Annotated in this window: 100 protein-coding genes and 4 tRNA genes (2 of these 104 cut by a window edge); 51 read left to right on the forward strand and 53 right to left on the reverse strand. The window is 34.0% G+C overall.

Translation table 11 applies throughout. The features are described 5' to 3' along the window. The 6 genes from OZP15_RS04935 to OZP15_RS04960 all read left to right on the forward strand — a co-directional run. On the forward strand, positions 1-1,167 hold the 3' portion of the coding sequence (locus tag OZP15_RS04935; protein WP_281337183.1) for a SusD/RagB family nutrient-binding outer membrane lipoprotein. 435 nt of this gene lie to the left of the window's left edge; the window shows 1,167 of its 1,602 coding nt (coding positions 436-1,602); the start codon falls outside the window, past its left edge; it ends in the stop codon at positions 1,165-1,167. Between the two features lie 127 nt (positions 1,168-1,294). Beyond that, positions 1,295-2,017 (forward strand): copper homeostasis protein CutC, encoded by a 723-nt coding sequence (locus tag OZP15_RS04940; protein WP_269227392.1) that lies wholly within the window; start codon positions 1,295-1,297, stop codon positions 2,015-2,017. An 86-nt stretch (positions 2,018-2,103) separates the two neighbouring features. Next, on the forward strand, positions 2,104-3,432 hold the full coding sequence (locus OZP15_RS04945) for a sugar MFS transporter (RefSeq protein WP_281337184.1): 1,329 nt from the start codon (positions 2,104-2,106) through the stop codon (positions 3,430-3,432). A gap of 20 nt (positions 3,433-3,452) precedes the next feature. Then, positions 3,453-4,505, forward strand: coding sequence for a sialidase family protein (locus OZP15_RS04950; RefSeq protein WP_281337185.1), 1,053 nt, complete (start codon positions 3,453-3,455; stop codon positions 4,503-4,505). A gap of 31 nt (positions 4,506-4,536) precedes the next feature. Continuing rightward, on the forward strand, positions 4,537-4,869 hold the full coding sequence (locus OZP15_RS04955; protein WP_269227873.1) for an L-rhamnose mutarotase: 333 nt from the start codon (positions 4,537-4,539) through the stop codon (positions 4,867-4,869). Between the two features lie 66 nt (positions 4,870-4,935). Continuing rightward, positions 4,936-5,877 carry a M20/M25/M40 family metallo-hydrolase gene (locus OZP15_RS04960; RefSeq protein WP_269227395.1) on the forward strand — a complete coding sequence of 314 codons (942 nt, stop codon included), beginning with the start codon at positions 4,936-4,938 and terminating at the stop codon, positions 5,875-5,877. 99 nt (positions 5,878-5,976) lie between these two features. Here OZP15_RS04960 and OZP15_RS04965 read toward each other — a convergent pair. Then, positions 5,977-6,050 (reverse strand) — tRNA-Met (locus OZP15_RS04965). Between the two features lie 156 nt (positions 6,051-6,206). Between OZP15_RS04965 and OZP15_RS04970 the strand changes: the two genes are divergently transcribed. Together OZP15_RS04970 and OZP15_RS04975 are read left to right on the forward strand one after the other, a co-directional pair. After that, positions 6,207-6,599, forward strand: coding sequence for an START-like domain-containing protein (locus OZP15_RS04970; RefSeq protein ID WP_269227396.1), 393 nt, complete (start codon positions 6,207-6,209; stop codon positions 6,597-6,599). 53 nt (positions 6,600-6,652) lie between these two features. Continuing rightward, entirely contained in the window at positions 6,653-7,492 is an 840-nt protein-coding gene (locus OZP15_RS04975) for an aminotransferase class IV (protein ID WP_281337186.1), read from the forward strand. Here OZP15_RS04975 and OZP15_RS04980 read toward each other — a convergent pair. The 5 genes from OZP15_RS04980 to OZP15_RS05000 all read right to left on the reverse strand — a co-directional run bounded on the left by OZP15_RS04980 (position 7,489) and on the right by OZP15_RS05000 (position 12,135). After that, positions 7,489-8,049 (reverse strand): YqgE/AlgH family protein, encoded by a 561-nt coding sequence (locus OZP15_RS04980; RefSeq protein WP_281337187.1) that lies wholly within the window; start codon positions 8,047-8,049, stop codon positions 7,489-7,491. The genes OZP15_RS04975 and OZP15_RS04980 overlap by 4 nt on opposite strands. Before the next feature lie 235 nt (positions 8,050-8,284). Continuing rightward, complete coding sequence (locus OZP15_RS04985) at positions 8,285-8,557, reverse strand: HU family DNA-binding protein (RefSeq protein WP_143390282.1); 273 nt, start codon at positions 8,555-8,557, stop codon at positions 8,285-8,287. Between the two features lie 182 nt (positions 8,558-8,739). Beyond that, positions 8,740-9,687: a methionyl-tRNA formyltransferase gene (fmt, locus tag OZP15_RS04990; RefSeq protein ID WP_281337188.1), complete on the reverse strand. Its 948-nt coding sequence runs from the start codon at positions 9,685-9,687 to the stop codon at positions 8,740-8,742. Beyond that, positions 9,687-11,582, reverse strand: coding sequence for a RecQ family ATP-dependent DNA helicase (locus tag OZP15_RS04995; RefSeq protein WP_281337189.1), 1,896 nt, complete (start codon positions 11,580-11,582; stop codon positions 9,687-9,689). The genes fmt and OZP15_RS04995 overlap by 1 nt, the downstream gene beginning before the upstream one ends. 19 nt (positions 11,583-11,601) lie before the next feature. Beyond that, positions 11,602-12,135, reverse strand: a complete 534-nt coding sequence (locus OZP15_RS05000; protein ID WP_269227398.1) for an AAA family ATPase — start codon at positions 12,133-12,135, stop codon at positions 11,602-11,604. Between the two features lie 150 nt (positions 12,136-12,285). Here OZP15_RS05000 and OZP15_RS05005 point away from each other — a divergent pair, with 150 nt between their 5' ends. The 4 genes from OZP15_RS05005 to OZP15_RS05020 all read left to right on the forward strand — a co-directional run bounded on the left by OZP15_RS05005 (position 12,286) and on the right by OZP15_RS05020 (position 15,748). Further along, positions 12,286-12,570, forward strand: a complete 285-nt coding sequence (locus OZP15_RS05005; protein WP_269227399.1) for a DUF493 family protein — start codon at positions 12,286-12,288, stop codon at positions 12,568-12,570. A 97-nt stretch (positions 12,571-12,667) separates the two neighbouring features. Beyond that, positions 12,668-13,396: a DUF4290 domain-containing protein gene (locus OZP15_RS05010; protein WP_269227400.1), complete on the forward strand. Its 729-nt coding sequence runs from the start codon at positions 12,668-12,670 to the stop codon at positions 13,394-13,396. A gap of 81 nt (positions 13,397-13,477) precedes the next feature. Continuing rightward, a complete protein-coding gene (gene murA, locus OZP15_RS05015) occupies positions 13,478-14,788 on the forward strand; it encodes a UDP-N-acetylglucosamine 1-carboxyvinyltransferase (RefSeq protein ID WP_269227401.1) in 1,311 nt (436 codons plus the stop codon). Between the two features lie 87 nt (positions 14,789-14,875). Further along, positions 14,876-15,748, forward strand: coding sequence for a cation diffusion facilitator family transporter (locus OZP15_RS05020; RefSeq protein ID WP_269227402.1), 873 nt, complete (start codon positions 14,876-14,878; stop codon positions 15,746-15,748). Positions 15,749-15,825: 77 nt separating this feature from the next. On the opposite strand, the gene aroQ is transcribed toward OZP15_RS05020, so the two are convergent. Further along, on the reverse strand, positions 15,826-16,239 hold the full coding sequence (gene aroQ / locus OZP15_RS05025; RefSeq protein ID WP_269227403.1) for a type II 3-dehydroquinate dehydratase: 414 nt from the start codon (positions 16,237-16,239) through the stop codon (positions 15,826-15,828). Between the two features lie 75 nt (positions 16,240-16,314). After that, the gene (locus OZP15_RS05030; protein WP_281337190.1) at positions 16,315-16,857 is read right to left on the reverse strand and encodes a porin family protein; all 543 of its coding nucleotides are present in this window, start codon (positions 16,855-16,857) and stop codon (positions 16,315-16,317) included. Between the two features lie 254 nt (positions 16,858-17,111). On the opposite strand from OZP15_RS05030, the gene OZP15_RS05035 reads away from it, so the two are divergent. Both OZP15_RS05035 and xerD read left to right on the forward strand, forming a co-directional pair. Continuing rightward, positions 17,112-17,708, forward strand: coding sequence for an outer membrane beta-barrel protein (locus OZP15_RS05035; RefSeq protein ID WP_269227405.1), 597 nt, complete (start codon positions 17,112-17,114; stop codon positions 17,706-17,708). Positions 17,709-17,782: 74 nt separating this feature from the next. Next, positions 17,783-18,679 carry a site-specific tyrosine recombinase XerD gene (gene xerD, locus OZP15_RS05040; RefSeq protein ID WP_269227406.1) on the forward strand — a complete coding sequence of 299 codons (897 nt, stop codon included), beginning with the start codon at positions 17,783-17,785 and terminating at the stop codon, positions 18,677-18,679. A 14-nt stretch (positions 18,680-18,693) separates the two neighbouring features. Here the strand turns inward: xerD and OZP15_RS05045 are convergent, their stop codons facing one another. The 4 genes from OZP15_RS05045 to OZP15_RS05065 all read right to left on the reverse strand — a co-directional run bounded on the left by OZP15_RS05045 (position 18,694) and on the right by OZP15_RS05065 (position 21,812). After that, positions 18,694-19,266 (reverse strand): Uma2 family endonuclease, encoded by a 573-nt coding sequence (locus tag OZP15_RS05045; protein ID WP_269227407.1) that lies wholly within the window; start codon positions 19,264-19,266, stop codon positions 18,694-18,696. A 179-nt stretch (positions 19,267-19,445) separates the two neighbouring features. Continuing rightward, positions 19,446-21,008: a ribonuclease Y gene (rny, locus tag OZP15_RS05050; RefSeq protein ID WP_281337191.1), complete on the reverse strand. Its 1,563-nt coding sequence runs from the start codon at positions 21,006-21,008 to the stop codon at positions 19,446-19,448. A 211-nt stretch (positions 21,009-21,219) separates the two neighbouring features. Further along, entirely contained in the window at positions 21,220-21,513 is a 294-nt protein-coding gene (locus OZP15_RS05060) for a cell division protein ZapA (protein ID WP_269227408.1), read from the reverse strand. A gap of 8 nt (positions 21,514-21,521) precedes the next feature. Then, positions 21,522-21,812 carry a hypothetical protein gene (locus tag OZP15_RS05065; protein WP_269227409.1) on the reverse strand — a complete coding sequence of 97 codons (291 nt, stop codon included), beginning with the start codon at positions 21,810-21,812 and terminating at the stop codon, positions 21,522-21,524. Positions 21,813-21,984: 172 nt separating this feature from the next. Here OZP15_RS05065 and OZP15_RS05070 point away from each other — a divergent pair, with 172 nt between their 5' ends. The 3 genes from OZP15_RS05070 to OZP15_RS05080 all read left to right on the forward strand — a co-directional run bounded on the left by OZP15_RS05070 (position 21,985) and on the right by OZP15_RS05080 (position 26,819). Then, on the forward strand, positions 21,985-23,682 hold the full coding sequence (locus OZP15_RS05070) for a M23 family metallopeptidase (protein ID WP_281337192.1): 1,698 nt from the start codon (positions 21,985-21,987) through the stop codon (positions 23,680-23,682). Positions 23,683-23,694: 12 nt separating this feature from the next. Then, the gene (locus OZP15_RS05075; protein ID WP_281337193.1) at positions 23,695-26,160 is read left to right on the forward strand and encodes a TonB-dependent receptor; all 2,466 of its coding nucleotides are present in this window, start codon (positions 23,695-23,697) and stop codon (positions 26,158-26,160) included. Positions 26,161-26,291: 131 nt separating this feature from the next. Further along, positions 26,292-26,819: a hypothetical protein gene (locus OZP15_RS05080; RefSeq protein WP_269227410.1), complete on the forward strand. Its 528-nt coding sequence runs from the start codon at positions 26,292-26,294 to the stop codon at positions 26,817-26,819. A 371-nt stretch (positions 26,820-27,190) separates the two neighbouring features. Here OZP15_RS05080 and OZP15_RS05085 read toward each other — a convergent pair whose 3' ends face one another. The 9 genes from OZP15_RS05085 to OZP15_RS05125 form a co-directional block, all read right to left on the reverse strand. Further along, positions 27,191-29,770, reverse strand: a complete 2,580-nt coding sequence (locus tag OZP15_RS05085; RefSeq protein WP_281337194.1) for a carbohydrate-binding protein — start codon at positions 29,768-29,770, stop codon at positions 27,191-27,193. Between the two features lie 6 nt (positions 29,771-29,776). Then, positions 29,777-32,983 (reverse strand): pectinesterase family protein, encoded by a 3,207-nt coding sequence (locus OZP15_RS05090; RefSeq protein ID WP_281337195.1) that lies wholly within the window; start codon positions 32,981-32,983, stop codon positions 29,777-29,779. Positions 32,984-33,063: 80 nt separating this feature from the next. Beyond that, positions 33,064-34,734 (reverse strand): glycoside hydrolase family 28 protein, encoded by a 1,671-nt coding sequence (locus OZP15_RS05095; RefSeq protein WP_269227415.1) that lies wholly within the window; start codon positions 34,732-34,734, stop codon positions 33,064-33,066. A 6-nt stretch (positions 34,735-34,740) separates the two neighbouring features. Next, positions 34,741-35,976 carry a glycoside hydrolase family 88/105 protein gene (locus tag OZP15_RS05100; protein WP_281337196.1) on the reverse strand — a complete coding sequence of 412 codons (1,236 nt, stop codon included), beginning with the start codon at positions 35,974-35,976 and terminating at the stop codon, positions 34,741-34,743. A 90-nt stretch (positions 35,977-36,066) separates the two neighbouring features. Next, positions 36,067-37,716, reverse strand: coding sequence for a DUF5123 domain-containing protein (locus tag OZP15_RS05105; RefSeq protein WP_281337197.1), 1,650 nt, complete (start codon positions 37,714-37,716; stop codon positions 36,067-36,069). Between the two features lie 12 nt (positions 37,717-37,728). Next, the gene (locus tag OZP15_RS05110) at positions 37,729-39,624 is read right to left on the reverse strand and encodes a RagB/SusD family nutrient uptake outer membrane protein (protein WP_269227418.1); all 1,896 of its coding nucleotides are present in this window, start codon (positions 39,622-39,624) and stop codon (positions 37,729-37,731) included. An 18-nt stretch (positions 39,625-39,642) separates the two neighbouring features. Further along, the gene (locus OZP15_RS05115) at positions 39,643-42,864 is read right to left on the reverse strand and encodes a SusC/RagA family TonB-linked outer membrane protein (RefSeq protein WP_281337198.1); all 3,222 of its coding nucleotides are present in this window, start codon (positions 42,862-42,864) and stop codon (positions 39,643-39,645) included. A 53-nt stretch (positions 42,865-42,917) separates the two neighbouring features. Continuing rightward, positions 42,918-43,733, reverse strand: coding sequence for a hypothetical protein (locus OZP15_RS05120; protein ID WP_269227422.1), 816 nt, complete (start codon positions 43,731-43,733; stop codon positions 42,918-42,920). A gap of 442 nt (positions 43,734-44,175) precedes the next feature. Continuing rightward, a complete protein-coding gene (locus OZP15_RS05125; protein WP_281337199.1) occupies positions 44,176-48,519 on the reverse strand; it encodes a hybrid sensor histidine kinase/response regulator transcription factor in 4,344 nt (1,447 codons plus the stop codon). 296 nt (positions 48,520-48,815) lie between these two features. Here OZP15_RS05125 and OZP15_RS05130 point away from each other — a divergent pair, with 296 nt between their 5' ends. Further along, positions 48,816-51,431, forward strand: a complete 2,616-nt coding sequence (locus OZP15_RS05130; protein WP_281337200.1) for a beta-glucosidase — start codon at positions 48,816-48,818, stop codon at positions 51,429-51,431. A 201-nt stretch (positions 51,432-51,632) separates the two neighbouring features. Here the strand turns inward: OZP15_RS05130 and OZP15_RS05135 are convergent, their stop codons facing one another. The 5 genes from OZP15_RS05135 to OZP15_RS05155 all read right to left on the reverse strand — a co-directional run bounded on the left by OZP15_RS05135 (position 51,633) and on the right by OZP15_RS05155 (position 57,608). Beyond that, positions 51,633-52,334, reverse strand: a complete 702-nt coding sequence (locus tag OZP15_RS05135) for a DUF2971 domain-containing protein (RefSeq protein ID WP_269227427.1) — start codon at positions 52,332-52,334, stop codon at positions 51,633-51,635. A 75-nt stretch (positions 52,335-52,409) separates the two neighbouring features. Next, positions 52,410-54,236, reverse strand: a complete 1,827-nt coding sequence (locus OZP15_RS05140) for an ABC transporter ATP-binding protein (protein WP_281337201.1) — start codon at positions 54,234-54,236, stop codon at positions 52,410-52,412. A gap of 84 nt (positions 54,237-54,320) precedes the next feature. Next, positions 54,321-56,048 (reverse strand): phospho-sugar mutase, encoded by a 1,728-nt coding sequence (locus tag OZP15_RS05145; RefSeq protein WP_281337202.1) that lies wholly within the window; start codon positions 56,046-56,048, stop codon positions 54,321-54,323. Between the two features lie 70 nt (positions 56,049-56,118). After that, positions 56,119-57,072 carry a glycosyltransferase family 2 protein gene (locus tag OZP15_RS05150; RefSeq protein WP_269227428.1) on the reverse strand — a complete coding sequence of 318 codons (954 nt, stop codon included), beginning with the start codon at positions 57,070-57,072 and terminating at the stop codon, positions 56,119-56,121. Positions 57,073-57,080: 8 nt separating this feature from the next. Beyond that, on the reverse strand, positions 57,081-57,608 hold the full coding sequence (locus tag OZP15_RS05155; RefSeq protein ID WP_349293293.1) for a DUF4199 domain-containing protein: 528 nt from the start codon (positions 57,606-57,608) through the stop codon (positions 57,081-57,083). Positions 57,609-57,854: 246 nt separating this feature from the next. On the opposite strand from OZP15_RS05155, the gene OZP15_RS05160 reads away from it, so the two are divergent. From OZP15_RS05160 to mtaB, 3 genes are all read left to right on the forward strand, one after another. Beyond that, on the forward strand, positions 57,855-58,106 hold the full coding sequence (locus OZP15_RS05160) for a type B 50S ribosomal protein L31 (protein ID WP_269227430.1): 252 nt from the start codon (positions 57,855-57,857) through the stop codon (positions 58,104-58,106). A gap of 166 nt (positions 58,107-58,272) precedes the next feature. After that, positions 58,273-59,448, forward strand: a complete 1,176-nt coding sequence (locus OZP15_RS05165) for a GlmU family protein (RefSeq protein ID WP_281337203.1) — start codon at positions 58,273-58,275, stop codon at positions 59,446-59,448. 145 nt (positions 59,449-59,593) lie between these two features. Next, a complete protein-coding gene (mtaB, locus tag OZP15_RS05170) occupies positions 59,594-60,922 on the forward strand; it encodes a tRNA (N(6)-L-threonylcarbamoyladenosine(37)-C(2))-methylthiotransferase MtaB (protein ID WP_281337204.1) in 1,329 nt (442 codons plus the stop codon). Positions 60,923-60,999: 77 nt separating this feature from the next. Here mtaB and OZP15_RS05175 read toward each other — a convergent pair whose 3' ends face one another. Continuing rightward, complete coding sequence (locus tag OZP15_RS05175; protein ID WP_269227432.1) at positions 61,000-61,827, reverse strand: DUF6929 family protein; 828 nt, start codon at positions 61,825-61,827, stop codon at positions 61,000-61,002. Positions 61,828-61,983: 156 nt separating this feature from the next. On the opposite strand from OZP15_RS05175, the gene OZP15_RS05180 reads away from it, so the two are divergent. Beyond that, entirely contained in the window at positions 61,984-62,862 is an 879-nt protein-coding gene (locus OZP15_RS05180) for a PPK2 family polyphosphate kinase (RefSeq protein ID WP_269227433.1), read from the forward strand. Between the two features lie 71 nt (positions 62,863-62,933). Here OZP15_RS05180 and OZP15_RS05185 read toward each other — a convergent pair whose 3' ends face one another. Continuing rightward, the gene (locus OZP15_RS05185) at positions 62,934-63,491 is read right to left on the reverse strand and encodes a hypothetical protein (RefSeq protein WP_281337205.1); all 558 of its coding nucleotides are present in this window, start codon (positions 63,489-63,491) and stop codon (positions 62,934-62,936) included. A gap of 403 nt (positions 63,492-63,894) precedes the next feature. Here OZP15_RS05185 and OZP15_RS05190 point away from each other — a divergent pair, with 403 nt between their 5' ends. From OZP15_RS05190 to OZP15_RS05200, 3 genes are all read left to right on the forward strand, one after another. Continuing rightward, positions 63,895-65,277, forward strand: coding sequence for an MATE family efflux transporter (locus tag OZP15_RS05190; RefSeq protein ID WP_281337206.1), 1,383 nt, complete (start codon positions 63,895-63,897; stop codon positions 65,275-65,277). An 8-nt stretch (positions 65,278-65,285) separates the two neighbouring features. Continuing rightward, positions 65,286-65,516: a DUF8828 family protein gene (locus tag OZP15_RS05195; RefSeq protein ID WP_269227434.1), complete on the forward strand. Its 231-nt coding sequence runs from the start codon at positions 65,286-65,288 to the stop codon at positions 65,514-65,516. A 445-nt stretch (positions 65,517-65,961) separates the two neighbouring features. Then, entirely contained in the window at positions 65,962-66,717 is a 756-nt protein-coding gene (locus OZP15_RS05200; protein ID WP_269227435.1) for a hypothetical protein, read from the forward strand. Positions 66,718-66,780: 63 nt separating this feature from the next. On the opposite strand, the gene OZP15_RS05205 is transcribed toward OZP15_RS05200, so the two are convergent. Both OZP15_RS05205 and OZP15_RS05210 read right to left on the reverse strand, forming a co-directional pair. After that, positions 66,781-67,422: an NAD(P)-dependent oxidoreductase gene (locus OZP15_RS05205; protein WP_269227436.1), complete on the reverse strand. Its 642-nt coding sequence runs from the start codon at positions 67,420-67,422 to the stop codon at positions 66,781-66,783. A 56-nt stretch (positions 67,423-67,478) separates the two neighbouring features. Beyond that, positions 67,479-67,886 (reverse strand): Rrf2 family transcriptional regulator, encoded by a 408-nt coding sequence (locus tag OZP15_RS05210; protein ID WP_281337207.1) that lies wholly within the window; start codon positions 67,884-67,886, stop codon positions 67,479-67,481. Positions 67,887-68,014: 128 nt separating this feature from the next. Between OZP15_RS05210 and OZP15_RS05215 the strand changes: the two genes are divergently transcribed. From OZP15_RS05215 to OZP15_RS05225, 3 genes are all read left to right on the forward strand, one after another. Continuing rightward, entirely contained in the window at positions 68,015-68,926 is a 912-nt protein-coding gene (locus tag OZP15_RS05215) for an AEC family transporter (RefSeq protein ID WP_269227438.1), read from the forward strand. Positions 68,927-68,939: 13 nt separating this feature from the next. Beyond that, entirely contained in the window at positions 68,940-70,160 is a 1,221-nt protein-coding gene (locus OZP15_RS05220) for an MFS transporter (protein WP_281337208.1), read from the forward strand. 89 nt (positions 70,161-70,249) lie between these two features. After that, positions 70,250-70,888, forward strand: coding sequence for a peroxiredoxin (locus tag OZP15_RS05225; RefSeq protein ID WP_269227440.1), 639 nt, complete (start codon positions 70,250-70,252; stop codon positions 70,886-70,888). 81 nt (positions 70,889-70,969) lie between these two features. Here the strand turns inward: OZP15_RS05225 and OZP15_RS05230 are convergent, their stop codons facing one another. From OZP15_RS05230 to bamM, 8 genes are all read right to left on the reverse strand, one after another. Then, a complete protein-coding gene (locus OZP15_RS05230) occupies positions 70,970-71,326 on the reverse strand; it encodes a helix-turn-helix domain-containing protein (RefSeq protein WP_269227441.1) in 357 nt (118 codons plus the stop codon). 3 nt (positions 71,327-71,329) lie between these two features. After that, entirely contained in the window at positions 71,330-71,623 is a 294-nt protein-coding gene (locus OZP15_RS05235) for a type II toxin-antitoxin system HigB family toxin (RefSeq protein ID WP_269227442.1), read from the reverse strand. Positions 71,624-71,697: 74 nt separating this feature from the next. Next, positions 71,698-72,279, reverse strand: a complete 582-nt coding sequence (gene nudK / locus OZP15_RS05240) for a GDP-mannose pyrophosphatase NudK (protein WP_269227443.1) — start codon at positions 72,277-72,279, stop codon at positions 71,698-71,700. Positions 72,280-72,323: 44 nt separating this feature from the next. Next, the gene (locus tag OZP15_RS05245) at positions 72,324-73,850 is read right to left on the reverse strand and encodes a T9SS type B sorting domain-containing protein (RefSeq protein WP_269227444.1); all 1,527 of its coding nucleotides are present in this window, start codon (positions 73,848-73,850) and stop codon (positions 72,324-72,326) included. Positions 73,851-74,047: 197 nt separating this feature from the next. Beyond that, complete coding sequence (gene secDF / locus OZP15_RS05250; protein ID WP_281337209.1) at positions 74,048-77,011, reverse strand: protein translocase subunit SecDF; 2,964 nt, start codon at positions 77,009-77,011, stop codon at positions 74,048-74,050. Positions 77,012-77,233: 222 nt separating this feature from the next. Then, the gene (mdh, locus tag OZP15_RS05255) at positions 77,234-78,169 is read right to left on the reverse strand and encodes a malate dehydrogenase (RefSeq protein WP_269227445.1); all 936 of its coding nucleotides are present in this window, start codon (positions 78,167-78,169) and stop codon (positions 77,234-77,236) included. Between the two features lie 78 nt (positions 78,170-78,247). Then, the gene (gene gyrB / locus OZP15_RS05260; RefSeq protein ID WP_269227446.1) at positions 78,248-80,191 is read right to left on the reverse strand and encodes a DNA topoisomerase (ATP-hydrolyzing) subunit B; all 1,944 of its coding nucleotides are present in this window, start codon (positions 80,189-80,191) and stop codon (positions 78,248-78,250) included. Between the two features lie 173 nt (positions 80,192-80,364). Beyond that, positions 80,365-81,477 carry a BamM family beta-barrel-assembly machinery protein gene (gene bamM / locus OZP15_RS05265; RefSeq protein WP_269227447.1) on the reverse strand — a complete coding sequence of 371 codons (1,113 nt, stop codon included), beginning with the start codon at positions 81,475-81,477 and terminating at the stop codon, positions 80,365-80,367. 79 nt (positions 81,478-81,556) lie between these two features. Between bamM and OZP15_RS05270 the strand changes: the two genes are divergently transcribed. Continuing rightward, positions 81,557-81,946, forward strand: a complete 390-nt coding sequence (locus OZP15_RS05270) for an RNA-binding S4 domain-containing protein (RefSeq protein WP_281337210.1) — start codon at positions 81,557-81,559, stop codon at positions 81,944-81,946. A 47-nt stretch (positions 81,947-81,993) separates the two neighbouring features. Continuing rightward, entirely contained in the window at positions 81,994-82,494 is a 501-nt protein-coding gene (locus OZP15_RS05275; RefSeq protein WP_269227448.1) for a phosphoribosyltransferase domain-containing protein, read from the forward strand. On the opposite strand, the gene OZP15_RS05280 is transcribed toward OZP15_RS05275, so the two are convergent. Next, the gene (locus tag OZP15_RS05280) at positions 82,486-83,004 is read right to left on the reverse strand and encodes a shikimate kinase (RefSeq protein WP_269227449.1); all 519 of its coding nucleotides are present in this window, start codon (positions 83,002-83,004) and stop codon (positions 82,486-82,488) included. The genes OZP15_RS05275 and OZP15_RS05280 overlap by 9 nt on opposite strands. 127 nt (positions 83,005-83,131) lie before the next feature. Here OZP15_RS05280 and OZP15_RS05285 point away from each other — a divergent pair. The 3 genes from OZP15_RS05285 (at position 83,132) to OZP15_RS05295 (ending at position 83,441) form a co-directional block, all read left to right on the forward strand. Continuing rightward, positions 83,132-83,204: transfer RNA gene (locus OZP15_RS05285), tRNA-Lys, on the forward strand. Between the two features lie 38 nt (positions 83,205-83,242). Then, positions 83,243-83,315 (forward strand) — tRNA-Lys (locus OZP15_RS05290). 43 nt (positions 83,316-83,358) lie between these two features. Beyond that, positions 83,359-83,441: transfer RNA gene (locus OZP15_RS05295), tRNA-Leu, on the forward strand. A 162-nt stretch (positions 83,442-83,603) separates the two neighbouring features. On the opposite strand, the gene OZP15_RS05300 is transcribed toward OZP15_RS05295, so the two are convergent. After that, positions 83,604-84,233: a response regulator gene (locus OZP15_RS05300; protein ID WP_269227450.1), complete on the reverse strand. Its 630-nt coding sequence runs from the start codon at positions 84,231-84,233 to the stop codon at positions 83,604-83,606. Next, a complete protein-coding gene (locus OZP15_RS05305; RefSeq protein ID WP_281337211.1) occupies positions 84,230-85,978 on the reverse strand; it encodes a sensor histidine kinase in 1,749 nt (582 codons plus the stop codon). Before OZP15_RS05305 ends, OZP15_RS05300 begins: the two co-directional genes overlap by 4 nt. A gap of 824 nt (positions 85,979-86,802) precedes the next feature. Between OZP15_RS05305 and OZP15_RS05310 the strand changes: the two genes are divergently transcribed. The 4 genes from OZP15_RS05310 to OZP15_RS05325 are packed head-to-tail and all read left to right on the forward strand — an operon-like array spanning position 86,803 to position 90,656. After that, on the forward strand, positions 86,803-88,671 hold the full coding sequence (locus tag OZP15_RS05310; protein ID WP_281337212.1) for a T9SS type A sorting domain-containing protein: 1,869 nt from the start codon (positions 86,803-86,805) through the stop codon (positions 88,669-88,671). Between the two features lie 10 nt (positions 88,672-88,681). Further along, positions 88,682-88,936, forward strand: coding sequence for a hypothetical protein (locus tag OZP15_RS05315; RefSeq protein WP_281337213.1), 255 nt, complete (start codon positions 88,682-88,684; stop codon positions 88,934-88,936). A gap of 22 nt (positions 88,937-88,958) precedes the next feature. After that, positions 88,959-89,741, forward strand: a complete 783-nt coding sequence (locus OZP15_RS05320) for a phage tail-like protein (protein WP_269227455.1) — start codon at positions 88,959-88,961, stop codon at positions 89,739-89,741. A 60-nt stretch (positions 89,742-89,801) separates the two neighbouring features. Then, positions 89,802-90,656: a phage tail-like protein gene (locus OZP15_RS05325; RefSeq protein WP_269227456.1), complete on the forward strand. Its 855-nt coding sequence runs from the start codon at positions 89,802-89,804 to the stop codon at positions 90,654-90,656. A 107-nt stretch (positions 90,657-90,763) separates the two neighbouring features. On the opposite strand, the gene OZP15_RS05330 is transcribed toward OZP15_RS05325, so the two are convergent. From OZP15_RS05330 to htpG, 9 genes are all read right to left on the reverse strand, one after another. Next, positions 90,764-91,474 (reverse strand): DUF4369 domain-containing protein, encoded by a 711-nt coding sequence (locus OZP15_RS05330; protein ID WP_269227457.1) that lies wholly within the window; start codon positions 91,472-91,474, stop codon positions 90,764-90,766. A gap of 110 nt (positions 91,475-91,584) precedes the next feature. After that, positions 91,585-93,450, reverse strand: coding sequence for a M61 family metallopeptidase (locus tag OZP15_RS05335; protein ID WP_281337214.1), 1,866 nt, complete (start codon positions 93,448-93,450; stop codon positions 91,585-91,587). Between the two features lie 109 nt (positions 93,451-93,559). Then, positions 93,560-93,838, reverse strand: a complete 279-nt coding sequence (locus OZP15_RS05340; protein ID WP_269227458.1) for a DUF2805 domain-containing protein — start codon at positions 93,836-93,838, stop codon at positions 93,560-93,562. A 258-nt stretch (positions 93,839-94,096) separates the two neighbouring features. After that, positions 94,097-94,996 (reverse strand): EamA family transporter, encoded by a 900-nt coding sequence (locus OZP15_RS05345; RefSeq protein WP_281337215.1) that lies wholly within the window; start codon positions 94,994-94,996, stop codon positions 94,097-94,099. A gap of 43 nt (positions 94,997-95,039) precedes the next feature. Then, positions 95,040-96,215 (reverse strand): DUF1501 domain-containing protein, encoded by a 1,176-nt coding sequence (locus OZP15_RS05350; RefSeq protein WP_269227459.1) that lies wholly within the window; start codon positions 96,213-96,215, stop codon positions 95,040-95,042. A 10-nt stretch (positions 96,216-96,225) separates the two neighbouring features. Next, a complete protein-coding gene (locus OZP15_RS05355; protein WP_281337216.1) occupies positions 96,226-97,608 on the reverse strand; it encodes a DUF1800 domain-containing protein in 1,383 nt (460 codons plus the stop codon). Between the two features lie 353 nt (positions 97,609-97,961). Next, positions 97,962-99,770: a DUF262 domain-containing protein gene (locus OZP15_RS05360; protein WP_281337217.1), complete on the reverse strand. Its 1,809-nt coding sequence runs from the start codon at positions 99,768-99,770 to the stop codon at positions 97,962-97,964. Between the two features lies 1 nt (position 99,771). Continuing rightward, positions 99,772-100,569, reverse strand: coding sequence for a hypothetical protein (locus tag OZP15_RS05365; RefSeq protein ID WP_281337218.1), 798 nt, complete (start codon positions 100,567-100,569; stop codon positions 99,772-99,774). Between the two features lie 331 nt (positions 100,570-100,900). Further along, complete coding sequence (htpG, locus tag OZP15_RS05370) at positions 100,901-102,784, reverse strand: molecular chaperone HtpG (protein WP_281337219.1); 1,884 nt, start codon at positions 102,782-102,784, stop codon at positions 100,901-100,903. 180 nt (positions 102,785-102,964) lie between these two features. On the opposite strand from htpG, the gene OZP15_RS05375 reads away from it, so the two are divergent. From OZP15_RS05375 to ftsY, 12 genes are all read left to right on the forward strand, one after another. Then, positions 102,965-103,441 carry a lipocalin family protein gene (locus tag OZP15_RS05375; protein WP_281337220.1) on the forward strand — a complete coding sequence of 159 codons (477 nt, stop codon included), beginning with the start codon at positions 102,965-102,967 and terminating at the stop codon, positions 103,439-103,441. Positions 103,442-103,458: 17 nt separating this feature from the next. Next, the gene (locus tag OZP15_RS05380; protein ID WP_269227463.1) at positions 103,459-104,148 is read left to right on the forward strand and encodes a YiaD family glycine zipper/OmpA-like lipoprotein; all 690 of its coding nucleotides are present in this window, start codon (positions 103,459-103,461) and stop codon (positions 104,146-104,148) included. A gap of 112 nt (positions 104,149-104,260) precedes the next feature. Then, on the forward strand, positions 104,261-105,394 hold the full coding sequence (locus tag OZP15_RS05385; protein WP_281337221.1) for a glycosyltransferase family 2 protein: 1,134 nt from the start codon (positions 104,261-104,263) through the stop codon (positions 105,392-105,394). Between the two features lie 193 nt (positions 105,395-105,587). After that, positions 105,588-106,898, forward strand: a complete 1,311-nt coding sequence (locus OZP15_RS05390) for a dihydrolipoamide acetyltransferase family protein (RefSeq protein WP_269227464.1) — start codon at positions 105,588-105,590, stop codon at positions 106,896-106,898. Positions 106,899-107,042: 144 nt separating this feature from the next. Next, the gene (locus tag OZP15_RS05395) at positions 107,043-107,813 is read left to right on the forward strand and encodes a 3'-5' exonuclease (protein ID WP_269227465.1); all 771 of its coding nucleotides are present in this window, start codon (positions 107,043-107,045) and stop codon (positions 107,811-107,813) included. Between the two features lie 65 nt (positions 107,814-107,878). After that, the gene (locus OZP15_RS05400; RefSeq protein ID WP_269227466.1) at positions 107,879-108,490 is read left to right on the forward strand and encodes a fumarylacetoacetate hydrolase family protein; all 612 of its coding nucleotides are present in this window, start codon (positions 107,879-107,881) and stop codon (positions 108,488-108,490) included. Then, complete coding sequence (locus OZP15_RS05405; protein ID WP_269227467.1) at positions 108,491-108,835, forward strand: Hpt domain-containing protein; 345 nt, start codon at positions 108,491-108,493, stop codon at positions 108,833-108,835. Positions 108,836-108,891: 56 nt separating this feature from the next. Next, positions 108,892-110,145 (forward strand): competence/damage-inducible protein A, encoded by a 1,254-nt coding sequence (locus tag OZP15_RS05410; RefSeq protein WP_281337222.1) that lies wholly within the window; start codon positions 108,892-108,894, stop codon positions 110,143-110,145. Between the two features lie 72 nt (positions 110,146-110,217). After that, positions 110,218-110,454 carry a 50S ribosomal protein L28 gene (rpmB, locus tag OZP15_RS05415; RefSeq protein WP_066078045.1) on the forward strand — a complete coding sequence of 79 codons (237 nt, stop codon included), beginning with the start codon at positions 110,218-110,220 and terminating at the stop codon, positions 110,452-110,454. Positions 110,455-110,482: 28 nt separating this feature from the next. Further along, on the forward strand, positions 110,483-110,665 hold the full coding sequence (gene rpmG / locus OZP15_RS05420) for a 50S ribosomal protein L33 (RefSeq protein ID WP_026714106.1): 183 nt from the start codon (positions 110,483-110,485) through the stop codon (positions 110,663-110,665). A gap of 71 nt (positions 110,666-110,736) precedes the next feature. Further along, entirely contained in the window at positions 110,737-110,889 is a 153-nt protein-coding gene (locus tag OZP15_RS05425) for a DUF4295 domain-containing protein (protein ID WP_070261881.1), read from the forward strand. 252 nt (positions 110,890-111,141) lie between these two features. Beyond that, a complete protein-coding gene (ftsY, locus tag OZP15_RS05430; RefSeq protein ID WP_281337223.1) occupies positions 111,142-112,095 on the forward strand; it encodes a signal recognition particle-docking protein FtsY in 954 nt (317 codons plus the stop codon). A 231-nt stretch (positions 112,096-112,326) separates the two neighbouring features. Here the strand turns inward: ftsY and OZP15_RS05435 are convergent, their stop codons facing one another. Further along, positions 112,327-113,397, reverse strand: coding sequence for a serine hydrolase domain-containing protein (locus OZP15_RS05435; protein WP_269227469.1), 1,071 nt, complete (start codon positions 113,395-113,397; stop codon positions 112,327-112,329). Between the two features lie 168 nt (positions 113,398-113,565). Between OZP15_RS05435 and OZP15_RS05440 the strand changes: the two genes are divergently transcribed. Both OZP15_RS05440 and OZP15_RS05445 read left to right on the forward strand, forming a co-directional pair. Continuing rightward, entirely contained in the window at positions 113,566-114,009 is a 444-nt protein-coding gene (locus OZP15_RS05440) for a lipocalin family protein (protein ID WP_281337224.1), read from the forward strand. Then, positions 113,990-114,286: a DciA family protein gene (locus OZP15_RS05445; protein WP_269227877.1), complete on the forward strand. Its 297-nt coding sequence runs from the start codon at positions 113,990-113,992 to the stop codon at positions 114,284-114,286. Before OZP15_RS05440 ends, OZP15_RS05445 begins: the two co-directional genes overlap by 20 nt. 120 nt (positions 114,287-114,406) lie before the next feature. On the opposite strand, the gene OZP15_RS05450 is transcribed toward OZP15_RS05445, so the two are convergent. Then, positions 114,407-114,826, reverse strand: coding sequence for a nucleoside-diphosphate kinase (locus OZP15_RS05450; protein ID WP_269227470.1), 420 nt, complete (start codon positions 114,824-114,826; stop codon positions 114,407-114,409). 91 nt (positions 114,827-114,917) lie between these two features. Next, a protein-coding gene (bshC, locus tag OZP15_RS05455) for a bacillithiol biosynthesis cysteine-adding enzyme BshC (protein ID WP_281337225.1) crosses the window boundary here: on the reverse strand, positions 114,918-115,343 show its 3' end. It continues 1,164 nt past the right edge of the window; the window shows 426 of its 1,590 coding nt (coding positions 1,165-1,590); its start codon lies off the right edge, out of view; the stop codon is at positions 114,918-114,920.

Genomic DNA, 115,343 nt, shown 5'->3' on the forward strand with positions numbered 1-115,343 from the left:
AATCAAATGACAGATGCTTATGGACCTATTCCTTACACAGAAGCTGGTAATAACAAAGAAAAAGTACCTTATGATAGTGTAGAATCTATTTACACAGACTTTTTTAAATTATTAGATGAAGCGAACACTGTTTTAAGTGCTACTACATCAACTACAGTAGGAACGCTTCAGCCTAATGATAGAATCTATTCTGGAAATGTACAAAACTGGAGAAGATTTGGAAACAGTTTAAAACTGCGTTTGGCATTAAGAATTTCAGACATTGATGCAGCAAAAGCAAAAACTCAAGCAGAAGCAGCAATTGCAGCAGGTGTTATAGAAACGAATGAGCAAAGTGCTACTTTTAAAGTGAGTAATATTACTCCAAACAATTTAAACATGATTGTAAATTCTTGGGGATACTTAATGACAGCTTCTATGGAAAGTTTGCTTGTTGGATATAATGATCCTAGATTGGCTAAATGGTTCGCACCAATTAATCCTACAGCGGCACCTGCAGCTCAAATTTACAGAGGCAGACCAGTTGGAGGTTTACAAGGTCAGTTTGGAACAACCACATTCTCCATGTTTAATAACGATGTATTAGGAAGTGGTTCAAACGGAAGTCTTAGTGAAACTAAAAATATTGAGGTATTAATGGCTTCTGAAAATTATTTGAGTAGAGCCGAAGGTGCCTTAAATGGATGGAGTATGGGTGGTACAGCAAGAAGTTTGTACGAAGAAGGGATTCGATTGTCAATGACACAATGGGGAATTACAGATACCAATGCCATTGCTAATTACATTGCAGGAAATACTTTACCATCTATTCCAAATGCAGCAACACTGTATCCAAATATAGGATTACAAACTGTTCCAGTTACTGTTCCAGTGGCTTGGCAACCTTCTGTAGCAACTCAACGTACGCAAATTGCAGTTCAAAAATATTTAGCTGTTTTTCCTGAATCTTGGGAAGCATGGGCTGATTTGCGAAGAAGTGATGCTAAAGTAATTTATCCAGTAATTAACACGGATAACAATGAAGCTGGAGTTGGCAAAACCTTGATGAAACGTGTAATCTTTGTTACCAATGAATATTCTGCAAACAGAGATGCTGTTACCGATGCCATCGCTAAACTTAAAGGACCTGATTCAGGAGGTACAAGACTTTGGTGGGATACTAAATAAATTGAATTAAATAAAACGAGATTCGTTACTTAAGAGATTAAAAGGAGAGTCAACTCTCCTTTTGTCTTTTATACCATTAAAATTTAGAATTGTAATCACTTGATTATCATTCTATAAAAGGTTAAATATGTTATTAGAAATTTGTGCCTCGTCTTATCAATCGGCAATTAATGCGCAAACTGCAGGAGCTCACAGAATAGAATTGTGTTCTGAATTAGCGGTTGGAGGAGTAACTCCTTCTTATGGATTACTTAAAAATGTGTTAGCAACTGTAACTATTCCTGTCAATGTGTTGATACGACCACGAAGCGGCAATTTTACTTATTCTGAAGAAGAATTTGCTATTATGAAAAAGGATATTCAACTGTGTAAAGAATTAGGTTGTAACGGAATTGTGTCTGGTGTGTTAAATCCTGATAACACTATTGATATTGCAAGAACACAGGAGTTAATTGAATGGTCAAAACCATTGGAATTTACTTTTCACCGAGCTTTTGATTGGGTTGAAAATTCATTTGAAGCCATAGAACAATTAATGGCAATTGGAGCAACGAGAGTGTTGACTTCAGGAAAAAAACAGACCGCTCTTGAAGGGATGAAACTTTTGAAAGTGTTGAAAGAAAGAGCAAAAAATAAGATTATCATTCTTCCGGGAGGAGGAATCAATAAAAAGAATGCCTTCTTATTTAAAAATAAGAAATTTAAAGAAATTCATTGTTCAGCATCTGTAATAAGCTATCAAAACACGGATGAAAAGCTGTCCATGAACAATCAAAAATTATTTAACGATCGTATTATTGTTCATTCGGATACTGATACAATTAAAGCTATTTTGGATAGTATAAGTTAAATAATTAGCTGCTTTTAATTAGAAAATAAAGATTTGAAAAATATATAAGAAAACAATTGAAATTATTAAAAAATAAATGAATACTTATGGAAATTAGTATAGCATCTTCTAAAACAAAAAACACTACGTTAATTCCAATTATAATTATAGCTGGGCTATTTTTTATATTTGGATTTGTAACCTGGATTAATGGAGCTTTAATTCCGTTTATGAAAACCATAAACGAATTGACATCAGCGCAATCTCTTTTGGTTGCTTCGGCTTCTTATATTTCTTTTGTGGTGATGGCATTGCCCGCTTCTTATATTTTATCAAAAATTGGATATAAAAAAGGAATGTCATTGGGTTTATTTATAATGGGCTTAGGCGCTTTGGTTTTTATACCCGCTGCCGAGGCAAGAACCTATTGGATGTTTTTGACTGGAATATTTATTCAGGGTGCAGGGATGACTTTATTGCAAACAGCATCCAACCCTTATATTACTATTCTTGGGCCTATTGATAGTGCTGCAAAACGCATTTCCATTATGGGAATTGCCAATAAAGTGGCAGGAGCTTTAGGTTCGCTTATTTTTGGAGCATTACTTTTATCAGGTATTGATGAAATTAAAGAAAAACTAAATGTCGTGAGTGCTGCGGAAAAAGCAGAATTGTTAAACACCATGGCTGATAGTGTTGTAACACCTTATGTGATAATGGCTTTGGTTTTATTTATTTTGGGAATACTAATTCGAAAAGCACCATTGCCAGATGTAGAAGCGGAACCAATTGAAGAACCAAAAGACGGCAGCACCACTAAAACGAGTATTTTTCAATTCCCGCATTTGTGGCTTGGAGTATTAACTCTTTTTATGTACGTAGGTGTTGAGGTTATTGCTGGTGATACTATTATTGCTTACGGAATTTCATTAGGTATTCCAGTTGCTGATGCCAAATTTTTTACCACATTCACTTTGATGGCTATGGTTGCTACTTATGCTCTGGGTGCTTTCTTAATTCCTAAATACATTACGCAAACTTTGGCTTTAAAATTAAGTGCTATTTTAGGAATCGTATTGTCGTTTTGTATTGTTTTTAGCGATGGATTTACTTCCGTATTATTTGTAGCAGCATTGGGTATGGCTAATGCTTTGGTTTGGCCTGCGGTATGGCCTTTAACTTTAAAAGGTTTGGGAAAATTTACTAAAACCGCTTCGGCCTTATTGATTATGGCTATTTCTGGTGGTGCCATCATTCCACCTTTATACGGAAATTTAGTCGATGCCAATAAAGCCGATTACATCGCTCAGGGAATGAATGAAGCCCTAGCTACTGCAACCGCTTCAACTAAAGGATATTGGATTTTATTGCCTTGTTATCTTGTGATTTTATATTATGCAATAGCAGGACATAAGTTGGGCTTAAGTAAAAAATAAATTAACAGTTAAAAGTTACAATGATTTTTAAATTCAAATATTCCATCTTTTTAATGCTTTTGGTTTGTGTTGCCTGTACTTCGGTAAAGCAGTTGCCAAAAGTGTATTCGATCAACAATACTTTTATAACAACGCAGCCTATTACAACTAACAGTCATGCTGTTACGTTGGTTGAAGTAAAACCAAATGAAATTATGGCTGCCTGGTTTGGAGGGAAATACGAAGGTGCCAAAGATGTTGGGATTTATTTTTCTAAATACAAAAATAAGAAATGGTCTGCTCCACAAAATTTGGTTCCGCCCTATATCCAAAAAGGAGATACTTTGCCTTGTTGGAATCCCGTTTTATTTAAAAGCAAAAGCGAAAAATTATACTTGTTTTATAAAATTGGAAAAAATCCAAGGGAATGGTTTGGAGCAATGATAGTATCGGTTGATGATGGAGCAACATGGAGTGTTCCAAAATTGCTCCCAAAAGGTATTCTTGGCCCTATAAAAAACAAGCCAATAGAGCTAACTACCGGAGTAATTTTATGCGGAAGTAGTACCGAAAGCGTTGCAAATAATGAATGGAGAGCTCATGTAGAAACCTATGGTGAGGCTACTGAAAAGTGGACAAAAATTGCCATCGAAAACAAGCAGCATTTTGATATTATCCAACCCACATTTTTAGTGCATTCGGATAAAAAAGTACAAATGCTATTTAGGAGCAAACACAATAAATTGATAACGAGTTGGTCAGAAGATTATGGAAATAGCTGGAAAAATACCGATAGCATTGATGTTGTAAATTCTAATTCAGGTGTTGATGCGGTTACTTTATCTAAAAAATCGTTTTTATTGGTTAACAATCCATTAAAACAAGGAAAAGATTGGTTTAATGGACGCAACGTTTTGGATGTAGAGCATTCGAAAGATGGAATTCATTGGCAGAAATTATTCGATTTGGAATACCAGCCTGAAGGCGAGTTCAGCTATCCGGCAATTATCCAAACTTTAGATGGAGAAATTCATGTTTTATATACTTATAATCGAAAGTATATCAAGCATGTTCGCTTTAAAACAGCAAAATAAAAAAGCAATTGTAGTTATAAAAAAATAAATGATGAAAAAATATTGTCTGGCATTAGATTTAAAAGACGAACCTAATTTAATTGAAGAATACAAAGCTTTTCACCAAAACGTATGGTCTGAAATTATTGAAAGTATAAAAGAATCAGGAATTAGAAATCTGGAGATTTATACTATTCAAGATAGATTGTTTATGATTATCGAAGCAGAGGCTCATTTTTCTTTCGAAGAAAAAGCAAAATTAGATGCAACAAATCCAAAAGTTCAAGAGTGGGAAGAATTAATGTGGCGATTTCAAAAAGCACTTCCGGGAGCTCAGCCTGGCGAGAAATGGCTTTTGATGGATAAAATTTTTGAACTCAAGTAATTTGAGTTTTTATTAAAAAGAGAAATAATGGTGTTTTTAAAAAAATCAAAATTCAAGTTTTTTTTCATGATTTCGCTATGCTTTACCGTTAGTGTTGCAGCTCAAAATAGCCGTTTGGGAAAAACATTTTACAAACACGATAAATATCTTTCATCAGATAAAATGCAAGGGCGATTTCCCGGGACGAAAGGTAATAATGAGGCAGCAGCTTACATTAGAAAGTATTTTCAGAAATATGGTCTGGAAAAATTTAATGGTAATTATTATCAGCCTTTTCAATTGTTTGTAAAAGAAGGAATCAATAAAATGAAATCGGATACTGTTACAACTCAAAATGTTGTGGGCTATATTGAAGGTTCAGATGAAAAACTAAAAAAGGAATTTATAGTAATAGGAGCGCATTATGATCATTGGGGATGGGGAGGAATTGCTTCTGGCAGCAAAAAAAAGGATACAATGGCAATCCACAATGGAGCCGATGATAATGCTTCTGGTGTAGCTGCTTTACTATGTATTTTAGAGAAAGTTTCCAAGTCTAAAGTAAAATCTAAAAGGAGTATTATTTTTGTTTCCTTTAGTGGGGAAGAAGAAGGTTTGTTGGGATCCAAATATTTTGTAAATCACTTACCAATACCAAAAGAATCAGTCAAAGTAATGCTCAATATGGACATGGTAGGCAGATTGAATGCCGAAAAACAAATTTATATGGGTGGTGCTGGAACTTTTCCTGATGGTGTTGAATTGATGAAACAACTAGGTGAAAAAAGTGGACTGAATCCTGTTATTCATGCAGGCGAAGTAGGTGGTTCGGATCATGTATCGTTTTACAAATCTTCCATTTCTGCTATAGGATTTCATACAGGCGGACATCTACAATACCATACTCCGGAAGATGATATTGAATTGATTAATTTTAGAGGCGGAGCTTTGGTTTCTCAATATATTTATAATGCTCTAATTTCAATTGCAAATTATGCGCAACCATTGGTTTTTATCAATCGGGATTAAAAGTTCATGAAAAGCGAAGTTTCCTTTTTTGTCAAGATTTTCGAAACAAAAAACCAATAAAAAACCCTTAAACAATTGATGTTTAAGGGTTTGTTTTTGTAGCGAAGACGGGAGTTGAACCCGTGACCTCAGGGTTATGAATCCTGCGCTCTAACCGACTGAGCTACCTCGCCAAGACTGCATTTAGGATGTGTTCCTCATTGCGAGTGCAAATATAAAAATTATATTAGAGCTTACAAGCATATTAGTAAGAAAAAAAAATATTTTTCAAAAGGCTTTTTTATTGGCTTTATATTCTATACTTTTCCAAAAAAAATAATTTTTTAGACATGGAAGTTAAAACACGTTACGAAATAGAGTTTCCAATTAACTCATCACCACAATTGTTGTATCAATATATTTCAACTCCTTCGGGATTGTCAGAATGGTTTGCTGATAATGTAAACTCTAGAGGAGAATTTTTTACTTTCATTTGGAATGATTCCGAAGAAAAAGCCAGATTGGCTTCTAAAAAATCAGGTGAAAAAGTTAAATTCAAATGGGTTGATGCCAATAATAAAGATAGCGAGTACTTTTTTGAATTACATATTTTAGTGGACGAAATTACAAAAGATGTTTCCTTGATGGTAATAGACTTTGCGGTCGATGACGAGTTAAGCGAAGCCAAATTGCTGTGGGAAAATCAGATTTCTGATTTGAAACATGTTATTGGATCAGTTTAGTAAAATTCTATTTTATAGTTTATATTTGCCCTGAATTTAATTCAGGGTTTTTTATGATTAATTTTAATGGTTCTCTACTTCCTCAAGACGCAAATATATTGACACAAAATCGTGCTTTTCTATATGGTGATGCCGTTTTTGAAACTGTCAAAATAGTAAATTCTAAAATTCTTTTTTTAGAAGATCATTATTTCAGACTCATGTCGTCTATGCGTGTGATTCGAATGGAAATCCCTATGAATTTTACCATGGAATATCTGGAAGAGCAAATTCTTATATTAGCGAAGGCTAAAAACACAGATATTTCGGCACGTGCTCGAATTACTGTTTATCGAAATGATGGAGGATATTATTTGCCACAAACTAACGATGTGTCTTTTTTGATACATGTAGAAACTTTGGATAACACCTTGTATTCCATTCCTTCATCAGAGTATGTGGTAGATTTATATACTGATTTTTATGTAACCAGACAGTTGCTTTCTTCTATTAAAACAACCAATAAATTAATCAATATCACAGGAAGTATTTTTGCTAAAGAAAATGGTTTAGATAATTGTTTGTTGCTTAACGATACTAAAAATGTGATCGAAGCTTTACAGGGTAATCTATTTATGTTGAAAGGAAATACACTTATAACACCTCCAGTTGCCGAAGGTTGTTTGAACGGAGTAATGAGAAAGCAAATTTTAACTTTGGCTCGAAAAATAGAAAATTTAGAAGTTCTGGAAGAAGCAATTTCACCTTTTGATCTTCAAAAATCGGATGAATTGTTTATTACCAACGTGATTAAAGGAATTCAGCCTATTACAAAATACCGTAAAAAAGAGTTTTCAACGAATATATCTAATGTTTTAGTGCAAAAACTAAATGAGTTTATCAGCAGCAATTAATTAGAGGAAGGATTTTCGGGTGTGTTAGACCATATTAGATAATCGCCTCCCAATTCCATAATTTGTTCTTTCCAAAAATGAGAATGCGATTTTCCGATTATTTTATTTTCATAAGTATTCTTGGTTATAATCCACGAATTATCCTCGGTTTCCATTTGCAATTGGTTTTCGTCCCAACCAGTATAACCTAAAAAGAAACGAATATTATTTTTGGTTATTTTTCCGTTGTTGATGAGTGTCTTGGTAATTTCATATTCGCCTCCCCAATAAATACCGTCCGAAATTTCTACACTATTGGGAATTAAATCTGGAATATTGTGAATGAAGTAAAGATTATCCTGTTCTACTGGCCCACCGTTATATATTTTGAAACTAGCTTTTATTTCGGGAACCAAATCTTGGATGGTATATTTTAAAGGCTTGTTGATGATGAAGCCCACAGAGCCACTTTCGTTGTGATCTGCTAGTAAAATCACCGATCTGTTAAATGATAAATCTCCAATTAGTAAAGGCTCTGCAATGAGTAGATTTCCTTTCTTTATTTTTTCTGAAATCATTCGATTTTATTTTGAATTAAATTTAACAAAAAAAAAGTTTCGATGCCAAAAAAAATCGACAAAATGTAAAAAAAAACTCCTTAAGGAAAAAAATACTTGCTGATGATGGAATTAATATTGTTTTGTTCCGTTGTAGAAGCAATTTTTTGAGAATTAAATCTATCGTGAAAAAAAAATAATTCAAAAAAAAACCTCCCGAAAGGAAGGTTTGATATTTATTTAAAAGAGGCTTAAATTAGTTTACAGCTCCTTCTAATTCAGCTCCTGCTTTGAATTTTACTACGTTTTTAGCAGCGATTTGAATAGTTTTTCCTGTTTGAGGATTTCTACCGTCTCTTGCAGCTCTAGCAGATACAGACCAAGATCCGAAACCTACTAAAGATACTCTTCCACCTTTTTTCAAAGTGCTACCTACGTTTCCTAAAAATGATTCTAAAGCTAATTTTGCAGCAGCTTTTGTAATTCCTGCGTCTGCAGCGATAGCGTCGATTAATTCTGATTTGTTCATAATGTTATGTTATTAAATGTTGGTTAAAAAATCGTTGTTAATAATAACAAATTTAGTAGGATTTACATCCCTTACAAGTCTTTTGTTTAATTTTAGCACAATTTGTTAATAACTTATCTTTTTTGTTTATAAACCTAGGTAAAATCTTTAAAAATAATCAAAAAATACCCGCTTTATAGGGGTTAATAAGCTTTTGCATCGGCTGAAAATGCGACTCCATTAAGCAATTCCGAGGTCTTCATCTTCTTTTTTCCAGGGAATTGTATGCTCAATACCTCAATAAATCCATCTTGTACAGCAATTTTCATTTCTTTTTTGGTACAAATCAATTGTCCAATATCATAATTATGCCCTTCTAAAGTCAATTTTGTTTCGTGTATTTTTACATTCCACTCTTCGTCTTTATCACTAATAAAACACCAAGCGCATGGATATGGACTCAACCCACGAATCAAATTATAGATTTCAACGGCTGGTTTTGTCCAGTCAATTTTGCAGTTTTCTTTGTTTAATTTGTAGGCTGTTTTTATTTCAGGGTTTTCTGTTTGGATAATTGTAGTAAAATTTCCTTTTTCAATCAATGCCAAAGTTTCTATAACAGTTTCGCTTCCTAAACTCATTAATCGATCATGTAATTGTCCTGCATTTTCCTCTGGAGTAATTTCAGTTTCCGAACTTAAAATCATCGCACCTGTATCTATTTTATCATCGATAAAAAAAGTAGTAACTCCTGTTTTTGTATCGCCATTAATAATAGCCCAGTTTATGGGAGCCGCTCCACGATAATTAGGTAATAAAGATGCGTGTAGGTTGAATGTTCCTAATTTGGGCATTCGCCAAACTACTTCTGGTAACATTCTGAAAGCAACAACAATTTGAAGATTGGCATTTAACGCTTTCAATTCTTCTAAAAAACTTTCGTCTTTTAAGTTTGTTGGCTGTAATAAATTAAGATTATTAGCCAGTGCATATTCTTTTACTGCTGAATATTTTATTTTTTGACCACGACCTGCGGGTTTATCTGCTGCCGTGATAACGCCTACTACATTATAATTGCTTTTGATTATGGTGTCTAGAATGCCAACGGCAAATTCAGGAGTCCCCATAAATACGATTCGTAATTGCTCCATTATATTTTTAAAGTAAATTTATTATTGGGTTGAATGGCAATTTTATTGTGTTCCAATAAATTTTGCAACGCAAAGATAACATCGTCTTCGCTGTTTTTAGTCAGGAATTGAATTTCTCTCGAATTCAATTCCTGTGTTTTTAATAATTCTAGGATTTTTTTTGGAATCAAAGTAGTGTCGTTAGATTTCTTTTTATTGGAAACGCAATACGAACAGATACCACAATCAGTTTCAGTTTTCTCGCCAAAATAATCCAGAATCAATTTGCTTTTGCAAACTTTCTTCTCGTTTATATAATGCAAAACCGATTCGAATTGAGTTACTTTTTGTTTGTTTTGCTTTTCTAAATATTTCGAAACTCTGTTGATGGTTAGTTCGTCTTCTCGAATTTCATTGAAAATAATCGTAGCATCATTGCCTTTTTTATGATAGTCAATAATATTTCGCTCTTGTAATTTGTCGAGAATAGTATGAATTTGTGCTTCATCAGCATTTGATTTCTTGGCAATCAAGGATAAATTAATAGCTGTTTGCGATTCGTAAATTCCAGGATAGGTACGAAGCAAAGCCAAAATAACAGGTTCTTCATTGGTATTCAAACTTATATATCGAATAACTTCTTTGGATTCGATGATAAATTGTATGGTGATTTTTTCGGAATATTCTTGTGACAAACTCAAAACACCTTGACGATCTAAAAACTGAATGGCATTGAATGTTTTTACCGTTGGAAATTGATATTTCTGGCAAAAATGATTCAGATTGAATGAAAATTGCTCATCAATTCCTTCGCCATAAGCAATCCTAAAATAAGTGCATAATTTGATATACACTTGGGTAAGGAATTTTTTATCGGGTAATACGTTGATGAATTGACTTTCAGCCTGTACTTTATCCGATGGACTAGTCAGAATAATTCCAAATGCTTTGGCCTCATTTCTACCTGCACGACCTGCTTCCTGATAATAGCTTTCCATACTTTCAGGCAGATGAACGTGAATAACCGTTTTTACATTGGCTTTGTCAATCCCCATCCCAAAAGCATTGGTGGCAACCATAATTTGTGCTTCTTCATTCATCCAAAGGCTCATGTTTTTTTCTTTCTCTTTAGCAGATAATCCGCCGTGATAAAAAGTAGCTTTGAAACCCAAAGATTGTAATTGCGAAGCAGTATCCGAACAGGATTTTCTATTTCGAACATATATTATAGACGGTTGCGGATTTTTTTTCAGAATTTGCTCCATTCGATAGAGTTTGTCTTCGACTTCAAAAACCATATAAGCAATGTTTTTTCTAGCAAAAGATTTCTGAAAAAGTACTGGTTCATCCAATTTCAATTGAAGAATAATATCGTCCAGAACGGTTTTGGTAGCCGAAGCCGTCAATGCCAAAAAAGGGATTTTAGGAAAATGGATTTTTAACTGGGCAATTTTCAAATAAGCGGGACGAAAATCGTGACCCCATTGCGATACACAATGTGCTTCGTCTATGGCAATTAAATTGATGGGTAAATTTTTGATTCGTTCTAAAATCCAATCCGATTGCAAACGTTCAGGTGATAAATACAAGAATTTATAATTACCAAATTCACAATTATCCAAAAGATTAATCATTTCGTCCGATTGAATGCCGCCTGTCAATGCAATCGCTTTGATACCGAGTTCATGCAAACGTTGTACTTGGTCTTTCATCAAAGCAACCAAAGGCGAAATAACCAAACAAATTCCGTTTTTCATCAAAGCGGGAACCTGAAAACAAATTGATTTTCCACCGCCAGTTGGCATCAAACCAAAAGTATCTTTTCCATCCAAAACCGAATGGATAATCTCGTCTTGTGGCGATCTAAATGCGTCGTGCTTCCAGTATTTTTTAAGTATAGCTAATGCTTCTTGCATTTTAGATTGAAGTTTAGTGCTAAATTTGCTCTAATATAAATAAAATTCTATTATCTACAGTTCCTTTTGGAACTTCAATCAGCTCGTAGCCATAATTTTTGTAGGTTGCAGTAAGATGGTTTTGAATGAGTTTGGCTTGCTCAAAATTTTCATAACGTTCAGCATCGCTTACATATATTTCCTCCCAAGGCGGAAGAATAAAGATTTTGGAGTATTGGTATTCTCGACAAGCCAAATCGAAATGAGCGGGATAACTGTCGCCAATGTAATCCATATAAGCAACAACATCAGGAATTCCACGGTCGATAAAAACTATTTCGTGAGGTTCGTTTTGTGCATTTTCGAATTGCTTTTTTCTGCCTTCTAATAATAATTCGCTGAATAATAAAGGGTTTTCAAGAAATAATTGATCGATGCCTTGTTGTTTGGCTTCTAAAGTTACTTGTCGGGAAATTTCAGGATAACAACAAAAACCTTTGTCAATTAATCCATCGATGAGAGTACTTTTTCCAGTTCCAGGTCCGCCTATAATTACTATGATTTCTTTGCTCACTTTTTTCGAATAAAGCGCAAATTTACCTAAAGTTATTCGTATTCCGAAAAATTATATTTGCAGAAAGTTTCTGCAATCTAAAATCTACATTCTAAAATCTAAAATGTTATTTCAAAACTGTATATTTGCTTTTATTTTTTATTTTCAAGGATGGATAAGAACACTCAAGAATTTTATGATCGGTTAAAGGTGGAGTTGGATGCAAGCAATACTTGGCCAGCTAATTATTTGTACAAATTTATTGTTCCTTCTGTAAATGACAACGTTTTGCGTGTAGAAGAAGCTTTTAATTGTATGGGAGCAGTAATAAAAACGACCAAATCCAAAACCGGAAAATTTACAAGTATTTCTGTTGATGTTACTGCCAAAGATTCTCAAGAAATAATAGATAAGTACATTGAAGTTTCTACAATCGAAGGAATTATTTCTCTATAAATTTTAAAAAAAAAAAAAAAAAACTCAATCAAGCAATTTTAGAAGAAAGATTGCTTTTCAAACAGGCACGTTATTGGTGCCTAAATAATTCAAAAATATGACTCCAAAATATATAAAAGAAAACTCAAATGACGTTGTCTTCAATTTAGAATACAATGCCGAAAGACCGCATTTGATTATTCCAGAATACGGTCGTCATTTGCAAAAATTGATTGACCAAGCTACTGCCATAGAAGATAGAGAAGAGCGTAACAAAGCCGCAAAATACATCATTCAGGTAATGGGAAGTTTGAATCCGCATTTGCGTGATGTACTTGATTTTCAGCACAAACTATGGGATCAGCTTTTTATAATGTCTGATTTTAAATTGGATGTAGAATCGCCTTATCCGGTGCCAACTCGTGAGGTTTTACAATTGAAACCCGATGTTTTGAAATACCCACAAAATTTTCCGAAGTACCGATTTTATGGTAACAATATCAAATATATGATTGATGTTGCCAATAAATGGGAGGAAGGCGAAATGAAAAATGCGTTGGTCAAAGTAATCGCTAATCACATGAAAAAATCGTATTTGAGTTGGAACAAAGACACGGTTAAAGACGATGTAATTTTTGAACATTTATACGAATTATCAGGTGGGAAACTAAATTTGTTGCAAAGTACAGAAGAGCTTTTAACAACGACAGATTTATTGCGTACGAATAAGAGAGTTTCTAATAAAATTACACCTCCTGGTCAGCCAAAAATACAAAGTAATAAAAATGCCAAGTCAGGTAAGCCAAATCCTGCACATAAAAATCAAAATAGAAAACCAACTAATTAAAAATTTAGAATTAAAAATTAAAAATCCTCAATAGGGTTATAATTTTTAATTCTAAATTTTTAATTTTTAATTTAAAAAAATATGGGAATTTTTAAAATCGAAGGAGGCGTTAGCCTAAAAGGCGAAATCACGCCACAAGGAGCAAAAAATGAGGCATTGCAAATACTGTGTGCTGTATTATTAACTCCAGAAAAAGTAACTATCAACAATCTTCCAGATATTATTGACATCAATAAACTGATTACTCTTTTAGGAAATTTAGGGGTTAAAATTCAAAAAAATGGACCTGGCTCTTATACATTTCAATCCGATGATGTAAATGTTGGTTATTTAGAAACTGAAGCCTTCAAGAAAGAAGGTGGAGCATTAAGAGGGTCCATTATGATTGTTGGACCACTTTTAGCTCGTTTTGGAAAAGGATATATCCCAAAACCAGGAGGAGATAAAATTGGACGCAGAAGATTAGATACTCACTTTGAAGGTTTTATCAATTTGGGTGCAAAATTCCGTTATAATAAAGAAGATCATTTTTATGGAGTAGAAGCAACCGAAGGATTGACAGGAACAGATATGTTATTGGACGAAGCTTCGGTTACAGGAACAGCAAATATTGTTATGGCTGCTGTTTTGGCAAAAGGAACAACAACTATTTATAATGCTGCTTGCGAACCTTATTTGCAACAATTGTGCAAAATGATGAATGCCATGGGAGCAAAAGTTTCGGGCATTGGATCCAATTTATTGACTATCGAAGGTGTAGAAAGTCTTGGAGGTTGTACTCATACTATTCTTCCAGATATGATCGAAATAGGAAGCTGGATCGGACTAGCGGCCATGACTAGAAGCGAAATAACCATTAAAGATGTTAGTTGGTCTAATTTAGGAGTTATTCCAAGTGTTTTCAGAAAACTAGGAATCACTTTAGAAAAAAGAGGCGATGATATTTATATTCCAGCTCACAAAGATGGTTATCAGGTAAAAACCGACATAGACGGTTCGATTCTTACCATTGCTGATGCGCCTTGGCCAGGATTTACTCCCGATTTATTGAGTATCATTTTGGTTGTGGCAACACAATGCAAAGGAGATGTATTGATTCATCAAAAAATGTTTGAAAGCCGTTTGTTTTTTGTTGATAAATTGATTGATATGGGCGCCAAAATTATCTTGTGTGATCCACATAGAGCCGTAGTTATTGGTCATGATTTCAAATCACAACTAAAAGCAACAACCATGTCTTCGCCAGATATTAGAGCAGGAATTTCTTTGTTGATTGCAGCACTTTCAGCAAAAGGAACCAGCACCATTCAAAATATCGAGCAAATTGACAGAGGTTATGAAAGAATTGACGAACGATTGAGAGCTATTGGAGCGAAGATTGTGAGAGCTTAGTAATTTCAATAAATAGCAAATTCCACAGATTGGCACAGATTTTTAATTTGTGAAAATTTGTGGAATTTGTGTTTAAAAATAATTAAAATGACAAACGAGCAAACAGCCATAAAAGCTACTTATTTTAGCATATTTGGGAATATTTGCATGGCATTAATCAAAGGATTGGCTGGTTTTTTTGGTAATTCTTATGCTTTGATTGCAGATGCCATCGAATCTACAACTGATATTTTTGCTTCGTTTTTAGTCTTATTTGGAATCAAATATTCTAACAAACCTGCCGATGAAAATCATCCTTACGGACACGGTAGGGCAGAACCTTTGATTACTTTTTTGGTGGTGGTTTTCCTGATTACATCGGCAACTATTATCGCTTACGAAAGTATTATCAATATCCAAACTCCTCACGATTTACCAAAACCGTGGACGCTCATCATTCTTGGAGCAATAATTATCTGGAAAGAATATTCTTTTCGGATAGTGATGAAAAGAAGTCTTGAAACCAATAGTTCGTCATTAAAAGCCGATGCTTGGCATCATAGAAGTGATGCGATAACATCGGTTGCGGCATTTATTGGGATTTCTGCGGCTTTGTTTTTAGGAAAGGGCTATGAATCTGCTGATGATTGGGCGGCACTTTTTGCAGCAGGATTTATTTGCTACAACAGTTATTTGATTTTTAGACCAGCTCTTGGAGAAATCATGGACGAACATCTGAACGATGATTTAATTATCGAAATCAGGAAAGTAGCGCAAGAAGTAAACGGAGTAGTCAATACCGAAAAATGCTTTATTCGAAAAGCAGGAATGAAATACCATGTGGATTTGCATGCCATTGTCAACGCGAATCTTACGGTGAGAGAAGGTCACGAAATAGCGCATCATCTTAAAGATACTTTGCGAGCAGCAATCCCTGAACTGGGTCATGTTTTAATTCATATTGAACCAACGGCTTATTAATATATTATTTTAGATATAAAAAGTCGGGACAAAATTTAAAAATTTGTCCCGATTTTATTTATAATTATTGAGGTCTATTACAAAAACGATTGTATCGCCAATTCGTAACTTCTCATTCCAAAACCAAGAATAACACCTTTGGCATTTCCTGAAATATAAGATTGGTGACGGAAACTTTCTCTTGAAAAAGTATTCGAAATATGTACTTCTACAACAGGAGTTGAGATTCCTTTTACCGCATCGCCAATACCGATTGAAGTATGCGTATAAGCACCAGCATTCAAGATAATACCATCATAAGTAAAACCAAATTCCTGAATTTTATTGATCAATTCGCCTTCAACGTTGCTTTGATAATAAGTGAATTCTATTTGCGGAAATTTTTCTTTCAAAGAATTGAAATATTCTTCAAAAGTGAGTGAGCCATAAATTTCGGGTTCACGTTTTCCTAATAAGTTGAGGTTTGGTCCGTTGATAATACTAATCTTCATAAATATAATTTTCGTAAAAATAAAAAAACCGTTCCAATTTAGAACGGTTTTCATATACATATTGCTTTTATTTTTTTAAAACAGAAGTCCTGCTGAAACTTGTACGACTGAATTTTTGTATTCTGCATCTGGAGATACATCAGTTAGTCCTAAAACATATCTGCCTTGAATAAATAGGTTTTTGGTAATTTTAAGACCTAGTCCAGCAGCAGCTCCAAATTCAAAAGTTTTAGAATCTGCTGGATTAAATTTGTCTTTTTCGCTTAACAAAAAGGAGGCTTGAGGCCCTAATTCTAAACTAAAAGAATCGCTTAAATATATTTTTGCCAAAACAGGAATCGCAATATAGCCCAATTCATTTTTAAACTCTTCTCCAACATTTTCGTAACTCGCCCCTTGAGTTGTGTATAACAGCTCGGGTTGTATTGCAAATTTGTCTAGAAGTTTGATTTCGGCAACCAATCCAGCGTGATAGCTTGTAATGGCATCAGTTTGAATTTGTGTACCATTCAAATTGGCGTAATTTAATCCTGCTTTTACTCCAATTTGTAAGGTTTGTGCTTTTGTACTAAATGAGATAGCAATCAATAGGGTAGTAATTAAAAGTGTCTTTTTCATAATTGTATAATTTAGGGTTGTTTTTATAACGTTAGAATTGTTACATTATTGTATTTACTAGTATTGCGGGTTGTTTATGATTATTAATATGTTATTTTTTATTATTATTTGAGATTATAATGATAATTTAAAGTCATTATTTTATTAATTATTTAAAACTGTTAATAAAATTGTTAACAACTATACTTTGTATTAAAATTCGCATTCCATTTAATTTCTAATTTAGTTTTACAATTAATTTTAACTAAACAAACATGAAAAAAATTATTTTAACAGCTATTGCAGTATTTGCTATTACAAATGGGTATTCTCAAGAAGAGGGTAAATTTAGAGTAGGTTTAGATTTGGGTTATACCGTGCCATCTAATGGAGGTGGAGGTATTTTATTTTCTTTAGAACCTAAATATAATCTAAAAGATAATATGAATGTAGGTTTGCGTATAGGAGCAGCAGCAATGGTTCGTGATATTAATACCGATGGGGAAACTACAAGTGCTAAAGTTTCGGCTAATGGTTCTTACGTAGGTACTTATGATTATTATTTCAATAATTCTGGAAGCTCTTTTGTCCCTTATATAGGAGGAGGAGCTGGATATTATTCTATTGCAAATGTTGAGTTTGATGATGTTGATGAATCTTCCTCAAGTACTTCATTGGATGCTAGCGGTAAAATGGGTGGTTTAATAAGAGGTGGATTTGAATGGGGTAAATTCAGAATGGGAATTGAATATAATTTAGTTCCAAAATCAGAATTGCAAGATATGTCAGGATCAAAAATAGGAAATGTTTCTAATTCATATTTAGGAATCCATTTAGGTTTCTATGTAGGAGGAGGAAAATGGGGTAGATAATTTTTTTCCAAAAAAAGGTAAACCACGCAATTTGCGTGGTTTTTTTATGCCTAAAAATACCGTTACTTTGCATTATGAATTGGAAATCGGATATTAAAAATTATCAATCGTATCTAAAAATAGAAAGAGGTTTGTCGAAAAATACTATTGACAATTATTCTTTTGATATCGAACGCTTATGTCTTTTCTTGGACGAAAATCAAATAGTGGTTTCACCAATAAAAATAGGCGAAGAAACCCTTCAACAATTCATTTACAGTGTTTCTAAAGAAGTAAATCCTCGTTCGCAAGCCAGAATTATTTCAGGACTAAAAAGTTTTTTTAGCTATTTAATTTTCGAAGATTATAGAGTTGACAATCCAATGGAATTGATAGAAACGCCCAAAACAGGCAGAAAACTTCCAGATACTTTATCTGTAAAAGAAATTGACGCTTTGATTGCTGCAATAGATTTGAGTTCTAATGAAGGCGAAAGAAACCGAGCGATGTTAGAAACACTTTATGGTTGCGGACTTCGGGTTTCAGAATTAGTTTCCTTGAAAATTTCTGATTTGTTTTTTGAAGAAGGCTTTATTAAAATTACTGGAAAAGGGAATAAACAACGCTTTGTTCCTGTTGGGGATTTGACCCAAAAATACATTCAAATTTACAAAGATACTGTTCGAACGCATCTGAATATAAAAAAAGGGCACGAAGATACTTTGTTTTTGAATAGGAGAGGAAGTCAGTTGACACGAGCAATGGTTTTTACTATAATCAAAAATTTAGCTACTGAAATTAATTTGAAGAAAAGTATTAGTCCACATACTTTGCGTCATTCTTTTGCAACGCATCTTCTCGAAAATGGTGCCGATTTACGTTCCATTCAATTAATGTTAGGACACGAATCCATAACTACTACAGAAATTTATGTGCATTTGGATAGAAGGTATTTAACCGAAGTAATTAATAATTTTCATCCGAGGAGATAGTAATCAGTGGTTAATCAAACTATTTTAATACCATCATAAATATCAATTAATTGCATTTCAATATCAACAGTTGCAATGCTAAAACTTTGTTCGATAGTTTTGTATTCTGTCAATTGCCAGCTGTTATCTGCATTCCGAATGAATTTTTCAACCATAATACGTTCCGAATCAATCAAGATGTATTCTTGCAAAGAATCTATTTCTCGGTACAAAGTAAATTTTTCTCCCTTATCATAATTTCTAGTCGATGGCGAAAGAATTTCGATAATTACTGATGGATTGGTTATGGTATCAAATTTGTCATCGGTAGTTTCTATTTCGCCACAAATAATGCTGATGTCGGGATAAGTAAATAAGGTATTTTTGGGAATATGAACTCTTAAATCACTCCCAAAAGGTTGGCATTTTTTACCTTTCAATTTGCTACCAATGTCTGAAAATGAATTAGAAAAAATCTTGTTATGTGTAATCGAAGCACCACTCATGGCAAAAATTTCTCCTTTGAAATATTCGTGTTTTTCTACAGCCAAGCGTTCGGCTTCTAAATAGTCTTTTTGGCTAATGTAAAGTATTTCAGGAAGTCCCATATTTAGATAGTTTAAAACAAAGTTAGTCTAAATTTATAAATTACAATAAAAAAATCCAACTGGCGAATGTTTAGAATTTTATATCTATCACAAAAAAAAGCATTTCAGAAAGATTCTGAAATGCTTTTGTATTTTGATTGATCTTCGAATAAACGAATAACCAAATAAACGATTAAACTTTACTTAGCAATATTCACCGCTCTAGTTTCTCTAATCACTGTTACTTTAACCTGACCTGGATAAGTCATTTCGGTTTGTATTTTTTGTGAAATTTCGAAAGATAAAGTAGCTGCATTATCATCAGAAACTTTTTCACTTTCCACAATTACACGAAGTTCTCTACCAGCTTGAATGGCGTAAGCATTTTTTACTCCGCTAAATCCGTAAGCTACTTCTTCAAGATCTTTCAAACGTTGGATGTAAGAATCTAAAACCTGTCTTCTTGCTCCTGGTCTTGCTCCTGAAATCGCATCACAAACTTGGATAATTGGCGATAATAACGATTTCATTTCGATTTCGTCGTGGTGTGCTCCAATGGCATTGCAAACTTCTTCTTTTTCGCCATATTTCTCCGCCCATTGCATTCCTAATAAAGCGTGAGGTAAATCACTTTCGGTATCTGGAACTTTACCAATATCGTGTAACAAACCAGCTCTTTTGGCTAGTTTTACATTCAATCCCAATTCAGCAGCCATGATTCCACAAAGTTTAGAAACTTCGCGAGAGTGCTGTAGTAAATTTTGTCCGTAAGATGAACGGTATTTCATTCTACCCACCACTTTTATTAATTCCGGATGTAAACCGTGAATTCCTAAATCGATTACGGTACGTTTACCCACTTCTATGATTTCATCGTCAATTTGTTTGGTAGTTTTAGCTACTACTTCTTCAATACGAGCTGGGTGAATTCTTCCGTCGGTTACTAATTTGTGCAAAGACAAACGAGCAATTTCTCTACGAACAGGGTCAAAACACGAAAGGATAATAGCCTCTGGAGTGTCGTCAACAATGATTTCAACTCCAGTTGCAGCTTCAATAGCTCTGATGTTTCTACCTTCACGACCAATGATTCTACCTTTTACATCATCGGATTCGATGTTGAAAACAGATACACAATTTTCTACAGCTTCTTCTGTTCCAACTCTTTGGATGGTGTTTATAATGATTTTCTTCGCTTCTTGTTGAGCGGTTAATTTTGCTTCTTCAATAGTATCTTGAATGTGCGACATGGCCTCGGTTTTGGCTTCTGCTTTCAAACCTTCAATCAATTGATTTTTGGCATCTTCAGTAGATAAACCAGCAATCACTTCTAGTTGTTGTAAGTGGCTTTTGTGTAATTTATCAACTTCTACTTGTTTCTTTTCTAATGATTCTATTTTTGAGTTGTATTCAATTGTCTTGTTTTCGAATTCGTCGTTTATTTTTTTAGCTTTGGATAGTTCGTTTGAAACTTGTGATTCTTTGTCACGAATTCTTTTTTCTACTTCAGCCATTTTTTGATCACGAGAAAGTATCACTTGTTCGTGTTCGGCTTTCAATTCGATAAATTTTTCTTTTGCTTGAAGAATTTTATCTTTTTTGATGTTTTCGGCTTCTTGATTGGCTTCTTTTAGTATGGAAGCAGCTTCTTTTTTTGCGCTCTTAATCAGATTAGAAATATTGCTTTTTTCTATTATTTTAGCGATACCAAAACCTGCTGCAATGCCTACGATTCCTGAAATAATTATTGTTAAAATGTCCATGGTTAATTAAAATTTATATATAAAAAAAGCCTACATTAGATTGCTTGTATAAACTCGGAAATACAAGTTTTGAGCTAACTCGCTGTTCAAGCTTCCAAACTGAATTGGCTTGCTATAGTAACGATGATTTGCTCATTCTAAATTGTTAGTGTTGAGTTTACCAAATATGAACTAATGTAGGCAGTATCCTAGTTATTGTAAAGAACGTATTTTATTTATCGAGATATTGATCTAAAACCGCATTGATTTTCTTGATTCTTTCAATGGTTTCGTCACCGTTTATGGTGTTATCAATTTGTTTTTGTTCTACTTGAGAGGCAAATTGTAAAGCACACATGGCTAACACATCTTGCTTGTCACGAACGGCATAATTTTCTTCAAATTGCTTAATCATGATATCAATTTTTTTCGAAGCACTTCGCAGTCCTTCTTCTTGAGACATGTCAACCGTCAAAGGGTAAACCCTGTCCGCAATCGATATTTTAATTTTAAGCTTTTCGTCCATATTTTTTACTAATCTGATAGCTGTGCTATGCAGTAATCAATTTCACGAATTAATGAATTTATTTTAAGCTTTGTATCTCTTTTATTATCGTCACTGCCTAATAATGCGTTGGCAATTTTAAGTGTTTCATACTTTGATTTCAATTCTTCGATTTCACGAGATTGATTTTGTATGATAGTTGCTGCTTTTGATAATTCTGTTTTTAAATCTTGATTGTTTTGCTCTAAACTATTTATTTTCGTAAAAAGTTTTCCAATCTTATTTTCAAGAGTATCAATTATTTCTGCAATTACACTCATAATATATCCTACGTATTACATAATCTTACAAAGTTAGTATTCCTTTTTAGTAATGCAATATTTTCTTCATTTTTTTGCATTAAATTATTTAATTAACTGAATATTAGTTGTTTGAAATTTAATGTTTTTTTTATTAATAGCTTTCTTTTATCTTAGCGAAAAACCTAATTCTATGAGATTTTATTTACTTACTTTATTGTTTTGCAGTGCTCTTTTTGCGCAAGTCGATTATCCAAAAGATTATTTTCGATCACCACTAGATATTCCAATGCAGTTGTCGGGCAATTTTGGCGAGTTACGTCCGAATCATTTTCATGCCGGATTTGATTTGAAAACCTTGCAAAGAGAAGGGTTAAATGTTTATGCCGTTGCAGACGGATATATTTCAAGAATCAAAATTTCGACTTTTGGAAACGGAAAAACATTGTATATCACTCATCCTAATGGCTATACTTCCGTGTATGGACATTTGCAAAGAGCAACAGATTCTATCGAAGATTTTATTAAAAAAACGCATTATAAAGAACAGTCTTTTGAAATAGAAGTTTTTTTAAAACCAGGTCAAATGATGGTAAAAAAAGGACAACGCATTGCGCTTTCTGGAAATTCTGGTGCTTCTGAAGGGCCACATTTGCATTTTGAATTCCGAGATAATGTCACCGAATTTATTATCAATCCTATGCTTTTTGGTTTTGATAAAAATTTGAAAGACAGCAAGAAACCTATTTTATCTAGTATTTATGTTTATCCGTTGGATGATGTAACGGTGGTCAATCAATCCAAACGACCTTTGATGCTGAATTTGAAATTGCAAAAAGACGGAACTTATCTAGCTGATCCTGTTTTGGCCAATGGAAAAATAGGTTTTGGAATTAACGCTTTCGATTATGATGATGTTTCGTTTAACAAAAATGGAGTCTATAAAGTGCAGTCTTTTTATAATGGAACGCCTAGTTTTGGTTACCAATTCGATACCTATTCTTTTGACGAAATGCGTTACATCAATGCGCTGATTGATTACCCAAGATACAAAACAACTCAACAAAGAGTGCAAAAACTGTTTATGAAAACGCCGTATTTGTTAAGCATCATTAAGTCTGATTTTAATTATGGAGTTCTAACAATGAGTCCTAATTTGACTTCAACTTATCGTATTGAAGTTTCTGATTTTTATGGAAATAAAACGCTGGTTTCTGTGCCAATTCAATATCAATTATCTTCAGCAATAGTTCCGCAAGAGCCAGTGGTTTCAAAATATTGGGTGAAGGCAAAAAAAGATTCTAATTTCGAGAAAGATAATATGTCGGTTTTTTTTCCAGCCGGAACTTTTTATAATGATTTCAATTTGAACTTCGATGTGCAAAATGATACTTTGTTTTTAGACAAAGACACCACTCCAGCACATTCTAATTTCACTATTACAATTGAAGACAAAAAATACACCGAAGTCCAAAGAGAAAAATTATACATCGCTACGATTAATGGTGCAAAAAGAGGGTACAATTATACTTCTAGAAAAGATAATGTTTTTACAACCAAAGTAAAAACATTAGGAAAATATGCTTTGGTTCTTGACGAAACTCCACCAAAAATCACAATAGCAAAACCAATTGAAGGAAAATGGTTGACGAATCAAAAATCGATTCAATTCAGTATAAGCGATGATTTATCAGGTATAAAATCGTATAATGGTTATCTAAACGGAAAGTGGGCATTATTCGAATACGATAATAAAACCCGAAAAATAACTCACAATTTTAGCGACGGAATCGTGGCTGAAGGCTCAAATGATTTAAAAATAATTGTCCTAGATAATTTAGGGAATTCTACTATCTTTGAAACTCGTTTTTTTAGAAGTCAAAAACCATAAAAATCAAATTCCTTGGGTTTACATAAAATAATACTTGTTTTCTTTTTTTTCTGTTTCGGGTTGGTAGCAACTGCTCAATCGGCTAAAGTTAAAGGAGTTGTTTTAGATAAAAATAATCAGTCTGTTGCCAATGTAAATGTAAGTTGCAAAGGAAATGCTACTCAAACGAATATCAACGGATATTACAATATCACAGTTCCTGCAAACCAAAAAGTAGTGCTAACTTTTTCGCATATTTCCTTGAAAAAAGTTACGGTTACATTGACTTTAAAACCAAATGAAGATTACGAATTCAATTTGGTGATGAACGATCGAGACGAGCAAATGGGGGAAGTGGTTATTACTTCAACTAATAAAAAAAGGGTTCAAGGAATTACGACTATCGAGCCAGAAACGATTCGGAAAATTCCTGGAGCCAATGCTGGTGTGGAGAATATTTTGAAATCGCTGCCTGGGGTTAATTCCAATAACGAATTGAGTACGCAATATGCCGTTCGTGGTGGAAATTATGATGAAAATTTGGTTTATGTAAACGAAATTGAAGTCTATCGTCCGTTTTTGATTCGTTCGGGTCAGCAAGAAGGATTGAGTTTTACCAATACGGATTTGGTTCAAAACATTGATTTTTCGGCGGGAGGTTTTCAGTCCAAATATGGCGATAAGTTATCCTCGGTGTTGGATATAACGTATCGAAACCCAACACAATTTGGAGCTGTTGCCGAGGCTAGTTTTCTGGGAGCAAGCGTGGCTGTTGATGCGGTTTCTAAAGATAAAAAATGGTCGCAAGTTTCAGGAATTCGTTACCGAAATAATTCGCTTTTGGTGAATAGTCAAGACACAGAAACCAATTATACACCTATGTTTATTGATTTCCAAACCAATGTCAATTTCAAACCTTCGGACAAATGGGAGTTTAGTTTCTTGGGAAATATTTCTCAAAATGATTACCAATACCAACCCTTAACACGTCAAACTAATTTTGGAACTATCGATAATCCAATGGCGTTATTGGTTTTTTATGAAGGACAGGAAAAAGACAAATACACGACTTATTTTGGAGCCGTAAAATCTACTTATACGGCTTCTGAAAGAGCTACTTATAAATTGATTGCTTCGGCGTATCACACCCAAGAGCAAGAACATTTTGATATTCTTGCTCAATATCGTTTGGGCGAAGTAGATGCGGACAGTAGTTCAGACACCTTTGGCGATGTAGCTTTTACGAGAGGAATCGGTTCGCAATTGAATCACGCTCGAAATGATTTGGATGCTTTAATCATCAACACCGAATTAAAAGGAATTTATAATTTCAAGAAGAACCAATTGGAATGGGGAGTCAAATTTACTCGCGAATCCATTCGAGATCGAGTAATTGAGTGGGAAGTAATCGATTCTGCTGGGTTTTCTATCAATCCGCCTAGAGATTTTTTACCAGTTAAGAATGAACCTTATGAAGTTTATACAGGGCCATTAGTTCCGTATCAAAATGTAAGAGCGACTAATTTTGTTGACATCAATCGATTTTCTGGTTATGTGCAATGGAGCAGTAAAGGTTATATTGGTAGTAACGAAATTTGGTTAAATGCTGGAGTTCGTTCCCAAAGTTGGACTGTTTCTGGTGATGGAATTGAGAGTGCAACGCAATTTACTTTTAGTCCAAGAGCGCAAATTTCTTTGAAACCCAATTGGAGTAAGGATATGTTTTTTCGACTTTCGGGTGGATTGTACCATCAGCCACCGTCGTATCGTGAGTTGAGAGATACGGATGGAGTTGTCCAAGCGGATGTAAAAGCACAGCAATCGGTTCATATTGTTTTGAGTAATGATTATAGTTTCAAGATGTGGAATCGTCCTTTCAAAATGGTTTCTGAAATTTATTATAAATCATTGACTGACGTGAATACTTATACTTTAGACAATGTTCGAATTCGTTACGCAGCAACTAATTTGGCAAAAGCGTATGCGCAAGGATTTGATTTTAGACTGAACGGAGAATTTGTTCCCGGAACCGAATCTTGGTTTAGTTTTGGGTATTTAAAAACAGAAGAAAATAGTCAAGGCAAAGGCTATATCTCAAGACCAACCGACCAAAGATTGAAATTTGCGCTTTTGTTTCAGGATTATATGCCTAGAATTCCGAGTATAAAATTATACCTGAATTTGGTTTACAATACAGGATTACCCGGAGGTTCGCCATCATACTCTGATCCTTATTTATACCAAAATCGTTTGAATGATTACCGTCGTGCCGATGTTGGTTTTTTCAAAGTTTTGATTGATGAACAAAATCCTTCTGCAAAAAGATGGTTACAACCTTTCAAAGAATTGGCTATTGGTGTAGAAATTTTTAATCTTTTCGACAACCAAAATGCGATTACCAATACTTGGGTTCGTGATGTGTATTCCAAAAATCAATACGCCATCCCGAATTATATGACCACACGAGTTTTTAATGTGAAGGTGAATATGAGGTTTTAATGGGAATCATAAAGAAACATAAACGAATTTATTATAGACCCGGAATGATCTCCTTGGTCTTTATTCCTTTGTTGTGTTTGTGGTTTTTTTGTAAAAATGATTCTTTTAAGGTTTATTCACTATTTAATTTAATGTATGTTGAAGAATCTGTATTTATTGAAAACAATGTTCCTAATATAAGAAAATACAGAAACTTTAATTTTAATAATTCTGAAATAATTGAACATAATAAATTGAATCAATTACAAGTTTCTTTAAGAAAATTAAAGTTAGAAAATGATACAATTAATGGTATTAAGATTCATTTTGGGAACAAAGCAAATTATGCTGTTTTTGTAAAAGTCCTAGATATTATAACAATAGAAAGTATGCCAGTTTATTGTCCTTATAAAAATGATATTTGGGTTTTTGTTCCTGCTCCTAAAAAACCTGTAGCTGTACAAAACAATACACAACCAGTACAAATGTATGAATGTGTTTCAGGCAGAATGAGCAAAGAAGATGAATTAAGATTTGAAGCGGAAAAAGAAAAAAGAGAATTTGAATTAAAGATTGATGTTATTAAAAAGCATTGGATGTTGTATCTTGGTTATTTTGGAATTGTACTTCTTAATATTTTTACTTTGATAAAGTTTAATAGAAGTAAAACAATTCACTAAACTCTATATCAAAGTATCACTCTCCAAATCTGATTTTTCAATAGTGAAATCAAAACCCAATTGTTCTACTAATTGAATCACAAAGTTTTTTTACAACAGTTTTAAAAGCTTATCGGTATATTTTTTAATAATTTTTTTGGATCAACTAAATTAATTTTCATCAATTGCAGAATTACAAAATCAGCACTAGTTTAGTATTGAAAAAACTTGAGTTGAATGAAGTTTCATGTTTCTAATAAAAAAAGAAAGGGATCAAATTCCAAAGAATTCTCTCCCTTCCCAACCAAATTACTATTGTTCAGATAAAAAAATATTTTTTTCGGAAATTAATCAGTTCAATAAGGAACTGCATAAAATCCAGTACTAAAAATTTATTTAACTATTATTTTTGTTGTCAATCCTGTTTTTAAACTTTTGAGAATATAAATCCCATCAGATAAATCGTTGATAGCAATTGTTGTTTCCAGATTAGTTGTTTCAATTTGTTTTACAACAATTCCTGTGATACTAATGAATGCTACGGTATCATTTTCAACAACTGATTTTAGTGTTATTTTATTTTTACCAACTGTTGGATACACATAAAACAAATTGGTTTTTTGCGCATATTCATTTACAGCCAGAGTTCCGTTTTGTCTATCGGTTATTTGCTTTACAATGTTATTGATGTAAACTTCAATATTGGTATATCCTGTGTCAAGTGTTTTCAAGTTACCATCGGTAGCACTGGCAGGATTCAATCCTTTCTCTGTTTCCCAAACATCTGGCATACCATCATTATCCGTATCGACAGGTGCAACTTCTGTTGGCAATTCTGGCCATCCACCAGCTGCTGATTGCGTATCGATGTATCCATTTGTGCTTCCGTTACCGCCATTCATAATAGATGCTGTTCCAGATCGGGTATCATCAACCGCTCTTTTATCAACTGCATCTCTGTATAAACTTGCTCCTACATTATCTAAAACTAGTTCATAAGCATTGGTTGCGGTATGGGTTGTAATTTCGCCTGGATTGTGTGGTGCATTGATTTTCATTGCTATTTTATCGTCATTGCTAACGGGAAGCTGACTGCCGTGAAACTGGTTATACACTCCATAAGTCCAATTGTCTTGGGTAGCACGAGTGGAACCATTTACAAAATTTCCATCGACATATAATTTCCCCCAAATTCCGTAAAGAGGTGATGTCGGGTCCAAATTTCTACCAGTGGACAGAATCCTTTCCTTGGTAGAATTAGAAGTTCCTGGGCCTGGTTTCCAATAGTTGTTTACCAAATTTACATTCATTGCATCTCCACCATAACAACTATTACCTCCCCAATTGTAGATAACATTATTTCGAATGTCTAACAATCCCTCTAAAGGCACAGTTCGAGTTGCATATTCTCCAAGTCTTGGGTTTCTGCTATCGTGATGAGCCAACAAATTGTGATGAAAAGAAGCTTTCATACCTCCCCAAATCCCTCCATAACCATGCGCACCTTTATCGTGAACTGAATTGCGAAGACTTTCTGAAAGAATACTCCATTGTAAGGTGAAATTTTTATTTTCGTAAAACGAGGCGCATTCATCCGTTGACCAGCTCACTGAACAATGATCAATAATAATATCCTGCTGAAAACGTGCTCCAAGTGCATCATTTTCTACATTCTGCTCATCGCCCATTCTAAAGCGCAAATAACGTAGAATAACATTATTTCCTCTTATCGTAACATTATAATCTCGCAAGCAGATACCGCCTCCAGGTGCTGTTTGCCCCGCAATGGTAATGTTGTCGGTAATGCCCAATTCACTTTGTAGTTTAATCGTTCCTGATACTTTGAAAACAACAATTCTAGGTCCAGTCTGATTTATTGCAGCACGAAGCGAACCTGTGCCTGAATCATTCAAATTAGTTACATATATAACCCTTCCTCCACGGCCACCAGTAACGTATTTGCCATAACCTTCCGCTCCCGGGAAAGCTGGGGTTTCTTTATTATTTGTCCCAGCTGTTCCCCAAAAAGCATACAATACCTGATTGCCAGTTGTAGTTGTTTCAATTTTTTTTATCGTATTTGGGATTGTCGGCGAGGTTGACCATCCGTAGAAGGTGTAACCCATCAAAGTTGGAACAGGCAAAGTTGATGAAATTCCTTCGGTGTATGCTGTTGGAGTCAAACCTGTTAATATTGAACCATCAATTGAGTTTAGATATGAAATACTATAGGTGTTAACCGCTTTAAATTCTGCTACATAAGTAACATTTGAAGCTATAGCAAAAGTAACCGGATTAGCTGTCGAAACAGGATTTCCGTTAGCATCTACCCATCGAACGAAATTGTAACCAAAATTAGCTGTTGCCGTTAGACTTATTTGCGTTCCATCAACAAATTGACTGCCTAATTGATTCGAAGTTATTGTACCCGATGCAGCAGGACTTACATTGGTCGTTAAACTATAGGAGACTGCGGAGGCATTGGTAATTTTTTCAAAATAATCAAAATTGCCTACATAGTTATTCCCTGTGACAGGTTTAAATACGAAATACAAATCATGTGTACCTGTTGTTTGGGCTATGCTAACAGGGATAATTTGATATGTTGTCCAGTTTCCAGTGGAAGTAGTATTGATGTTGGCTGTACCAATTAAAGTACCATTAACGGCATCTATTCTTATTTCAACAGTTCCAGCCAAAGTCCCAATAGTTGGCGACCCAGTTTGTGTTCTACTGGCAGCTGCAATATCAAAACGGGTATCATATTGATTAAAGACGTGTCCTGTGAATTTAATCCAATATCCATTTCTACAATTTCCTATATTCTTACCGCCAGAAAGAGCAGTATTAGTTTCTATAGATACTCCATTAAAATCATTATAATTTTCGGCCTCGATTCGCTGAATGGTTTGCGAAAACCCTATTACTGAAAAGAATATCAGTAACAGGGTAATAGAAAATTGTTTTTTCATTTCAGTCTAGTTTTTGATCACTTTCACGTTATAAATAACTCCTTCTACGCTTTTCAAGCTAACAATATAAATGCCTGAATTCAAATTGCTTAAATCTACAGAACGAGTCGTTGGCAAAACGCCTGCTTTTAGCTTTTGTCCTTGCATTGAATACACATCATAATTTAGACTTCCAATTCCTTCAGGCAATGTTAGATTCACAACACCATTTGTAGGGATTGGATACGCACTCACGCCATTAGATACTTTGATTGATTCTAATCCTAAAGTACTGATGGTTCTTTTAGCACTCAAACCACCATATTCACTAACTGCTTGTACCGCATATTCGTGTTGTCCGCTTGCTGAAGTATCTACATAAGTGGCATCAGTTGTAATTGCTAACACCTTATTATCTCTAGTCACGACATAACAAATAGCATATTTATTGTCATCCCATTTAAGAGTATTGTTTCCAAGATTAGAAAGATTCGCTGGTGCTTCAACTTGTTCTACCACTAAACGCGGATTCCATTGGTCTGTTCCGGAAAGAACATTTTCTATGGTATATTCGTCTGCCTGTGCTTTGGTCAAAACTGGATTGTAATTTCCTGTTTGAGGCACACTATTTACATTAAAAACATTGGTTCTATTAGCAGTATTAATAGCTACTCCATTACCATTCACACTATTGTATTCTGCAAAAAGTGCTGGTACCGTTCCCATGCTTGCCCAACCTTGAGTGTTAGGTTCGTTGATCATCGTGGTATTCAAATAAACTGCTCTTGGAGCATTTTGCCAAGGACGTCCCAAATAATATCCAGAAACTGCAGTAATGGTATTGTTGTTGAAAATATACCCGTAAGGATCGGTGGCATTATGAAGTGGAGCGACAATATACCCCTCTGCAACAGAAACCAATTTACATTCTTCAAACCAATGTGTTCCACCTCCACAAATAAAATCTACATCACCTTCGATGGTTGATTTGTAATAAAAACTTCTGTTACCACCTGTAACTTGAGTGTCTTGTTTGCTTCTGAGTCTAATTCCGTTATACACATTTCTGTCTCCCGCAGGATTAAGTGCTGGTCTTTGTCCAGAAGTTGTAATTCCGTCTTTATGCTCAATGGTTATATTTTCCATATACAAATCATTGGCTTCGATGGAGAGAACGGCGTTTTTTAAACCCCATCCTGGATTTCCTTGAAGAATTACATCCTTTGATTGGGCAATCAGGGAAACATTATTTTTGCCTGCAGGAAGTTGAAGCACTATCCCTTGAGGATTGGTTCCATCACCACCTAAATTATAAGTTCCGTTGGTAATCAACACCAAAAATCTCGTTGATGAATTAGAGGGTGCTTTAGTAAATGCTTCGGCAATAGTTTTTACATATTTTCCTGAAGCTATTTGGTCAACAGTAGCATTGGCATCCACAATTAAATCAAAATTACGTTTAACGGCAATTGGTTTTTCCATTGTTTTAAATGACAAACTAACCATAGCTGCATCATTATTGGAAAGATCGCGAACAAAGCCTGCTGGTAAACTAAAGGTATATTGTTTGTTGTATTCTAAACCGTAATAACTGAATTTTACCGTTTTATTTACAAATTCTGCATTCAAATTTTTACCATCAAGAGTTGCTTGCCCAGTTCCAAATTTTACTTTTTCATCATAAGTCAGGATAATGTTTCCACTAGCACCAACGGTTGTTGCAGCTGCAACAGGAAGGGTTGATTGAAGTACCGGAGCAATAGCATCCGTAACCAAAACTTCTTCCGCCGTGACCATAACGTTAGATACTACCGTTGCTGTTACGTCTATAGCGTTTCCGTGTTTTGGTCCAGTTACATTAGGAAACCATCTGAGATACACTTTTGTTTTTCCTTCTGCTTCCACTGGCAATATTCCTCCAATTGAAGTGATTGAGCTTGAATTTATGGTAGTTAAGCTGGAAACATTTACAAAGTTTGTACCGTCAAGCGAATATTGCAAAGTCCATTCGTCGCAACCATAATAATAACCGATGAGTCCCGAGGACACATTAATGTTTTTGTATCCAACCGTTGAGAAAGACGTCATAAAATAAAAGAAATCTCCTCTAATGGTATTCCATACACAAAACCCGTTTCTTCCGCCTCTATTCAAAACCCTCACGTTGGGAGTTACGATATTGTCATTGATGTTATACGCAAACAACTGTGGCCTGTTGTCAACATTGGAGTATAATTCAGCAATCCTAGGATGAGCATATTGGTCAGTCTTGAATGTCCATCCCGCTATAAAAGACTGGTTGTCATAAGTTCCTGTGATGCTCTTGTTGGCATCCATTGTTAATGTGGTACTCAAAGCGGTGGAGCCATCCGACCAATTACTGAATTTAACAATGTCATTTTCAATGGCCGTGATGGTCACATTTGTTCCAGCTTCATAAACAGAGAAAGCCCCATCCTTGCCGGCAGGAGAAACCGAATATTCTCCTAATCCAAATGCACCTGCAGTATTCACGGTCAAATTATAAGTGCTGACTGCTGCATATTCCGCCACCAAAGTTGTATTGGAAGTAATCGTAAATGTATAAGGATTGGCCGTTGAAACCTGTACTCCATTGCCATCTACCCAACGAGTAAAATTATACCCAAAGTTCTTGTTTGCTGTTAATGTTACCGCGGTTCCTTGATTTAATGTGCTGCCCCCAGGATTCGAACTAATTGTTCCTGATGCAGCAGGGCTGACATTGGTGGTCAAAGTGTAAGTAATTGCTGTGGGATCATTAGTCACTTTTTCGAAATAATCTAAATTGAATAAATAACCTGTGTTTGTTGGATGTTTAAAAACTAGGTACAAATCGTGTGTACCCGTCGTTGAGGTAATTGAAGTTGAAAACTTTTTGTAATCGCTCCATCCTGTACTCCCAGATACTGTTGCAGTTCCTATCAAAGTTCCGTCAGCAGCGTCCAGTCTAAATTCTATCGTTCCTCCAGTAGTTCCAGAAGCCGTAGCAGTGAAAGTGGCATCGTATTGGTTAAACACGTGTCCTGTGAATTTAATCCAAGTATTATTTCTAATATAACCCACGTTTCCGCCTCCTGAAAGAGATGCATTCGTTTCGGCTCTTGCCCCAGAAGCCGTATTAAAAGTTTCGGCCTCAATCTTTTGAGTGGTTTGTGAAAAACCCATTGCTGAAAAAAGCATCAGCAACAAAAACATAAGGTATTGTTTTTTCATTTTCATTTTGTTTGGTTTGTTAATAGTTAATTATTTCCTTTTTTTGTATAGTTGTTATAAGAACACTAATCAGTCCTCTTTTATTCTAATATTTTGACTTGATCTTTAATTGATTCCAATACTTTTATATCCTTGTCAAAAACAATTTTCTTACCGTTTGTTTTGAATGAAATGGCTTGAGTAGAAGTACCACCAATCCAAAAAAGTTGGTTTTCGCCACTAGATTTAAAATTTTCAAAAGTTACATTTTGGCTATTTGAAAAACTGGCTGCTATACCTAGTTTATCCAATCTTAAATCGATATTTTCAAAATTAATTTTACGAGCATAATTCATTTGGATACCAACATCTGATCGAATAATCATGTTTTTGAATTGGATGTTTTCAACAGGCATTTCTGGAATTCCTGTAATTTTCATCGCTTGTTTGGCTCCGTTGACATAAATATTTTTGAAAAACATATTTCTGAAGGCTGGAGTTTCTTCTGATACCGTTTCTTTTTCCACAATCATTTCGCCAGTGATTGGGTCTTCGACTGCCCCCTTGGTAAAATAATAGAGGTTAAAATTGATGGCATCGGTTGGGATATTGTTCATTCGGATGTCTTCCATCCAAATATTTTCGACCAAGCCACCACGCCCTCGAACAGACTTGAAACGCAAGCCGCAATCGGTGCCTATAAAAGTGAGATTCTTGGCAAAAATATTTCGAACGCCTCCCGACATTTCGCTCCCGATGACAAAGCCCCCATGAGCGTGATAGACAACACAATCTGTAATGACAAACAATTCTGTTGGTTTTCCTCGATCTCGACCTTCTTTGTCTTTGCCCGATTTGATACAAATAGCATCATCACCCACATCAAAACGACAATTGGTCACAGTACCAATTCGGCAAGATTCAATATCAAGGCCATCACCATTTTGCGAATACCAAGGGTTGCGAATGGTTAGATTATTCAATGTTATATGCTCGCACATCAATGGATTAATATTCCAAGCAGGAGAGTTTTGAAAAGTAACGCCATCCAGCAGTAGTTTTTTGCAATTGACAAAACTTACCATCACGGGGCGTAATGCCTGCTTATAAGGTTCCATATTTTCAACAGTTGCTTTTTTAGGCAGTTTGTCTTTGTGTTCATTTCCGATTAATGCTTCTTCCGATGGATACCAAATTTTACCATCTTTAGAAAGTACACCTCCTGATTTAACAAGCTCATCCCATTGTACTGCTGTCATTTTTCCAATTTTAATTGGACGCCATTTAGAACCATTTCCATCAAAAATGCCTTCACCTGTAATGGCTACATTTTCTAAATCAACTCCCATAATTGGTGACTCGCATCGCAGCACTTTTTTCCCTTCAAAATAAGATTCTATTAGTTTGTATTGCTTTAGATCACCTGTGAATGAAATGAAAGCACCGTTTTTGGTATGCAGATTTACGTTAGATTTCATTTTGATAGGACCTGTTGTCCACGATCCAGAAGGAATCACAACAACGCCTCCACCAGATTCTGAACATTTTTGAATAGCCTCATTAATCGCTTTGGTACAAAGTACTTCAGTGTTTGGAACAGCTCCAAAAGCTGTAATATTCAAAGTATCTTCTTTAAATATTGGAATTTGCACCTCTGGCATTTTGAAAGGAAGTTCTCCATGTCTATTATTAATTCCAGCAAGCGTTTTGTTGCTGTAAAAAATAATAGCCAACATTAAACAAACCCAAAAAGTTGTTTTACTCTTCATCATAATAATTTATCTTTTTAAGACTTTATTTTTATCCAAAATCATTTGCAATTCAATCCCTGCCATAACAAAAGGACCAACAGCTTTGGCATCATTGTCGCCAATAGGTTCTGAAATATAGTATTCGAATGACCCGTCTCGGTCTTCTGGTTTTTTTCCTCCTAATCCTGCCACAGAACAACATCTTGTAATAGAAATTGTTTTATCGGGATTTTCTTTTACAAACTGTTTAAGAATTCCGTTAAAACCAATTCTTGCCGATTTCAGAAATTTATCCCCTACATATCCTTTTCTATATGCTTTGGCAAACGAATAGACAAACATTGTAGAGCAAGTAGATTCTAGATAATTGCCTTTTCGACTAGGTCGATCCATCACTTGCCACCATACTCCTGAATCTTTTTCCTGTGCTTTGAGAACCGCTGTGAACACTTTTTGAACACTATTTATCAAATTTTTTTTCTTGGGATGATTATCCGGAACAAAATCTAAAATATCAACTAAAGCCATACAATACCAACCTTGAGCACGTCCCCATATATGTGAAGAAAGTCCAGTTTCTTTGTTTGCCCAAAATTGTGTGCGTTTTTCATCATATCCATGAAAATTCAATCCCGTTTTTGAATCAAAAGTGTGTTTTTGAATGAGTTCTATTTGTAAAATGGCATCATCAATAGCTTTCGGTACATTGAAAACGGTGCCATATTGTGCTGAAAATGGATCAGTCATATACACACCATCCAGCCACATTTGCCAAGGATAACTTTTTTTATGCCAATAACCTCCGTCTGAATTTCTTGGATGTGTTTCTAACTGTTTGTGAAGTATGTCCATTGCTATTTTATAGCGTTCTTCACCTGTTTTCTTATAAATTTCAAAAAGGATTTTTCCAGAGTTTATTAAATCTAGACTATATTTTTCTAATGAATATCCACCTAGTATTTTTCCTTCCTTGTCAATAAGTTGATCAGCATAAGAAATTCCATAATCCCAATATTTTTGTTCTTTGGTATAATCATATAATTTTTGGTTGGCAAGTGTTACCAAACCATTTGTATAGTTCCATTTTGGAAATTTTACTCCATCCAGAAATACTGGATTGGGAACACGTTTTTGATCAGAATCAGCCATTTTTTTAGCCCATTCGATTGGTGTTATTTGTAATTCATTCTTTTTAGATTGTCCAAAAGCAACTAATTGACAAATCATTAAAGTGAGAACACAATATTTAATTTTAGGTATCATAATTTTTAAATTATTCCCATTTGTAATTTTAGGTAAAAGAAGTGTCCAAATAAGACACTTCTTTTTCAACAAAAATTAACTGACAAAAGTTTATGGAAGCCATCTTACATCTCCAACCTTATTGGTAACAATTGGAGAATTTGAATCTTTAATTTTTAAATTTCCTACTTTTGGATCTACAAATAAGTTTAGTGCACTAATTCCTAATGCGGTTCCTTGAATACTTGTTGGCCCCAGTAAATAATCTGTAGTGGTGTAGTTATTACTGTATTGTTGTGTACTACCTGCGGCAATGGCTTGTATCACTTTTCCGCAAGGAGAAGCCAATAAAACATTTTTGAAAACCAAAGTTGAACCTACAGCAGCTGGAATATTAATTAAAGACCTATTATAGGCATAATCATAAATTGTTACATTGTTGTATTCCAAATAAATTGGATAGGTAGAAGTACCATAATCGAACAAATTTCTGAAGTTTAGCGTATTATTGGTTGTTCCATAATAATCTTTCATGAAAGTACAATTATTGAAAACCGCTCTTTTAAAGTTATCTGCTCCAGCCGAACCTAGGGCAAATGTTCCGTAAGGACCAGAGTGACCTCCAACGTCTTGAAGAGTACAATAACTCATTTCAAAGTTGCCTACTTCTTTGTATTTACCATTCCCTTGATGTCTCCAAAAACCTCTTTTGAAATAATTGAATACACAGTTATAGAAAGTAATTTCATCGATTTTCCACGAAGTTCCACTGTTGAAGAAATAACTAGCATCTATGGTCTGATAAAAACGAATGTTTTCAAAAGCTAAAGCCGACAAATAAGCCCCTTCAGCTATGTTCCAATTTCCGTTTAATTCAATTTGAGGACGCTCGCCTTGTGTACTTCCTATGAGTCTAAATCCTTTTGAAATGGTAAAAGGAGTCACTTTGAATAGCGAACCCGCTTCTAGGAAATATTCTGTTCCTTCAGGTATCTTGGGATCTAAATTGTTAGCTCTCAAGATAGCATCCAAATCCATTCCTTTCATGATCAAAATTTGTCCAGCTGATGGCCCTGCCGAACGGAAAGTTACCTGATTGTATGGCCTGTCATAAATACGTGTTTTATTAGTATCATACACATTTACGTTGTAGGCTGTACTTTTTTCCAAACCTTCCACTTTAGCTTGACCAATTCTTATTTCTTCAGTTGTTAACTTACGACCAATTGAAGGAAGTAATTTGTCACTTGCAGGTGCAACAGAAATACTATCCACTGGATTCGCTACATCCATCTTCCAACTTACAGTTACATCCGTTTCGCTAATATTTACCTTCTCCACTTTGTTCAATATTTGGGCATAAGGCGGACGATCTTCTGTCAATGCGGCCGTATAACTCCATTGTGAATTGAATTTTGTATTGTTTTTATTGGCACGAACCCGAATGTAATACTGTGTTTTGTATGGAATATCATCCATCAAAATTTGTGTTTCGGTAAGGGTATAGGACTTGAACAAACTGGTATAGTAATTGTCCAAGTGCAATTCAACCGTGTAGGAATCAGCATCGTTTACTTTGTACCATACCAAAGCGATGGAATTACTTTTTACCAAAGGAGCCGCAAGTACAAACTTGGGTTGAAACAAATCGCCAACCTCATTGTATGCCAAATCATCTTCTTGACAAGAAGTAAACATTCCTCCAAGCATAATCATGCTGAAGAATGTTAAAATAAAAATTATTCTTTTTGAATTTTTCATACTATAAATAATTTAATAGTTAAAACCATAATAATTCTGAATATTCCCTCTATGATCAGTTATTACTTTAGATGGATAAGGGCATAAGTATCGCAAAGGCGCATTAGGATTTACCGATGCCGCATTATTGAAATTGATAAATCCTCTGAAACTCCATTTGATATCATTTCGTGGTTCATAAGCTTGGGAATCGCTATTTAACGAATACCAACTTGTAGCAAACACAAGTTCGTTGTAACCTGCTGGACGAGCTTGTATAATCGGATCAATTCCTTTGATGTCTAAAATAGTTCTACCTGCATTAGCTGGATCGGGGATGTTTTTCCAATATACACTTCCAGGAACTTCATTTAATCCAGGCACATAAGCTCCATTGGCTACTTTACCCCAGTTCACCAATTTATTATATTGGTTGTAAATTACTTCTCCAAATTTATTCCAGCGAGCCAAGTCAAACTTACGTTTGCTTTCGCCACCAAATTCCCAAGCACGCTCATCCATAATGGCTTGGAAAAACAAATCTGGCGACGATTTAGAATCAACATAGTTATCTACTTTTGCTGACCAATCTACTTTGTCAAATGCTCTGCGACGTACGCGTTTCAAACATTCGCGAGCATCATCACGTACACCAAAGCGTTCGTTTACTGCTTCGGCATACATCAATAAAACATCAGCAAATCGCATCCATGAATAATTGATACCAGTTGCACTTGTACTAGTACTACCAAGCGGTGCGGTCATATATAATTTTGACCATTTGGCAACAGCCAACTGTGCTAAATTTAATCGAATGGCTTGGTTCAGATTTAAGTCATACGAAAAAGGCGCACAGGTAATATCTCGTCTCAAATCAGTATTATCAAATGAGTACAAATAGGTTCCACACAAACTAAGACTTCCTGAAGCACTTCCGTAAGGATGATTTCCTTCTGCAATCGGAATACCAACGGCATATCCATATTCACCCGAGGAGTTTTTCAACAAGGGTAACGAAAACATAACGTCATCATTAACTGGTGTTTGCCAATTATTTTGTCCAATCCAAAAATCACGATAACTCAATTTTAGATCGTGTTGCTTCTCGTTTATTGCTTTGCCTAAATATTCGATGGCAATATCATAATACAATTCATGATTATCTCCACGAACCATTTGACCAATTTTAGAAGGATCGTTTAAATCTGGACGTAAAGCCCAACCTCCACGAGTAAGAGCAATTAATCCGATCAAACCTTGATTAAAACTTCTTGAGGCTTGTTCTGTACCATATTTTAGTTCACTAGGATATTGCATTAGTGGCTCAACAGATTTCAAATCAGCTATCAGAAATTCAAGAATTTTATTTCTATCGGTAACTCCTCCTGTAAAATCTTCTCCACCAGCAGATGATTTGGTACGAAACACCACGTCACCCCAAATGCGGATTAGGTCTAGATATACCATGGCACGAAGTGTTTTGACTTCACCATAAAGTTGGGTTATATTAGATGCTTTGTCTTTCTTGTCTGCTTGATATATAGCTGATTTTTCAATTCCTTCGATAACATCATTAGACATATTAATAATTTTGTACATCGCATTCCAAGTGGAATTCAAAGTAGTCCAATACGGTTTGGGTTCGTAACAAGCAATATCTGAACCGTTCACATTAACTGTATTTGTTGAAACACCCGACATCTCTACATCGGTATTCGGGTTAAATACAAAGGCAAGACGATTAGAATACGCATCGTTACTCAACATAAGGGTATATACGCCAGCAACTGCTGATCGTATTTCATTTTCGGTACTGAAAACTTCAGCTTCAGTAAAACCCGTTTCTGGTTGTACTTCCAAATAATCTTCGCAAGCAGTAAAACCAAGTGCAAAAGTTAATAGAAGACTTAATAATATCTTTTTCTTCATTTTTTTTAGATTTATAAATTAAAATGATAATTGTACTCCAAAAGTGTAATTTCTTGTTCTTGGATAAGCGTTATAATCAATGTTAGGGGTTAATCCTGTTTCTAAATTAACCTCTGGATCGTAGCCTGAATAATTAGTCCAAATAAATAAATTGGAACCCGTTGCATACAAACGAACTTTGTTAAAGAACATTTTTTTAGTTGAAGTAAAAGGAATTGTATAACCTAGAGAAAGCATACTTAATCGTAAAAAAGAACCATCTTCAACAGCATAAGACATGGCTATAGGACGACCAATTGAAGTTGGATTCCACATCGTAGCATTTTGATTGTACTGGCCTAAAATCTCTGGCGAATAGCGGAGATCATTCCCCATATCATCAAAGTTACGCCAACGATTTTCTGACGATACTTCCGATCCTAAATTATTTTGGTTGTTTTGATACCAAGAAGTCATCATAATTTTATTGGCATTGTACACATCAAAACCATATACGAAATTGAAAAAGCTAGTTAGGTCAAAATTTTTCCAAACTGCATTAAATCCGAATCCACCTGAAAAATTGGGATTGGTATCCCCAATAACTTGTCTGTCTTGATCACCAATTACATAAGTGTTTGCATCTGTTTCGTCCACAGGAGTCAACTTTTTGAACTTGGCATTTCCTGGACGTGGATCGCCCGAAAGGTTTTTGGAGTTTGCCACACCTTCTTTTAGTTTCCAAACTCTAGTTAATGGATCGAAGGAATCAAAATCATCCATGGTATAAAAACCATCATTTACAAAACCGTAAATCAATCCTTTTGTACCTCCAACATAAGCACGATAATCATCATCATTTAGCAATTGTGTGCCTGCCCATCCGGAACTAAGAATCCATTCGTTCTCACCGCTTGAAAGGGCATCAATTTTATTTTTGTTGTATCCAATATTGAAATTCAAATCCAGTTGAAAATCTTTTTTCTGTATCACACCCGCAGTGATACCAAAATCAATTCCTTTATTGGATGTTTGTCCTACATTGGTCATAATTTTATTAAAGCCTGATACTCCAGCAATATCAGATGGCACCAACAAATCTTTAACGGTATTTTTATAAAATTCGATATTACCTGTAAGACGATCTTTGAAGAACCCAAAATCAAAACCAAGATTTGTAGAATAAGTTGTTTCCCATTTCACTTCTGGATTACTTAAAAAATTGCCATTATAAAAATTATAATAAGAATGATCTGTTTCGCCCCAACCCACTGAACGATTTCGGGAAACACCATAATATTTAGCATACAAATCGCCACTAATTCTATCGTTACCAGAAACACCATAGCTCAAACGCATTTTCAAATTTGAAACGGTTTTGCTGTCTTTCAAGAAATCTTCGCTAGACATTTTCCAAGCTACTGCTGCTGCTGGAAAAGCTCCCCAACGATTTTCAGGACCAAATTTTGTAGAGCCATCAGCACGAATAGTAAAGGTGGCAATGTATTTATCATTATAAGCATAATTGGCACGACCGAAGAAAGATGAAATTCTATTTGGCGAACCTGCTGTAGAACCGTTTTCATAAGGTGTTCCTAAAGCAAGATTATTTAAAGCTTTTTCTCCTGATATCGTTTCTGGAAAATATCGAGTTTTATAATATTTGCTAACGCTGCTTTGGTCTTTCATTTCTTGACCTAACATAAATTGAAAATCATGAACGGTATTGTGCTTAAAATTATAATTTAAAACATTGGTCATTTGCCAACGAGGACTTTGAGTGCTTCCCCACTGTACTACTGGTTGATTATTGTTAGCATTTGCAGTACCAGTATCTGTACCCCAGAAGCGACCGTCTTCTTCGTATTGGTATTGGAAGCCAAAGGAGCTACGAAAGCTTAAACCATCAATAATATTCCAAGTCAATGCGCCAACTGTATTAAAAGTACGTGAATTACGATTGCGATAATTTTTTTCAGCTGCCTCTATTGGATTAAACCGTGTAATAGGTTGATAATCTTCAGGGTCAAAATAAGTATTGTCTTCAGGCAGTGTCATGTATTCTTGCAAACCAAGTGTTGGTGCTTGACGCAGTGCATCCAGTAGGCTAACACCTTCAGTACCTGAACCTTCAATAGTTCGGTCTATAAAACGAGATTGGTATTCAAACGTAAATTTGTCGGATAATTTAGTAGTAAGCATAAAGTTCATATTGGTTTGCTTCATACCTGTTCCTACTAATACTCCAGGCTGATCCTGATTCACTACGGCAAACTTGTATTTCGTTTTTTCGCTACCACCGCTAAGATTAAAATCAAGGTATTTAACGATTGGATTAGTGCCAAAGATTTCATCCTGCCAATCAACTCCCTTTTCGCCTTGATAAATATACAATTCATTGGCACGCCCGTATCTGTTGAAGAAAGCAGTTGGATTTGAACTACGTCCGCGTTCGTACTCATATTGCATCAAAGTAAACTCATAAGGATCCATCACATCCAGATGATTCGAAAGCGTTTTCATCTGCATATAACTATTTACGCTTACTGATATTTTTCCTGCTTTCGGTTTTTTAGTCGTAATTACAACTACACCATTAGCTCCTCGAGCACCATATATGGCAGTTGATGCAGCATCTTTTAATACATCTATCGATTCAATATCCGTTGGTGGAATATCATTTATGTTAGCAACCTCAAATCCATCCACCAAAAACAAAGGAGAATTATCTTGAGTAATAGAACCTCCTCCACGAACTCTAATCATAATTTCAGCACCCGGAGAACCATCTGCTGAAGTAACCTGAACCCCAGGTAATCTTCCTACCAATGCTTCGGCGACAGAACTGGTTGGGACTTTTTCTAATGTAGTCCCTTTTATACTAGAAACGGCACCGGTCAGATTTCCACGTTTTTGTGTTCCGTAACCAATTACCACTACTTCATTCAATTCACTTGTCGATTCTTTCATTTCGATAACAATTCCAGAAGTACGCCCTTTTAAAGGCACAGTAACATCTTCCATACCTATAAATTTAACCACCAATACAGCTGTGTTGGGATCCTTTACTCTTATAGAAAATTTACCATCCATATCACTGGAAGTGTTGCTATTTTCGTTTTTTACTATGATTGTTGCAGATGGAATCGAGCCTATTTTATCTCGCACTACACCCGTTACGGTTACCAATTTTTGAGCGTAACCACTAGCTGTCAATAACAAGAGGGCTAAAACGCTCACGATATGTTTTTTTATCGTCATAACTACTATATTATTATTTAGATTTATTTTTAGAACTTTTCATTATCTAGACTTTATTTGACCATTATTTCACCGTTAATGGTCACTACATAATCTTTAATAATTGCAGTATTTGGATCATTCAAATTAAAATCAATGTTGGTAACTCCGTTTGGTAAAATTGGAAAGCTACCCTCAAATTCTTTTGTATTAATAACAACTGAATCTGCATTTAGAAATTCTATTTTAACACGAACATTATTTGCTTCGTCATCGGTTTGGAATACAATAAAATCGTCTAAATAGTTTACTCCTCCAGAAGTTGTTTTTTTAGATCTCGCTACCGAGATATCCTCTTTGACAAAAGTTTCATCAACAGGTTTGTATCCACTTCGTTTTACAAAAACAGTTGTTTTTATGGTCGAATAACTTGGATCTCCTACAATATCTTTAGCTTTCAATCGCAAGGTTCCGGTTCTGGTTAAGATATTCATCGTAAGGGTATCTGCAAATGGAGAAGCATAAGGCATCGCCGCCGACATATTTACCTTTTGATCGGCATTGACTGCTTGAGGAACGACCAAGTCTTTTAGATTAACAGGTGAAGTAACCATTTGCGCTGGAATGTCAGTAGCTATAAAACTGTAGCTACCATTTTCGAGAGCAAAACGATAGTGTGAGCTATAGTTTCCAAAATAATCACCGTTATCTTTATAAATAAAAATAGGTAATGTTGTAATACCTGTATTCAATCGCCATGGTTCCCCATTCAATTGAATCTTATAATCTCTAACAACTGAAGTGTCATATTTTATTTCATCTTCAGCACAAGCAATAGTCAATAAAGCTAGTAGTCCATAACCAAGGATCCTATTTATTATCTTTTTCATAGTACAGAATTTAAAAATTGAAATTCTTTAATAGATACTGATAATCGAGGTAATTTTATCAATTTATCCCTTTGATTGCATGACACTAATGACTGGACAGAAGTGTTAAATTGTTTCATAAGCTTATTTTTTAGTTAGTTATTATCAAGTCTTTTTAGACTTATGGTTAGAGGACAAAACTAGATAGATGGAATCCTAATGGAGTGTACATATTGCTTTTCGACAAGGGGGTAATTGCTATTTTTACCAATAAATTAACGAATCAATAAATAATTAAGGTATTTTTTTTACTATGTGAAAATTTAAAAAGACAAATATATTTTTAACGCAAATTCAGTTTATAGAAAACGAAAAAGGAAAATTGGGCTAATCAGGTTAATTTTTTGCACAAAAAAAACAGAGACAAAAGCCTCTGTTTAAGTAGAATTTAATAGGTGATTATCTAGCGATGCAATTGGCGGTATTCAGCTGGGGTAGCATTGAATTTAGTCTTGAAACATTTTCCAAAATATTTTAAATCATTAAAACCAACTTCAAAACAAATTTCCTTGATCAGCATATCTTCGTTTTTGATTAATTCTGCAGCTGCATTCAATCGCATATCACGAATAAATAATACTGGGGAAACTCCAGTTATACTTTTAAGTTTATTAAAAAAACTAGCCCTAGACATATACATTAGTTTTCCTAATTCATCTACCGAAAAATCAGATTTTGATATGTTTTCGTTCACAAATTGAATTACCTGCTGCATAAATTTATGATCTTTGTTAGAAATTTGCAGTGGTTTTACTTCTGAAATTTCAGCAATATCACCTGTAGAATACAATTTTTGAAGAAGCATTCGCTGTTCTAAAACATTCTTTACTCTTGCTTTCAAAAAACTTACATTAAATGGCTTGGTCAAATAATCATCAGCACCATATTCTAACCCTTCTAATTTGCTTTCAATGGCTGTTTTTGCGCTAAGCAAAATCACTGGAATATGACTCGTAGCGATGTTATTCCTAATTGACTTGAGCATTTCTATACCATCCATTTGAGGCATCATAATGTCACTAATAATGAAATTTGGGGATAAATTTTCAGCTTTCAAATGTCCTTCAATTCCATTTTTTGCCACATAAATAGTGTATTCCTCTTCTAGCACAGAAACAATAAAATTCCTCAATTCAGGATCATCTTCTACAATTAGACCCACTGGTTTGCCTTGCTTTACTTCTTCTACTATTTCTTCAACAGCTTCGTTTTTTTCAATAGCAATTTCGTCTATTATAGGTTTTTCAGCTTCTTCAAATAATAGCGTTGCATCTTCATTAAAATGACTATATCCTTTTAAAAAGTAAATTTGAAAACTACTGCCTTTGCCCGACACGCTATCTACTACGATATTGGCACCATGCTTATCGACTAAATCTTTGACTATCGAAAGTCCAAGACCCGTACTCGGATTATTAGGATTTTCATTGTAATTAGAAAAACGTACAAACAATCGTTTTTGAACAGCTGGATTAATGCCAGGTCCGTTATCTACAACCTTTAGTACAACTTGTTTGTCCAATTCTTCCACAATCACTTCAATGGTATCTCCTTTTTTGCAATATTTAAAAGCATTTGAAATTAGATTGACCAAAATTTTATCCAAACTATCTGCATCAGCCCATACAATTGGCGATGATGTCTTTACATTTACATCTAAACGAATCTCACTTTGGCTACTTATTTCCCTAAAATTTTCACATACTTTAGCAGTAAATTTACCTAAATCTATTGCTCTGACTTCCATTTTTCTATTTTGAATTCTTCTTAAATCCAAAATTTGATTCACCAAATTCAACAATCGGTTACTACTTCTTTCAATTCCTTGGAGTTGGGTTTTAACCGAATCTGGAATACTTATGTCAGAAAGCATTTTCTCTAAAGGAGCAGTAATCATGGTAAGCGGAGTTCGTATTTCATGTGAAATATCAGTAAAAAACTTGAGCTTCAATTCAGAAACCTCGTGTTCAATTTGCACCTCGTTTCGCAGCTTGATTATGGTCAAAAAAATACGTCTAAACAACATAAAAAGACCAACAGCCAATATGACATAACAAACCAAAGCCAAATTAGTCCACCAAATCGAAGGGAGAATAGTAATGTTTATTTTTCTTTCGTTATTCATCCACAAATTGTGATTGTTAGTAGAAGCTAGTAAAAGGGTATATTTTCCTCGGCTTAAATTGGTATAATTAATAGATTGTCCTCCTTTGATGTAATTCCAGCCCTCATCGATACCTTCTAGCTTATAGCGATAGACTATGTTTTCATTTTTAATATAATCTAGAGCCGAAAATTGAACTCTAAAAAAATTCTGGTTGTGTTCTAAAACTACTTCTTTTAACAAATCGGGATCAGTAGCAGTTTCTGGATATAGTTCATTTAATTCTTTATTATTGACAGCAAATCCAGTTATTGCTAAATAAGGTTTAAATGTTAACGGTTTTATATTTTCAGGTCTAAAACAAACCGCTCCATCAGAATAACCCAAAACAATTTCACCATTAGCAAGGCGACATTTCGTGGCTTCTGAAAAAATTTCGTTGCCTATAATCGATTTTAATTCAGGAAAAGTTTCTGCCGTGTTTTTTTCAAGATCAAACCGAACGACTTGATTATCTGCCATCAACCACATTTTTCCAGATTTGTCTTCTTGAATAGCTACCACTTCATCCAGAGGAAAGCCTATAGTTTCTGCTCCAAAGGATTGAATCTTTGGTTCTTGTTTTTTATTCAAATCAACCAATAGAATTCCTTTTCCGTTAGTTGCCAATGCCAATCTGTTTTTTGAAGTAACCACAATATCCAAAATATCATTGCCTGCAACTTGCGGAAATTCTTTAAATTGTAAATTAGCAGTAGCTTTGTTTTCTCCTGAAAAAGAGAACAATTTATATGAAGAAATAAAAAACAATTGATGGTCTTTATTTTCAACAATAGAGCGGACTCTATCTGCTGATTTTATGGGATAATTTTTCCATTCGTTTCGATAATTAATAAAACGAATTCCTTTGTTTGACTCCTGAATCAGATTTACACCGCCTCCCCAAGTAGTCAAATAAATTTTGCCCGAAGCTGCCTGAAAAATTCTATAAATTTTATCCGAACTGATACTGTATCGATCCCGTTCATTGTACTTGTAATGGATGACTTTATAATTAAACGGTTGTTCCTTTGGTATCAGACAAAATAATCCATTCCCTTTCGTTCCCAACCAAATTCTACCTTTGTTGTCCTCCAACATGTGATATATATCTGAGCCCCATTCTGGACTATTGGCAGATAAAGTACCATCGGCTCCGAGCATACCAATTTTATTTTTTCTCGAATCCATTAAAGTTACTTTTTGAGAACGACAAGCCAACCAAAGATTCCCTCTTCTGTCTTGCATTAAACTCCTGACATTATTTTTTTTTCTATCTCCAAAAGAGTCTAATTTTAAAATCGAAAAATTATGGTTGTTAAAAGTCATTAAATCCAAACCTTTTCGATAAGAGCAAAACCACATATTTCCTGACTTATCTAATGTTACTGCATGCATCACATCAGAAACCTCTTCTACAGATTCTTTCATGCAATGCGAAATAGAAAATAATTTGTCCTGTTGTTTATCCCAGTAAGACAATGCTCCTCCTTTGGGTTGAATCCAAACTGTTCCATTAGGTGCAGTCAATAAAAATGTTTTTCGATCTCCGCCAACTATTGTAGGATCAGTAGAATTAGACTGTAAGTACTTTAATTTTCGGGTTGTTAAATCAAATTTATAAATTCCAGAAGCCGAGGTTTCAAACCAAAATTCTCTAGAATGAGTCAATCCCATGTATTTGATATTTTCATTCGGAAATCCTGCTGTGGTTTTACTATTATAGACATCCAATTTTCCTGATTTTATGTCATAATAACAAATGCCTTCAGTTTTAGTTACAATAAGTACTTTGCCGCCATTAACATATTTAATTTTAACGATACCCGAATTAATTCCAAGTTGTACATCAAAAAATGTACTTGCCTTTTTAGAATAACGACTAATTTTTCCGTTAGCACCTCCAAACCACAGTTCATCATTTAACTCAATGACAGTACTAAATGAGTATGATTTTCCTGAAAGTCGAGTCATATTGAAAAAGAAATATTCAGGTTTTACTGCTCCTTTTTTCAACTTACAAATTCCTAAATCGGTCAAAAACCAGGTTGTACCTGTGGTATCTTCAAAGACATCGTTAATCTTGCTTCCTCGAAGTTTTTTCGAATCAAAAACAATTTGTCTTATAGTATTATTGGTTTCTAGGGCAATTAAGCGATTTTTGTTTTCTGGAAACAGCCATACTCTTCCAGAAGAAACCAGTTTAAAGTTATGAAAAGAAACATTCGAATGCTCTTTGGATTGACTTCCCAATGGATAGTGAAATTTTAGATTTTTAGTATCAAAATAATAAACTTCCTCTCTTTCAGACTTGGTCCAAATTCGTCCGCTTTTATCAAATTTGAAACTCGAAACACGGTTGGATGACAGATTTAATTTTCCTCTTTCTACTACCTCAAAATTTTGAAAAGAATTACCGTCATATCGAATAAGTCCATTATAAGTTCCCAACCAAATAAATCCTTTTACATCCTGTTGAATATCGAGAATGTGAGACTGACTTAACTTGGCATCATGCGAAAAATGCCTCAAAACTCCAAAAGGTTGAGCGCAACACAATTGGAAAATCAGGCAAAAAAAAGTAACAATTGTATTTCTTTTCAAAATTTATTTTTTAAAACTCTCATTAATTACAAAAGTATCAAAATTCCTGTCAGAACCTAAAAATAGAGGAGTTCCTAGCTAAATACCCCTTCTTAAATAGCATTTTGTTCCCTGTGGTAAATCAAAAAAATAAAATAAATTGGATAACAAGCTTTACAGCAACCTAGAAATAGTAATTTGCCCCAATCAAATAAGCGTTAAAAAAACTAATTTTGTTGTAATTGTAATTTTAAAATATAAAATCATTCAATTGTTGCAAAAAAACTAACCTAAAAAACTAACCTTTTAAAAAATCAATGAAAAAAATAAATCATTTAATAGTCATTGTAAATCTAATTACAATAACCGCTTTTGCCCAGCAAAATTTCTCTTTCAAAAACCCTAATTTACCTATTGATCAGCGTGTAAACGACTTGGTTTCTAGAATGACTGTTGACGAAAAAATCAGTCAATTGATGGATTCTTCACCAGCTATCGAACGTCTTGGTGTACCAGAATACAATTGGTGGAATGAATCCTTACATGGAGTAGCTCGGGCTGGATATGCTACTGTTTTTCCACAATCTATTTCAATTGCATCGTCTTGGGATCGTCAATTAATTTTTGATGTTGCTAACGCAATTTCGGATGAAGCTCGTGCCAAACATCACGAATATTTAAGACGAGGACAACACAGTATGTATCAGGGATTGACTTTTTGGTCTCCCAATGTCAATATTTTTCGTGATCCAAGATGGGGTCGAGGACACGAAACTTACGGCGAAGACCCGTATTTGACGAGTCAATTAGGACTTAAATACGTCAACGGTCTTCAAGGTACTGATGAAAAATACTTTAAAGTCATTGCTACTGCCAAACATTATGCCGTTCACTCGGGACCTGAACCTTCTCGCCACCTTTTTAATGCTGAAACCAGTGATATTGATCTTTACGAAACCTATCTTCCTGCTTTTCGAACTTTAGTAAAAGAAGGACAAGTGTATTCGGTAATGGGAGCTTACAACCGTTTTAGAGGAGAATCTGCCAGTTCAAGTCCATTTTTATTTAATATTCTTCGAAACGATTGGGGATTCAAGGGCTACATTGTGTCAGACTGTGGTGCTGTTACTGATATTTGGAAATACCATAAAATTACTAAAGATGCTGCTTCAGCTTCGGCTTTGGCGGTAAAAACGGGTTTAGATTTGGAATGCGGAAGTAGCTACAAATCTTTAAAAGAAGCCTTGGATAACAAATTACTAACCGAAGCTGATATTGATATAACCTTAAAACGTTTGTTTATCGCTCGTTTCAAGCTAGGAATGTTTGATCCAGAAGAAATAGTTCCGTATGCTCAAATTCCATTTTCGGTAAATAACAATTCGGCTCACGATTATTTAGCTCGTGTTGCTTCTCAAAAAAGTATCGTCCTTTTAAAGAATCAAAATCAAACACTTCCGCTTTCTAAAAACATTAAAACAGTTGCCGTTATTGGGCCTAATGCCAATGATGTACAATCTTTATGGGGAAACTATAGTGGTATTCCCAGCAATCCAATTACAGTCCTGAAAGGAATTCAAAATAAATTGGAACCTAGTGCTAAAGTATTGTATGCTAAAGGAACCGATTTAGCAAAAGGTGTTCCTCAAATGAAAGTGATTCCATCCATTTATCTTCAAAATGAAAACGGAACTCAAGGTCTGACAGCAGAATATTTTGACAATAAGGAATGCGAAGGAAAACCAATTTTTACTAGAATTGATGACAATATCGATTTTAATTGGGATATTGATACACCCGATCCACGTATGAAAATGGGCAACTATAGCGTGAAATGGACAGGCTATATTGTGCCACCAAAAACAGGATTATACAACATCTCGGAATGGTCGAAACCTTTTATGACTATCGAAATCGAGACTGGAAAAACATCTGGTGGAAAAAACAACCATCATCCAAGAGTTCGTTCACAGAAATTAGAATTAGAAGCTGGAAAAAAATATAAAATAGTAGTAAAATACCAAAACAACTTTGGCGATGCAATAGCGCAACTGATATGGTCAGAACCACAAGAAAATCTTTTGACAGAAGCGATTCAAGTTGCTAATCAAGCCGATGCTGTAGTATTGGTTTTAGGACTAAACGAACGCTTGGAAGGGGAAGAAATGAAAGTAGAAGCGGATGGTTTTGAGGGTGGAGATCGAACCAGTCTTAACTTACCGTCTAATCAGGAGGAATTGATGAAAGCGATTGTGGCAACTGGAAAACCTGTTACTTTAGTTTTAATAAATGGAAGTGCGCTTTCAATCAATTGGGCCAATGATAATGTTCCTGCTATTCTAACTGCTGGATATCCTGGTCAACAAGGTGGAAATGCAATTGCCGATGTGCTTTTTGGTGACTATAATCCCGCAGGTCGATTACCAGTAACTTATTATAAATCAGTAGATCAACTTCCTGCATTCGAAAACTATGATATGAAAGGTCGTACGTATCGTTATTTTGATAAGAAACCATTGTATCCGTTTGGATTTGGATTAAGTTATACCAAATTCAAATACAGCAATCTGCAAATGCCTGCTACTATTAATGCTGAAAAAGATTTTGAAGTTTCAGTTGATATAACCAACATTGGTGATCGTGACGGAGACGAAGTAGCTGAATTATATCTTAAAGATGAAAAAGCTTCAACGCCACGTCCAATAGTGCAATTAGAAGGTTTTGAACGCATTCATTTAAAGAAAGGTGAATCTAAAACAGTTCGATTTAAACTTACTCCAAGACAATTATCGTTGATTAATAAAAATGGACAGCGTGTTATTGAGCCAGGATTCTTTACGGTTTCAGTAGGAGGTAAGCAACCCGATGGTACCAGCGAGATTCAAACTGGTCGATTTAAAATTTCAGGAAAATTAATTTCGCTTGAAAAATAAATCTATTTATATCTAAATTTATAAGTCTAGTTTTTTGTCAATTCGATTACAGTCGAGAAATAATAGTTCTCGACTGTAATCGAATTGATAATCAAGTCTTTTAGGATGTTAAAAGGGGCGTTAATATTTCTATAAAACAACCTAATCCATTGATGCAAAATAGAAAATTCTAGCTTCTTTTTCCTGTTTTATTTTGTAGGATTATATCAAAATATCACTTTCTAAATCTGATTTTTCTATTGCAAAATCAAAACCCAATTGTTCTACTAATTGAATGACAAGGTTTTTGTACCAGTTTTCAGATTTGGGATGAATATAGATTTTTTCGATGAGTTGGTTGATATCTACATTTATTTTTAACCCTTCGTTTAATTTAATGTTACTTTCCGTTACATCCGAAAGAATTCGAATTTCTCTTTCGTACTGAAAACTTTTTCTTTTGAACAAGAAAGGAAAAAACATATCGTCAAACGGAATGTATTCTTTTTTGTAATCAATATAGTTGACTTCGCCAATGTATTGTTTGTGCTGGGTTTCTGAATCCAACGCTTTTTTCAATCGGCTAACAGTAGATTGAATGGCAAGCCCTTCGCTGTTTTGAGTGAAAATTTGCCACATCGCAAACGATTCATATTCGTTGATGTGCCAACTGCTAACAGCTACTTTCTCACGATGGGATTTGTAATATTGTAGAAATTCAGGATTGTCAATGGCTGTTTTTTTGATTTCCTCATAAGTAGGTTCACTAAAAGTGCCTTCGTATTGATCTTCAAATTTATCCGAACGGGACATAAATAGTTTTTGCGACATCAACAAATCTAGAAATTTGGATAAGTTCAAGTATTTCCAAACCACAGTATCAGGATCTTCAGGAAGTGTTATGTTTTTGTTGTTGATGTACATTGCTATTCGATTTTAAAATGAAATTATTGAAAAAAAATCAGCTCGTTAAAAAATCAAAATTCAGCAATTTAATTACTATTCAAACGACTGCATTGTTACTAATTTGTTATATGTGCCGTTTAATGCAATAAGTTCTTCGTGAGTTCCTTGTTCTACAATTTCGCCTCTTTGCATGACTACAATCTTGTCTGCTTTTTGAATGGTCGAAAGACGGTGTGCAATGACGATAGAAGTTCGGTTTTGCATCATATTTTCAAGAGCGACTTGCACAAATTTTTCGCTTTCGGTGTCCAATGCTGATGTGGCTTCATCCAAAATCATAATCGGAGGGTTTTTTAGAACCGCACGAGCAATCGACAATCGTTGTTTTTGTCCACCCGAAAGCTTGTTTCCGCTATCGCCAATGTTGGTGTAAATCCCTTTTGGTAATTGGTTTACAAATTCATAGGCATTGGCAATTTTCAAAGCTTCGATAATTTCGTCATCTGTTGCGTCTAGTTTTCCTAATGAAATGTTGGCTTTTATAGTGTCGTTAAACAAAATGCTATCTTGTGTTACCAATCCCATCAAAGCACGAAGTGATTGTAAATTAATGTCTTTAATATTAACTGAATCTATGGCAATCGTTCCTTCATTCACATCATAAAAACGAGTTAGCAAATTAGCAATCGTACTTTTTCCACTTCCGGATTGCCCAACAAGAGCAACTGTTTGTCCTTTTTTTACATCGAGTGAAAAGTCTTTCAAAACGGTTTCTTCTTCGTATTTGAAGTTGATGTTTTTGATGGTAATTTCAGCATCGAAAGTTGTTTTTTCTACAGCATTAATCTTGCTAGTAATTGGGTTTTCTTGTTCTAAAATTTCCAAAACACGTTCTGCAGCAGCATTTCCTCTTTTTACCCCATAAGAAGCTTTTGAAATGGCTTTTGCAGGAGTCAGAATGTTGTAGGCTAATCCCATATAGGCAATGAAATCAGCACCTTCGAGGGTTTTGTCAATCAAAACCATTTGACCTCCGTACCAAAGCAAAATGGCTATTACAGCAATTCCCATAAATTCACTCGCAGGTGATGCTAGATTTTGTCTATTGCCAATATTATTGGATAAGTTGAAAAAACGTTCGGTAGAATTTTGAAAAACCGTATTAAAATAGTTTTCAGAATTATAGCCTTTTACGACTTTCAATCCGCCAATGGTTTCTTCTATAGTAGATAAGAAAGTGCCTTGTTCTTGTTGTGCTTTTGTTGATTGTTTTTTGAGTTGTTTTCCAATCAACGAAATGATATATCCAGAAACTGGGATAAAAATAAAAACAAAAAGCGTTAATTCGGTACTAATAATCAACATAGCAATTATGGTGAAAATTATCGTAAGTGGTTCTTTTACAATGAGTTCAAGTATTGCTAAAAAGGAGTTTTGCACCTCATTAACATCAGCCGAAATTCTCGAAATAACATCTCCTTTTCTTTTTTCAGAATAAAAAGCTAATGGCAGTTCCAAGGTTTTTTTATACAAAGCATTTCGCATATCTCTTAAGACCCCGTTTCGTAAAAAAGTGATAAAAAACATAGCAAAATAATCGGCTAGATTTTTCAATAAAAAGATCGAAATAATAATCGCAACCATTATAAATAGAATGTAGCCAGATTCGTGAGTATCTTTGGTTGAGGTTACATAATAACTCAAATAGTCATTGCCATATTCTTTAATTTTTAGAATTCCTTTAAATACTGGTTTTACTTTATTTTCTTTGGTTTTGTCAAACAATACCTGAAGCATAGGTATCAAGGCAATAAAAGAAAGTGTACTGAAAATGGCATATAAAACATTGAAAAAAATGTTTAAGAATGCGTATTTTTTGTACGGATATATAAAAGGAACTATTTTTTTGAAATTACTCATTTATTTTAGGCAGTTGTTAAGGCATTAAAACCCGACAATTTCAGAGAATGTCGGGTTTGTTTTTCTTTAGGGAGTAATAATTTTTTAACTTAACTGCATCGCTGCAATAATATTTTTGATTTTATTGTCTAGAATAGTTTCTACTTTCGTAAAATTTTCTACGCTGTCTAATTCCGTATTTACACTGATGTAGAATTTAATTTTTGGTTCCGTTCCGCTTGGTCTGGCACAAATTTTAGAACCATCTTCGGTGTAATAAATCAATACATCCGCTTTTGGCATGTCGATAGTTTCCTCTTCGCCAGTCAATAAATTTTTGGCAACCGATGATTTATAATCTTCCAACATCACCACACGTTGTCCGTTGATTGCTGCCACTGGATTATTACGCATCGTTACCATCATTTGATTGATTTCGGCTAAACCGTCCATTCCTTTTTTAGTAAGCGAAATTAGATGTTCTTTATAAAATCCGTGCTCAACATATAGTTTTAATAATTCTTTGTAAACTGTACTTCCTTTGGCTTTGGCTTGAGCAGCTAATTCGCAAATTAATAAAGTAGCAGCAACGGCATCTTTATCACGAACGGCATCGCCCACCATATATCCGAAACTTTCTTCGCCACCACCAATGAATTCCAATTCTGGGAAATCTTTGATCATTTTGGCAATCCATTTGAAACCAGTCAATCCGACTTTAAAGCCAACTCCGTAAGCTGATGCCAATTCCATAATCATCGGTGTAGAAACGATGGTTGAACCAACGAATTGTTTTCCGTTGATCTTACCTGCTTTTTTCCATTCTTCCAATAAAAAGGCAGTCATCAAAATCATGGTTTGATTACCATTTAACAAAGTCATTTTACCATCATTATCACGAACTGCAACACCCAAACGGTCGCAATCAGGATCGGTTCCAACCACAATATCCGAGTTGGTTTTGTCGGCCAATGCCAATGCCATTGCTAAAGCTTCTGGCTCTTCTGGATTTGGAGATTTTACGGTTGGAAAATCACCATTTGGAACTCTTTGTTCTTCAACGATGTTTACGTTTTTATAACCAGCTTGCGCAAAAGTTTCAGGAACAGCCGTAATCGAAGTTCCATGTAAAGAAGTAAAAACAATGTTCAAATTGTCTTTTGCTTCTTGTGGTGTTCCGAAACTAGCATTTTCGATAGTCGATTTGATGAAAGCTTGATCAACTTCGGCATCTATGTATTGAATCAAATCTTCGTTGGCGTCAAATTTAATTTGGCTGTAATTTAATTTTTCAATCGTGTTGATGATATCTCCATCTTGCGGAGGAACGATTTGTCCACCATCTTCCCAATATACTTTGTATCCGTTATATTCTGGTGGATTGTGAGAAGCTGTTAAAACAATTCCGCATTGGCAACCTAAATATTTTAAGGCGAAAGATAATTCTGGAGTTGGTCGCAAATCCGAAAATAAATACACCTGAATACCATTGGCAGAGAAAACATCGGCAACGACTTTGGCTAACGATTTACTGTTATGGCGACAGTCAAAAGCAATTACGGCTTTCAAAGGTTGATTTGGAAAAGCAATTTTTAAATAATCCGAAAGTCCTTGAGTGCTTTTTCCAAGGGTGTATTTATTGATGCGATTGTTTCCAACACCCATCACGCCACGCATTCCACCTGTTCCAAATTCTAGATTTTTATAAAAACTCTCTTCTAAATCTTTTGGTGCAGAAGTCATCATTGCTGTAACGGCTTCTTGTGTTGTTGCGTCAAATATTGGCGTAAGCCATTCGTTTACTGCTGCTAAAATGTTTGGTTTGATTTCCATTTTATTTATTTTTTTAAAATTTATATCTTTTGAGGTCACAATAAAAAACATATTGTTTCCTCATATTTTTCTAATTTATTTGTTTTGCAATTTTATAACGTTCTTCATTATTTTTGGTTCTTAAAATAATTTCTCCCAGAAATCCAGCCAAAAACAATTGCGTTCCTAAAACCATGGTGGTTAACGAAATATAAAACCAAGGGTTATTGGTAACCAATCCGTAAGGCAAATCGTGATACATTTTGTATAGTTTCATGAAGCCAATGAATCCAGCCGATAGAAATCCAATTATGAACATCATAGAACCTAAAGCCCCGAACAGGTGCATGGGTCTTTTTCCAAAACGGGAAAGAAACCAAATCGTTATTAAATCTAGAAAACCATTAATAAAACGATCCATCCCGAATTTGGTTTCGCCATATTTTCGGGCTTGATGTTGCACGACTTTTTCGCCAATTTTATTGAAACCAGCGTTTTTTGCCAAAACAGGAATATAACGGTGCATTTCGCCTGAAACTTCCACGTTTTTAACAACCACATTTTTGTAAGCTTTCAATCCGCAATTAAAGTCGTTTAATTGTACGCCCGAAGTTTTTCTAGCAGCCCAATTGAATAATTTAGATGGAAGGTTTTTAGCAACGACTGAATCGTATCTTTTCTTTTTCCAACCCGAAACCAAGTCGAAATTTTGAGAAGTTATCATTTCGTATAAACCAGGAATTTCGTCGGGACTATCTTGTAAATCGGCATCCATTGTGATGATGACATCACCTTGAGCTTTGGCAAAACCAGCGTGTAAGGCTTGTGATTTTCCAAAATTTTTCATGAAACGAATACCTTTTACATATTGATTTTCGGAGGCTAATGCTTCTATAATAGACCAAGATTGGTCTGTACTTCCGTCATCGATAAAAATAATTTCATAAGAGTAATTATTGGATTTCATTACAGAGATAATCCAATTGTAAAGTTCTTTAATTGATTCGTCTTCGTTAAGAAGCGGTATGAGTATGGTTAAATTCATTTATTGTTTTATTCTTGAGTAGGTTTGCTTTTAAAAATTAAAGCTAATAATAATCCGAAAAGAGCACTAAAAATAATACTGAATACAGATCCTTTTATAAGTTCAATAGGAGAAAATTGGTCACTTTCTTGAAGTTTTGTTACCGCTTCGTTGATTGCTGATGCTGGTGTGTTGAATTTTTGCATCATTTCAACAGCATATTTTATCGACAATTCTTTGATTGCATCTTTTGCAGAAGGATCAATAAAATTGAATAAAATAATATTGAAAACTACAGCTATTACGATTCCTATTACAGCCGAAATGAAATAAGTAGTAAAGGCGTCTTTAAATGGAAAAATTCCTTTTAATTCTTTCTTTGTTTTTGAAAGTAATACAACTCCAATGGTAACATAGATTATTATATTTAGAACACTAACCCACCAAACAGTAAATAAATTCAAATCAACTACATAGATAGTTGTTGTTATTAATGCGCTTACGATACCGGTAATTATACCATAAGAAATTCCATTTTTCTTTATAATTTCATTCACGATTGAAAGGATTTAATTATTAATCTACAAATATAGCAATTCCCAATATATTCAAGGATAAAAATCATTTTTACATTTGCATAAAAAAAGTAATTTAAAGATTTGTTTATTAAAAAATAAGTGTAAATTTGCAAACTCAAAATGAGAAAAGGATTTTAAACAAAAAGAGTAGTTGCATTTATACCTTTTTCGAAGAACGGAAAAGCTTCAAAATTAAAACGCTCAAAAAAATAAATAAAAAGTAAGATGAAAAAAGGAATTCACCCAGAAAATTACAGATTAGTTGCTTTCAAAGACATGTCTAACGAAGATGTTTTTATTACTAAATCTACTGCAGAGACTAAAGAAACAATCGTACACGAAGGTGTTGAATATCCAGTTGTAAAAATGGAGATTTCTAGAACTTCACACCCTTTTTACACAGGTAAATCTAAACTTATCGATACTGCAGGACGTATTGATAAATTCAAAACTAAATACGCTAAACACGTTAAATAATATTTATCGGTTTAATAATATAAGAAGCTCCACTATTTGTGGAGCTTTTTTTATTTTTATTGCTTTCTAAAACTTTGTAACTTTGGGATTAATAATTTTAACAGGGTAAGTTGTTTAAGACGATTTTTCGAATAAACAAATAACCGATTAAACAAATAAACAATTTATGAATTATATACTTTTTGATGGGCCATCCAGAAATGCTTTATTACCCTTTACTTTCACCCGACCAGTTGCTGATATTCTTATTGGTATTATGACCATTCGTCAAAAATGGGAAATGCGTTTGGGATCGACTACCACTACATTGACAGAGGAATATTTGTCAGAGAAATTCCCAATGGTAGAAATGGAAGAGAATGTTATGATAAATGCTTCTTTTCTTCCTAATACAGTTTTGGCTGAAATGGTTAGTGAACTTAAACCCAATCAAGCTATTTTTAAAGGAGAGGATGTTATTGCGTTTTATACCGAAGAAAATCAGCAAGAAGTAAATTTCGATACCTACGAAATTATAGAATTCGAAGAAGATTGTATTAAAGTCCAAAATACTTGGGATATTTTTGCTAAAAATAATTTAGCGATTCGCGAGGATTTCGAGTTATTGACCCAAGACCGAAAATCACAACCCATTCCTAAAAGTGTAAATACAATTGCTCCAGAAAATATTTTTATTGAAGAAGGAGCAAAATTAGAATTTGTTACCTTGAATGCTTCAACAGGTCCTATTTATATAGCTAAAAATGCCGAAATAATGGAGGGTTCTGTTATTCGTGGTCCTTTTGCTTTGTGTGAAGGATCAGTAGTGAAATTGTCTGCCAAAATATACGGAGCTACAACCATAGGACCTTATTCTAAAATTGGTGGAGAAGTGAATAACTCGGTTTTATTTGGTTATTCCAATAAAGGTCATGATGGGTTTTTAGGAAATTCTGTTTTGGGCGAATGGTGTAATATTGGTGCTGATAGTAACAATTCTAACCTGAAAAATAATTACGAAGAAGTAAAACTTTGGGATTACGAAACCGAATCTTTTGAAAAAACAGGACTTCAGTTTTGTGGATTAATGATGGGAGATCATAGTAAATGTGGTATCAACACCATGTTTAATACAGGAACTGTTGTTGGAGTGAGTGCTAATATTTTTGGTTCTGGATTTCCTCGCAACTTTGTGCCGAGTTTTTCTTGGGGCGGAGCAGCTGGTTTTACGGTTTATATGACTCGCAAAGCTTTCGAAACCGCTCGATTAGTTATGGCTCGAAGAGGAGTTGAATTCGACGAAAAAGAAAAAGCTATTTTGCAACACGTTTTTGACGAAACCAAAATTTGGAGGAAAGAGTAAAGATTAAATACTATTTATTGGCCGCTGATTCACAGATTAAAATAATCAGCGAATCAGCGGTTTTTATTTTATAAATTATAGAAATATTGTTTGTAAATTTGCAACCTCAATTTTTTGACAACGATTTCATTAATTGAGCGATTTTATGGAAAATAGAAAAAAAGTAGCGTTCTACACGCTGGGTTGCAAGTTGAATTTTTCAGAAACTTCAACCATTGCCCGAAGTTTTCAGGACGAAGGTTTCGACCGCGTCGATTTTGAAGAAGTGGCTGATATGTATGTTATCAACACTTGTTCGGTAACTGAAAATGCCGATAAACAATTCAAACAGGTCGTTCGAAAAGCAATGAAACTCAACGACAAAGCTTTTGTTGCCGCTGTTGGCTGTTATGCCCAATTAAAACCCGAAGAATTAGCCGCTGTTGATGGAGTTGATTTAGTTTTGGGAGCTACTGAAAAGTTTAAAATTACCGATTACATAAACGATCTTTCCAAAAATGATTACGGAGAAGTACATTCCTGCGAGATCGAAGAAGCTGATTTCTATGTAGGAAGTTATTCCATTGGCGACAGAACTCGTGCTTTCTTAAAAGTACAAGACGGTTGCGATTACAAATGTACGTATTGTACGATTCCATTAGCGAGGGGAATTTCTCGAAGTGATGAATTGCAGAATGTGTTGAAAAATGCCAAAGAAATCTCTGCTCAAAATATCAAAGAAATCGTTTTGACGGGTGTAAATATTGGCGATTACGGAAAAGGAGAATTTGGAAACAAAAAACACGAACATACTTTCTTGGAATTAGTCCAAGAATTGGATAAAGTAGAGGGAATCGAAAGATTAAGAATATCTTCTATCGAACCGAATTTATTGAAAAATGAAACCATTGAATTTGTATCCAAAAGCCGAACTTTTGTACCCCATTTTCATATTCCACTTCAATCCGGAAGTAACGATATTCTGAAGTTGATGAAGCGTCGTTATCTTCGTGAAATTTATACCGAAAGAGTAAATAAAATTCGCGAAGTAATGCCACACGCTTGTATTGGTGTGGATGTGATTGTTGGTTTTCCTGGAGAAACTGATGAACATTTCCTAGAAACCTATCATTTCTTGAATGATTTGGATATTTCTTATTTACACGTTTTTACCTATTCTGAACGTGATAATACGGAAGCGGCTTTAATGCCAAATGTTGTCCCGAATAACGTTCGAGCCAAAAGGAGTAAAATGCTGCGTGGATTATCGGTAAAAAAACGCCGTTCTTTTTATGAAAGCCAAATTGGAAGTAATAGAAAAGTATTGTTTGAAAGTGAAAATAAAGAAGGTTACATTCACGGATTTACCGAAAATTATGTAAAAGTAAAAACGCCATGGAATCCAGAATTAGTAAACACTTTACACGAAATCAATTTGACCAAAATTGACGAAGATGGAAGTGTGCGAATGGAGTTTTTAAACGTTAAAGCATAAAATTAGAGTTAAATAATAAAACACGAATTCCACTAATTTGACTAATTAATTTGGTTTAAATTAGTGGAATTCGTGTTTTATTTTGACAGCGATAATTTGTAGATTGTAGCTTCCAATACATCTGAATCATTGTCTTCGCAAATGAGAAACTCGATTTCAGTTTCGGTTTTTTTGTAAAACGTCAATCCTTCAAACTTTTGAGTTTCGGATATTTGTTGCGTAAATTCGATTTCGAAAGTTTGACTGTTCATTCTTCCAATGATACTTCCTAGAATTTCGCCGTCATGATAAGTAGAATTAGTGTTTTCGGCTGTAGCCAAAAAATAAATTTTATCATCAACTAAAATCGCATCAGTAAAAGAAGTTTCTAGCTGTTTTATTTTTGGTAATTGGATTGGAATAAATTCTATAGTACTGTTTTTGTTTAGATTGTCGTTAATTTTTACAATCCCGTTTTTAGAATTAGCTCCGTTTCCTCGTTGGAACAAAAGCCATTTTTCATTGTCAAATACTGCGCCTTCAATATTTAATTCGTCATTTGTAATAGAGGCAGTTTGTTTTAGGTTTTGGTACAATTTTGATAAATCTTTTTGTTCTGTTTTTTTAGAATCAAGATTATAAATCATTCTTTTTTCTCTTTTGGAAGTAGAACCCGAACCTAAAAGATGGAGTTCATTTCCTTTTAAAGCTATAGATTCAAAATCGTATTTATCTTTTTTGGGAATGTTTTCCTGTGGGTTTTCTACAAGGTTTATTTTAGAAAGTTGTTTTTCGGTAATCTGATATTCGTACAGGAACGAACTATTGTCGGAAATAATAAACAAAGAATCGTTTTTGTAAACCAGTCCTGATGCAGAACCAATACCAATGATATGAAATAGGATTTCGAGTGTGAATTTTTGCATAAGAAAGGAGTTAAACACGAACTGCACAAATTTACACGAATTATATCCGTTTTTGATTAAACGAATTATTAAATTACTGGATTAGGAAATGAAAATTTTAAGCGGAAATGCCTCAAATTTTAATTATATTTGAGTTGTAAATATAAATTATTTCTTATGAAGTCTATAAATCCAGATGATTTTAAAGTTACGGGAAAGATCGAGTTGTCGAAAATTCCAACTAATTTGTTCAATAAAGCCAGTGATGACGACAAAGAAGAAAACCTAGAAAAGGTTCAGGCTAAATTGAGTGAACTGCAAGATGTGATGTATGCGCATAACAAATATGGCGTTTTGATTTGCTTGCAAGGTATGGATACTTCGGGAAAAGATAGTTTGATTCGAGAGGTTTTTAAAGAGTTTAATCCGCGTGGAGTAGTGGTGCATAGTTTTAAAACGCCTAATTCAACCGAGCTGGAACACGATTATTTGTGGCGGCATTATTTGGCTTTGCCCGAAAAAGGGAAGTTTGCCGTTTTCAATAGAACGCATTATGAAAATGTTCTAGTCACTAGAGTACATCCCGAATATATTTTGAATGAAAACCTACCTGGAATTGAAAGCGTTGATGCTATTACGCCAGAATTTTGGGAAAATAGATTGAAACAAATCAATAATTTTGAGAAACATATTTCGCAAAACGGAACAATTGTAATGAAATTTTATTTTCATTTAAGTAAAGAGGAGCAAAGAAAACGCTTGTTGCGAAGGCTGGAAGAAGAACAACACAACTGGAAATTTTCGCCAGGAGATTTGAAAGAGCGAGGTTTTTGGGATGATTATATGAGCTATTATGAAGAAGCTATCAATGCGACTTCGACCGAAAATGCCCCTTGGTATATTATTCCTGCTGATGACAAAGAAATGGCGCGGTACATTGTTGCCAAAATTATTTGGGAAGAAATGCAAAAATATACGGATATAAAAGAACCTGAATTAGACGCAAAAACGAAAGCGAGTATTGAGGAATACAAAAAGCAGTTAGAAAAGGAATGATTTATTGGTTTGCTTTAAAACAAAAAAATGCGCTGAATTTCAGCGCATTTTTTATAAAAAACGGGGAATTTTTATAATTTAAAACCATAAGCTAAACGAACACCTACTTGACCAACGCCTTTGCCTTGGCTTCCATCGTTATTCAATCTTGCAAAGTCGTTGTAATGCTCATAACGTAATGAAATATCAATGTATTTCGTAGCATAACCAATACTTGGTGCCAAAAGCAATGAAGTTTTGTTATAGTCATTTGTCACTGCAAAAGCTGCTCCAGCTTCTCCCATTAGGTAAAATTGATCATTCCAAACGAAGGCTTTGAAACCTGCTTTTGCTGGAATAAAACCAACATCTTTAAACGGAGCATCAGATTCGCTTACAAATAAGTTAGAAAAACCAGTTGTTAGCGTAAGTGAATACCTTTTTGATAAGTCATACTGTAATCTAGCATCGGCTCCAAGGGCTAATTTGTAAGGATCGTGAACAGCATAACCTCCAGTTAAACCAATGCCCAAACGGAATCCTTGGTCATAATTTGTAGCAGTTGTAGTTTCTTGTGCTTGTGTGGTATTTCCTAATAGTGCCGAGATTGCCAATACAAATGCGATTTTAATTTTTGCTGTAGTTTTCATAATTTTTGATTTTGGGTTTGTAAAAAATTTAATATTCTATTTTGATAACATTGCAAAGGTATAGCAGTAGTTAATTGCGGAATTTATAGAATTAGTTACGATTGTTATATAATTCCGAGAATATCATTTGTTAAGTTTTTTATAGGGCATTCGTTTTTAAAAAAGAAAAAAAAGTTAGCCTCGAATTACACGAATTATCACTAATTTTTTTAAAAATTTAAAATTGAATTGCACTAATTTTATCTATTTTTAAGAATTCGTGTAATTGAAAATCAATTATAATTCGTGTTTATTAGTGTAATTCGTGGCAGAAATTTTTATAAGCGAATGCCTTAAGTTTTCTGTATAATTGAAATGGAATCGATTTGTTCTAATTATCTTTGCCCACTCAAATAAAATCAACGTGAATTTATCCCAATACACCAAAGAGTTCTCCTATAATTTAAAACTAGCTTTTCCTGTTATTTTAGGAATGCTCGGGCACACCTTGATAGGAATTGTGGATAATTTCATGGTAGGTAATTTGGGTTCTACCGAGTTGGCAGCCGTTTCCTTGGGTAATAGTTTTATCTTCATTGGAATGTCTATAGGGATTGGATTTTCTACAGCAATTACCCCTTTAATAGGAGAAGCCGATGCCGAAAAAGACGATAAAAAAATCCGAACTACTTTTCATCACGGACTTTTGTTGTGTACCATTCTGGGAATTGCCATATTCATGATGATCGTTTTGGCAAAGCCCATAATGAATTGGATGAACCAGCCAGAAGCCGTAGTAGATTTAGCCAGTCCTTATATTGATTGGGTAGCTTTTTCACTGATTCCTATGATTATTTTTCAGGGTTACAAACAATTTGCTGATGGTTTATCACAGACAAAATATTCGATGTACGCTATATATTTGGCGAATGTAGTTCACATTTTCTTTAATTATGTGTTGATTTATGGCGTTTGGGGGTTTCCAAAATTAGGAATTCTTGGCGCAGCATTAGGGACAGTGATTTCCAGAATTATGATGGTAATTTTCATGCATTATATTATGCGAAGAAATGAGACTTTCAAAAAATATTTCAAGAATTTTAGCTTCAAGGAAATTCGAAAATCGATCCTGAAAAAAATTATTAATTTAGGATTTCCTTCCGCTTTGCAAATGTTGTTTGAAGTGACTTTATTCACAGCGGCAATTTGGCTCTCGGGTTCTTTAGGTAAAAATAGTCAGGCTGCCAATCAAATTGCGTTGACTTTGGCTTCTTCTACTTTTATGGTAGCCATGGGTTTTAGCGTGGCGGCAATGATACGAGTGAGTAATACTAAAGGTTCCAAAGATTATAAAAAAATGATTATTGTAGCCCGATCCATTTTTTTATTGGCAATAATGGTCGAAATTTTCTTCGGACTTGTTTTTGTGATTTATCATAATTACTTGCCGCATTTGTTTTTGAATATGTCCGATGCCTCTCAACTTTTAGACAATAATGAGATTATAGAAATAGCTTCTCAATTACTCTTGATAGCCGCTATTTTTCAAATTTCAGATGGAATTCAAGTAGTGGTTCTTGGGGCTTTGAGAGGTTTGCAAGATGTGAAAGTGCCTATGTATATTACCTTTGTTGCTTATTGGATTATTGGTTTTCCAATTTCGTATTATTTAGGAAAACATACTAATCTGGCAACAACAGGAATCTGGATTGGACTATTGGCAGGATTAACAGCGGCGGCTTTATTTTTGTATCTTCGCTTTGCGAGATTGACTAAAAAAATGGAATTAAATAATAGCAATAACTAACACACAATATGGAATTACCAAAATTTTTACTAGGCGACAACACTGATTTTCCAGATGATATTTTTATCATTCACATGGATTATCCACGATTTATTATCAATCTAAAAGATGATGAAGTCGAGTTTATGGAAGAAGCCGAAGATCTAGACGAAGCCGAATTAAACGCCGAAATGGAGAGCTTAATCGAGCAAGCGAATGCGTTTTATGATCGAGAAATGGAACGTTACGAGAAAGAGTAGTTTTATTTTTTAGGTTCTACTGGAAATGTTGTGAAAGTTTTTAACCACATAGTTTTTTGTAGAATTATAGATTTAATTTTAGAGGCTTCACTTTTACATAGTTTGCATAGTCATTATGTGAAAAAATATTTTCTATGAAGCTTTTAATTAATGATTTTAATATCAATTCTAGCCTGCACTGAACGAAGCTGAAGTGTGGTATAAATTTATATCAAATTTGTTTTCACACAAAAGCCTGTAAAACCATTTTTTAAATATTTTTCTAATAATGCGGTTGCAAAGATGAATTTCATCATTTGCAACCGCTTTTTTATAGTTGATTTTCAATTTAAAAAAGTTGTATCTTTAATGAGGTGTTTTTCAGGGATTTTAAGTTTTTTTGATTCTATGGGTAACAAATTAAAATAGTAATGTATCTACTATAAACCTTTAAATTTTGATTATTATGAAAAATTTTAAAAAAATAAGTATTGTGACTGTTGCGTTTTTATTTGCATTTTCGAACCTAGAGGCTCAAGAGAAATTAAAAAGAAGTGCTGCTAATGCCAATTCTGAAAATAGTAGTACTACTGGAATTCAGCAAAGTAGTATCAATGGTATTAACGGTGGAATGCCTAATCGAATTTCGATGAATGTTACGGTAGCCAAACAAACACAAGGAGCAACATTTGGTGAAAAAGTAAATTCTGGTAAAATTAATGTTATATTGGTAGAAGGTGGTTGCGTTGTTTTGTTTCCTTCCAATGAAGGATATAAAGTTAATACTGCTGATAAAACAATTACTGAATTATCAAAAAGTGAATCTAAAACTTTTGGTGAAAAAATGAGTACAGGAATGCAAAGTGCGGGTCGTTCCGTTTCACAAGGAGCTTCGTTAGTTGGAGGAGCTTTGCCAGGTGCATCGGTTATTTCGGCAGCTGTTTCTAGTGTGGGTAATTTAGCAGGGAATGGTGGTGGAGCCGCTGCTGCTTCTTATGCAAGAGCATCAAAAAACGTTTTCAAAATACAAGATAGTGATAGTGATGCAGTTTTGGATTTACAAGATGGAGAATATGAACTGGTGTTTGTTGTTGTCGAAAAAGCCACTTCAGGATTAAAAGATACCTTGAAAACTCAAGTGCGCATTGGATTTACTATAGAAAATGGAATCCTGAAAACCAAACATGATACCGCTAAAAATTCTGTGAGTAATATTCGTTAAAGATTTTTTTAAATAAAAATCGGTATCAAAAGTAACTCTGTCTTTTGATACCGATTTTGGTTTTTAATAAGCAGCTGTAAAGCGAACTTGATGGTGTTTTGGAGTTTCTATTTCGTCAGCAATCACAACGGCTAAATCTTCAACAGATAAAATACTTCGTTGTTCCTCATTAAAAATAGGATTTTCTAATCCCAAACGGTATTTTCCTGTTCTACCTGTTTTTGTTCCTTGGTGCATTTCTATAGCTGGGCTGAAAAATGCCCAATCCAAGTCTTTTTCTTCTTTGATTATTTCCAAATAATGTCTTGCGGCATTAGCTCCGTCAAATATTTCTTTTGGAAATTCAGGCGTATCAATTAATTGTAGGGTTGGTGTGAGGTACAAACTTCCCGCACCGCCAATAGTGATAAAACGTTTTACTCCTGATTTTTTCACTGCTTCCTGAATGGCTTTTGCGCCAGCAATAGCATCATTATAGATATTTGGATTGCTCCAACCAGGGTTGTAAGCATTCACAACAACATCGTTTCCTTTTAGAATTTCTGTTAAAGAATCTACATTAAAGATGTCTGCTGCAATCCATTTTGCATTTAATGATTCTTTTGGGTTTCTTGCAATGGCAGTAATTTCGTGGTTTCTGTTTGCTAATTCAGTTAGAATTGCCGAGCCTACAAATCCTGTGGCTCCAATAATTGCGATTTTCATAGTGTATATATTTAAAAGTAATAAAAAATGTTACAGTTTTATTTAAAAAAATAGTTTTAAAATTGATTCGAAAAATCTTCCAATGAAATGCCTTTCAATTGCAAACTAATTTTTTCATTGATGTCATCATATAAGTTTTCTAAATTTTGATTAATTTTTTTTCCAACAGGACAATTAGGATTGGGTGTATTTTTTGAATAACCCAATGTTACAGAATCAAAAGTCATTTTGAAAATAGCTTCCAAAGAAATAGTGGAGGCTGATTTCAATAATTTTGTCCCTCCATTTTTGCCTTCTTTGCTTTCTACAATATTATTTTTCTTCAGGTTGGCAATTTCTTTTCTGACCAAAACAGGATTCATGTTCATACTTCCTGCTATAAATTCAGAAGATAAATACTCCTCTGGAAATTTAGAGAGCAGTGTAAGGATGTGAACGGTTATTGCAAATTTACCTGAAATCATACTGTAATAAAATAGATTACAAATTTAAAACTAAAATCAATACGAACAATATTAATTATCAAAAAATTATGATTTACTTCATTTTTCAACCTAAATATAAGTGGTATTTTTGCAGGGAATTCTACACTATGTATAACATTATTCTAATCTTCGTTTGTTTATTGCTTGGAGTCCTTTTACAGAAAGTAAAACGCTTGCCAGTCAATACCTATAAACTGTTGAATGATATCGTTATCTATTTTTGTCTTCCTGCATTAGCACTTTATTACATTCCAAAGATTCAATTAGACACGCATTTGTTGTATCCAATAGCTGTAACTTGGATTAGTTTTACGGTATCAATTTTGTTTTTTAGTTTTTTAGGAAATAAATACGGATGGTCTAGAAAACTGACGGGATGCCTTATTATGACTGCGGGTTTTAGCAATACTTCCTTTTTAGGTTTTCCCATTATTCAGGCTTTGTATGGTGAAGAAGGATTGAAAATGGCTATTCTGGTGGATCAGCCTGGTACATTTGTAGTACTTTCTACTTTGGGAGTTATTGTAGCAACAGTATATTCTACAGGAAGTCCAAACGGATTGCAAATAGCTAAAAAAATACTATTCTTTCCACCATTCATTGCGTTTCTTTTGGCTTGTTGTATGAATGTATTTCATTTTGATTTCCACGAATATATTCAGTTTAGTTTGCAGAAAGTTGGTAGTGTAATGACGCCATTAGCAATGATTTCGGTGGGATTGCAATTGCATTTTGATCGAAAAAGCAAGCATTTCAAATTTTTAAGATTAGGACTTTTGTATAAATTAATCCTAACTCCAGCAATAATTTACCTGTTGTATGTTGTGATTTTAGATCAGCATTCGCAAATGATTCAAGTATCGGTTATGGAAGCGGCAATGGCACCCATGATTTCGTCCAGTATTATTGCTGCTGCTCATGGTCTCAAACCCCGATTGTGTAGTATGATGATTGGATTTGGAATTCCCCTTTCTTTTATCACTTTGGTATTTTGGTATTTTGTTGCCAATACTATTTAAAATATATTTCAATATGAGCACTTCAGCCGAAACTTTGACCAAAAATAACGAGACTCCTTTAGTTCAAAAAACAGTTTATTCCATATTGTTTTCAATAGCATTTGCACATTTGTTAAACGACTTGATGCAAGTGGTTATTCCTTCTACTTATCCTTTATTGAAAGAAAAATTTAATCTTTCATTCACTCAAATTGGGTTGATAACCTTTGTTTTTCAATTGACCGCTTCGATATTGCAGCCTTTCATTGGTTTTTATACCGATAAAAAGCCAAAGCCCTATTCATTGGTATTTGGAATGATTTTTACGGTTGTCGGCTTGACTTTTTTATCACTTTCGACTGCTTTTTGGATGTTGTTGATATCGGTTGCTTTTGTCGGGATTGGTTCATCCATATTCCATCCCGAAGCTTCTCGTGTTGCTTTTTTGGGTTCGGGAGGAAAACGAGGTTTGGCACAATCTATTTTTCAATTAGGAGGAAATGCGGGCAGTGCCATTGGGCCATTATTAGTGGCTTTGATTGTGGCTCCTCACGGGCAATCGTATATTATTTGGTTTGTGATTGCTGGTGTTTTGGGAATGCTAATTTTGTCAAGAATTGCAGTTTGGTATCAAAATCATTTGCAATTGCGTGCTTCCAAAAAAGTAGTTTTAGAAGAAGAAACCATTCATTTATCTAAACGAAAAGTAAATATTTCTTTGGCTATTCTCTTGTTCTTAATCTTTTCGAAGTTTATTTATATGGCAAGTATGTCCAATTATTTTACTTTTTATCTGATGAATAAATTTGGATTAAGCATCCAAGATTCTCAATTTTATTTATTTGGTTTTCTTGCATCGGTTGCGGCAGGAACATTAATTGGAGGCCCTTTGGGAGATCATTTTGGAAGAAAATATATTATTTGGATTTCTATTCTAGGAGCAGCGCCTTTTACTTTATTGCTACCCTATGCCAATTTGTTTTGGACGGGAGTTTTAGCTGTAATTATTGGTGTTATTATAGCATCGGCATTTTCGGCAATTTTGGTTTTTGCACAAGAATTAATGCCTGGTAAAGTTGGGATGATTTCTGGATTGTTCTTTGGTTTTGCCTTTGGAATTGCAGGAATAGGTTCGGCACTTTTGGGGTATTTAGCCGATCATACCAGTATTGAATATGTCTATAAAATCACCTCTTTTTTGCCATTAATTGGTGTGATGACCTATTTTTTACCCGATATGAAGAAGAAAAAATAGAACTGCTTTTTTTGGTTTTATTTGTGATTTGCGGTGTTGAGAGTGTTATTTTTTTTAGGTAATTTTAATATTCAAAAAAAATAGCAATTATGGCAACACTACGATTAGGAGATATAGCTCCAGATTTTACAGCAGAAACAACACTTGGAACAATACATTTTCACGAATGGTTAGGCGATTCTTGGGGCGTTTTATTTTCGCATCCATCCGATTTTACACCCGTTTGTACCACCGAATTAGGAACTGTGGCGAATTACTATCCTGAATTTGTGAAGAGAAACACAAAAGTTATTGCATTAAGCGTTGATGGATTAGACTCACATTTGGAATGGATAAAAGACATTAATGAAACTCAAAATACGACGGTAAATTTCCCAATCATTGCTGACGAAGATAAAAAAGTAGCCAATTTGTATGATATGCTTCATCCAAATGCCAGTGATAAATTCACGGTGCGTTCGGTTTTTATTATTGGAGCCGACAAGAAAATCAAATTGACTTTGACGTATCCAGCTTCAACTGGTAGAAATTTTGACGAATTACTACGTGTGATTGATAGTTTGCAATTAACTGCGAATTACAGTGTAGCAACGCCAGCCAACTGGAAAGACGGACAAGATGTAGTAATTTCGCCAGCAATAAAAGACGAAGATATTCCAGCAAAATTCCCAAAAGGTTTCGAAAAAATTAAATATTATTTGAGAATGACACCACAGCCTAATAAATAAGAATTTAGGTTTTAATTCATAAAAAAAGTACAATGAGAAATATTTTCTTATTGTACTTTTTTTGTTCTCTAAAAATAGAATCTAGTAAGTCTGAATCAAAACATCAGTCGGAATATTTAAGGCATCGTGTAATTGTCTAATCATTTCTAATGATAATTTTCTTTTTCGGTTTAGAATTTCACTTGCTCGACTTTTGAAGCCTATAATTTTTGCCAAATCGTTTTGATTATATCCCATTTGTTCCATTCTAAATTTTATAGCTTCAATTGGGTCAGGAAGATCGATTGGAAAATGTTCGTTTTCATATTGGTCAATCAGCATTCCTAAAAGTTCTAATTCGTCTCCTTCTTCTGTTCCTCTTTTTGCATCAAAAATTACCTCAAGTCTTTCCAATGCTTGATTATAATCGCTTTCTGTTTTTATAAGATTGATGTTCATAGTCTAAATGGTGTTTGAATTAATTTTGTCATATTCTGCGTGAGTTCCAATAAATCGTATCCAAACCATTTGGTATTCGTAACTTATTTTTACTATTAACCTGTAATTGTTTCCTTTTATATTGAAAATTACTCGGTTGTTATTTAAGATACTTGCGCTTGGATATTCTTCTTTTATTTGGTTTGGATTTTCCCATTCCGCTTTTTCTGCTTCACGAAACCACGATTTTAATTGTTGTTCACAATCTTCGTGTTTTTCCCAAAAATCTCTCAATATTTTTTTCGCAACTATTCTCAATCTCTTTTTTACAAAAGTATAAAATTATTTACCAATACGGGAACTTTTTTTAATTTTTTTTTTTGAAAATTAAACTAAACCAATCCATTTATTTTAGCATATTGCAACAGCATTACAGTTTTGGCATCTTTGATTTCTCCTGTTGCTATCATTCCAAAAGCTTTGTCAAAAGGAAGTTCCATTACTTCAATATGTTCTTGTTCGGTATCGAGTCCGCCACCTTCGGTTACTTTCATGGAAGCGTTATATTCGCTAACAAATAAATACAGAATTTCAGTCACAGCACCCGGTGACATATAAGTTTCAAAGACTTTTTGAACGGTTGAAATGCGATAACCGGTTTCTTCTTCCGTTTCTCTGATGATACATTGTTCTGGATTGTCCTGATCCAAAAGTCCGGCGCAAACTTCAATCATCATTCCGGATTTATTTCCGTTAAGGTAAGAAGGCAATCGAAACTGACGGGTTAAAATCACAGTTTTCTCTTTCGGGTTGTAAAGCAAAATAGCCGCTCCGTTTCCTCGGTCATATACTTCGCGGGTGTGCGTTTCTACAGGACTGTTTTCTTCTTGATAATCGAAAGTTACTTTGTTTAAGAGATACCAATTGTCTGAAAGTAATTCGGTTTTTTGGATGCTTATTTTCGGGTCTTTCATTGGGTTGTTTGTACTTTTTATTAATTTGAAATTGAAAAAAACTTTTACCTTTTCAAAGCAAAATGCGATTTGAATTTTTTCACAGTATCTTGTTCTACGTATTCTACAGTAAACCAATAATCGGTGGCAGGCATCGGGTGTCCGTTGTATGTTCCGTCCCATCCTAATCCTTTTGGGCTAATTTGCGTTAGGTTTTTTCCATAAAGATCATAGATGTAAATTCTTGGATTAAGCTGGTCTTTCAAACCATAAATATTCCAAGTGTCGTTATAGGTATCTGCATTTGGAGTGAAAAATTTGGGGTAATTGATAATTAGTACAGAATTGTTTGTGAATTCACTACAGCCATTAGTGTCTTTTACGGTAATCGAATGTGTTCCTAACGCTACATTTTCAAATACAGTACTGGTTTGAAACGGACCATCATCGAGTTGGTATAAATAATTCGCTCCCAAAGGTTCGGTAATGGTAACGATTTGGTTATCGACAAAAGCATTCGATACTGTCCAGTTTAAATTGCTAATGGCATTCGAAGGATTTACAGTAACCATTATCGATTTGTCTGATGGTGTACAATCTTGACCAGCAGTTGGCGTAAAAACATAAGTTCCACTTAGGGTGTTGTCAATTGTTGCTGGCGACCATGTTCCTGTGATACCGTTTGGCGATGTGGTATCTAAATTGGGAGGTACATCACCTTCACAAAGAGTGATGTTTGTAAAACTGGGTTCAATTGGAGCAACAGTTATATTTATTGATGTTGTAGTTGCACAGGGAAATAATGTAGGATCAGGTGTGAAAGTATAAGTGTTTGTTCCCATTGCAGTTGTGTTTATAACTGGAGGGTTCCAAGTACCAAGAATTGCAGGGGTGTTTGTTGAGACTGTAGGTAGAGTAGGAGTATCATTTATACAATAAGTGGTTGGGAATGTTGTAAATGTTGGAGTTGTGGTAGTAATACAGGGTAAAGAACATTTTAGTTCTTGTGCTTCGTAACAAGGCAATCCTAGAACGGTCAATATGGTAAAAGTGGCTGTTTGTCCAGGTAATAAGCCCATAACTTCAAAAGAACTTAAGCTAGTGTTGCCAAAAACTTCAGTGCCACCTTGAATGGAATATTTGTAATCATAAGAATTGCCCGCACGACCAGCTACGTGTGACCAATCAAAAAACAATGAATTCGGAGTTGTAGCTTGGCTTGGATCGCAAATGAATGTGGTGGCTGTAGCTCCATTATCGGCCACAATATTTACAACAATTGGAGTGCGAGGAGTACTTTCTATTCCACCGATAGTTTGCGTCACATAATAAGTTGTCGAGCCAGCTGTTGTTGTGTTAGGGGTTGGCGCACTGGTTAAAGCAGTTCCTCCTGTTTGAAATACATACCAATTCAGTGTTCCTCCTGTAGATGGTGTGGCAGTTAGTGGTACTGTTGGTTTGTTTTGACATAAATAGACGGGAGAGCTAACAGTTGGTGGTGGGGTTGCAAGAACTGAATTATTAGCATAAACGCTTGAAATGGATAGGGTAATCAAAAGTTGAAGAACACGTAATCTGATTTGTTTTTTCATCTTTAGTAGGTTTTTGTTTGCTTTACAATTTGGGAAAGTAAAGAAAGTTATGCAGTAAATGTATAAAATTTGTTTGTTTGATAAAACGAATGGAATAATTATTACAGAACTAATATTTTGTTGAGATTCTAATGTGTATTTATAAAAAAAGACCCGAAAAAATCGGGTCTTTGATAATAGTATGAAAAAAAATGGGTTTAAGCATTGTGTTCTTCTTCAATTCTTTTGTGTTCTGCTTCAGAAATGGTATCACACAAAACAGGAGTGGCGATAAATAATGAGGAATAAGTTCCTACAACGATACCTACTAACATAGCGAAGATAAATCCACGGATTGATTCTCCACCAAAAACGAACATTATCAACAATACTAGAATCATTGTTAATGAAGTATTGATAGTTCTTGACATCGTACTATTAATAGATTGATTCACGATGCTGTTGAAGTTACCTTTTGCTTTTCCACCTAAATATTCACGAACTCTGTCAAATACAATTACAGTATCATTCATAGAGTATCCAATTACAGTAAGAATCGCTGCAATAAAGTGTTGGTCAATCTCCATTCCAAAAGGCATGAATTTGTAACACAAAGAGTAAATTCCTAATACAAAGATAACGTCGTGAGCAATTGCTGCAATCGCACCTAAACTGTATTGCCATTTTCTGAAACTAATCATCAAGTATAAAAATACAATAGCCATAGCTCCAAGAACCGCCCAATAAGCATTGGTTTTAATATCCTCTGCAACAGTTGGTCCTACTTTTGAGGCTTGTAAAATACCTAGTTTTTTTCCGTCATAAGCATTTACAAATTTTTCGTAAGTCATTCCAGCACTGTAATGTTGTTTCAAATTATCAAATAGTAATTTGTTTATTTCTTCGTCAGCTTTACTGCCGTTTTCTTCTACTTTGAATTTAGTTGTGATTTTTAATTGATTGTCGTTACCAAAAACTTTAGCTTCAACAGTACCAAAAACTTTTACTAAATCTTCTTTTATAACTTCTGGTTCAACCGTTTTTTCAAAACGTACTTGGAAGGTTCTACCTCCAACAAAATCAACCCCTTGATCTAGTCCATTGGTACACAATGAAACAACACTCACGATGGTAACAATTGTAGAGAATGCGTAGGTGAATTTCTTGGCGCCAAGGAAATCGTAATTGAAATTGGTGAACATATTTTTAGAAAAACCAGTAACAAATGATATCGTACTATTTTTGCTAGCACTCCAGTCTAAAAATATTCTTGCGATAAAAATAGAAGTAAACAAAGAGGTAACAATACCAATTAACAAGGTAGTTGCAAAACCTTTGATTGGTCCTGAACCAAAGATGAACAATACTGCTCCTGTCAAAACGTGAGTAACGTTAGCATCAACAATAGAACGCATAGCACCTTTCCAACTGTATGAAGCACTAATCGCTTCTTGCAATGTTTTACCAGCGCGCAATTCTTCTTTAGCTCTTTCGTATATAATAATATTTGCATCAACTGCTGTTCCCATGGTTAAAACAATACCAGCAATACCTGGTAAGGTAAGAACTGCACCAATACTAGCTAAAATTCCAAATAAGAACAATAAGTTAACCGCCAAGGCAATGTTAGCATACCAACCTGCTTTTCCGTAATACACCATCATCCAAAGTGAAACGATAAGCAATCCTAAAAGTGCTGAATTAGTTCCGTTATCAATAGCTTCTTGACCAAGGGATGGTCCTACTACTTCTGATTGAATAATATCCGCAGCTGCTGGAAGTTTACCTGCTCTTAATACGTTAGCTAAATCGGCAGTTTCTAAAAGGGTAAAATTTCCTGAAATGATTGAATTTCCACCAGAAATAGCTTCGTTTACATTTGGAGCTGAATAAACAACATTATCCAAAACAATAGCAATAGCTCCTTTTGTCAAAGCTACTTTTCTAGTAAGCTCTTCCCATTTTCTTGCTCCAGCACCACTCATCGACATAGAAACGGCTGGTTTATTCATCTGGTCAAATGAATCTTGAGCATCAGTAACGACACCACCACTCATAGAAGAGGCGTTGTTTTTATTTCCTTTTAAAGCATATAATTCAACAGCTTCAATATCTTTGCCTTTCTCATCTTTTATAGTTGTTGGTTTCCCCCACACAAATTTAGCATAACGTTGATCCGCAGCCAATAAAACTCTGATGTCTGCTCTTCTTAAATATCCACCTACAGTAGCGGTATCTTTTGGTGAAAATAAACCTAAAATTGGTCCACCACCTTGTCCAATAATTTTATCAAGAATTGGATTGTTTCCTTTTTTAGTTGAGGCAGAATCTTTTCCAGTAGTCAATAAAGCGCTTATTGAATCTTTAGGAGTAGTTTTAGTTTCTACTTTGTTGATTTCGGTTTTTTTCAATGCTTCGTTGGCTGCCATTAAAAAGTTACCAACTTCATCAATTTTATACGTTTCCCAAAATTCTAATTGAGCTGTACTTTGTAATAATTTTTTAATCCTATCTACATCTTTTGCTCCAGGAAGTTCTACAAGAATTCTTCCAGATTCTCCTAATTTTTGGATGTTAGGTTGAGTTACTCCAAATTTGTCAATACGCTTTCTCAATACTCCAAAAGCACTATCAACTGATTCGTCAACTTTTTTTCTGATTACTTTTTGTGCTTGAGCATCGGTCATTTGAAAATCAATACCACCTTCGCCTTGCAAATTTCTGTTAGCAAAAATATCAGGAGAAGCCAGTTTTACTGTTCCTTTAGAATTCGTTTCAAACGCTTCGAAAAAAGCATCAATATAAGTTTGGTTTCCTTTTTGATTGGCAGTAGCGTCAGCCAAAGATTTGTTGAAAACTGGGTTTTTAGAATTATTAGACAATCCTTTCAAAACGTCTTTAACAGAGATTTGTAGAATTACGTTAATACCACCTTCCAAGTCAAGACCTTTGTTGATTTGTTTGTCTTTTACTTCGTTGAAAGTGAAATCGGTAAAGCCAAGACTGAATACACTTTCTTTACCTATTGAGTCTAGGTATTTAATTTCTTTGTCTGGGTTTCCATTTGCAAAAGTTTTTGCATCACTTTTTACTTTATTGGAAACAAAAGTGAAAGAAAGTTGGTAAATACTTACCAATGCAAATAGAATTGCGAAAAATTTAATAAGTCCTTTATTCTGCATTATTACTAAAAATTAATTATTTATTATGTGTATTTTGTTTAAATTGCTATAAAAGAAGTAGTTGGAGTTGTGTTTGCTGAATAGTATAACGCTTGCAATCTCTTCTTTTTTTAGAAACCGAGCAAATATATAATTAACGTAAAGATTAACCAATAAAATTATTGATTAATATCAAAAAAAAGACTGCAAAAGTGCAGTCTTTTCATTTTTACTACTATATAATTATCCTAAAATTGTTTTCAAATCGGCATTCATATTTCTAACGGCATCTGCACTTTTTGCAAAAGCTGCTTTTTCAGTATCGTTCAAAGCAATATCAACAATTTGTTCTACTCCGTTTTTTCCGATGATACAAGGAACTCCAATACAAATATCGTTTTGACCGTATTCGCCTTCGACAAAAACAGAACAAGCAATCATTTTCTTTTGGTCATTCAGGATACTATCTACTAAATAAGCAACAGAAGCTCCTGGCGCATACCAAGCAGAAGTTCCTAAAAGTCCAGTCAATGTAGCTCCACCAACCATAGTGGCAGCGGCTACTTTAGCCAATTCTTCTTCTGATAAAAATTCAGAAACAGGAATTCCGTTATAAGAGGCTAATCGTGTTAAAGGAATCATAGTTGTATCTCCATGACCACCAATAACCATAGCAGAAACATCATTGGATGGTTTGTCTAAAGCTAATGATAAATAATATCTGAAGCGAGAACTGTCCAAAGCTCCACCCATTCCGATAATTCTGTTTTTTGGCAAACCTGTGGCTTTTAATGTCAAATAAGTCATCGTGTCCATAGGGTTTGAAACCACAACAATAATTGCATTAGGAGAGTGTGTTAAAACATTATCAGCTACAGACTTTACAATTCCGGCATTGATACCAATTAGCTCTTCACGAGTCATGCCTGGTTTTCTTGGAATTCCAGATGTAATTACGACTACATCACTGTTGGCTGTTTTTGAATAATCATTCGTAACACCAGAAACTCTAGTGTTGAAACCAGTGTTTGTAGCACATTGCATAATATCCATGGCCTTACCTTCGGCAAAACCTTCTCTTATGTCCAATAAAACTACTTCACTTGCAATTCCTCTGTATGAAATTGCATCTGCACAAGATGCACCTACGTTTCCTGCTCCTACAACTGTAACTTTCATTGTTTATTTGTTTAATCGGTTAATTGTTTATTTGTTAAATGGATTAACCGAATAAACGATTAACCAAATCAACTTTGTTTACGCATCAATATTAGCATAAACAGCATTTTTCTCAATGAATTCTCTTCTTGGTGGCACTTCGTCTCCCATTAGCATTGAGAAAACTCTATCAGCTTCGGCAAGACTATCAATATTTACTTGACGTAATGTTCTGAAAGCTGGATCCATTGTGGTTTCCCATAATTGTTCTGCGTTCATTTCTCCAAGACCTTTATAACGTTGGATTGCTGCGCTTCCGCCCATTCTAGCATTCGCTTGATCGCGTTGATCGTCATTCCAAGCGTATTCTTTTTTGTTTCCTTTTTTGACTAAATACAAAGGTGGAGCAGCAATATATACGTGTCCTTCTTCGATTAATTCTTTCATAAAACGGAAGAAAAACGTCAAAATCAAAGTAGAAATGTGGCTACCATCAACATCGGCATCACACATGATGATTACTTTGTGGTAACGTAATTTTGAAATATTTAAAGCTTTGCTGTCTTCTTCTGTTCCAACAGTAACCCCAAGTGCGGTAAAAATATTTCGGATTTCCTCGTTTTCAAAAACTTTATGGTGCATTGCTTTTTCTACGTTCAAAATCTTACCACGTAAAGGCAAAATCGCTTGAAAAGCTCGGTCACGACCTTGTTTGGCTGTTCCACCTGCCGAATCTCCCTCGACAAGATATACTTCGCATTTTGCAGGATCTTGTTCAGAGCAATCCGATAATTTTCCTGGTAATCCGCCACCACCCATTACGGTTTTGCGTTGTACCATTTCACGTGCTTTTTTAGCTGCGTGACGGGCTTGGGCTGCTAAAATTACTTTTTGAACAATGATTCGAGCATCATTTGGATTTTCTTCCAAATAGTTCTCAATCATTTCGCTCACTGCTTGACTTACTGGCGAAACAACTTCTCTGTTTCCTAATTTCGTTTTGGTCTGTCCTTCAAATTGAGGCTCTGATACTTTTACCGAAATAATAGCTGTAAGTCCTTCACGGAAATCATCTCCAGAGATATCAAACTTTAATTTGTCTAACATTCCAGAAGTGTCGGCATATTTTTTCAAAGAACGAGTCAAACCAGTTCTGAAGCCTTGCAAATGCGTTCCTCCTTCGTGTGTGTTGATGTTATTTACATAAGAAAAAATATTTTCTGAATAACTCGTATTGTAAATCAAAGCTACTTCAACTGGAATTTCTCCTTTTTCGTGATCCATTGAGATAACGTGTGCAATAATTGGCTCACGGTTTCCATCTAAATAACGGATGTATTCTTTTAATCCTTCGGTAGAGTGAAATGTTTCACCTAAAAAGTTACCGTCTTTGTCAACTTCTCTTTTATCTGTAAAAGTAATGGTAATGCCTTTGTTCAAGAACGCCAACTCCCGCATACGAGCGGATAAAGTGTCATAAGAGTACTCTGTAGTTTGAGTGAATATCGTTGGGTCTGGATAAAAGGTTACAATAGTACCTCTTTTAGTGGTATCGCCAATTTGTTTTACTGGATATAAGGCTTTTCCTTTTTCGTATTCTTGTTGATATACTTTTCCATCACTACTGTGAACAGTTGCTGTTAAATGGTTGGATAGTGCATTTACACAAGAAACCCCAACACCGTGAAGACCTCCAGAAACTTTATACGAATCTTTATCAAATTTTCCTCCAGCACCAATTTTAGTCATTACAACCTCCAAAGCAGAAACGCCTTCTTTTTTATGAATTCCAACCGGAATACCACGACCATTATCTTCTACTGTTATAGAACCGTCTTCATTTATGGCAACACCAATAGTGTCGCAATGTCCTCCCATCGCTTCATCGATAGAGTTATCTACAACTTCATAAACTAAATGATGTAGTCCACGCACTCCTACATCTCCAATATACATCGAAGGACGCATTCTTACATGCTCCATTCCTTCTAACGCCTGAATACTATCTGCTGAATAATTGTTCTTATTGATTTCTTCGCTCATATTTTTTTAATCTAAAAATGTAAATTTTGTATAACACGCAAATATAACAAACCATATAAGATTTAAGTATTAAAATAGTTTTTTAAGTTGTTAAGTTATTAACATTTTTGGAATTTATGATAATAAAAAACGCCCTTCTTTTGAGGGCGTTTCAGTAGTATTGTTGTTGCGAATTATTTTTTTGCTGGAGGATAGGTGTTGTCTAGATGAATTCTTTTTCTACCAGGCGTTGTATAATCAAATTTTTCAACTTTTTTATCATCGTAAGAAGGAATTCCTTGTCTTTCATCTACAAAAGGAGTAGTTGGATCGTCAACTAAAACGCCATCAAAAGGGTAGTAACGAACTGTTTTGTTTGGGTCGCTCGAATGAATGTATTGGGTTTCAAACTTGGTTGTATAGTTGTCGCCATCATCATCAACGTCTAGGAAATCAGGGATGCCATCTTTTTCTGTATCATCTGCATAGCGAATATTGTCAGCAGGTTGTGTAGGGTATTCGGTTGTATTTCTAAAGTCGTACATATAACCATCATGGTTATGATCTTCTAGATAAGATGGAATTCCGTCTTTATCTTGATCGTTTCTTTGAATTTCATATAATTTGAAGCTAAATATTAATGGAGAATAGGCAGGAATGGAAAATGAACCCGTATTGTAATATCCTAATCCAGATGGTAGGAACATTACACCTGCTCCAAAATCATTATAAGTAACAGTTCCGTTTGAGTTAACGGTGTTGGTTCCTGACTTGAATTGTGGAAAAATCTCTCCCCATCCTGTAATTGTAGTATATAAACTTAAAAACTCTTGTGGATGGACTACTTCTTCAAATTGTGATACTGTTAGTGTAGAGGGTGTAGCTGTCGTACGGTATAAATAAGTTCCTTTATAAGAAGCGAACACTCCGTCAACATTAGTAGGTGATTTACCAACGCCTTCGCGTAAAACTAAATAATACAATACGTAATCAACATTGTGGAGTTTTACAGGTCTTTTCAAAAGTTTTGGATAAGTTGGTGCATCCAAATACGAAATTATAGAGCGTTGTGTAGTTGGATCGGTTATTTTTGAAATTACAACATCTTGGTCACTAGTTTGTCCAGGTGCGTTTGTTACAGTGAACGTGTTTTCTTTTAAATAATCTTCAATATCTTCTATTTCTTCATTGTATTGAGTTTGAAAATCTCTAATAGGTTCTACTGTAGCGTCGTCATCATTCTTGGAGCATGAAAATAAAGTGACAGTTGTAATTAATAAAATAAAATAAAACTTAAATTTGTTCATTATAGTTGTTTTTTTAAGCGCGCAAGATACAATTTTGATTTATTTTTGCGTACAATTTAACTCCGATTTTGGAAATTTTATGAGAATAGATAAATTTTTATGGTGTGTAAGATATTACAAAACACGTAATATGGTAACGGAGGCTTGCAAAAAAAATCATGTCACTGTAAATGGTCAAGTTGCCAAGCCGTCTAAAGAGGTTTTTGCAACGGATAAAATTACGTTTCGAAAAGACCAAATCACACAAATTATTACCGTTTTGGATATTCCAGAGAATCGAGTAGGGGCTAAATTAGTCGACATGTATCGAAAAAACGAAACCCCAGCCGAAGCTTATCAACATCTAGAATTACTGAAATTATCCAAAGAACATTATCGAAAAAACGGAACAGGAAGACCAACCAAAAAAGACCGCCGCGATATTGATGATTTTGGTAATGAAATCGAAACTGATGATGATGAATCGTAATAATAAGCAATCTGAAAATCTAAAATCTGAATTCTAAAATAATAACAATGGACAAAAATATAATCCTATCCAATCAGCAAATTGAACATACTATAAAGAGAATTGCGTATCAAATCTATGAAACCTTTGTTGACGAAGAAGAAGTTGTTATTGCAGGAATTGCTACAAATGGATTTGTCTTTGCTAAAAAAATTGCCGAATCGTTGAACGCTATTTCTACTCTGAAAGTTTCGCTATGCGAAGTGCATATCAATAAGCAAAATCCAGAATTGTCCGTAGCGACTTCGTTGACTAAAGAAGAGTATTCTAATAAAGGATTGGTTCTTGTTGACGATGTGTTGAATTCGGGAACCACCTTAATTTATGCGGTAAGACACTTTTTGGATGTTCCGTTAAAGAAATTCAAAACAGCTGTTTTGGTCAATAGAAATCATAAAAAATATCCTGTGAAAGCTGATTTCAAAGGAATTTCGCTTTCTACTTCATCATTAGAACACGTTCGAGTGATTTTTGACGAAGACGGAGATAGCTATGCTTATTTAAGCTAGGATTTCCAGAATATCATTTACTGTTTCGTCTATTGATTTTCCGTCCACCACTACTTTGTGTTGAGCGTGATTGTAATAAAAGCTTCTGTCAAAAAGATGTTTGGCAATGAATTCTTTCATTTCTTCCTCGCTTTTATTGGCAATGAGCGGTCGTTTGTCTTTGTTGACAACCAATCTTTCGAATAAAGTGTCAATGGATGCTTTTAGATAAATGGAGCGAATATTTTCTCCTTTTAATAATTCGTGATTGTTTGCATAACAGGGTGTGCCTCCTCCTAGACCGATGATTAAATTTTCGGGAGAATTCAATAATTCAACAAAAATTTCGTGTTCTAACTTTCTAAAATGAATCTCTCCATGCTGTTCGAAAATCTGATTTATAGATAAGTTTGTCTTTTCTTCGATGACTTTGTCTAAATCTAGAAACGGAATTGTAGTAGTTTTTGACAATCTATTGGCAATTGTGGACTTCCCACAACCCATATAACCTAATAAAATTATTTTTCTCATTGTAATAAAACCTTAAATATTAAGGCGTTAAAGGATTTTGTTAAAAAAACACAAATTTATGATAAAATACCTTTGAAAAATCAAAAATAACGCCTTATATTTGCACCCGCATTCAAGAAAAGAATATGACTCGATAGCTCAGTCGGTAGAGCACATCACTTTTAATGATGGGGTCCTGGGTTCGAGCCCCAGTCGGGTCACAAATCTTGTGATTACCACATACTTTTCTTGAAGCATTGACTCGATAGCTCAGTCGGTAGAGCACATCACTTTTAATGATGGGGTCCTGGGTTCGAGCCCCAGTCGGGTCACAAATCGTAGAGACGTTGCTATGCAACGTCTCTACGCATTTTAGGCCACGTGGAGAAACGGTAGACTTGCCATCTTGAGGGGGTGGTGCTCGTAAGGGCGTGTGGGTTCAAATCCCACCGTGGTCACAAATAAGATTGATTATTGGTTGATAATCTTTTTTAACGGTTAGGAATAAAAAAACCGATACGATTTAATTTTTCGTATCGGTTTTTTTTATTAATCCCAAAAATTGTGGAGTGATGAAAATGAAGCCATAGATACTAGTTAGCCTAAAAACTTCCAAAAAATTATTCAGGTATTTGATTTTGTAGAGCGAATCGTTGCAGAACATTGCGTTCGTTAGGCAAACCAAGTTTCTTGATAATATTACTTCGATGTTTTTCTACTGTTTTGTCGGATATAAATAGCAGTTCGGCAATGGTTTTTGAGTTATGATCTTGGGCAATGAGCGATAATATTTTTCGCTCGGCTGGAGATAATGATAAAATTTTGACCATTTCAGAATCATACTTTTTTATAACAACTGTTTCATTTAGTTTTGGACTAAACCAATTTTCGCCAGCACTTATTTTTTCTAAACAAACTGACAGTTCTTCTATGGCAAAATCTTTAAGCAAATAACCATTAACACCCAAATTTATTGCTTTGGTAAGAAAAGATTTTTCTTGATACATGGTATAAAGAATAATTTTTGTAGTAGCATCTTCTTCTCTTATTTTTTCTAAAACTTCCAACCCATTCATTCCAGGCATATTCAAATCTAAAATAACAAAATCAGGATTTAACTCTTTAATACCTATATAAGCGTCTGTTCCATTTGGACATACTTTCAACACATTATACCCCAAATTTTCTACATACAATTGTATGCCGTTTAAGGTTATTGGGTGATCGTCGGCTATGATTATTGTTTTCATACAGGTATTTTTAATAAAATTACAGTTCCTTTATTAGTAGAATCAATATTAATTTTTGCAGCTATTGTTTTGGCTCGTTGCAGGATACTTTGCAATCCAAATGATTTTGGATTGTTGAGTTGCTGGCTTACATCAAAACCGTTTCCATTGTCTTTTACCTCAAGATGCAAACTATTGTTTTGGGTGGTCAAAATAACTTTTGCAGCATTGGCTTTTCCGTGTTTTAAGGTATTGTTTAATGCTTCTTGAATAATACGATACAATTGCAATTCTTTGGCTTTGCTCAATTCTTCATTATATTCTATCTCACAAGTGGTAAAAAGTCCAATTTCGGTCAATCGTTCACACAGATTTTCAATACTGGCTTCTAAACCAATGTTTTCTAAAACAGCTGGATGTAAATTTCTACTGATGTTTCGCACCTCTTCAATTACACTGGCAACATCGCTTACTTCGATAGATTTTCCGTTAATCAAAGAATTTTTTATATTCAGCAAATCGTGGTTTACACTGTCATGTAGTTCGCTAGCAATTCGGCTTCGTTCTTCTTCTGTGTTTTGCAAAAGCTGAAATGTAAATTGTTCTTGGCGTATGGCTTCGGCTTGTATTTCTTGTTTTCGTTTTCGGGTATAAAACAAAAATGTTCCTAAAAGAACTATTGACAAGGCAAATAACAATCCAATAATGAGGGTTTTGTTTTTGTAAATTAAAGCTTGTTGTTGACTTAATAATTTCTCTTTTTTCTCGGCTTGGTATTTTTTATCAATCTCAAAAAGTTGTCCCTTTTGGTTTTGTATCAAAGTGGCATCTTTCAGCTCAATTTCTTTGTCTCGATAATACAAAGCTTCTGTGGTATTGTTTTCGATTTTTGCATTTTCGTATAATAAATGATATAATTCTTGACTTTCAAATTTACTTTCGTTTGCCAAAAATTCTTCGGCCATTGCAATTGTTTTTTGCTTGTTTTTCAGTTTCTTATGTTTGTCAAAATAAATTTGATCGGCAAACATATCGTTAAACATCAAATAAAAACTATTGTTTGATTTTCTATAATAATTAGAACTTTTGTCAATGTAATATAATGCCGAATCATGTTGTTTTAATAAAAAATGCCGCAACGATTTCACACCATATATGTTACTATGATCCAATTCACCAGGCTGACTATAATTTTGAAACTCTTTCAATAGCGAATCTATAAATCGTACTGTTTGAAGGGTGTCTTTTTTTTGACCAAAATTGTTTGTGGCAAATGTAGTTTGTAACGAAAAATAACTAGTGGTATCTTTAGCTTTCAAAAAATTGTAAGCTGCTTTTTTATACATTTTTTCCGATTCATTGTAGGCACACAGCATGTCATAGGCATAAGCCATATTATTATTCAAAGAGCCCAAAAATTTATAATCGTTTTCTTGTTCTGCAATTGTAATAATTTTTGCAAATATTTCAATTGCTTTTTTTGGTTCGTTGGTGTAGTTATAACAGACGCCTAATAAATTTTTGGCTCGTATGTCTATCTTTTTATTTTGCAGTGCGTTATGATAAAGTGTTTTTTTTGCCCACTGTATGGCTTCTTTTTGTTTATTAGCATAGCTTAATTGATTAGCACATACATAATATAGCAATACAAATGTGGTGTCTTTTTTGACAGAAAAATTATGGTCTAAAAATTTTTGTGTGTAAGTAACCGATACACTATCGTGCAAATACATATTCGAAACCAAAGCACCGTATTTGTATAACAACAATTTTGCGTTTTCGTAATCTTCTTTTTTTAGACACTCATTATAAATTGAAATAAATTTATTTTGGTATTTTTTTTGGTTTTTGTAGTTGTTGATATCCGAAAACCATTCCGCATTTTTTAAAAAATTTGAGTTGTTTTTTGCATCATTTTTTGATTTATTACAAGAAAAAAACAAAAATAAACTCAAAAAAAAGACACAAAACTTCATCCTTACAATGCCAATTATTCTCATTCCTTTTTTATTTGAAACAAAAATACTTTTTCTTTCGAAAAATCAACTATTGAAGTGTAAAATAACACTAAAGTAAGGGGTAACTCAAACCTTTTCCCTACCATAAAATAAGGGTTGTCCCTTATTGACAGGCGTTTTTATTTGCTATAGTATTGTATCATCAAAATTATATCGAATTAAATGTTGCAATGATTCAATTTTTAAACCCCAAACCTATTCATTATTTTAAAATTAAACCTATGAAACAAAACAAACAATTTCTCTGTACGGCACTTATTCTCATGAGAATGGGGCGTGCACTTCTTTAAAACAGCTTTCGCAAATTGTTAGCAGCGATTTATGTTGTTTGTTCCGTTTGTTAGCCGTTAAAACTACCCTCTTTGCGTTAGGTTTTTTCGATTGGCGAACCAGACAAAAATAAATTAACATTTTTTTGTTTTTTAAAACCAGAATTCCGCTTTTATCGTAGATGTAAATTTCGGGTCATTTCTTGTTAAAAAAAACACCAACTTATTTGCTTATGGAATACCAATAAAGAAAGAGAATTTTTAAAATAATAATAATTTATAAATTAAATAAACCAATTATCAATGAGGAAAAAAAATTACTCAACACTTTTGTTTTATGCCCTTTTTATGGTTAATAGCCTATCTGCACAAAACACCTTCACTGTAAGTAGTGGAACGAATGTAGTAACTAGCGGAAATGTTACGATAGATTATAAAGGCGGAACATTAAATAATAATGGCACAATCGCCAATACTGCTGGTACACTGGCTTTTTCTGCTCCAGTTACTTTTGCAGGTACAGGAACAACTACTACAAACAGTCTTAAAATTGAACATGCAGGCACCAGTTTATTAAACAATCGCATCAATCTATCTGGAGTTGTAGAGGTAAATAATGGAAATTTAAACGCAAATAATAACCTGACATTGCTTTCGAATGCTTCAGGGTCAGCGGTTATTGCGCCAGTGGCTTCTGGAAGTACTATTTCTGGTAAAGTTACTGTAGAACGTTTTATTCCACTTGGCAAAAGAGCTTTTCGCTTTTTGACACCCGGAGTTACTACAGATAATTTTATTAGCAACAACTGGCAGTTGGGAACGCATATTACAGGATCAACAACAGGAGCCAATGGTTTTGACGCTACTCTTACCGGAAATCCATCACTTTATACTTATAACAATCAAGTCAGTTCGGGTACAGGCTGGACACCGATAGCTTCTACTACAGGAACGAATCTTAATGCGGGTCAAGGATACCGAATTCTAATTCGTGGTGATCGTAATGTAAACATAAACGCAGCATCGGCAGCTAATATGAACAATGCAGTAACGCTAAACGCAACAGGTTCTTTATTAACAGGTTCAATACTTTTTAACAGCTCATCAGCAGTAAGTGTAAATGACACTACTAATCCTACCACAAATGGTTATACTTTGATAGGGAATCCTTATGTAAATACTGTAAACTGGAATACGCTATCAAAAGTAGGACTTACAGATGCTTACTATACTTGGGATGCCAATTTAGGAACAGCAGAGCAAAGAGGACGATATGTAGTCTATAGTACAACAACGGGTTCTAGCAATATACTTTCGGATGTTAATCAATACATACAACCGGGTCAAGCTTTCTTGATAAAGAATAGTGTTTTGGGTGTTTCAGGACAACTACAGTTTACAGAAAGTGACAAAGCGAATGGTTCAGTAATAAGTAAAATAGCAGATGCTAAAGCAACTCCAAAAGCACGTTTGGATTTACAAGTTTTTGAAAATAAAACCATAACTCCAGATGCTTACCCTATGGATGTTGCCGTAACTGTATTTGGAACTATGTTTACCAATGATACTGATGCTGGCGATGTAGCCAAATTAAGTACAGGAGCCGAAAATATTGCTTTCCTAAACAAAAATGCGTCTCTAACTATTGATGCAAGACCTATTGTTACTGATACTGACGAAGTTTTGATCCAATTGCAAGAGTTCAAAGCCGCAAAAGAGTACAGTTTTAGAACTCAATTTTCTGGTTTTGAAGCGGATACAAAAGCCTATTTAGCAGATACTTTTCTGAACAAATACACCCCACTTGAAGTGCAAACTCCTACTGATGTGGCATTTGCTACCACAAATGATGTTGCTTCTTATGCTCCAGATCGTTTTAAAATCATTTTCCAAAATAAAACGTTGAGTAATGAAACTTTTAATGTTGAGCAAGTAACGCTTTACCCTAATCCAGTTACCAACAATCAATTTAATATTACCCTACCAGCAGTATTAAAAGGCGAAGTACGAATACAGTTGATAAACGTTGTAGGACAAACGGTATATGAAACAAAGACAGATGCCAAACAAATGCTAACCATTTCGCTTGACAAAGTATTACCAGCAGGTATTTATTTAGTTCAAATTACCAATCAAGATCAAAGTATCACTAAAAAAATAACGATCAACTAATTCTCTTATCATGAATAGTAAAAAATTAAAACATACCGCTTTCCGTTTTTTATTTCTTTTTTTCTTTCCAATGGTGGTCATGGCTCAAGATGCTGACGATCCCTTTGCTGATGACACACAGGATGTACCCGCTGCACCTATTGACGATTATATAGTAATGGCTTTAGTAATTGCTATTTGTATTGCTATTTATTTTTTTAGAAAACAATACAATTACAATAAGGAAATGAATAAAAACGAATTCAATAGCATTACTAAAAATTAAAATACATTTTAAATTACAACTTATGAAAAAAATATTTTTAGCCATTACAATAGCTTTCGCACTAAACTCAAATGCACAATCAGTAGCCATCAACAATGATGGTAGCACAGCAGATAATTCAGCTATTTTAGATTTAAAAAGCAATAACCAAGGGGTTCTTGTACCAAGAATGACACAAACGAACCGCAATGCCATTGCTACTCCGGCTACTGGTTTGATGATTTTTCAAACCGACAATACCCCAGCATTTTATTTCAATGCTGGCACACCAACTACTCCGAATTGGCAAACTGTTGGCGGTGGTAGCACAATGGTGTATCCTAATGTGGAACTTGGGGTTACCAACACTACTATTCAAAACATTCCCGATTTGGTAACTGTCACCACCAATACAGTACTTAACTTTTCGACCACCAACAATGCCAATGCCAGCCTTACAGGGGGCAATACTTGGAATGGTTCTGTGTTTACAATAGGTAGCACAGGTGCAGGTTGGTACCAAATAAATGCACAGGTAGTTGGAGTAACAGCTGCTGGTGGACTTTCTTCCTTAGGAGTGCTTTACTTTATGGATAAGAACAATACCGTTGGAAATAACAAAGCCGGAGCTTTATACCTTTCAACTATTTTTACGAGTGGTAACACAAGCGACCCCGTAATTAGACAGGCAAGCCATTTAAACTCCTTAATTTATTTAAGTGCAGGTGATAACATTCGATTCAGAGCTTGGTCTCCCTCAACTACCCAAGCAGCCAACACCGCGGCAGATGGCAGAACGTTTTTGAATATTGTTCGTATCAAATAAAACTAAATCAAGCTCCGTAAAGTCTCCTTTGCGCACTAATTAACAGAAACAATAAAACTTATGAAAAAAATATTATTTTTAGGCTTAAGCCTTTTAGCATTAAATACAAATGCCCAATCAGTAGCCATCAACAACGATGGTAGCACGGCAGACAACTCGGCTATTTTAGATTTAAAAAGTACTAATCAAGGGGTTCTTGTACCAAGAATGACCGCTTCACAAAGAACCGCAATTGTTACACCAGCCACAGGATTAATGGTTTATCAAACCGATGCACCAGCTGGGTTTTATTTTTATAATGGTAGTGCTTGGACTACACTGAATGGTGCAACAGGAGCTAACGGTCAAGGTGTGCCAACAGGTGGTACAACAGGTCAGGTGCTTTCTAAAATTAATGCTACTGATTTTAATACACAATGGACGACTCCAAGTGGTGGTGGAGCAACTTTAGCCTTACAAGCTACCAAAACAAGTGGTTCTCAAGTATTATCAAATGCTAATGGGACTAATACTGGCGATTTGGTTACCTATAATAGTGCAACTACCACTGTTCCAGCAATAGGTACTTATGATAACAATGGAGTTTTTACAGTAGTGCAAGCAGGTTTATATTTTGTGCAGGCAGTTACCCGTTCTGTAGATCAAACTCCTGCGACCTCTAGCCTTAATCAGAACTTATATGTGTCTATAGACAATGGCGATGCGTTAGCGATCAATTCGTTCCACACTATGTATGTTGCTGCTAACGGATCCAACTATCCTGCTGGGGTAAAAGGAAAAGGATATACTTTAGGAATGTATTTTCTTACAGCGGGTCAAACAATCAGAATTAAAGGATTGACCTCAAATAGTTCTACTGCAGGCACAGCATTAAAAACAGATGGTAGTTGCCAGTTGATGATAGTGAAGTTGTAAACCAATACCGTTGCAAAAGAATTTTTTTGCAAAGAATTTTAAAACCAAAAAAAACCGTCTTGTTCTAATGGAATTAAGACGGTTTTTTTAGTCATAAGAATGTTGAATTATTGCAACTTCTTTCTTTTAGCAACAAATTCAGTTAGTTGTTTTCCGTAAAGTGATTTAGCTACTTTAGGTGACATCGTTTTTTGAATCGTATCCAAGTATTTGATATTAATATCATAAATATCAGATAAGGCAATATAAGGTGCAACTTCATAATCTTTGTTATTGACAGCAAAATTAGTGGCAAACAAATATTTACGTTTCGTATTGTTGTCTTGTTTGATATTCAAGCTGTCAACGGCTTTTTGATTGTTGTTTTTTAGTGCTTTGAATTTTGCCGAAATAATATCCAGATTCTCATCTCTAAAACGCAGGTTCATTTTTCTGTATTCTTCGTATTTATCATGATTTTTAGAACCTGTAATTTTGGCACTCGAAAGATAAGACTCCAAATTGGTTTCAATATTTATCTTTCCTGCTTCGGCAAAAAAGGAAATATTGTTGTCTAATGAATTGCTCACGCCTCTATCCAAAAATAAGTAAAGCATCTCTGGAGATTCAATATTCAAATCACTTTCAAATTTAGAATCGCCATCAATAAGAATGGTGTCTAGTGCAACAAGGCTGGTGTCTTTGACTCTTTGAATGTATAGAGTTCCTTTTTTTAGTCCTTTTATCGTTCCAGTAAGGTGCAAATTGGTTTTGGCTTCCTCTTTGTTACAAGCGAACAAAATCAAAAGAGAAGCGAATGCAATAATCGTTTTTTTCATTGGTGTTACTATTTTGCGCAAAATAAAGAAAATAGTTTGGAAAGTTGATGTAATGTTTCAAGGATTTCAAAAAAATATGATCTATGAGTAAATTGTATTTATGAATTAAATCACCCTTTCAACCAAGCCTCTTTCAGTTTCGATTTTGAAGGGTCTAAAACTTTGAGTTCTTCTACATCTTCTTTTGGCAATTGTACCGTTCCACTGATAGTTTGTTCTACTTTGTCTCTTTTTATTTTTATAGTAATCGGGTCGTTTTCTTTCCAATTTTTACAATCAGTAAGTATTTCGTCCACTTTTTCGGGGGTGTAATATTTATCATTTATGGCAACTATAATGTCGCCTCCTTTGAGTCCCAAATGAGTAAAGAAAACATTCAAAGGTCTGTCCGAATTGATGATGATTTCATGTTCTTTGTATGTTTTAGCAATGTATTGTTTGCCCTCTTTTTCGAAAATATAAATAGGTTCTTTTTTTATAACGGTAGCTATTCCTACTTTTCCTAAAAAGGATGAATAAGGAATTGGAGTCGTTCCAGCAACATACTTTTTCAAAAAATCGCCTACTTCTGGATAAGTTAATTTGGTGATTTTAGCAAAAAGTTCTTTGTCATCAAATGCTTTTGAAACGCCATATTCAGCAGATAGTTTTTGCATCAAATCAAGAATTCCTCTTTGTCCATTGCTTTTTTCTCTTATGATAATATCAATGCACATACCGATCAATGCACCTTTTTGATACACATTTAGGTATTGATCTTTGTAGGGTTGTTTCAATACATTGGCACTCATTTTGGTAAAAGACATGCTGTCGTTCATTTTTTTGGCATCATCAATTTTTTCTAAAATACGGCTGTAAAATTCTGTCTCGTCAATCAATCCCTGATTGATTTGAAAGAGATGCGAAAAATATTCCGTTACGCCTTCGTACATCCACAAGTGTTCAGACATTTTTGGCGCATTGAAATCAAAATACTGAATCTCTTTAGAATGTACAGTCAACGGAGTTAAGATGTGAAAAAACTCATGAGAAACCACATCTTTCATGTGTAAAAGCAATTTTTCTTCGGCTATCGATTCCGGAAAAACTACCGTTGTTGCTGTAGGATGTTCTAAAGCACCATTGCCTAAAGCATCATTTTTGGCGGTGGATAAATACAATAAAACCGTGTATTTTTTAGTCGTATTGATGTTGCCTAAAAATGTTTTCTGGGCAGTCATCATGGTTTTCATAGCAGGAGTAATACTTTCTGCGGTATATTTTCCGGTGGGAGAATAAACGGCAATTTGAATTTCCATACCATTTACGGTAAAATTAGTAAAATTAGGTTTCGAATACATAATAGGATTTTCTACCAGTACTTCATAATTCGGAGTACTAAAAACATCTTTTGTTGCAGAAGCATCTTGATCTATCATTGAGGTTGCTCCGAAAAAATCAGTAGGATGAGTAACGGTAAGGTTGTAAGCGGGTGCTTTCAAATGACTAAAATAACCCACAAAACAATGGGTGTTGAGCATTACGTTTTTGCCCGCATCAATATTAGAACCTGCTGGCGAAAAAATATCCTCTTTACCAAAACCGCCGCCTTTTTCTGTGTCATAAGTATCATTAACCCAATAAGTGATTTTGTCTAACGTTTTGGCATTGGAAATAGACCACGAATTATCGTCTGTTTTTTTTACCAGTAATAGCATTCCATTTTGGTCATAGGCTCTTAAATCTTCAATATACCTACCATAATTATCTTCTGAATAGGTTCCTGGGATGGTTTTAGGCAAACGATATATAATTTCGTTATTGTGAATTTTAGGCAATTTGACGCTCACAAAAACTCTATCGTCCTTGATGTCAATTAAATTAATATCTACTTGAATGTTGTTTTTTGCTTTTGAAGTAATTGAACTTGAAGAACTACCCGTTTTACAATTCCAAAAAAGAGTGGTAAATAGAATAATAAAAAATATTTTTTTCATAATAGGAATTGTTTATTTGGTATTTTAAAGCGTAGTTTTTGAAGCTAATAAAATTTTATAGCTATAAATTTAGGAATAAAAAAACTCCTTCAAGAGGAGTTCGGTATTTTTAATCGAGTTTGTTTTTTATGTAGTATTTGCCGTCTAAATCTTCGTCAAAATCGTCAATTTTTGCGGGTTTTGGTTTCGGTTTGGTTGCAATTGCTTTCTTTTTCCACATTTCAAATTTCTCTGCGGGCATCTTCTTTTTCATAATTTCAAGAACCTCTTTTTCGGCTAAACCAAATTCTTTTTTTATGATTTCAAAAGGGTTTCTTTCTTCCAAGGCAAACGTAACCAGTTTTTCTGTTTGTTCCCAAGTCAATTCTTTGCGATTACTCTTTTTCATTAGTGAAACTTAATACAGGTATTATAAGATGATTAATAAAATTTGGTTTCAAATATATTCCCAATATTAATAAAAATAATAATTACTTGGTATCAAATTTATCGTTTTTTTTACTCTTTTTTATTGTTTTTCAAATAACGGTATTTTAGTGGTGGTATTTTTGATGAATTAGTTAATATAGTTCACTTTTTTTAGTTAATTATGTTCTCATGAATTCTGATTTATAATGGTGAATTATATTCAAATAAAAAAAAGAATTTATTTTGTAAACCGCTTGTAATCAATGTTCATAATCACAATGGCAAAAATAATGAGGATAATTCCTAGCCATTGTGTTGCGTTTACTGTTTCGTTCAAGATGAAATAAGCCATCAATACAGAAACTGGTAATTCTAGTGCCGAAACGATACTTCCCAACCCAATTCCTGTAAGCGGAAAACCATTCGTGAACAATAATGGAGGAATGATAGTTCCAAAAAGTGCCAAAACAATTCCCCATTTTAAGAAAACATCAAAATTGAAAGGAGTAGAGTGAGTAGCAAAAGCGAAAACCAAAGTAACGATAGCTCCACCAATAAGCATATACAAACTGCGTTGGCTAGAAGAAATTCCCAAAGCCACCCGATTAGCACCAATCATAGTTGCCGTGAATGATGCCGCAGCTGCCAATCCGAATAGAATGCCAATCCAGCTGATTGCAATGGAATTTTCGATGAGATTCGTTGCCAAAACAGTTCCAAATAATACAATTAGTACTGCGATTATTTTTTGGACAGAGGGCTGTTTCTTTTCCAAAAACATTTCGAAAACGACTCCCATCCAAACGGTTTGCATCAACAAAACTATTGCGATAGAAACAGGAATATAATTCAGGCTCAAGTAATAAAAAACACTAGTAAAACCGATGGAAGTTCCAGCAATTATTAACTGTAAAATATTTTTTTTAGACGCTTCAACAACCTCTTTTCCTTTTTTTAATTTAAGAAAAGTGTTGATTAGCAACATTCCAATAATTCCAATCAGCGATTGTGCAACGGTAACTTCTGGAGTGGTAAAGCCTTCTTGGTAAGCAAGTTTTACAAAAGTAGCAAGCATGCCATAACTGGTTGCGCCAAATCCAACAAGAAAAACTCCTTTGAGTACGCTATTTTTTGTCATTTTTTAATTTTAAAAAAGAGGACAAAGATAACGCTATAAGTTTTTAAAATAAACCCTCCAATGCTTTGTTTTTAATTCCAATTTTAGTCGAATCAAAAGCCAATTTGTTTTGTAAAAGGGATGCGTAAACACTTCTGAAATCAATTTCGTGTTTTAAATCACCTCTGTCTAAATCAGCAAGATTTGGATTGCTACCTATTGTTTTTCCACGATTATTTCCTCCAATGACGAACATTGGTGCGGCTGTTCCGTGATCGGTGCCTCGTCCGTTGTCTTTCACACGGCGACCAAATTCCGAGAAAACTACGATGGTTACATTTTGCAATTGTTGCGATTTTTTCAAATCTTGGTAAAAACTAAAAACGGCATCATTCAGTTCCGATAATTTATTTTTATGAATCGCAAGTTGGTTATCGTGTGTGTCAAAACCGCCCAGCGAAGTATAATATACTTTAGAATTCAAGTTTCCTTTGATTAATTTCGAAATCCATTCTAGGTTTTTTGCCAAACCTGTTTTAGGATAAACTACATCCGAAGTAGCTGATTTTGACAATGCTTTCTGAATATCATCTGAACCTTCTACAACGGAACTGGCTATTTTTCGAACAAAATCCAATTGCGGATTATCGGATAGTTTTCCGTCGTTTTCTACTTTGCTTTTGGTTTTAAATTGATTCGGATTTTTTACTGTTATCGAATTGGGTTCTTCGCCTTTCAAAGCTAAATTATCAATCGAATCCAAATTAACTCCAGCAGTTGGTTGGTGGTCTTTGCATTGCAAATCCAAGTAGCGACCCAACCAGCCATCACTCAAATATTCTTGATTAGTAGGAGCAGTTTGCCAAATTTCTTGACTTCGAAAATGAGAACGAACCGGTTCCGGATAGCCCACATTTTGGATCACCGACAAATCGCCACTTTGTTGCATTGTAGCAAATCCTGTTAAAGCGGGATGAAAAGCCATTCCTCTAGTAGCCGAAATTACCTCGGTTTTCGAAAGTGCAATTTTAGGACGCATTTCATAATACAACGCATCTTCAAACGGGATAAAAGTATTCAGTCCGTCGTTTCCTCCGTTTAATTGAACGAACACGACACATTGTTCGCCTGTTACTAAATTGGTTGTAGTTTGAGATCCAAATGAATATAAAAAATCAGGCAAAAGGAGTGAACCACCTGTGAATGTTCCTGTCAGGGTTAAAAATTTTCTTCTGTCCATAATACTAAACTTAAATGAGTTGAAATTCGGGAGTTTTTACCATAAAATTAAACAATCGCATTACAGCATTTTCCGAACCTTCGGTTTTGCTATCGAAATCATATTTTAAGATTTCTTCAAAATCCTGTTGTTCATTCTTGTCCGTTTTGAATAAAAGGCGTTCCTTGAGTTGAGCAATAATTTCGATATTATTTCCATTTTTGTCCCAATCTAATTTTACATTCAGCGGACGATTTTTTTTCATCATCGCATTTTCATTTTCTACTTTTCCACGGGTTAAATTTTTACCGTTGCAAAGTAAATCAGCAACATTATTTCTTTGTAAAAACACCTGTGAAGTGAGCCAATAATTACCGCCATCCCATCCTTTTACATTGGGTTGACCGTATAAATCCATTCCTTGATCTTTGATGAAAAGAGCAATTAATCTTCCGTTTGGATTTTCAATATGCAATTCGTTCATCAATTGTAAAATGTATTCTAGAGGGTTTTTTATTTTAGTTCCAGCTGTATTTTTAGCAAATGCTTCGGTGAATATTTTGGTCAATAAAGGTTGAATTTCAAAATTCTTTTTCCTTAAATAATCACCATAATATTTCACTAATTCTTCTTTTGGATTGTCATAAATGAACCATTTTAATATTTTTCGAGTAATGAGATACGGAATATTAGGTTGCTCGAAAATAATATCAATCATTTCGTCAGCTTTGAAATTTCCTTTTTTACCTAGATAGGTAAAGCTTTCATTGTCTTCCAGTCGTTCTCTGTAAGTTGCATTTTCTTGTCCAATGCCCAATCCTGCTAGACCTTTGGCTCCATTTTTTATATCCTCTTCTGTATAATTTCCGATTCCTAAAGTGAAAAGTTCCAATAATTCCCGACTCAAATTTTCGTTTAATTTCCCTTTTTTATTATCTGTATTGTCCAGATAACGAACCATCGCATTGGTTTTGACAATTTGCTTGGTCAGGGTTTTGAAGTTGCCAAAAGCATTTTCTCTTAAAATTTGATTGTGCTGAAAAATCGAATAATTGGACTTCACTTTTTGAAATGTCGAAACATAATGATTGTGCCAGAAACAAGTCATCTTTTCACGAAGCGGAAATTCTTCGGTATTCATTTTTTCAATCCACCAGGTTTTCATTTCTAAAAAAGTTTGAATCTCTTTTTTTTGCATTTCCTTGGCAATCTCTGGATTGGCTTTTAATTTTTTTCGAATTTCGACATATTCGTTAAAAGACTTGGGACTGTCATCCAAAAAGGCAGGAATTGTAGCATCTACTTTTGTGGCAAAGGAATTTTGCAATACTTTTTCTAAACCAATCGTTTGAATGGTTTTGGCTTGTTTTGCCGAATAGCCGAGTCGTAACGACCAAAGAGTGTATTTGTCCATAATCTAAAGTGTTATGAAAGTTGGACTTTAATTTCACAAAAGGGTTTAAATATAACGCAAAAAAATGTGAAGTATTTTTGAAGAATACCATTTTTTCTTTCTAATAGGTGTGAATTAGACAAAAAAATACCCACAAGTTTTTACTCGCGGGTCTTGATGCTTCACATCAAATGGGATGGATAGTACTAATCTCTAACTTAATTCTGGAATTGGTGTAGTTTACTAACATACAATATTTCTTCTGGTAAGGCAGAATTTTATATTATCTGGACTAGAAGTGGTTTTTTGATAATAGTTTACATAACTAATACGAGCTTTCAGCTCTTACCCATTTCGGTATCATCATGTTATTATTACAACCAAATTTCTTTTGTTATAGTTTTAAGAACTGCATTACGATTAATTACAAAATTTAATATCTCTATATCTTTTAAATCAGAATCGTTCATTTCTGGAATATAATTTCTTTTTAATAAGTATGAAATTTTGTGGCGAGTTTGTTTTTTGTTGAAATCTTCAACTTCATATCTTCTTATAAGACAAAAATTGCCAATAGTGTGTTCAATATCATTTACGTTTGTATCCTCAAAATATTTTTGTAATTCCTCATTGTTAAAAATTTGGGTAAGTACAAATGAACTTTGTTTTCTACTTCGTAATAATTCGCTAAAAATGTATTCTTCTCTTGTTTTAGGGAAGAAATAATTAACTCTGGCATAGAAATAATGATAATATCCCCAGTTGTCAACTTGAAAATTATCAATGTTAGCTTTAATTTCTTTTAATTTTTCAGACTCTCTATTGAGTGTTTCATACAAATCTTCAATTTTATTATTTCTAATTTCTTTTATTAAATCATAAAAATAATTTCTAATGGAGCTTTGAGTTATGGCACGATTGCATAACATTCTTATGTTTGTGTAGTTATCTAAAAATTTGTTGACAATTAAGTATTTTTCAGTTATTACATCAGTACTATCTATTATATTGACTGGAGCTAGATATAAAGGATAAGTTAATGAATCAGCAATTGTAAAAGCATTAGTAATATAGAAGTCCTCAACTGAATTTCCTTCAACTGAATTTTTTAAAGAATATAGTGAAAGGTATTCGTCTATATAAAAACTTAAATTAGATTGTATAAAATAATAATAATCATTATCTTTTTTTAAGTTAAGTTTTTTATGATTATTTTTAACCCATGCATGAAATTGTACTCCAATTTTTTCAAAATCTTCATTTTCAGAACCTTTAAAGGTTCCTCGTCTAGTTATTGCAAATTTAGAGCGCAGCCAATTTCTGAAGAATTCTAAATCAGCGTCTTGTCCTATGTTTGTTTTTAATAAGTTAATTAAATACTTCCATTTTTCGTTTGCTTCAATAGCTTTTGATTCTTCTTTAATGTTTGAGAGTAAATATGCTTTTAAAATTTCAGTCGGATTAAGACTTAATCCACGATCATTCATTGTTTCAAAAATTGTATAGGCATTTTCTATATTATATGCTTTAATTTCCACCAACACTACACGATTTAAAAGCCATTCTATAAAAATTGATAATATTTTTGTTGTTTTTAATTCAGGAGGAAAGAACCTAATAATATCATCATATCTATTTTTTATGTTCTCAATTGATTCTTCAACTATGCTTTTCAAATAGTCATAAGATTCATTAGGATCTTCAAAATTAATTTCATGAATAAAATTTTCATTTGAATAAAGATGATTAATAATTTCACTTCTAGATTCAACATTCAGAACTAAAGTTTTTTTCCCCCCTTTTTTTACAAAAATATAATTTTCTAAATCAATTTTTTGATCGTCTTTCACAGATAGAATATTCTGTAAATGATGTAAATAAATTATAAGTAAGGTAAAGGAAGTTAATCTTTGTTGACCATCAACAATCGATAGACTATTATTATCATCACATAATACAATTGGTCCCATATAATAGCAATCGTAATTGACAGCTGTTTCTATAGTGTGATTGTCTTCATAATTATTAAAAAAACTTGAACTTAAATCACTAATTAAGGCCTCGATTTGTTCTCTTTGCCATCTATATTCTCTTTGGAAAACATCAATTTTATATCTGTTGCCATAAAAAACGTTTAATAGTTTTACATCTTTTGCGTCAATTTTATTTGCAATATGTCCCATATTAATTTAATGTTTTTATTAGAGGGTTAATTAATAAATAAGCATATTTGTAGATGTCATAATATGCGGGTTTGGGGTCAATTTCGCCGTGGAAAATTTTGCATCTTAATTGATAAAGTAATTCGACAAGAAATTGACTAATTATAGTTGTATTATTAATGAAATATAAATCTTTTGCGATTTTGAAACCATTAGATTTACTGCCTAATATTGAAGATGCTTTATTGGGATTAATTTCATCAAATCCATTTTTTATCTTTTTTTGGATTGAAGTATTTTGTCTAATATAGTCAGTGTGTTGTTCGAGTTCTTCTAATGAACAAGAATGAAGTTCTATAAAACCGTCAGAAGAGCCGTCATTTTTTAGAAATGTACATTTAAATCTTTTAGTAGTTCTAGGTTGCTGTATTAAATAATCAAATCTTAATGTCCTAGAATTATATTGTATTATTTCTTCTATTTTAGTATTGTCATGAGTTTTTAAACTTGAAAACGAAACTCTTTTTTCCTGATTTGGAATTGTATTAGACTCAAGTAATTGATGTAGGTTGTAAATATTATTTTTAAAAGAAATAGATTCTTCATTAGCTCCATTTAATAAATTAATTATTTTGTTTCTAAAGGGATTCTCTTCGGTTTTTAATTTTCTAATAATATCTTTATCACTTGTAATCTTATTGTCATAATCATAGTAGTTGTTCATATACCAAGCGTTAAATGGTATCCATGAAAAAATAAACATTTTATAATAATCAATTTCAGTTTTTTTTAACCAATTCTCTAAATATATTTGGCTCATGTTATTTGGTTGGATTAAATATCTATTAACTCGTTTAAATATGACAAAGTACCATAAATTTGCTTTTTTATAGAAGATGAATATGATATATTGCTAACTTTTTCAAATATAAAGAAAAAACTACAAAAACAGAAGTAGTCTTGATTTTTTTATTATAGCCCCGATAATAATGAAAATCCATTGTTGTGGTGTTAGACAATAACAAAGATTGTAATCATATAGAGGTAATAAAGTTTTTATTAAAACCTTCCTTTTACTCCAAAGCAAAAAATAGACCCACAAGTTTGCACTCGCAGGTCTATTATCTATCCGTCTATTATCTATTTGTCTTTTACTTTATCAAATCAAAACTTCTTTTTACGAAAGCTGTAAGTTCTTCGCCTTTCAAAAGATTTTGAGATAATTTTGCTAAATCTAAAGCTTGTTTAACCAAGTTTTCTTGAGTGGATTTGTCTTCCGTATTCAAAATATTAGACGCTAAATCAGAATTGGTGTTTACAACCAAATTGTACATTTCTGGCATATTCCCCATTCCAAACATTCCGCCACCACCAGTTTGACTCATTTCTTTCATTCGACGCATGAATTCTGGTTGCGTGATAATGAAAGGAGCGGCTTGACTGTCCATAGCTTCTAATTGAACAGAATATGCTTTTGGGATATAGGCTTCCAAAGACGTTTTTAGGTTTTCTTTTTCTTCATCAGATAATTTAGAAATCGTGTTTTCGTCTTTCTTGATTAAATTATCAATATGATCTGAATCGACACGAACGAAAGTTAAATCTTTATTGTCGTTTTCAATTTTTTGAATCAAATGCGAAATAATTGGCGAATCTAAAAGTAATACTTCGTATCCTTTTTCTTTAGCAATTTCGATATAAGAGTGTTGCGCTTCTTTGTTTCCGGCATAAAGAACCACTAGTTTTCCGTCTTTGTCGGTTTGTTTTTCTTTCAGGTTTTCTTTTAATTCTTCTAATGTGAAGTATTTATCATCAACCGTTGGGTATAAAACGAAAGCTCCTGCTTTTTCATAGAACTTATCTTCGGATAACATTCCGTATTCCAAAACGATTTTAATGTCGTTCCATTTTGCTTCAAAATCTTCACGGTTTTCGTTGAATAAAGATTTCAATTTATCGGCAACTTTACGAGTAATGTAGTTCGAAATTTTCTTCACAGCTCCATCCGCTTGCAATCCAGAACGAGAAACATTCAATGGAATATCCGGAGAATCGACCACACCACGAAGCATCATCAAGAATTCAGGTACAATTCCTTCTACATTATCAGTAACATAAACTTGGTTTTGGTACAATTGAATTTTGTCTTTTTGAATTTGCATATCCGAACCTAATTTCGGGAAATACAAAATACCAGTTAAGTTAAAAGGATAATCAACATTCAAATGAATATGAAACAATGGCTCTTCAAACTGCATTGGATACATTTCACGGTAGAAGTTTTTGTAATCTTCATCCGTTAAATCCGTTGGTTGTTTTGTCCAAGCTGGATTTGGATTATTGATGATGTTGTCTAATTCAACCGTTTCATTCACATAATCTTCTGGAGCATCTTCAGGTTTTGGAAGCGTTTCTGTTCTGGTTCCAAATTTAATTGGAATAGGCATAAATTTATTATACTTATTCAATAAACCACTAATTTTAGAATCTTCTAAAAACTCCAAAGAATCTTCTGCAACGTGCAGAATAATTTCTGTTCCACGAGTAGTTTTATCTGCAGGTTCTAAAGTAAATTCAGGGCTTCCGTCGCATGTCCAGTGTGCTGCTGGTTCGTCTTTGTATGATTTAGTGATGATTTCTACTTTTTCGGCAACCATAAAAGCCGAATAAAAACCAAGACCAAAATGACCAATAATTCCAGAATCTTTAGCAGAATCTTTGTATTTATCTAAAAATTCTTCAGCTCCAGAAAAAGCCACTTGGTTGATGTATTTTTCAACTTCATCAGCCGTCATTCCCAAACCTTGGTCAATGATGTGAATTTTTTTTCCTTCTTTATCTACTTTAATTTCGATAATTGGGTTGCCATATTCTACTTTGGCTTCGCCAATGCTGGTTAGGTGTTTTAATTTTAGGGTAGCATCAGTACCATTCGAAATCAATTCACGTAAAAATATTTCGTGATCGCTGTACAAGAATTTTTTGATAAGTGGGAAGATGTTTTCTACCGAAACATTAATTTTTCCTGTTGTCATATTTTTAAGATTTAAGTTTTTAATTTCGAAAATGTTTATGTCAAATAAGATACCAAATAAAGCGAAAGTGACAAAATGTCGGAAACGTTAATTTTGAAACAAATCACAGTAATTTTAAAACAATTTTCAAAGACATCGTTGTATCTTTGTCCCTAGTTTAATCTTAAAAATACTATAGAAATGAAAAAAACAATTACATTAATGATAGTGGCTGTTTTGCTCTTTGGATGTAAAACTTCATCCGTAACAAGTACCAAATTAGACAGAAGTTCTCAAGTGGGAATTAAAGGAAATTGGGTAATAACCAATGTTTCTTATCCTGGTTCTGATGTTATTAAAGTAAATTCTTTTCAGATTGCCGATTCAAAATGTTTTATCGGAAGTACTTGGAATTTTATTTCGAATAATAATAAGGGAAGTATGAATTTGACAAAGTCGGATTGTCCTGCGTTTAGTTCTCCAATTACTTGGTTCGTTAATAAGGAAGGTCAGTTTGTTTTAAAAGTGTTGGATGCTGGCGAAAAAGCAAAAAAAGTCAGAGACGGTTATGTATTACAAGTAGCTAATCAAACCGAAACTTCGTTCCAATTGATTGATAATATCAATGTTGGAGGTCAAAATAAACAAGTTACTTATCAATTCGAAAAAACTAATTAATCAAAATTAAAATCATCATGAAAAAAATAACAATTTTAGGAGTATCAAGTTTATTCCTTTTAGCAACTCTATTCACAAGTTGTAATTCTATTAAAAATGCTAATAATACCCAAAAAGGAGCGGGAATCGGAGCGGGAGCAGGAGCTTTAATCGGAGCAATTATAGGTAATAATACAAAACTAGGAACTGCTGGTGGAGCACTTATTGGGGCTGCTATTGGTGGTGGAACGGGTGCTTTGATAGGAAATAAAATGGACAAACAAGCTCGTCAAATTGATCAAGCATTACCAGGAGCCGATGTAGAAAGAGTAGGCGAAGGAATTCGTTTGGTTTTGAACGAAAATGCCGTGCGCTTTGATACCAATAAATCAACTTTAACTGCTATTGCAAAAGCCAATTTAGACAAACTAGTACCAGTTTTTAATGAGTATGCAGATACTGATATTGAAATTTTTGGATATACTGATAGTACAGGGAAACCAGAATACAATTTGACACTTTCTGGACAAAGAGCGGCATCGGTAAAAAGTTATTTGGTTTCAAAAGGTTTAGCAAACTCTCGTTTTAAAACAACAGGAGAAGGAATTGCAAACCCTATTGCAACAAATGATACGCCAGAAGGTAGAAGTCAAAACCGTCGAGTAGAGTTTGCTATTTTAGCCAATGAAAAAATGGTACAAGATGCCAAAAAAGAAGCGGGACAATAAATCGCATTGATTTTTAATAAATTAAAAGCTGTTTCAAATTTGAAGCAGCTTTTTTGTTTTATATCAAATTGAAATTAATGCGAGATTGTAATTTTCAATTATATTTGTACTTATGCAACTATCCATTATCATCCTTAATTATAACGTTCGTTACTTCTTGGAACTTTGTGTTTTGAGTGTTCAAAATGCTATCCAAAATATCGATGCCGAAATTATTGTAATCGACAACAACTCTCCAGATGATAGCTGTGCCATGATGAAACAGCGTTTTTCAAGTGTAAAACTTATTGAAAATGCAGCAAATGCAGGTTTCCCCAAAGGAAATAATATTGGTGTCGCCGAAGCTAAAGGCGAGTACATTTGTATCCTCAATCCTGATACAGTCGTTGCCGAAGATACTTTTGTTAAAGTATTGGCTTTCGCCAAAGAGCAAAACGATTTAGGAATTATTGGTTGTAAACTTATCGACGGAACAGGAAATTTTCTACCCGAAAGTAAACGCGGGACTCCAACACCATTTGTAGCATTTACCAAAATTACAGGTTTGTATAAAATTTTTCCAAAAACATTCGGAAAATATTACGCCCAACATTTAACAGAAGACCAAACCGGGAAAGTCGAAATTCTTGTTGGAGCTTTTATGGTTATGAAACGAGAATTGTACAATGAAATGGGTGGTTTCGATGAAAAATGCTTTATGTATTCAGACGATATTGATTTGTCTTACATGGCGTTGCAAAAAGGAAAATTGAACTATTATTTTCATGAAACTTCAGTGATACATTACAAAGGGGAAAGTACAATCAAAGACGGAACCTACATGAAACGCTTTCGTGAAGCCATGAACTTTTTTTATAAAAAACATTTCAGCGTTTCCTTTTTGTTCTCTGTTTTTATGGAAATGGGAATTGTGTTTTTCTCTTTCGTGAAAATGTTTCAAGGAAAGCCGAAGCCTAAATTATCTCCCGAAAATTATATTTTAGTTTCTGATAATGAAGTTTTGAGAGAAAAATTAGAAAAGCAATTGAATCAAACCGTTGAACGTCAAAAAAATATTCAATTTGAATCAAAAAACACGAGAACGGAAATTATTTTCGATCAGAATTTTATTGATTTTAAGACTATAATTCAAGCGTTTGAAGAAAATAAAAAGAAGCATTTTACTTTTAAAATTCTTCCCAAATCAGCAGTTTTTATCATTGGTAGCAACAGCAGTTTTGACAGAGGAGAAATCGTAAAAATTTAGATTTTATCAATTCTATTTCTTTTAAGAATTCGTGTAATTCAAACAGTTTTTCATTCGTGTAAATTGGTGAAATTCGTATCTAACTTTTTTTTTGAAATGAATGCCTTGGAGTTTGAATAAATTTGTGTTTAAAACTAAAATTTATCACTAATTTTGTCTTCGAAAAATTACAATTACCCTTTCAGCGAATACTATGGCGAGATTTGAATTAAAGCTTCCAAAAATGGGAGAAAGCGTTGCAGAAGCAACCATTACCAATTGGTTGAAACAAGTGGGCGACAAAATTGAAGCTGACGAAACTGTTTTAGAAGTTGCTACAGATAAGGTAGATACAGAAGTACCGAGTGACGTTTCAGGTGTTTTAGTAGAGCAACTATTTGCTAAAGACGATATAATTCAAGTAGGGCAAACTATTGCTATTATTGAAACTGAACAAAGTAATTCGGATTCAGAATCTGTGAAAGAAACTGTTGTCCCTGCTGAAGTAACTGCTATCGAAAAAAGTATTGAAGCGGTTAAAGAAACCATTGCTGTAGCAGTAAATTTTTCGGATTCGGATAAATTCTTCTCGCCATTAGTAAAAAACATTGCCAAAGAAGAAGGAATTGCTCTTGCTGAATTAGAGACTATTGCAGGTTCTGGAAAAGAGGGAAGGGTTACGAAAGAAGATATTTTAAGTTATATTAAAAATAGAGGAACGGTTGCACCAAGCGCAGTTGAGGTATCAATACCAATTGCTCAATCACAACCTACAACTTACAACCTGCAACCAAAAACTCCAGTTTCGGTAAATGGTGGTGACGAAATCATCGAAATGGACAGAATGCGCAAGCTGATTTCTGGTTATATGATGAATTCTTTGCAAACTTCGGCACACGTACAATCCTTTATCGAAGTCGATGTTACCAATATTGTAAAATGGAGAGATAAGGTAAAAACCGCTTTCGAAAAAAGAGAAGGTGAAAAGTTGACTTATACGCCAATTTTTATGGAGGCTGTTGCCAAAGCTTTGAAAGATTACCCAATGATGAATATTTCGGTAGATGGCGATAGAATCATTAAAAAGAAAAATATAAACCTTGGAATGGCAGCTGCTTTACCCAACGGAAATTTAATTGTTCCTGTTATCAAAAACGCCGATCAGCTCAATTTAGTAGGGATGGCAAAAGCGGTAAATGATCTTGGAAACCGAGCCAGAACTGGAAAACTAAAACCAGACGACACTCAAGGCGGAACTTATACAGTTACTAACGTTGGTACTTTTGGAAGTATTTTCGGAACACCAATTATCAACCAGCCAGAAGTAGGGATTTTGGCTCTTGGAGCAATTCGTAAAGTACCAGCGGTTATCGAAACTCCCGAGGGCGATTTTATAGGCATTCGCCAAAAAATGTTTTTAACGCATAGTTATGATCACCGTGTTGTAGATGGTGCTTTGGGCGGAATGTTTGTAAAACGTGTAGCCGAATATCTAGAGGCATTTGATGTGGATAGCGATTTTTAGAATTATTAAAAAAAGCACATAGTATTGAAAACTAACACAGTTATTTATAACTCTGTTAGTTTTTTGTTTTTATCCAAAATTTTATCAATTAATTAAAAGAAAACTTCTTTCAAACCGATATATTTGTCATTCTAAAATTTAAAAATGGAACTCAAACTCAATAAGCCAATTTGTTTTTTCGACCTAGAAACTACAGGAATTGATGTCGCTAAAGATCGAATTGTAGAAATAGCAATCTTCAAAGTTTTTCCAAACGGAAATAAAGAAAGCAAAACATGGTTAGTGAATCCAACAATTCCAATTCCGCCACAATCTACCGAAATTCACGGAATCAGTAATGAGAAAGTAGCCAATGAACCAACGTTCAAGGAACTGTCTTCCCAGATTTACAACATGATAAAAGATTCGGATTTGGCAGGATATAATTCCGATCGTTTTGATATTCCATTATTGGCAGAAGAATTATTGCGTGCAGGAGTAGATTTTGATATGAAAAACCGAGTTTCTGTGGATGTTCAAACTATTTTTCATAAAAAAGAAGAACGAACCTTGAGTGCGGCATTAAAATTTTATTGTGGTCAAAGTTTAGAAAATGCCCATTCTGCCGAAGCAGATACTATGGCGACTTACGAAATCATGAAAGCGCAATTGGATCGCTATCCCGATTTAGAAAACGATATGAAATTGCTTTCGGAATTTACTACTAGAAAGAAAATTGCTGATTTTGCAGGAATGATTGCTTTCGATAAAGACGGTGATGAGATTTTTACTTTCGGAAAGCACAAAGGTGCTAAAGTTGAAACAGTTCTAGAAAATGAGCCAGGTTATTTTAGCTGGATTCAAAATGCTGATTTTCCTTTATATACCAAGAAAGTGTTGACGGCAATTAAATTGAGGAAATTGAATACAAAATAGTATTCAGTATTCAGTGTTTAGTTTTTAGACTGATCACTGAATACTGAATACTGAACACTGAATTTATGAAAATACTCTGTATCGGCAGAAACTACGCCAAACATATTGAAGAATTAAAAAACGAAAGACCAACAGAGCCTGTCGTTTTTATGAAGCCTGATTCGGCTATTTTGTTGAAACAACATCCGTTTGTGATTCCTGAATTTTCCAATGATATTCACCACGAAATAGAAATTATTGTTAAGATAAATAAGGTGGGTAAGTATATCGATACGAAATTTGCTCATAAGTATTATGACGAAATTAGTGTGGGAATAGACTTTACGGCTCGTGATTTACAAAATGAATTAAAAGCAAAAGGATTGCCTTGGGAAAAAGCCAAAGCCTTTGATGGATCAGCAGTGATAGGAGAATTTTTGCCAAAAACACAATTTAATTCATTGGAAAATATTACTTTTGAATTGATAAATAACAACAAAGTAGTTCAAAAAGGGAATTCTAGCGAGATGTTATTTAAAATTGACGAAATAATTTCTTTTGTTTCACAGTATTTTACTCTGAAAATTGGCGATATTATTTTTACCGGATCTCCAGAAGGTGTTGCTGCTGTAAAACCTGATGATGTTTTAGAAGGATTTTTAGAAGGAAATAAACTATTTAGTATTCAAATAAAATAAATGGCACTACATTACAATTTAGCCAAAGTGTACGCACTTTCAGATAACGATCCAGAATTTGTCTTGCAAATAGTGAATTTATTTGTCACAGAAGTTCCTGATGATTTAGAACAAATCAAAGAAGGAATCAAGAAAAAAGACCACAAGCATGCTTATGCTTATGCCCATAAAATAAAACCAACACTTGATTTATTAGGTTTAAAAGTAGCTTTTGAAGAAATTCTTCAAGTAGAAGCTTGGACAAAAGCCGAGGGTGAAAAGAAAGAAATCAAAGAAACTTTTAAGAGTGTCAAAAATCAAATAGAAGACGCTGTGAAAGAGTTGAAAAAAGACTTTGATTTGTAGATTTTTACTTCAAAATCGGTAATCTAAAATCAATAATCTAAATTCTAAAATCTAAAATGAAAGCAGCCATAATTACTATAGGTGATGAAATTCTTATTGGCCAAATTATCGATACGAATTCTGGTTTTATAGCCAAATCATTAGACAGAATAGGTGTTGAGATTTATGAAATGGCATCTATTAGTGATAATAAACAACATATTTTAGATACTTTTCTAAAGTTTCAAAATAAAGTTGATTTGGTTATTATTACTGGAGGACTGGGGCCAACCAAAGACGACGTAACCAAAAAGACGTTTTGCGATTATTTTGAAGATGAATTAATTGTGGATGAGGTAGTTTTAGCTCATGTTACCAAATTAATCGAAGGTTTTTATAAGCGTACCATTACACAAATTAACAAAGATCAAGCACTTGTTCCTTCCAAATGTACTGTCCTTCATAATGAAGTAGGTACAGCGCCAGGAATGTGGATGAAAAAAGAAAATACAGTCTTTATTTCGCTTCCAGGAGTTCCTTTTGAAATGAAATACTTGGTCGAAAATGAAATTATTCCCAAAGTAGTTCGAGAATACAAGCGACCTTACATTCTTCATAAAACTATTATGACTTATGGACAGGGTGAAAGTATGGTAGCAGAACGTATTGAAGAATGGGAAAATAATTTACCCGAATTTATAAAGTTAGCTTATCTGCCTGCGCCAGGAAGTGTGCGATTAAGACTTTCGGCTAGAGGAATTGACAAGGAATTGCTAGAGAAATCTATCCAAGAAAATGTACTTTCCTTGACTAAAATAATCAATGATATTATTGTTGGTTTTGATGAGGATGAAACTCTTGAAACCGTGGTAGGAAGACTTTTAGCACAACAAAATAAAACCATTGCTACTGCCGAAAGTTGTACAGGAGGAATGTTGGCACAACTTTTCACATCCGTTTCGGGTGCTTCCAGTTATTTTAAAGGAAGTATTGTTTCCTATGCAACCGAAACTAAAATCTCGGTTTTGGGACTTTCGCAAGATTTAATTTCAGAATATTCAGTAGTTAGTGCCGAAGTGGCAAAACAAATGGCTGTGAATATCAAAAGTCTAATGAATACGGACTATGGCATTGCTACAACTGGAAATGCAGGACCAAATAAAGGCGATTCTGATGCGGAACTGGGTTCGGTTTTTATTGCATTGGCAACACCAAATGAAGTAATCGTAGAGGAGTTTAATTTTGGTCAACCCCGTGAAAAAGTGGTAGATAGAGCCGTAAAAAAGTGTCTGGAAATGCTACGAAAAGAAATTTTAAAAAATGTGATATAATTTTTTGTTTCATCCGTTTATTTTTCTTTTCTTTGCACCCTGATTTTGAATAACGATAAAAGATAAGATATAATGTCAAGAGTTTGCGACCTTACAGGTAAAAGAGCGATGGTAGGAAATAACGTTTCTCACGCTATGAATAAAACTAAGAGAAAATTTTCGGTAAACTTAGTTAAAAAGCGTTTTTATCTTCCAGAAGAAGATAGATGGATTACTCTTAGAGTAGCTGCATCTACAGTAAAAACAATTAATAAAAATGGAATTGCTGCAGTTTTGAAAAAAGCACAAGCAGAAGGATTTATTAAATAATCTTTTTCCAAAATAAATAAATAGCAAGATGGCAAAGAAAGGTAATAGAATCCAAGTAATTTTAGAATGTACTGAACACAAAGCATCAGGTGTTGCAGGAACTTCAAGATACATAACAACAAAGAACAAAAAAAATACTCCAGATAGATTAGAGATTAAAAAATTTAATCCAATCTTGAAGAAAGTAACTGTTCACAAAGAAATTAAGTAATAATTATAGGTTTTGATACAATCTCAAATGTTTCATTAGGGATTTATTAAAATTAAAATAACATTTGAATCATGGCAAAGAAAACCGTAGCATCGTTACAAACAGCTTCAAAGAGATTATCAAAAGCTATCAAAATGGTGAAGTCTCCAAAAACTGGTGCATATACATTCGTAGAATCTATTATGGCTCCTGAAGAAGTTGATGAATTCTTGAAAAAGAAATAATCCAAATAGCATTATATAGAAAAGCTACTTTCATTCGAAAGTAGCTTTTTTATTTTCTATATTTGCTTCGCCTGTTCGCTATCGCTCGGGTGTCTGTCAAATTACAGATAGCTTCATTTACATGAAGTATTGAATAATTAGTTATCCCCAACCTTTGTCAAAGTTAAAAACTTTGACAAAGGTTTGTTGGTAACAAAATGATATGAAATCAATCCCGAATGTGTCGGGACTTAATCCTCAATCAATAATTCGATGAGTTTTTTTAAAAAATTATTTTCTTCAGAAAAAAAAGAGTCTTTAGATAAAGGACTCGAAAAATCAAAAGCTTCTTTCTTTTCAAAGTTAACCAAAGCAGTTGCTGGAAAATCAAAAGTAGATGATGAAGTATTAGACAATTTGGAAGAAATTTTGGTTTCTTCGGATGTTGGAGTAAATACGACTCTAAAAATCATTACTCGAATTGAAAAACGAGTAGCCGAAGATAAATTCCTTGGAACTAGTGAATTGAATCAAATTCTTCGTGAAGAGATTGCAGGCCTACTGTCGGAAATTGATTCGGGTGAGGCAACAGAATTTGTAATTCCAATTAATACTAAACCTTATGTTTTGATGGTTGTTGGTGTCAATGGAGTAGGAAAAACTACGACTATCGGAAAATTAGCATATCAATTCAAAAAATCGGGTCACAAAGTAGTTTTGGGTGCAGCCGATACTTTTCGTGCAGCAGCAATTGATCAGTTGCAAGTTTGGGCTGATAGAGTAGGAGTTCCTATTGTAAGGCAAAATATGGGAAGTGATCCAGCTTCTGTAGCTTTTGATACATTGCAATCAGCTGTGGCGCAAGATGCTGATATTGTAATTATTGATACCGCAGGTCGTTTGCACAACAAAATTAATTTAATGAACGAGTTGACCAAAGTAAAACGTGTGATGCAGAAAGTCGTTGCTGATGCGCCTCACGATGTAATGTTGGTTATTGATGGTTCTACTGGGCAAAACGCTTTCGAACAAGCCAAACAGTTTACTGTTGCTACTGAAGTGACTTCTCTTGCGGTTACCAAGTTGGATGGCACTGCCAAAGGTGGTGTTGTTATTGGCATTTCTGATCAATTTCAGATTCCTGTAAAGTACATTGGAGTTGGTGAAGGAATTGAGGATTTACAGGTTTTTAATAAGTACGAGTTTGTAGATAGTTTCTTTAAATAAAAAAATCTTTGTCAAACTTTACCTTGACAAAGATTACTTTAATTAGTTTACAATGAATTTTTCTTTTTTTAAAAATATTTCCCCTATTTATTTGTATTTAGTAAGTGTTGTATGTTTTGTTTTGTCTAATGTTGTCAGAAATAAAAATATATCATTGTATTATATTCTGCTTTTTTTTGGGGCGATTTTCTTTATTCTTGGTTTTTTTAAGCGAATGAACAATAGATAAAATTATTGGTACAAAGCACTTATTTTTGACCATAATTCTTCGTCAAAACCAGATAAAGCAAAGGTCGGATTAGCAGGATTGGCAACATCTCCCATTCTTATTACCACCATTTTTTTGCTTGGAATCACATAGATTTTTTGATCATTTTTACCTAAAGCCATAAACATATCATTGGGGGCTGTAGGAATTAAACTGCCTTTGAATTGTAGTTGAGATTGTGGTAAGTGATAGCTAGATTCCCCGTTAATCCACCACAAATAGCCATAACTTAAATTGATGTTTTGTGAGGTGGTAGTAGCTTCGTTATAAAAAGTTTCGTTCAAGATTGTTGTGTTTTCCCATTTTCCTTTGTTTTGTATGAGTAATCCAAAGCGAGCCATACTTCTTGTATTGCTATAATATACGCTGTTATTATCAACTTGAAGCCAAGTCCCTGTCATTCCTATCTTATCTCTCAATTTGGTGTTGAAATATTTTGACCAAGTATCTCCTGAAGCCGAAGCAATAACATCTTGTAACTTTACATAAACATTGTGATATGCCCATCGAGTTCCCGCATCGGCTTTGTAGGTAAGTTTTGCTGGAGTAACATCGTCTCCATTGGCAATTTCTTCGATACCAGAAGTCATTGAGAGCAAATGTTTGTTGGTAATTAGGTTTTCTTTGGCTAATGGCATATTTGTCCAGCCTGTTCCGATATAATCCGAAACTTTGTTATTGATATTAATCAGCCCTTCTTGTTGAGCAATTCCAGTAAGTGTGGCAGTCAGTGTTTTTCCTGCACTTGCCCAATACCATGGTGTTGTAGCGGTATGTCCGTTGAAATAATTTTCCATGACAATTTTTCCATTAACCAAAATAATAAAACCTTTAGAGTTTTTGAGTTCTAAAAAATCTAAAAGAGGTTGGACAGCACTTTGTTTCCAACCTAAATCAGCTACAGATTTTGTTTCCCAAACATCGCTTGTCAATGGTGGGAAATAAGTAGTTTCGATTGGAGTTGTCGGGTTTGGACTGTCAGAACTACAGCTTGCAAATAGCAACACAGTAAATAGTAGGTATATTTTTGACATATTCTAAAAGATTGATTTGAAGGTATGACCAAAAGTATTGAAAATAGTTTAATCAGTTTTTTGTTTTTTTGTTTTCTTTGGTATTTAATAAAGTTAACTTTGTCGAAAAGGATACGTTTTGTTCCATTCTCAGAAGGGAAAATCAAAAAAATAAATAAATAGCAGCACATGAAAAATACTTTAAGCATTTTATTCTTATCGTTCTTGTTGGTTTCTTGCCAGCAGACAATAAAACCAGAGGATATATCCAAAATTAACGGGTATTGGGAAATTCAAAAAGTAGTTTTTGATGATGGTGAAGATAAAGATTATGCTATCAATGAAAGTTATGATTATTTCGAAATTGGTGCTAATAGAGTAGGTTTCCGAAAGAAAGTAAAGCCACAATTGGACGGTACTTTTTTAGTTAATAATACGTATGAAAATGCAAGAGTACGATTTAAGGATGGAAAAGTTTTTATAGAATATGCTACTCCTTATGCTAGATGGACAGAAGAGTTGGTTGCTATTTCAGACAAGGAATTAGTCTTCAGAAATGCAGAAAAAAAAGAATATCATTATAAAAAAGCAGAATCAATTAATATTCTTGGAGATGGCAAAAAGACTGAATGATCAAAGTACGGTTGGGGATATTTTGCAACAAATTATCCAAGTGAATAAGTTGCAAGGCGGAATGGATCAAATTGATGTTAGGGAAGCCTGGAAAAACTTAATGGGTAACGGTGTCAATCATTACACAAAAAACGTAGTTTTGAAAGGAACAACTTTGTATGTAGAACTTTCATCAGCCGTTTTGCGGGAAGAATTAAGTCACGGAAAATCTAAAATTGTGGCACTGATTAACGAAGAATTGCGTCGTGATGTAGTGAAGGATGTTGTTTTTAGATAGTGGTCAGTGGTCAGTTGTGATTATAAATAAAAAATCCAGTTTCAAATTTTTGAAACTGGATTTTCTATTTTGTTTATAGTTTTAAGTTGTGACTGAACACTAAAAACTGAACACTGAATACTAGAACTGCTCTCTTCCTGAAAAGTGAAAAGCACTTTCGATAGCTGCGTTTTCATCGCTATCAGAACCGTGAACTGCATTTTCTCCTAATGAAGTTGCGTATGCTTTACGAATAGTTCCTTCAGCAGCTTCGGCAGGATTTGTAGCTCCAATCAAAGTTCTGAAATCTTCAACAGCATTTTCTTTTTCTAAAATAGCAGCAACGATTGGACCTCTTGACATAAATTCTACTAATTCTCCGTAGAAAGGTCTTGCGGCATGAACCGCATAAAAGGCTTGCGCATCAGCAACAGTTAATTGAGTTAATTTCAAGGATACGATTTTGAAACCACCGTTTGTGATCATTGCTAATATATTTCCGATGTGTCCGTTAGCAACCGCATCAGGTTTAATCATTGTAAAAGTTCTATTTGTAGCCATTTTTTGTTTTTTTAAATTTGGTGCAAAAATATAACTTTTTTGTGAATTGATTTTAATAAATCAACAATTAAAAAGGGACAAAAAGTTAAATCTAGAAGATAATTACTTCAAATTGATTTTCTAAAGGTTTTAGCTGTGTGATTAATTTTTGGATCAAATGGTTTCCGTTTTCGAGATAAAATTCAGAAAAATTGGTTTGGCGTTCTTGTAAACTTTTATTAGGAAACAATTCGTTTTGCAAATCGGTAATTCGCTCTAATTCATCAAAATGCTTCTTTTTTTGCGCTTTTAATAGCCGTTTTTCTAAATTTTCTAAACCTTTTATTTGTTTAGCTTCTTGAGCTTTTACTGCACCAAGAAAAGATTTATCTGTTTTTTCCACCAAGCTGTGCAGATAATGAAACTGATTTTTTAAAAAATCTTTTTGAATGGATAAATCAATTGAAAATTCATCCAATAATTTTGTTTTTTCGTTAACTAAAGTTTCTTGTTTCAAAAATAAATTACTCCAAGTCAA

The organism is Flavobacterium eburneipallidum (assembly GCF_027111355.2).
Taxonomy (GTDB): Bacteria; Bacteroidota; Bacteroidia; order Flavobacteriales; family Flavobacteriaceae; genus Flavobacterium; species Flavobacterium eburneipallidum.

Coding starts and splice junctions, on each gene's coding strand:
- OZP15_RS04940 (WP_269227392.1), top strand. CDS start 1,295: ATGTTATTAGAAATTTGTGCCTCGTCTTATCAATCGGCAATTAATGCG.
- OZP15_RS04945 (WP_281337184.1), top strand. CDS start 2,104: ATGGAAATTAGTATAGCATCTTCTAAAACAAAAAACACTACGTTAATT.
- OZP15_RS04950 (WP_281337185.1), top strand. CDS start 3,453: ATGATTTTTAAATTCAAATATTCCATCTTTTTAATGCTTTTGGTTTGT.
- OZP15_RS04955 (WP_269227873.1), top strand. CDS start 4,537: ATGAAAAAATATTGTCTGGCATTAGATTTAAAAGACGAACCTAATTTA.
- OZP15_RS04960 (WP_269227395.1), top strand. CDS start 4,936: ATGATTTCGCTATGCTTTACCGTTAGTGTTGCAGCTCAAAATAGCCGT.
- OZP15_RS04970 (WP_269227396.1), top strand. CDS start 6,207: ATGGAAGTTAAAACACGTTACGAAATAGAGTTTCCAATTAACTCATCA.
- OZP15_RS04975 (WP_281337186.1), top strand. CDS start 6,653: ATGATTAATTTTAATGGTTCTCTACTTCCTCAAGACGCAAATATATTG.
- OZP15_RS04980 (WP_281337187.1), bottom strand. CDS start 8,049: ATGATTTCAGAAAAAATAAAGAAAGGAAATCTACTCATTGCAGAGCCT.
- OZP15_RS04985 (WP_143390282.1), bottom strand. CDS start 8,557: ATGAACAAATCAGAATTAATCGACGCTATCGCTGCAGACGCAGGAATT.
- fmt (WP_281337188.1), bottom strand. CDS start 9,687: ATGGAGCAATTACGAATCGTATTTATGGGGACTCCTGAATTTGCCGTT.
- OZP15_RS04995 (WP_281337189.1), bottom strand. CDS start 11,582: ATGCAAGAAGCATTAGCTATACTTAAAAAATACTGGAAGCACGACGCA.
- OZP15_RS05005 (WP_269227399.1), top strand. CDS start 12,286: ATGGATAAGAACACTCAAGAATTTTATGATCGGTTAAAGGTGGAGTTG.
- OZP15_RS05010 (WP_269227400.1), top strand. CDS start 12,668: ATGACTCCAAAATATATAAAAGAAAACTCAAATGACGTTGTCTTCAAT.
- murA (WP_269227401.1), top strand. CDS start 13,478: ATGGGAATTTTTAAAATCGAAGGAGGCGTTAGCCTAAAAGGCGAAATC.
- OZP15_RS05020 (WP_269227402.1), top strand. CDS start 14,876: ATGACAAACGAGCAAACAGCCATAAAAGCTACTTATTTTAGCATATTT.
- aroQ (WP_269227403.1), bottom strand. CDS start 16,239: ATGAAGATTAGTATTATCAACGGACCAAACCTCAACTTATTAGGAAAA.
- OZP15_RS05030 (WP_281337190.1), bottom strand. CDS start 16,857: ATGAAAAAGACACTTTTAATTACTACCCTATTGATTGCTATCTCATTT.
- OZP15_RS05035 (WP_269227405.1), top strand. CDS start 17,112: ATGAAAAAAATTATTTTAACAGCTATTGCAGTATTTGCTATTACAAAT.
- xerD (WP_269227406.1), top strand. CDS start 17,783: ATGAATTGGAAATCGGATATTAAAAATTATCAATCGTATCTAAAAATA.
- OZP15_RS05045 (WP_269227407.1), bottom strand. CDS start 19,266: ATGGGACTTCCTGAAATACTTTACATTAGCCAAAAAGACTATTTAGAA.
- rny (WP_281337191.1), bottom strand. CDS start 21,008: ATGGACATTTTAACAATAATTATTTCAGGAATCGTAGGCATTGCAGCA.
- OZP15_RS05060 (WP_269227408.1), bottom strand. CDS start 21,513: ATGGACGAAAAGCTTAAAATTAAAATATCGATTGCGGACAGGGTTTAC.
- OZP15_RS05065 (WP_269227409.1), bottom strand. CDS start 21,812: ATGAGTGTAATTGCAGAAATAATTGATACTCTTGAAAATAAGATTGGA.
- OZP15_RS05070 (WP_281337192.1), top strand. CDS start 21,985: ATGAGATTTTATTTACTTACTTTATTGTTTTGCAGTGCTCTTTTTGCG.
- OZP15_RS05080 (WP_269227410.1), top strand. CDS start 26,292: ATGTATGTTGAAGAATCTGTATTTATTGAAAACAATGTTCCTAATATA.
- OZP15_RS05085 (WP_281337194.1), bottom strand. CDS start 29,770: ATGAAAAAACAATTTTCTATTACCCTGTTACTGATATTCTTTTCAGTA.
- OZP15_RS05090 (WP_281337195.1), bottom strand. CDS start 32,983: ATGAAAAAACAATACCTTATGTTTTTGTTGCTGATGCTTTTTTCAGCA.
- OZP15_RS05095 (WP_269227415.1), bottom strand. CDS start 34,734: ATGATGAAGAGTAAAACAACTTTTTGGGTTTGTTTAATGTTGGCTATT.
- OZP15_RS05100 (WP_281337196.1), bottom strand. CDS start 35,976: ATGATACCTAAAATTAAATATTGTGTTCTCACTTTAATGATTTGTCAA.
- OZP15_RS05105 (WP_281337197.1), bottom strand. CDS start 37,716: ATGAAAAATTCAAAAAGAATAATTTTTATTTTAACATTCTTCAGCATG.
- OZP15_RS05110 (WP_269227418.1), bottom strand. CDS start 39,624: ATGAAGAAAAAGATATTATTAAGTCTTCTATTAACTTTTGCACTTGGT.
- OZP15_RS05115 (WP_281337198.1), bottom strand. CDS start 42,864: ATGACGATAAAAAAACATATCGTGAGCGTTTTAGCCCTCTTGTTATTG.
- OZP15_RS05120 (WP_269227422.1), bottom strand. CDS start 43,733: ATGAAAAAGATAATAAATAGGATCCTTGGTTATGGACTACTAGCTTTA.
- OZP15_RS05130 (WP_281337200.1), top strand. CDS start 48,816: ATGAAAAAAATAAATCATTTAATAGTCATTGTAAATCTAATTACAATA.
- OZP15_RS05135 (WP_269227427.1), bottom strand. CDS start 52,334: ATGTACATCAACAACAAAAACATAACACTTCCTGAAGATCCTGATACT.
- OZP15_RS05140 (WP_281337201.1), bottom strand. CDS start 54,236: ATGAGTAATTTCAAAAAAATAGTTCCTTTTATATATCCGTACAAAAAA.
- OZP15_RS05145 (WP_281337202.1), bottom strand. CDS start 56,048: ATGGAAATCAAACCAAACATTTTAGCAGCAGTAAACGAATGGCTTACG.
- OZP15_RS05150 (WP_269227428.1), bottom strand. CDS start 57,072: ATGAATTTAACCATACTCATACCGCTTCTTAACGAAGACGAATCAATT.
- OZP15_RS05160 (WP_269227430.1), top strand. CDS start 57,855: ATGAAAAAAGGAATTCACCCAGAAAATTACAGATTAGTTGCTTTCAAA.
- OZP15_RS05165 (WP_281337203.1), top strand. CDS start 58,273: ATGAATTATATACTTTTTGATGGGCCATCCAGAAATGCTTTATTACCC.
- mtaB (WP_281337204.1), top strand. CDS start 59,594: ATGGAAAATAGAAAAAAAGTAGCGTTCTACACGCTGGGTTGCAAGTTG.
- OZP15_RS05175 (WP_269227432.1), bottom strand. CDS start 61,827: ATGCAAAAATTCACACTCGAAATCCTATTTCATATCATTGGTATTGGT.
- OZP15_RS05180 (WP_269227433.1), top strand. CDS start 61,984: ATGAAGTCTATAAATCCAGATGATTTTAAAGTTACGGGAAAGATCGAG.
- OZP15_RS05185 (WP_281337205.1), bottom strand. CDS start 63,491: ATGAAAACTACAGCAAAAATTAAAATCGCATTTGTATTGGCAATCTCG.
- OZP15_RS05195 (WP_269227434.1), top strand. CDS start 65,286: ATGGAATTACCAAAATTTTTACTAGGCGACAACACTGATTTTCCAGAT.
- OZP15_RS05200 (WP_269227435.1), top strand. CDS start 65,962: ATGAAAAATTTTAAAAAAATAAGTATTGTGACTGTTGCGTTTTTATTT.
- OZP15_RS05205 (WP_269227436.1), bottom strand. CDS start 67,422: ATGAAAATCGCAATTATTGGAGCCACAGGATTTGTAGGCTCGGCAATT.
- OZP15_RS05210 (WP_281337207.1), bottom strand. CDS start 67,886: ATGATTTCAGGTAAATTTGCAATAACCGTTCACATCCTTACACTGCTC.
- OZP15_RS05215 (WP_269227438.1), top strand. CDS start 68,015: ATGTATAACATTATTCTAATCTTCGTTTGTTTATTGCTTGGAGTCCTT.
- OZP15_RS05220 (WP_281337208.1), top strand. CDS start 68,940: ATGAGCACTTCAGCCGAAACTTTGACCAAAAATAACGAGACTCCTTTA.
- OZP15_RS05225 (WP_269227440.1), top strand. CDS start 70,250: ATGGCAACACTACGATTAGGAGATATAGCTCCAGATTTTACAGCAGAA.
- OZP15_RS05230 (WP_269227441.1), bottom strand. CDS start 71,326: ATGAACATCAATCTTATAAAAACAGAAAGCGATTATAATCAAGCATTG.
- nudK (WP_269227443.1), bottom strand. CDS start 72,279: ATGAAAGACCCGAAAATAAGCATCCAAAAAACCGAATTACTTTCAGAC.
- OZP15_RS05245 (WP_269227444.1), bottom strand. CDS start 73,850: ATGAAAAAACAAATCAGATTACGTGTTCTTCAACTTTTGATTACCCTA.
- secDF (WP_281337209.1), bottom strand. CDS start 77,011: ATGCAGAATAAAGGACTTATTAAATTTTTCGCAATTCTATTTGCATTG.
- mdh (WP_269227445.1), bottom strand. CDS start 78,169: ATGAAAGTTACAGTTGTAGGAGCAGGAAACGTAGGTGCATCTTGTGCA.
- gyrB (WP_269227446.1), bottom strand. CDS start 80,191: ATGAGCGAAGAAATCAATAAGAACAATTATTCAGCAGATAGTATTCAG.
- bamM (WP_269227447.1), bottom strand. CDS start 81,477: ATGAACAAATTTAAGTTTTATTTTATTTTATTAATTACAACTGTCACT.
- OZP15_RS05270 (WP_281337210.1), top strand. CDS start 81,557: ATGAGAATAGATAAATTTTTATGGTGTGTAAGATATTACAAAACACGT.
- OZP15_RS05275 (WP_269227448.1), top strand. CDS start 81,994: ATGGACAAAAATATAATCCTATCCAATCAGCAAATTGAACATACTATA.
- OZP15_RS05280 (WP_269227449.1), bottom strand. CDS start 83,004: ATGAGAAAAATAATTTTATTAGGTTATATGGGTTGTGGGAAGTCCACA.
- OZP15_RS05300 (WP_269227450.1), bottom strand. CDS start 84,233: ATGAAAACAATAATCATAGCCGACGATCACCCAATAACCTTAAACGGC.
- OZP15_RS05310 (WP_281337212.1), top strand. CDS start 86,803: ATGAGGAAAAAAAATTACTCAACACTTTTGTTTTATGCCCTTTTTATG.
- OZP15_RS05315 (WP_281337213.1), top strand. CDS start 88,682: ATGAATAGTAAAAAATTAAAACATACCGCTTTCCGTTTTTTATTTCTT.
- OZP15_RS05320 (WP_269227455.1), top strand. CDS start 88,959: ATGAAAAAAATATTTTTAGCCATTACAATAGCTTTCGCACTAAACTCA.
- OZP15_RS05325 (WP_269227456.1), top strand. CDS start 89,802: ATGAAAAAAATATTATTTTTAGGCTTAAGCCTTTTAGCATTAAATACA.
- OZP15_RS05330 (WP_269227457.1), bottom strand. CDS start 91,474: ATGAAAAAAACGATTATTGCATTCGCTTCTCTTTTGATTTTGTTCGCT.
- OZP15_RS05335 (WP_281337214.1), bottom strand. CDS start 93,450: ATGAAAAAAATATTTTTTATTATTCTATTTACCACTCTTTTTTGGAAT.
- OZP15_RS05340 (WP_269227458.1), bottom strand. CDS start 93,838: ATGAAAAAGAGTAATCGCAAAGAATTGACTTGGGAACAAACAGAAAAA.
- OZP15_RS05345 (WP_281337215.1), bottom strand. CDS start 94,996: ATGACAAAAAATAGCGTACTCAAAGGAGTTTTTCTTGTTGGATTTGGC.
- OZP15_RS05350 (WP_269227459.1), bottom strand. CDS start 96,215: ATGGACAGAAGAAAATTTTTAACCCTGACAGGAACATTCACAGGTGGT.
- OZP15_RS05355 (WP_281337216.1), bottom strand. CDS start 97,608: ATGGACAAATACACTCTTTGGTCGTTACGACTCGGCTATTCGGCAAAA.
- OZP15_RS05360 (WP_281337217.1), bottom strand. CDS start 99,770: ATGGGACATATTGCAAATAAAATTGACGCAAAAGATGTAAAACTATTA.
- OZP15_RS05365 (WP_281337218.1), bottom strand. CDS start 100,569: ATGAGCCAAATATATTTAGAGAATTGGTTAAAAAAAACTGAAATTGAT.
- htpG (WP_281337219.1), bottom strand. CDS start 102,784: ATGACAACAGGAAAAATTAATGTTTCGGTAGAAAACATCTTCCCACTT.
- OZP15_RS05375 (WP_281337220.1), top strand. CDS start 102,965: ATGAAAAAAACAATTACATTAATGATAGTGGCTGTTTTGCTCTTTGGA.
- OZP15_RS05380 (WP_269227463.1), top strand. CDS start 103,459: ATGAAAAAAATAACAATTTTAGGAGTATCAAGTTTATTCCTTTTAGCA.
- OZP15_RS05385 (WP_281337221.1), top strand. CDS start 104,261: ATGCAACTATCCATTATCATCCTTAATTATAACGTTCGTTACTTCTTG.
- OZP15_RS05390 (WP_269227464.1), top strand. CDS start 105,588: ATGGCGAGATTTGAATTAAAGCTTCCAAAAATGGGAGAAAGCGTTGCA.
- OZP15_RS05395 (WP_269227465.1), top strand. CDS start 107,043: ATGGAACTCAAACTCAATAAGCCAATTTGTTTTTTCGACCTAGAAACT.
- OZP15_RS05400 (WP_269227466.1), top strand. CDS start 107,879: ATGAAAATACTCTGTATCGGCAGAAACTACGCCAAACATATTGAAGAA.
- OZP15_RS05405 (WP_269227467.1), top strand. CDS start 108,491: ATGGCACTACATTACAATTTAGCCAAAGTGTACGCACTTTCAGATAAC.
- OZP15_RS05410 (WP_281337222.1), top strand. CDS start 108,892: ATGAAAGCAGCCATAATTACTATAGGTGATGAAATTCTTATTGGCCAA.
- rpmB (WP_066078045.1), top strand. CDS start 110,218: ATGTCAAGAGTTTGCGACCTTACAGGTAAAAGAGCGATGGTAGGAAAT.
- rpmG (WP_026714106.1), top strand. CDS start 110,483: ATGGCAAAGAAAGGTAATAGAATCCAAGTAATTTTAGAATGTACTGAA.
- OZP15_RS05425 (WP_070261881.1), top strand. CDS start 110,737: ATGGCAAAGAAAACCGTAGCATCGTTACAAACAGCTTCAAAGAGATTA.
- ftsY (WP_281337223.1), top strand. CDS start 111,142: ATGAGTTTTTTTAAAAAATTATTTTCTTCAGAAAAAAAAGAGTCTTTA.
- OZP15_RS05435 (WP_269227469.1), bottom strand. CDS start 113,397: ATGTCAAAAATATACCTACTATTTACTGTGTTGCTATTTGCAAGCTGT.
- OZP15_RS05440 (WP_281337224.1), top strand. CDS start 113,566: ATGAAAAATACTTTAAGCATTTTATTCTTATCGTTCTTGTTGGTTTCT.
- OZP15_RS05445 (WP_269227877.1), top strand. CDS start 113,990: ATGGCAAAAAGACTGAATGATCAAAGTACGGTTGGGGATATTTTGCAA.
- OZP15_RS05450 (WP_269227470.1), bottom strand. CDS start 114,826: ATGGCTACAAATAGAACTTTTACAATGATTAAACCTGATGCGGTTGCT.